This window comes from Streptosporangium sp. CA-115845, assembly GCF_050943795.1.
Classification (GTDB): domain Bacteria; phylum Actinomycetota; class Actinomycetes; order Streptosporangiales; family Streptosporangiaceae; genus Streptosporangium.
Genome location: NZ_CP191987.1, coordinates 229099 through 344441, shown reverse-complemented (window position 1 = coordinate 344441; position 115343 = coordinate 229099). Strand labels below are relative to the sequence as shown.

The window sequence follows — 115343 nt, the reverse complement described above, 5'->3', positions numbered from 1 at the left end:
GGGGTCCCGGTCGCGGGACGTGCAGTATCTGCGGGCGATCGAGGTCGCCTTGGAGAAGCGGCCAACGCTGATCTGCTACAGGGTGCTGTTCGGGCCGCCGCACCATCAAATCCTCAAAGATCACCTGTTGCGGTTGTTGAAGCTACGTGACCCCTGTGACCGTAGCGTGGGGACCAAAACGTTGCATCTAGGGATCGTGGAGGACCCGTTGGCACCTGAACGGTTCTTCTGTTCCAGCGAACGCCAAGCCGTGATCCCGATCCCGTCGCTGACCTCGCACGAGGCGTTCGACTCCGGGATCGTCGTCGGACCGGCGCCCGCGTCGCGGCTGCTGGACCACGGCCGCCAGGCGTACGCGGCGGCCCGCCGCATCGAAACCGTGCAGCAGGTCAGTGACCTCGACGTCCTACGAGAGGGGCGGGCATGACCGCCGATCAGATGAGCATCGCCAACGCGCTGCGGGCGGCCCACGACGACCATGACGCCGTCGTGAAGCTCACCCAGGAACTGGTGCGGATCCCCAGCCGCGGCGGCGTCGACTCCTACGACCCGGTGCTCGACTACGTGGCGGCGTGGCTGGGCGAGCATGACCTGAAGGTGCGGCGGCTGACCGCGGCCGGCGGGATGACGGTCGCGCTGGTGTGCGAGGTCACCGGCGCCCGCCCGGGTCCCCGCTACGTTCTCGACGCCTGCCTGGACACCGCCCCCTACGGCGACGAGGCCGCATGGTCCTACCCGCCGACATCCGGCGAGCTTGTCGACGGGTGGCTTCACGGGCGCGGCGCATCCGACTCCAAGGCCGGGGTGGCGATCTTCGCGCATGTCCTCGCCCGCCTGCAGGCGGCCCGCGAGCAGTTGCACGGCGGTGTGGTACTGCTGCTGGACGTCGATGAGCACACCGGGGCGTTCGGCGGCGCGAAAGCGTACTTCGAGGGCCCTGACGCCCCTGACCACGTCGACGGCGTGATGATCGGCTACCCGGGCATTGCGCACGTCGTGACCGGCGGCCGGGGCGTGCTGCGGGCACGACTGCACGTGCACGGGGTGGCCAGCCACTCAGGCGGCAGGGCGAGCACGCCCAGTGCCATCGCCAAGGCCGCAACGCTCATCGGCGCCTTGGGGGACGTTGAGCTGCCGCCCACAGCCGGTGAGGACTTCCCCCTGCCGGCCAAACTCACCGTGACCGCCATCACCGGCGGTGAGGGCTACTCAACGGTGCCGGACCTGTGCACGCTCAACGTCGACGTCCGCCTCACCCCCGCCCTGGACGGCCAGGCCGCCGAGGACCTGCTGCGCAGCACCGCCATCGCCGTCGATGCTGCCTGGCCCGGCACCCAGCCGACCCACATAGAGATCACCACCCGGTGGCCCGCCTACCGGCTGGGGGAGGGGTCGGCGGTGAAGACGGCCCTGTTGCAGGCCGCCGCCGCGGCCGGGCTGAGCACCGCCGCGAAGATCGCCGGACCGTCGAATATCGGCAATTACCTGGCCGGCCTCGGCATCGAAGCCACTGCTGGGTTTGGCGTCGACTACGTCGGCCTCCACGGCACGGACGAGCGGATCCGCACCGCCTCGATCCCGATGATTCAAGCGGTCTACCACCACGCGTTGCTGACCTTGCTGTCTGCGCGTTGACCTGCGAAGACGTGACTATCTTCGACAACGCGTGAACAACACATCGACAACAGCACGCCAGCCGATGCGCTGGCCGGACCGCCTTCGCCGGGTGATGGTGCAAACACGCACACCATCACCGACCCGGGAGGCCTGGTTCCAGCATGAAGCCCCATCCCCCCGACATGACGATCGGGTTCCCTCGAGAGAGCGGAGCCGAACGCCGCACCATCTGCACGCCTGCCCTCGCCTGCGCACTGATCCAGGCCGGGTTCGACATCGTCGCCGAGCCCGGTATCGGCGAGGGCACCTTCATCGACGACGACGCCTACCTCGCGGCCAAGGTCCGCCTCGCGAGCCCTGAAGAGGTGTGGGCGGCACCGCTGGTACTGCGCTACAAGTCCCCGGACCCGGCCGACCTGAGCCGCCTGTCAGCCGGACAGCACATCGGCGCCCTGTTCCACGCCGAGGGCGACGCCGACCTGATGGCCGCCTTACAGGCGACCGGGGTGACGGCGTGGAGTTATGAGTTCTTCGCCGAGAATGACCGGTTTCCGCTGGGACGGCCCGGCGGGCAGATCGCCGGCATCCAAGCGGTACTCGCCGGCGCCCACGCCCTGCAGCACCCCGCCGGGCGCGGCGTGCTGCTCGCCCGCGTCGACGGCGCGGCCCCGGCTAATGTTGTCGTCATCGGCAGCGGCAACGTCGGCGCCGCCGCAGCCCGCACCGCCGCGGCACTCGGCACGCAGGTAGTCGTGCTCTGCGCCAGCCAAGCCTCCCAAAACGCCTACGAACAGATCGCACCCGCCGGAGTGCGGGTGATGGTCAACTCTCGGGCGAGGCTGCTGGAGTGCCTGAAAGACGCCGATCTCGTGATCGGCGCGATCCTCATTTCGACGTTCGACACCCCACCCATGATCACAGACGCGGATCTGGAGATGATGCGAACCGGCGCGGTCATCGTGGACGCCACCTGCGGGTACGGGCCCGGCTACCTGCCCACCTGCGGACCCCTTCAACAACCAGGCGACGCACCGCGCTTGGTCGGCGGCATCCTGCACGTCAAAGTCGACGTGTGGCCCGCGCTGGTGCCACTCACCGCCACGGACGCCTACACCGCCAACGCGGCCCCCTACCTGGTACGGCTCGCCCGCACAGCGCGGCTCGGCGACGACGACCCCGCCGTGCAGAGCGCACTGATCGCCCACGACGGCACCCTGACGCACCCGGTGCTCATCCAGCACGCCCAGTTCTACGGGATGCAGCCTTGAACGGCGCCTGCGGTTATGAGCAGCGGGCCGCCTCCTATGCCGCGGAGATCGCCGAGGTGGTGGCGCCGCGCCTGCTGAACGGGCTGCTGCACACCGGCATGACCGTCGCCGAGGCCCCCAGCGGCACCGGTCATTTCCTGAGCCGCTACGCCGCCGCCCAGGCCGAGGTGGTCCTTATCGACGCCAGTCCCGCCATGCTGGCCGCAGCCCGGCCCGCCGTGCCCGGGCAGAAGCTGCGTATGGTGTGCTGCCGGATCGAAGAGCTCGACCCGACCCAGACAGGGCTGGCCGACCTGGTGGTGGTGGCGAACGCGGCGCTCAACCAGCTCGCCGCCGGGCCCGGTCCGGCGGCGGTACTGGCCGCAGCGGCGCGGATCCTGGCCCCGGGCGGGCTGCTGCTGGCCCAGGTCCTCTTGGCCGACGGTGACCGGGTCGACGGCTGCGGTTTCTACGATCCGGCTCTGCCCGACGGGCAGCCGATACTCGACCGGCGGATATGCCAGGACGACGGCCGCGAGCTGGTGCGGATGCGCCGGCAGGACCGGCACGATGACCGGGTCGGCATTCACTTCACCGCCACCTGCGACGGCCGGACTGTCTATGACCACCAGGTCGAGCTGCAGCTGCTCACCGCGGCCGCCATCGAGGAAGCGGCAACAGCTGCCGATTTGAGCCTCATCCACCGGCTGGACGGCGACACCGAACAGCTCTCAGAGGTCCTCCTGGCCACCCGCACGGGCCAGGGCGCACGGTGAGCGCCCGCACGGTCGCCGACGCCGGCGACTACTGGGAGCGCTACTACAGCGACGCGTTCACACCGGGCCTGGGCACCGAGGACATCCTCGCCGCGCTGCAGACGATCTCCCCGGTGCACACGTGGGTGGACGCGGGAGCCGGCTCCGAATCACTGTTGTGGGCCATCCCCCTCACCGCGGCGCACCTGGTCGCGGCCGACATCGACACCGACCGTCTGGCGCTGTTGCGCTCCTACGCCGCCGCGCAGCAGCCCCGCCCGGCATACCGGACCGTTTTGCAGCTGTGCGGCCGCACCGAGCGGGATTTCGCCGCCCGCTGCCGCACCCTGGCCGCGACGGTGCGCGCCGACTGCCTGACCGGCCGGCCGCTGCCGATCGCTGAGGGCAGCGTCGATCTCCTCACGCAGTTCGGGCTGCTCGGCCTGACCGCCACGCCGGACGCGTTCGTGGCCTCCTGGCAGGCGCTGCACCGCGCGCTCGCACCGGGTGGCTGGTGCGCCGGCGCGAACTGGGTTAGCGCCACCACCAACAGCGACCGCGTCTCGTTGAGCGAGGAGTTGTACCGGCAGGCGATGACCGCCTGCGGCATCACCCCGCACCTGCTCACCCGGGTTCCCATCACCGGCGACCCGGACTTCACCGCCGTGTGGATCTACGTCGGGAGAACACCATGACACCGCACCCCAGCGACAACCTGATCTTCGCGCCGGTCGGGATCGCGCACCTGACCGGCGACAACGCCGACCTGCTGCGCGCCGCGGCGGCAGGCCGCTCGCAACTACGCGTCACCACTGCCGCTCAGCTCAACGGCGTCCCGCACTTCGGCACCGCCGTCACGATTCTGACGGTGTTCGCGTTCACCGCCCACGCCGCCCAGGTCCTCGACCTGCCCCCCACCATCGTGTTCGACAGCCTGGAGAACGCCCCCGCCGAGCACCTGCAGATCGACGGCCAGACCTACACGCGAACCGTCGGCGACCTCATCGAGGCCGGCTGCCTGGACGGCGCCGACCGCGTCTCCGGAGTTGAACGGCTGCTGACGTGGGCCCGTAAGCACTCCGGCGTCAGCTACGAATTCCGGCCCTACGACGTCTATCAGGGACTGCGGCCAGTCCGCGAATGCCTGCACCACATCGCTTCCCACCTGGAGCAGTTCGCGCCGATCGTCGCGCCCCATGATGGGATCGTGCGGATCCGACCTCGCTGCCCCGAGTGCCGGCTGATGCAAAAGTCCGCGCGCGACCTGCGGATCACCGCCCTGTCAGGCGCGGTCCGCCTTGACAGCCGCTGCCCCGACCACGGCCCCTACCACGAGATTGTGCACATTGACGGCGGCGGCTGGTACGACGCGAACACGCCCGTGCGCTCCATCCAGAAGGGAGCGCTGTTGTCCGCTGAGCGGCAGATCTACGACGCGTGCTCGGCGTCGGTCGACGGCGCCGACTGGGGCGGTGCATGGCACGCACATGTTCTGGCGCCCGCCCTGGCGACGCTCGGCATCCCGCCCCGCGACTGGCCGGTGTCGATCTTCACTCCGCTCATCGTGGACCACACCGGCGGCAAGCTGTCCAAGACGCTGTATGTCACCCAGGGGGCGTACAACGACCTGCCCCCGCTGTTCCTCGACCTGAACGTGCTCCTGGACTCCTACGGCGAAGACATCTTGCACATCGTATGGGCCGAGGTCACCCGATGGGCTGCCGAACCGCGGCGGTTGCACCGCTCCTACACCGTCGACTACCTGCGCGCGCTGCTGGAGACCCAGCAGCCGCGCACAGCGTGAAACGAGGCCCCGCGATGATCCACGCGATCTACGACCTGACCGGCTGCGACCTCGTCGATATATCAGGTGAGCAGATCATGACCGCGATGCGGCAATCCGCGGTCCGGCTCGGCTGCACGGTCCGCACGCAGCTCATCGACCCGTTCCAGCCACACGGCGCGACCTGCGTCCTGGTGCTGGCCGAGTCGCACCTCCTCGTTTCGACATGGCCCGAGTGCGGGCTCGCCCACATCGACGTCTTCACCTGCCGCGCGGTCATCGACCCGCGCGAGGCGGTCATCCCGCTGCTGAACCTCTTAGGCGGACAGGTCACCCAAACTCAGCACGTCCCCCGACTGGCGCCTCCCGAACAAAACGCCGCCGCCCCCTACCCGACGCAGGCCCTCATCAGCGATGCCGGGCCGTAAAGATCACGTGCAAGCGGGCAGGACCCCGCCCCGTCCTGGATGCACTCCAGCTTCGTGGATTCTTGTCCCTTTCCTCCTGACAGTTTAATGACGAATCCCAACTCACCTTGCCCCCTCACCAGGTCAGAGAAGCCTGGGCCATCTACGACGGGCACCGCGTCTGAGCCGAACTGCCGCCACCCTTCCCGACGCCCGTCCAGGAGGTCCCTCATTGTCGTACCAGGCAAAGCGAGGGCGGGGTGTGGTGCTGTGAAGGTCGCCGATGGTGAAAACCAGTGGGGTGAGCCACCTCTGTGCGGGCGTGGACGCCAGCCACGAACCGCGTGAACTCCTCCTGGCCGGCGCCACGGAGAACCGAAGGCTGCAGAGCCCCACCACAGGCGCTGGAATCGACTTCGAAGCAGCGTGGCGTCACCCTCATGGCCGCCCAGTTCACGACGTTGGGCAACAAGTCAGCCGAGCTGTTTCCATACGAGGGCGCTGGGGGATGACGCTCCGGAGCTGGGACACCGATGTGAATCTCCAGCGCCGGAGTCTCGGCTCCACGGTTAAAACTTGGCTTGCGGTGTGGTGTATGGGAATGGTTCGGGGAGGATCTGCTGCTGGGGTATGAGTCAAACTCGGCACCCGCGACCTCAACGACCTGGCCGAAGCGATCGATTAGGCCTTCCAGCGGGTGCGCGTGGACCAGCCAGGTTGCCGGGCTGTTACGGTTGGTGGCCTAGACGAGGTCAAGATCACCGATGATGGTGTCCTTACGCTGATGGCGAGCAGATTAACTGCTGAGCTGCGGAGGTTTGTTCAGGGGCGCAGGGTTTGCCACACCTCGGGTGACATCTGCTGGGCGGCGTTCATGATGAGTGCTGTGGTCAGGGCGATGGGGTGGCCGAGGGTGAGCCCGCACACGGCCCGCTTGAGGTCGCTGAGGGCATCGGGCAGGCCAAGGTGGTCGGCTGGCGAGCGGTGGCGGTGATCGATGAGGGCCTCGATCTCTCGCCCGGCGAGTTCAGGGGGAAGCGCCTGGCGGTAACTAGAGATGATCGTGTCTAGCTCGAACAGGGCGCTGTAGGTTTCGTGACGCGCAGCGGTGATGAGTAGGCGGTCGTGTCGCACTTCGTGGCCGCTCAGGTAGCTCTGGCGGGTGAAGGTGTACAACAGCAGCCCGGATCGGCCAGCTCTATAACACCACTGTCGCGCGGTCCGGCCGGTGAGCGTGAAGCGTCCGTATGGCAGCGTTCCGTTCAGGAGCGCTTTCCCTTTCCACACGGCGCTGCAGGAAATCCGTGTGCACTCCCGGGGGGTGAATGACGGCGGAAGAGGCTCAGGCCCGGGATCGGCAGTGACGTTGTCCCAGCTGAGGGGCAATGGGCGGATGGCGGTCGTCGGGCGTAGTGTGAAGGCGCTGCCAGTGGCGCCGCACGCCAGGAATCGGCGCCTCATGGGCGTGGAGGGAGCGCGTGGGTTGAGCGGGGCAGGACGATCACGATGGGGGGCAACATTAGGCTCCAAGGGGCGGCGGCCTGAGGCCGTGGTCCGGAAGGTCGCTGCGTGGGGTGAGCAGCGGAGTCAATGTGTGCAATGGATGATGTGTAGACCGAAAGGGGTACGTGCCAACTATCGTTGGCACATGTATGATTCCTGTCGGCTCCCCTCCCTGTCAACTATCGTTATCACTTGGGCTTGATCGGGGTGAATTCGATGTCACTGCCCGCGCGACTCAAACAGCTTTTCCAACAGACGATCGACCCCGAAACGGGACTGCCCTACACTCAGCGACAGGCCGCGAAGATCATCAGAGCCTCAGGGACACCGATCACAGGCGCCTACCTGAGTAAGCTGATGAAAAGCGAAAACCCCACGCCGTCGATCCAGATAGCCGTGGCCATCGCCCGATTCTTCGGGGTGACAGCGGAAAGCCTCCTCGGCCAGACCGCCCCCTTTGTACCGCCGCCGATCCACTCGCGCGGCACTTTGCCAGTGAACGCGACACCGCTACCCGGCGAAGCGGTACATCCGTTCCCCGCCCACCAGGTTCGGCAGGCCCACGCGGGGCTAGTCAACCAGGCCAGACTGCCTAACCGGATCGGAGGGCGGCTTCGCCTTCTGCGTGAGGACAAAGGTGTCTCCATCGCGGAGGCCGCGGCCACCGTGGAGTTGGACGAGGCGGTGCTAGTCGATGTCGAGACTGGGACGGTGGAACTGGAGACCGCGGATCTGAACACACTGCTGGTGCTATACGGAGTGGTCGACCCCTATGAGCGAGATCTGCTGCTGTCGGTGGCGCGCGGCGAACGCGACACGGCGTGGTGGTACTCCTACATCCATGGGATGCCGTTGTGGTTTCTGACGTATCTGGCGATGGAGGACGGGGCGTCGCTGATCCGCTCGTACTTCTCCGATGGCATCCCACCTTTGTTGCAGACGATGGACTACGTGCGGGCCGCCCGGAGGGCCACGCATCACCCCGACCCGGCGCCTGAGCACGTGGAACTCGCGGTCCGGTTGGTGGCCGAACGGCAGGCCCGGCTGATGGACACGCAGGCGGTGAAGATCTGGGCGGTGATCCAGGAGAGTGCTCTGCTCAATATGGTCGGTAACGTCGAAGTGCAGATCGGGCTGATCAATCATCTGATCGAGGCCACGCGGCAAGGCAACGTCGCGCTCCAGGTGAACAGGACAGGGGGGAGCCGGTATCTGCCGCGAGGAGGGTCGTTCAATTTGTTCCGCTTCCCGGGGCCGGCGCCGGATGTGGTGTACGTGCCGCGGCTCGTGAGCGACAATCTGGTGCACGATCCGCTGGAGGTGTCGGAGTATCTCCAGGCTCATTCCCGGTTGAGCTTGTCAGCCGAGCCGATCTCCGAGACGGAGTCGGTACTCAAGGCGATCCGTGATCGGATCATCGCGGTGGGTTGACCCTGTCCGCAGGTGCGGATAATTCGCCCATGTTGGGTCTTCGCGTCGCTGTCGTGCCCAACGGAAACTGTTCTTCTGTTTTTGGACCTTTGGGAATACGATGTCCTCTCTTTGGGATCACCGAAATCGCTCGAGGGGGACCGCATGGAAGAAAGCTGGAGGGTTGGCATTGATCCGCAAGTGGCCAACGTGGCGCGCATCTACGACTACTACCTGGGGGGGAAGGACCATTATCCTGCCGATATAGAGGCAGCCGAAAAAGTTATTTCGGTCAGCCCGTATGTCCCGTTGGCGGCAAAGGAAAACCGCTATTTCCTGCGGCGTGCTGTGGAATATTTGCGCGTCACAGGTGTGAGGCAGTTCCTCGACCTCGGTGCGGGACTCCCCACCCAGGGAAATGTGCACGAAGTCGTCCCTGGCGCCCGCGTCGTCTACGTCGACCACGACCCAGTCGTGAAGCTTCACGCCGATGCGCTGATCACCGACCAAGACAACGTCAAGACCATCACCAGCGACATTCGCGCGCCGCAAGACATTCTCAACCACCCTGTTGTGCGGGCAGCATTCGACTGGGACCAGCCGATCGCAGTCCTCCTGTTCAGCGTGCTGCACTTCGTGTCCGACGATGACGGCGCCTACGACATCGTGGCGCAGCTGTGCGACGCCCTCCCTGCAGGCAGCTGGATGGCGATCAGCCATGTCACCCGGGACGGGTTTCCGCAGGAAAAGACCGGCCCTATCGGTACGGTGTACGAACGATCCACCGCCCAGGTTCGGTTCCGGTCCAAAAAGGAGGTCACCCGGTTCTTCGAGGGCCTGCGCCTGGTCGAGCCCGGCATGGTGTATATCCCGCAGTGGCGCCCAGACGGGATCAGCGAAGGATTGCCGCCGGAGAAAGTCGGTATCTTCGGCGGCGTCGGCCAGATCCTTCGGTAATTACCGGGGCGTGACGGTCGTCGGCAAACTCGAGAATCCCCGCATATTCGGCGAGTGCACCCGTACCGGTATCCCGACTTCGTAGTTCTCGTGCACCGCGGCGACGAGTTCTTCCAGCACCACCGTGGTTTCCATACGGGCCAAGGCGGCACCGAGACAGAAGTGCGGGCCCGACCCGAACGACAGCAGGCGTGAGGTATCCCGGCCTAGATCGAATTGGTCTGGGTTCGGGAACACTCGCGGGTCCCGGTTGGCGGCAGCGGCAAGCAGCAGCACGCGGGATCCGGCAGGAATGACCTGCTCGTGCAGGATGGTGTCGGTGGTGACCAGGCGAGCGACCATCTGCCCGCTGCTGTCATAGCGGATGGTCTCCTCAACCCAAGGACGGATCCCTCCCGGTGCGAACGCCACGGCTCGCTGGTCGGGGTGGATGGCGACCTGATACCAGGCGTTGCCAAGGAGCTTGATCGTGGACTCGTTGCCCGCCACCCCCAGCAGGAGCAGGACGGCGCAAATGTCGGCGTCGGTGAGACAGTTCCCATCGATCTCGGCGGCGATGAGCGCCGACACCATGTCATCGCCCAGGTGCCGGCGCCGCTCGGCGATGAGTGCCGCGTAGTAGCCGACCAGGGCGCGGGTCGCCTGCATCGCGGCTGGTGGCATGGTGAAGTTGTGTTCTTCGTCGCGCTGCACGATGAGGTTGGACCAGGTGAGGATCTGGTCGCGGTCTTCCTTCGGCACGTCGATGAGCTCGGAAATCACGTCCACGGGGATACGCTGCACGAGGGTGGTGAAATCGAACGTTTTAGCGTCCAAAGCCTCGGCGAGGCGGGCTCGGGTGAGCTCGCGGATTCTCGGCTCCAGGGCGGCGACACGGCGTGGGCTGAAGCCGCGGGAGACCAGGGAACGGAACTGGGTATGCTCCGGCGGATCCATGCTGATGAACGACGATCGTTTTCTCGCCTCGGGGGACCACAGCTCTAGGGACACACCGTGACTGCTAGAGAACCGGGCAGGATCGCGGAACGCGTCCCACACGTCGCCATGGCGGGACAGGGCATAAAACGGCACCTCGGGCACGGTGCTGAGGTAGACGGGCGCCTCCTCGCGGAGGCGCGCGTAGGTGGGGTATGGGTCTTCGTGGAGGGCGAAGTCGAAGGGGTTGTAGTCGAGTGGCGGCAGTGCGGTCGTCGGCATGCGCCAATGATCCGGGTTCATCGCGATGGGTTCAATCCTTGCCCGGGGCAGGCTTGTAGCGATCGGTGTGGGCGCACAGCCATGTTCTCGGCCGGTGATCGGTATCCTCGCCGGGCATGCCGACCCCGAGCCGGCGCTCAGCCCCGAGCCGGATTGAAGCGTCGGCGGCTATCGCGTGGGAACTGCTCGGCGATGGGGTGAGCCGGGGCAGCATCGCACGAGGTACAGGAGTGAAACTGCCGACCGTACATCAGCGGGTGAACCGCTCCCCGCCGGCGCAGCGGTGGAGGTCTTCAGCTGTCTACGGCAGGCGCCCGCCAGCGGGCGTCGACGGACAGAACATCGCGCACGGCTGCCTCGGAGACACCGAGCCTGTCGGCGAGGCCCGCCGGCGAGCCGTGCTGAGGTTCGGCCTCGCGCAGATTGCGCAGTTGCAGGGCGATCGCCATTTCCAGTTGTGTCACCTCCAGGAGCGCTCGCTGGAGTGCCCAGCCGAGCCGCTCGTGCACGTCGCCATCGAGGCCGCGGCCGTAGCCATGCCTGTGCGGCTCTTGCATCTGCTGTGCGGTCCGCAGGCGCAGGTCGGCCAGGTAGATCTGATTGAACTCATCGATCAGGGCGAGGTCGTCGTCCAGGATCCGGACCAGCCGCAACGGGGCATCGCCGGGGTCGGGTGGTAGATAACAGGAGGGATCGTGCAAGGCCCGTACGGCGGACGCCATCTTGTCGAAGGCGTAGTACATGGCGTCATCTGCTGACAGGCGAACGGTCGCATATGGCGCCGCATCGTCGCCGTGCTCGGAGCGGACTTCGTAGACCACTGCGGTGTCGGGGTCGAGGTGCAGTTCGACCCGGTGGCCGTCGCTGCCGTCGGAGGACAGGCAGGGGAGCGGCCGGAGGCGGGGCACTAGCCCGAGCAGGTGCATCCGGGCGCCGTCGAACGTGGGAAAGGTCAGGAAGTCGGGGAGCGTCTCAGCCATCTACGTATCGTAGGAGTACCCGTACTCTCGGTAGAGGCGATGGTGGAACCTCGTCGGGAGAGCCGGGGCGCCGAAGTGGGCCAGAGCCGTTTACCGCTCGAGGCCCTGCCGCCGGGCGCCTCGCCAGGTCGACCTCTACCTGACCAGGCCCTATTAGAAGTGCCGACAGGGGTGCTGTTTTTCGGTCCATGGGCTGTCGCTGTCTTGCCGATATCGCTCATAGAAGCCCTTGGCATGTGAGTACTGGCCGGAGGTATACCAAGTCAGGCCTGGGTGGCGGATCTCCATCTGGCGAAGAGCAACGGTGCCGAGCCCGCAAAACTGCCAATCAAGCGAGAAACTGATCTTGTTGAGAAGACCGACACTGCAGAGCTCGCAGATCTCGTAGCGGACGTGCCCCAGCGGATGTTCATCGCCAGCGGCGATCGAGAATTCGTAGAACAAGGTCTGCGAGTCGGCGACCCGTCCAGGGCGGCTGGGTGTGGCAGTGGCACGTGCGATCGCTTCCGATCGGGCGCGGCTGGCTGCGGCGTACAGGCTCCAGCCCAGGTCGGTATCGAGGTCGGCGATGGCGATCTGCGACCAGCCCGATACCTCGACGGTCTCTCTGGACAGGAGAGCAGCCAGGCGGGTCTTCCATACATCGGCGAACTCGGCTGGCCTCCGATGCTCGCTGTCTTGCTCGGCCAGCGTCTGCTGATAGGCCTCACGGACGATCGCTTGTGTGGCTGCCCGGCGCATCCTCCGCTCGATGTCGTCGCGCTGAGACAGGGCGGCGGCCGTATCGCGCACCCAGGCAATCAGACCGCGCAGCCCAGCCGGCCGCTTGGGCGCCGCTGGCCACAACTCGGGCAAAGGCTCCCACAGTAACCGCATCACCATGCAAGCACCGTAACGCCAGACGGCCGAAGGAAGCCAAGACTTGGGCATCGGCGTCAGAGCGTACGGCCCAAAAGCGCAGGACCATCGACCAGCCCAAGCCGGTCTCCCGGCATCGACCTGAGTGCCCTCGCCCGCCGCTGAACCCTCTACACGCCCATGGCAGCGAACACCGCCCACGCCACGCCCGCCCCGGCCGCCGCACCCGCGACGGCTTGGGCGAGCGTGTGGTGAGAAATCCGCACCCGCGCCCACCCGATCACCGCCACCAGCACCGCACCCACCGTGAGCGTCACCGCGGCCGGCAGCACATACGCCAGCACCACAACGACCCCGGCCGCCGTACTCGTGTGAAACGAGATCTTCCATGCCAAGGTGATCGGGCCCAGCACCGCCAGCCAGCCGAGCATCACCACGACCATCGCCGTCAGCTCGACCGGCTCCCCGTCGGCCAGCAGCAACACCAGCAGCGTCACCAGCACGGCCGCCAGCGCCGCCAGCATTGGCTTGAAGCGGCTCGTCCGCTCCACGATGTGCCGTGAGTCCAACCGGCCCCGCCACACGCCGATCGCGATCATCATGGCCGGTACGCCGCCGCACACCGCCGAGATCGCCACACCCCATGCCGCACCCGCCCAACCGGCCGCCAACCCGCCGACCACCGGCGGCAGGCTCAGCATCAGGTTCTGCGGCGCGAATACCTCCGTCACCACCCATGCGAACCCATTCAGGCCGGTTCGCGGACTGGCCCCAGACGCCTCCACGCCCGCCACAGACTGATCAGCCACTGCGCCTCCTGCCCATCGTTTCCACCTTCGACCGGCACACCGGCCACCAACCCGCCCCCCGGGGCGCCGGTCTGCCTCACCGTGAGAGCCTCACGCAGCTGGAGCGCCGCAGTCTCTGCATCCACCCGACCGCTTTCGTACGTGCCTTCCGGCAGGTACGCGGCCAGCTGACGCAGCACGTCATGGCACTCCACCACCCGCCGATGCAGCCGCACCCGCCACGGCCCGTCGACCTCCAGCACCACATCCGGCTCTATCTGCGACAGCAGCCGCCACAGACCGCCCAGCCGGGTGTACAGCCACCAGGCGTACGCCGCGGTGACGCCGCGGTGCAGCGCCTGCCACGCCATCCCGACGATCAGCAGCAGCACGCTCGGGATCAGCAGGAATGTCTGGTCGAAGCCCAGATCGTAGGTGATCAGCCCGGCCAAGCCCGCCAGCGCGTACACCGGCGACAGGGCGCACCACACCGCGCCGGCCCCGAACAGGGCCAGCTGGAAGCGCAGCACGCCGCTCGTCTGTGCCGCGGCCGACGCGCAGGTCGCCGCCAGCGCGAGCACGACGAACGCCACGTACAGGTACCACAGCAGGAAATGCGCCCACCCCGCCCAGATCTCCACGCTGTCGGCTGTGAACCGGGCCGGGTCGGCGAAGAACACATTCGTCTCACCCCACCGGTCCGCGCCGGCGAAGTAGGTGATGATCAGGCAGATGATGACCGTGACCGTCGCGATGATGTGCACCCAGCCGCGGCGGCCGGCCACTCCGGACATGTACAGGGCGACGCCGACTGCGCCGATCATCGCCGTGCAGCGCTTCAGCAGCGACGACAGCGGAACCCCGCCGACGTCCACCAGGGTGGCGACCTCGGGGCGGGCCAGGGTGAAGCCGACCGCGATCCCCAGGACCATCAGCAAGAGCCCCTGATCTTGCCGGGTGGCGCGCTGGCGCAGCCGCACCGCGACGGCGGCCCACAGCGCCGCCGTTATCAGCCAGCCCGTCACTGTAGACCGTCCATGGCCTGGCGGATCCGGCCGACCCGGCCGCCTTCAGGCTCATCGGCCTGGTCGCCGGCGATAGCGAGTGTCGCGTACAACTCGGCGTGCCTCTCCTCTGCGACTTTGTACTGGGATCGCGCCATATATCGGGCCACCATCTCCGGATCCAGATCCGGAAGCAGTTCGGTGAGGGTGGACTGGGGGCCGGCGCCCAGGCCGTGACCGAAGGTTTCCGCTGGCGACGACATCAGCAGGTGCCCGACCTCGTGGCCGATGATCTGCCAGCGGTGTACACCGGTCGTGCCGCGCGGCACATGAATGTGGTCGGTTTTCCCGTCGAACCGCCACAGGCCGCACACCGTGAATGGCAGGTTGTCCTCGTGCAGGACGATCGGGTGGCCGCGGACCTCTTCCACACGTGCGAGGTAAACGCCGACGTCGAACGGGCGGGGCGCCCGGACCGCAGCCAGCGCGGCGCGAACGGGGTCAGGGACGATGAACCGGCGGGGCATTACGAGACCTTTCCGGACGTGTGCCCGAAGATTACAAAAATTTGTGATCTCTCATGCCTTATTGGGCTTTTCGCCGTGTTCCCGTTCGATCACTTGGGCGATCCGGCGGCGCGCGGAGTCGTCCAGGCTCGCCGCCCGCAGAGCGATCTGCTGGATCTGCTGGTCTTTCATGGCCGTGAGCAGAGCGAGCTGAGATTCCACCCGCTCGCGGATCTCCTCGTCGCCGATCAGGTATTCCACCGGCACGCCGAAGAGTCGCGCGATGCCGGTCACCTCGTTCAGCAACGCCCATGGCCGTTCACCGGAGACGAGCTCGGCCAGGGCCTGCTCGGTGATCGGTGTCCCGGCCGCGGCGATCGCGGATGCCGCTTCGCCTGGGGAGTAGGGCTGTCCGGTCTTCAGGTTCTCCAGGGTGGCGAACAGGTGCCTGAGACGCTCGGGGATCTGCCCGGCCCGGATAGCGCTCGCGAGCAGGACGAGCTGGGTTTCCAGGCGTGCGACGTACGCCAGCTGGGCCTCGTCGGTGCCGGCACGCAGGTATTGGACGGGCACGCCGAAGAACTGCGTGATTCCCAGCGCTTTTTCCAGCGACACCGTGGTGCGCGATCCGCTGCTAATCAGCGACAGGTAGGCGGCGGTGATCGGCTCCCCGGCGGTGGTTATCGCCGCCGCAGCCTCTCGGGTGCTGAACGGCTTCCCGTCAACGGGGTTGAGGACCTGCTGGAACAGGAAAGTGAGCCGAGCAGACAGCGACATGCCAGCCCACCCCTATGTTAACTCTGGTTGACAGATTAGACCTTAGCGGAACCAGAGCACCCCATCAAGATGTTAACTATAGTTGGAATAGAGGGATTTTAGCGCAAACATACACGAACAACGGGACGTCAACAGCCTTCACCTCGATGATCACCTGGTTCACCACCCACGAAGCCCGCCTCATCTGGGCGGCACTCGGCGCGCTCACCGGTGCGGCCGTCTCGCTGGTAGCCGCCCGCCGCTGGGCCGCTCGCACCCGCTGGTACGCCGAGACCCTTGACTGGGCTGAACGGATCGACGAAGCGCCCACCGTTCGGCTGTTCCCCCGCTTTGAGGCATGGTTCAACGCCCAAGTGCGGACCTAGCCCGGTGTCGCTCGCCTCCTGGCCCTCCCCTTTCTGCTCCTGAAAGTCGTCATCGTTTTCCGCGACGACATCCCCGGCTTCTACCAACCATGACGGCCTGACCTGTGGAAACGAGCGCAGACGCAAATATAGCGACGCTTCTAGGGTTCCTCTCCCCACGCTGGAGAGGAACCCTTCGCCTTGTGCCCGAGCAAGAACTCAGAGAGGTGTCATGTCAGGTGAGGTACTCGCGAAAGGCCTGAGCCTCGAGGGCCTGACGCAGTGACGACAAGGTGGCCCTTTCGATCTGCCGTACGCGTTGACCGGAGAGCCCGATCAGCGCGCCCGCCTCGTGCTGGCTTTTGGGTGGGCCGTCCAGTCCGTAGCGCATCGCCATCACCGTGGCCTGCTGCTTGGGCAGCCTCCTCAGCGCTGCCCGTAGGCTGCGCCGCAGCTGATCGTGGCGCATCGCGGCGAGCACGACATCCTGCCCGTTCGGCGCGTCGACGTCTTCGATGAAATCACCGAACTCGCCGTCGCTATCGACGCCGACCGGGGTGTGCAGGGAGATCGGCTCACGGTCATAGCCACGCAGTTCGATCACCTGCGCGGCGGGCATATTCGCCGCGGCCGCGAGTTCCGCGATGGTCGGATCACGATTCAGATCAGACTGTAACTTGCGCTGGAGACGAGTCAGCCGGTTGATCACCGAGACGGTATGCACCGGGATGCGAATCGTCCGCCCCTGGTCGGCCAGGGCCCGGGTGACGTGCTGGGTGATCCACAGGGTGGCGTAGGTGGACAGCTTGCAGCCTTTTCGGTAATCGAACTTCTGCACCGCGCGGATCAGTCCAAGGTTGCCTTCCTGAATCAGGTCTAAAAACATCAGGCCACGTCCCACGTGCCGTTTGGCGATCGACACGACGAGACGGAGGTTGGACTCCACCATCACGGTCATGGCGTATTGGCCGTCCTCGGCCAGCCATCGCAACTGCTGGTGCTCGGTGTCCGGCAGGTGATCACCTGCGCTGGCGAGCCGCTCAGCGGCCAGCACCCCAGCTTCGATTCGACGGGCCAGGTCAACCTCTTGTTCGGCACTCAGGAGCGGAATCGCGGCGATGTGGTTGAGATAGTCCCTGACCGTATCGACACCCGCTGCTGAGGTGGTCGAGCGGTTGGCGGTCCTGCGCTGGCTAGGGGATGGCGCGTTGTCAACAGCGGTCACAGTCCGTCTTTCCCGCCTCCCGGCGAGGCCGTGCACCGAGGCCGGCACGTGAACGGTGTCAAGGTGTGGTGGTGGGGCGCTGACCTGCACTTGCCTTGGTCGTCGTGGTGCTGATGCCCCGTCTCGGGCCGGGATCGTTCGTGAGTCGGCCGTAGCCGACGGTGAATGTCTTTGCCCATCGTGGATGTGGTGACAATCTTAGTCAAGTCTGTAAATATTTGTGTCAAGTAATTGGGGTGGCGCAACCCCGCCGCGAGCCAGCAATGAAGGAGCACCGTGAAGGCATCCTCAGATCGCATCACACCCGTTTGCGGGGCTGTGGCGCCGGCCATTCCTGAGCGGGCGGCAACACCGCAGGTCGGCAGTGCGAAAGACGTCGACGCCCACGCCGCCGAGGACTCTCGCGCCAGCTACAACCGGCCCCGCTGAGACAATGCGGCGGCGTCGGCCGCCCTGGACGCATGCCGGGCCACGCACACATGCCCTTGGGTGAGCACTGGATCGCTCGCCCTCTCGCGGATGACGTTCATCGGCTCTCTGAACGCCATCAGGGCGCTCTAACAGGCGTTATGTGCGAAGTGCAGCATCGGTCACCGACTTGACAACCACCCTTGACATCCGACTTGACTCTCTGCCGTATCTGGAGCTTCCCGTGGCCGTCTCCTCATCGACCGACCTCCTCACCCCTGAGGCCCACCCCAATGCCGTGGCCGTGCTGTGGCACGCCGTCGCGTCCGTGCACGCTGAACTTGCCGTGCACCTGCGCGCTCTCCACGAGGCCAGTGATCTCGACACCTACCGCTCCATCCTGATCATCTTGGAGGAGTTCCAACGCCCGGCAGAAGCAGCGATCTGTGCCATGGACTGGTCAGCGGTGCATTTCGACCCCCATGCCATGTGCAGAGGCGATTTTCTCCGCGCTGACCTGAGCGCTCTCGGCGTCACCAGCGCACCCGCTCCGCGCGACAGCTGCCCGCTGACGCCGATCGACTGCCTGCCCCACGCCGTCGGTCTGGCGTTCGTCCTGCTGGGCTCGACCATGGGAGGTGCGAAGATGGCTCAGCGCATCGCCATCACCCTCGGTGCCCCGACCAGCTTTTTCAGCAATCCGGGCCAGGTCAACTGGCAGGCGTTCGGCGCCATGGTCGAGCGGGCCCTTCCCGATGCCACCAGCCAGCAGCAGGCCGCAGATGCGGCCGTCGACACCATGCGCCGCCTTGTCGCCTGGACCATGACTCGGCTGGCGCGCTAATGACAAAACCACAGGTCACGGTGTGGCCGACATTTACCCTTTCGCCGCCCGCCTTTCCTCGCCACCCCAGCAGCATGCCGCAAGACCTGGTGCACGCGATACGCCACATCTGCGCCGCCGTGGCCGGAGGCGACGCCGTGGTGTATGCCGAACCCGGCGCGATCGGCATTCAGGTCCGAACCGGATCACCGCCGCAGGAACTGCGCCGGATATTGATGCGGATCGGCTGGCACGTCGAGCAAGGCCGCGGGGGGCTGCTCACCGTGCTGGGCTGGAGTCGGTCCAACCTGCTGCGTCGTGTCCGAATCCTCACCCTGGCCTGCGCCGATCTACGGGAGGGCTACAGCCACACCGTGCACGCGGCCATCGCCACGGCCGAGCAGCATCTGCCCTCCCAGACCGGCGCGAACGAGAGCCACGCCGAAGCCGAGATTGTGGCGTTGGCCGAAGGTAGCGCCGATCGCGCCCTCACCTGGGGCAGCCTCCTGGACGAGGTGCATGCCCTGGCGCGTCGTAGTAGCGATCCCCAGATCACCGCGGTGTTGAACACAGTGCTCGATCTCGAAGCCGAGCTCGCGGCCCTGCGCGCCGAACACCTACGGGCCGCCCGCCGCGCGGCCCAGGTGGTGTGGCGCTGCACCCATGCGTGCCTCAGCCCGCTCACCGTGCGCACCGCGGCGTGGCAGGAGTCGATGCGCACCACCACCCCTCCCACCTCCAGCGCGCCGGGCATCCTCGCCGACGCCTGACCCTTCCCCAGGCGTACCGGCCCCGCCTGCTCAGTGACAGGAATCATCACCATGACCGTCGTTCCCACCCGCGCTGCCTTACCCGACCGCGCCGCCCCAGCGATATGGTCCCGACGCCGCACCATCCTGCTGATCACGGTGACCTGCGGAGCCTCAGCCCTGATCATGGGGGATGTCATCGCCGCCACCCTCATCCTGCCCATCATGGGCCGAACCCTGATCGGGGCGGGAGCCAGCACCGCCGACCTGCAGTGGGTGGTCGGCGCCGCCATGATCCCCTACGCGGCACTCCTGACCACCTGCGGCCAGCTGGCCGATGCCCTCGGCCGGGCCCGCATGCTGGTGGCAGGGCTGATCCTGTTCACCGCCGCGGCCTTGGCCGCCACCGCGGCCCCGACCCTGCCCCTGCTGCTGGCGGCCCGAGCACTGCAAGGAGCCGCCGCCGCGGCGATCATCCCCGCCTCACTCGGCCTGCTCCTGGCCCACATCACCCTCACCCGGCGAGCCGCCGCCATCGGCGCCTGGTCGGCGGCCGCAGGCCTGGGCGGAGTCTTCATGCACAGCACCGGCGGATGGCTCGCCGACCAACTCGGCTGGCGCGCCCTGCTCGCCCCCTCGGTACTCATCAGCCTGGCACTGGTGTGCGCGGCGCTGGCCCTGCCGAGCGCGCCGTCCGCCACCGGACCTCTGCCGGATCTGCTGGGCAGCACACTGCTGCTGGCGGGCATCGCCGCACTGGTGATGGCGGTGAGCAAAGGCCAGCACTGGGGGTGGCGCGCGCCGCTGACCATCGGCTGTATCGGCGGGGGAGCGGCACTGGTCATGGCCGCGCTGTGGCGCTCGGCCCGCCATGCGAGACCTGCGCTGGACTTGCAACTGTGGCGTCAGCCCACCTTCGCTCTCGGCGGGAGCATCTCCCTGCTGTACGGCGCCGTCTCCTTCACCCTGCTCGCGCTCGCGCCGCTGCTGCTGCACCAGGTCTGGGGGATCGGCATCGCCTTCGTCGGGCTGGCGATCGCCCCCATCTCCGCCGGAGTCGTGGTGACGGCACTGTTAGCCGGCCGGGTGATCCGTCGCCACGGGCCACGCCCCGTGACCTACGCTGGTGTGCTCGTGGCCGGCGCAGCAACCCTCTGGGTCCTGGCCGCGGCCATGAGCGATCAGCCGCGCCTGCAGGTATGGATTCCGGCGAGCGCGCTGATCGGCTGCGGGCTGGGAGCCATCAGCACCGGCGCCTCGGCCGCCGCCGCACTGAGCGCCGGAGCCCACCGGTATGCCTCCGCCGTCGGCGCGAGCATGACCGCCCGCCAGGTCGGTGGCGCACTCGGCGTGGCCGCGGCCACGGCGATACTGCAGCAGCCGCCCCTGACCGGGCCACTGCCCGGCTACAGCGCCGTGATCGTCGCACTGATCGTGCTCACCGCGGTCACCGGAGTGCTGGCCCTATTCATCGCCCCGCCTGCACCCAGCACGACCGGCGCCAGCACCCCTAGCCCGTCACTGGTGACAGCTACGCCGGACCTCTCGCCTCTACTCACCGCCGCTGCACCTTTTCAGCAGCAGCACCTGCCGCGCCCGGACCTGTACGCGATCGCCGGCGCGCTCGTGAACGCCACCGGTGTGCTGCTCGCCCACCACCGCACCGGCACCCTTGCAGCGCACCCGCCCCTTCACCGCGGTGGCCATCCGACCGGCTTGCCAACCCCTGGATCCGCAGACACCGCACGATGACGGCCCCGAAGCTCATCACCGTCGGTCTGAACAAGGTTCCCCGAAAAGAGACGCGCCGGTGCGGGGAGCGGCCAGGTGGGGTCTCGAAAACCTGGCCGCTCCCCGCACCGGCGCGCGAGTACTACCGGATACCGCTGCCCACCCTGCCATCCTCCAGCGTCACCAACTCGCCGAACGCTATCGGCCCCCGCGCTCGCGATCGACCGACCAACGGGGGAAAAACACGCATCACCCGAGCGAGTTCGTCCAGGTCGCCGTCGACCAGCGCCTGGGGGCCGTCGCAGAGGGCCTGGTCGGGGCGCGGGTGGACATCGATGATCACGCCGTCGGCACCGGCCGCGATGGCGGCGCGGGTGAGCGGCAGGACCAGGTCGCGGTGGCCGCCGGAGTGGGACGGGTCGACGATGACCGGCAGGTGCGACAGCCGCTGGGCGAGCGGCACCGCGGAGACGTCCAGGGTGTTGCGGGTGGCGGTCTCGAAGGTGCGGATGCCGCGCTCGCAGAGCACGACGTCGAGGTTGCCGCGCTGGGCGATGTACTCGGCGGCCATCAGCCACTCCTCGATGGTGGCGTTCATCCCGCGCTTGAGCATCACCGGCTTGCCGGCGGCGCCGACGGCCTGGAGCAGCGCGAAGTTCTGCGCGTTGCGGGTGCCGACCTGGAGCATGTCGGCGTAGGAGGCCACCAGTGCCACGTCGCTCGCGTCGACGACCTCGGTGACGACCGGAAGCCCGGTCTGCTCGCGCACGTCGGCGAGGATGCGCAGGCCGGCCTCGCCGAGCCCCTGGAAGGCGTACGGGGAGGTGCGGGGCTTGTAGGCGCCGCCGCGCAGCAGGGTGGCCCCGGCCGCGGCGGCCATCCGGGCGGCCTGAAGGGTCTGGTCGGGGGTCTCCACCGCGCACGGGCCGGCGATCAGGGTCACCGTGCCGGGACCGATCGGCACACCGGCGACCGACACCGTCGAGCGCCGCAGGTGATGATCACGGCTCACGAGCCGATAAGGGGCCGTGACCCTCACCACGTCGGCCACCCCGGGCATACCTCGCAGGTCGAGGGTGGTGAATTGAGCGACGTCACCGGTCAGACCGATGATCGTGCGGCTCTCCCCTCGACTGACCGACACCTCACAGCCGGCTTCGATCGCCGCGTCGGCGATCGTGTCAATGTCGGCGGCGGTGCAGGTCGGCGCCATCACGATCACCACCTAAGACACCCGCCGCACATCGCCGATGCCGCCATGCGCCCCTTCCGGGGCCGAGCGGTCTTTACGGACGGACGCCATGAAGGTCACAGCCCCTTGGCGGATCTGCTCCAGGCTGCGTGCTCCCTCGACAGTGATCTCAGGAGTGAAGCCTTCCTTCAACAGGAGCGCCACGTCCTGCAAGAGCTGATGCACTGACCAGTACACCACGGTGGGTGTCTGATCGATGTCGGCCAGCGCCGAGCGTCCCGTCGGCTGCCGCGGCTCATCCGGGTCCCAGGAAAGGGCGATGTCTCCGGTGCGCTCGCCTGGCAACTCCGGATGATGTGCCGACTGGCGGCGCACCAGTAGCTGATCAGCGGCGCTGGCCGCTGGGAGGATCGGCGGCTCCGGAGGCCACGGCCACTCGGGATCCGTGGCGGCAACCTGAGCATCGCTTTGGCGGACGTGCTCGCCATCGCGGTGGCGACCACGCCGCCTGCCTGCAGGGGGCGCGGTGCGGTTGGAGTCGGCGCTGGGCGTTGGCGACGTTGACGCAGCAGACGATGTGCCGAGCACGAAGGGGGGCCGCTGCGACTGGGTGGAGGTCTCGGGGTAGGGGGAGCGGCGGCTGGCCGCTGCTGGCCCATCCCCAGGCGGAGCAGGTGAGGGGTAGTTGAGGAGCCGGTCAGGTGGGGTCATCGGAAAGACTCCGCTCGTCATCGTGCTGGTAGGGGGAGGAGAAGGAAGGGTGTCATCGACAGCGTCAGGTGTTTCTCATCGGGATCACGCCGACGGGCCCGGTCACGCTGATGCGCGGCCGGGCCCGCCCCCGTCATGATCGGCGCTCACCGGACAAGAGCGTGATCAGCACGCGCCAATCACCTCGGTGGTCATCCAGGAGGGGACGTTCGGCGCCCGGTAGTAGGACGAGTAGCGCGGAAGGGAGCGAACCGTGCTCCTGTAGCCGCACAGGTTGGTACTGATCGCGCCGCCGTCTCGGAAGTACAGCCAGATCTTCCGCTGCATCGAGCAGGTGTTCTTGATGGTGATCTGCCCGTCGGCGGTGGAGGTGGCCGGGCGGTAGTTGCTCCAGGACGCGCACGCCGCGCTGGCGTTCGCGGCCGACGCCGGTGCCGACGGAGCCAGGGCCAAGCCGAGTGCGGCCGTAGCGGTAGCGGCCAGGATGCGGATACTGCGAGCCATCATCGGAATACTCCGGAATTTTGGGTGGCGGGCTTCTTACGGCTCCGGAGCGTAGATTTGGGCAGGTAGATAGCACAGCGCACGTTATTTACAAGTAACCTTGACTGTCTGTTAAGTCTCCTTTGCTCCAATATGAGGCGTTTTGTGATCTTGCACTAAAAATTTAGGTCGTCTTAAACAAAGATATTGACGTGTCTGATCGAGGATCCGGTGTGGGGATGGAAGTTCCGTACGTTCCTGCACGGGCGTGGACGGCCGTGCCAACTGCCACGAGAGTGGGCTCTGGCGGCAGTTGGCACGTGGACGGCCGCGGAGGGGCCGGTGGCACTGTTCAACCAGGCGGTGGGCGCTCGGTGCCATCGGGTGCTGCTGCTGGAGGTCTCGGTGTTGGCCCGGCAGATGGCTGAGGTGCAGGCGGTCGCGGAGAAGCGGCTGTAGGCCACGGTGACGAAGGCTGCGCGGCAGACGTGTCGCTGCCGGCGAACTTGGTGGCGCTACTGGAGGTGCTCGAGGGGCGGCGGGTCTCGGAGCTGGAGCGGCTGCGCCGGCCGCTGACGTGGACCATGGGCACGGGCACGGGCATGGCGAAGGCTCCGAAGCGGGTGGATGAGATCACCGCGTTTCGGCTGGCCCGGGTACGGATCGACAAGATTCAGCCGAACTGGCCGGCGGCGCTGGCCCGTACAGGGCTGGGACCGAAGGCGCCGAACCTTCAACCCATGCCGGAGCCGAAGCGCACCGCGCTGCTGACATCGGTGGTGCAGCATCTGGAGGCGTCGGCGATCGACGACGCGCTGGATCTGTTCTCGCTGCTGATGCAGGCGCAGCTGATCAGCGCCGTGCGACGGGCGACGGACCGGGACTGGATCTCGGCCCGGGGCAGGGTCTCTATGCTGACGCGCATGGAACAGGAACCGGAGATTCCGTTGACCGGGGGCCGGATCACGAAGGGAGTCGTCCGTGTCGGGGACACGGTGCGGCGGCCGGTCGGGCCGCACTCGCCGTTCGTGCACCTGCTGCTCCGGCATCTGGAGGACGTCGGCTCCGACGCAGCGCCGAGGCTGCTCGGAACCGATGCCAAGGGCCGCGAGATCCTCAGCTTTCAGCACGGTGAGGTCACGACCGCCTTCCGGGCCCGTGACTGGTCGACCGCCCAGATCACCGCCGCGGCGCAACTGATGCGCCGACTGCACGACGCGACCGCCGGCACGCCGATCGCGAGTGGCGAGGAGACGGTGTGCCACAACGACTTCTCCCCGCTCAACGTCGCCTTCGTCGACGGCCTCCCTGTCTCCGCCTTCGACTTCGACCAGGCCGCTCCCGGCCCCCGCACGCGTGACCTCGCCTACGCCGCCTGGCTGTGGCTGCTCGGCGCCGACATCGCCCGCCCTCTCGATCGCCAACTGGCCCTCTTGCGTACCTTCCTCGACGTGTACGGGTTCGAGGACGAGTACCGTCGGGGCTTCGGCGGGCGCATCGTTGCCCGGGTCGAGGCCGAGCGCGACATGCACGATCGTGCCGGACGCGTCACCAGCCCCGGGTCCTGGCTGCATCTTGAGATCGCCTGGCTGGGCGAACACGCCGATGCCATCGACCGGGGCTTGGAAAGCAGCAGCTGACGGGATGACCAAAGCGGCCCTCAGAGCATGGATACCGCTTGCCAAGGCTGCGGTTTCTCACAGCGCAAGGTGGTCGAGCCAGTTCTCCAGGGGACGTCGGCGTGCTGGACTTCGCACGGACCGTCATGGACCGTGGAGAGCCGCACCGCCACCAGGCAGGAGGGGCCTCCCGGCAGGTGCACCAGCTCGGACACGAAGGCGTTCGGTGGCGCGGGCGTTGGCCAACGACTGAAGACCCAGGCCGCGCAGAACAGGGCGCCACAGTCGGCGAGGTAGGCGACGTGCTCATGTTGGCAGTGCAACGCGTCGGCGGTGGCGGCCGCGCCGTGCAGGTCCGGGATCTGGTCGAGCAAGGGTGCGAAGCGGGTGATTTCGTTGGTGTTGCCGTTGACGTCGGTGCTGGCCGGCACGACACCGGTGGCCCGGCCTGCGGCGGCCAGGACATGTCGGGCACTCGTGTCGCCGGTACGGGACCCGCGGATCGTCTTGCCATCCAAGGCGATCGCCTTGCTCGGCCTCACCGAGGCTACGAGATTGCGTCCTGCCGGTCAGGTCCCGATCACCACGGCGAGCACCTCGGGGCCCAGGGCCTGCAGCAGCTGGCGAATCATGGTCTTGGACGGTCGGCGTCGATCCCGAGCAGGACCGCAGTATCGGCGGGCAGGTCAGCGACCCACTCCCCGGTCGCTGGAAGCGGTAACCAGCCACGACCGCGCAGACCGCCGCAGCGACCACGGTCACCAGTCGGTGTCGTACTCCACGGCGGATGTGAGGACCGGGCAGATCCACCAACGCCGTGAGCAGCCCACCAGCACCATCCTCGACGGAGGTCCCGGCCAGTACGGTCGACAATGATGAGATCAGCCACGGTGGCAACGCGGGCATGACTCACTTCGGATAGATCAACAGGCCTTGAGAACCTCGATGATTTTCCGGAGCGGTCATGACCCGCCCTACTGTTCACACCCAGGGCATATCTGCACCAAACACCTCAAGCCGAATACCCCTCGCGACTTTGCCGGAGCCCTGCCCTCTGGGGAACAGGATGTTTTGTTCCTACAACCCCACACAATCCAAGGCCCTTTGATAGGCGTCGCAACTACGCGTGTGCTCACCAAGCTTTTCCAGCAGATGCGCGGCTGTCATCCATATCTGAGCAGTCAGGCGCGAGGCCCTTACCTCTTGCAGAACCCTCACCATAATATCCAACTCCTTCAGCGCCTCCTGGTCTTCCCCTAACTCATGCTGGATCTGCGCGACGATAAGATGAACCTCGGCTCGCAAAACCGGAGGCAGTGGTGTGACAGCGGTAAGCAACATCCTCCCGTGTCGACCTGCCTGCTCAAAACGGCCTAGCAGCACTTCGGCGCGCGCCAGGTTCATAGCGCGTCGCACCCCCACCGCCCCTACTGGAGGACCGGTAAACTCGCTCAATAACTGCGCCTCTAAGTCTCGAACGCGCCTGACGTCTCCGCCCGAAAAAGCCAGGAAGAGATGGTCTCGATCAGTGAGGAGCTGTCGTAGCCGAATCGGATCATCACTGTCCATCTGCGCATCAACGGCCTGGTCGATATGACTGAGCGCCTCGGCTCCCCGGCCGACCTCGGCCTCCAAGAACGCGACCTCCCGATGTGCAACACTGAGCGCAAAAGCTGTTCCAACCAGGTCAGCACCTGCAAGTAGCTCACAGGAAAACCGTCGGGCGTAAAGCAGGTCACCTCTTCGAATATACGTAGCCATCAATCCGGCAGCTAACGTAACAAGCCCTTCGTTCCATTCTGATCCGGTCACCCCGTTTAACAATTCCTCAGCGACCGACACCGCCCGGCATAAATCACCATTCTCCAAATAGCATCGTGATAGCACGCAAGCCACTTCGACGTAGTGCTCCATCGATATAATCGTCGTGTCACGATGCCGCAGATTCAGTAGAACTTCAATCGCTTCGCCCGGCTCACCGCAAGCCTGCAGCGCATACGCCAGGCCCAGTTCAGCCTCCAGGCGCAATTCCGCCATGCCATCGAGGAGGCCATTGGCTATTATTGCCATGTAGCGAGTCCGCGCCTGACTGACCTGACCTGACTCCAGCTCCCTGTGAGCCCGTTGCATTTCGGATTTGGCTTGTTTGGACTGCTCAGCAGTCACGCCGGTGAGTAAATAGGTCAGAGGACAATCAAGTTTTTCAGCTAGCAACTCTAGGATGGCGAGCGATGCTGGTCTTTTGCCGCTCTCGATGAGTGAGACATAGCTGTCAGATAGTTCAGGACGTCCAAGAGCACCCTGTGATAGACCACGTTGGCGGCGGACGGCCTTGATCCGCGCTCCTACCGTCTTCCCATCAACCGAAGCGTCTTCCGCCAGCTCTGGATCACCTACTCCTACCTGCGAGGGCAACCTCCTCAGCCTCCTTTGACCGCGCATCGTAGCGTCTTGGTCACAGACATCATTGGCTGCTCGAGCCATGCTATGACTCTGACAGGGATCTTTGCTGAGCATCATGATCTCTCTGCATCATGGCGCCTTCATCCCACCAAAGGTCAGTACGGCGTCCACCAGCTCGGATGGATATACCTGGATGAGATCGCCCCAGGGAGACTCCGTCCAGCAGTTGTGATGTCAACGCGCACCACCCTGGCATCCCTTGAACTACTCCTCACCCTTTAAGACAACGGCATTACCGAAACTCTCGGCAGGCTCAAACTGCGGCGATCTTGTTGTGCTCTGCAGTGAGCTGGGTCATTTCCTGTATCAGATCCCCGACAGCGGCGGCGAATCCCTCATCGTCGTCTTCCTGTACCGCGTCCAACACCAGTCGCATGCCAGCCGCGATCCGCTGCATCGAGGTTAGGTCGCCGCGGGTGCCTGCGGGGATCTTCTCCAACGTACCGCGCAGGCCTTCCAGCCAGTAGGCGACCTCTTCGCCAGCAGCCTCATGCGTGGCCACGAAGCGACGGGCTCCAGTGAGCAGGAGTTCACCGTACTGAGTGAACCAGTCGATCTCTTGTGCGTCTTGGAGTTGGGCTGCGCGTTCGTGTGACTCGTGCCGTCCCCGGCCACGTCGCGCACTGGCCTCCCGCTTCAGCCACACCTCTACACCCTGCCTGGTCAGCTTCAGCGGCACCGACAACTGCCGGTAGGTGAGCCCCATATCAAGTCCGAGACGGGCCAGGCGCTCGGCCAGCCGATCGATCTCACCCGGTAGCGTCGGAACGCGGGCGCGCGCGTAGAACACGATGCGCAATCCAAGCAGGATGTCGTCCTGAAGGACGTCCCGCGGGACTCGTTGATGGGCCAGCACATAGGAGACGAGCTCTAGCGGGTGATCGGACAGACGGTCCCGACCTGGGTCATTGATAGTGATGCGCCGGTCGATGATCTGCTGAATTGCCGCTAGACCCTCTGCCTCGGAGACCGTTGGATATCTGCGCGCCGCCATAGCCGACCAGGGTACTAACCGCTGAGGCGTGCGGTGGCGACGGCGCAGATGGTGATTGATCCTGTCCGGGAGACGTCGAAGGCCGGCGCGGGTGCGGGCCCGGCCGCGCGGTGCTCGCGACAGCCGACCGCGTGCCCGCGGCGCGCGCGACGCACTTCACCACGATCGCGTCCAGTGTGCTCAGGAGATGGTGCAGGCCGCGGCCACCGATAACAGCGAGCCGACGGCCGCCGATGTCGCGGCAGAGCTGGTGGTAAGCAAACCCCACGGCTGGCGGCTACTCAACATCGCCCGCCAGCAGTAGCCAGGTGCCATCGAACCTCTGCGGTGAGCAGCGCCGACCGATCCGTACTCATCTGGTATGACTTCTGAGGCACAGCCCTTCTTCTTCTGCCCCCCTATCAGATCAGCTTGGCAGCGGACGACCGCCTGACCACCGCTTTGAGGGCGGAGATCCCGGCTCTGATCCCCGTCGTGAGCTTCGGCACTCCCAACTGCACGAGTACATCGACCCCAGCGGCCGCCATGCCAGGGAACGTATGTGCCGAATCATGGTGATTGCCACCGCCGTGGGGGCTCACCTGCGGTTCCGAGTTGGTGAGGCACGGTAGTTGTCACCGGATCGGCGCACTACTTGTCACCAAGGACCGAGTCGCAGGGTTGTTGTCACCGGAGAATCCGTGTTCTCGGCGGGCTGGCCTGGCGTGCACGTGGACAGGTTCCGAAGGAGGCTCACCGCCGATCTTGGTGACAGCCGACAACTGCCGTGCTTCGGCTCAGTACCCCTTCCTCGCCCACGGAACGGATCCCGCTCACTCTAAATATCGCTAAGTGCGCTAATATTTTCAATGTAATCAAAGCGGTGGTGCTCCTCATGGAACTCACCACATCTACGCACCCACTCCTTCACCGTCCCTGCCGCCTCCAGCGACATACAACTTCGAGCCCCACCCATCGGCTGGAGCCGTTGGCAACCGATCTCGATAGAGGAACACCATGAACCACTCCCCGAACCAACTACCTTGTCTCGTCCCGTGCGAGGACACCTCATCAGCAGAGGGCTGCTACGTAATCATCAACCGCGAAGGGCAGGAGGTCGGGTTGCCCGGTTGGTCTGCCTCGCATTCTTCGTCTGTCGCCGTAGCCCGGCAGGATCTCCTCGAGCTCCTTATGGAGGAGGCCCACGCCGACGGACGCTCGCAGGACTGCTTAACCTCCGAGGAGGAAGAAAAGCTGTTCGGGAAAATCCTTCGCCAGGAGACGCCCTATCGGATCATGCGTCGCGTGGAGTCGTGCACCGTCCCCAAGTGCGCCTCATGCGAGAAGCCGTTCAACCCGGGCAACTGGGTATGGCATTTCGACTCCCAGGAGAACGCGAGAGAGGTTGTCGTGCAGCACAGCTGGACGCTGGGGCAGCCACACGGCTGGTACTGCCCTTCATGCAGTGCCAAGGAAACCAGCTGAGGCCTGCTCCCTACGGGTGAGACGCGCAATCAGCGGGCGAGCCCACGGCGGGAATGACGCAGCCTCGACAGGGCCCGGCTCTTATCGAGCCGGGCCCTTGCCAATTCGGGCATGGATCAATCCTCATCGGGACGAAAAGCTGTTTGAAGGTCAGACCGAGTCCTTGGCCCAGGCGCAGGAGTCGGATCTCCAGCTTGTCGACCTCGTCGGGTAGCGCCCGCACTCGCGGACACGTAGGCAAGGATGCGCAAACACAGCAGGGCATGCCCACCCGCGACCTTGGGCGAAACCCGATGACACGCCAGCACGTAGTGGATCAGTCCCAGCGGGGCGTCGAAGATGCGCCCCGCTCTAGGTCTTGGTCATGCTCACGTCGGTCGATGATCCATACGATCGCGGTGACGGACTCCCGCTCACCAACCATGGGATATCAGCGCCGGGCCCTGCCCTTGAGGATAACGACGCGCCAGGCGCACTGACCGTCACGTATCACGCGAAGGCCGGCGGATGATCTCCGAAGAGATCGCGGGCAGCCCCTTGTCGGCGGGCCTTTTACGAAAACCGGCAGCCGAACAGGAAACCCGATATCGAGGTAACCAGCGCAGGGGCGCCACCGCATATATAAATTGCCTCCTCCGGAATCAGTTCGATCGATAAGTGCGCTAATATTTCTTATGTAACCGACTGGGGGTGGCAACTCGGCCGGAGGCATCTCACCGCACATCGACAAGGACTCACAATGGCGAACCAGAAAACAAAACCTGAAGAGCGATTCGATCAGGTCCTCTTCTCGATGCAGACCAAGCGCCTGGAAATCATCGGGGCGCTCACTTGTCTGCACCCCGCATCGGGATGCCTTCCACTTCCCACCTTCGAGGTACCGAAGACATCACAGGATTTCGAAAAGGTCAGGCGAGACATTTACGACAACCTCTTTACCAAGGCGGGGAATAGAGTTGACGCGTGGTGCGAGGCCTTCGATCGCGACGGCGGTTGCATCCACCTCTCAGAAAACCAGGTCCGGCTTGCCTGGGAGATCATCTGGAACTGGTATCTCCTGATTAACGTGGGTGAGAGGTATACGGAGATCGCCCGCCGACGCCTCGAATTCCGCGAGCAGGAAAAGCGAGTCTCCCGCTGGACATACAAGGTATACGACGGGCCCGACGTCCAGGTGTAGCGATATAGCGCAATCACTTTCTCTGCCGGACAGGAGCGCATGCTCTGCCGAAAGGACTGAACCCGTCCACAGGTACCTGCCGGTGTAATCCGCGAAGGGGTATCGAGCGAATGCCATCTCACTAGCAGCAAGGCACGATACCCCTTCGCGTACACCCCATGGTGACGCTGCAGAACACGACCTCCTCGGCCCCGAATACACGGCAGGCCTGGATTCTCCATCCCGTTCCTCATCGCGACCTGCTGAGTCGCACGAACATGTTCGCGGCCTTCCACACGCCCAATCGGGATGGCAGCCCGTGGAGGCCCATCCCGCCAGAAACCGAGAGAAGAATCGAATTGGCACACAGCGAAGCAGCACGAGAGCAGCGATTCGCCATGGTCGTTGATGCGTTGCAGCGGAAGCGCATCGAACTCACCAAAGCGATCAACTCCATGCACGCCGATGCGGGCGACTGCCTGCCGCTGCCCGTATTCGATATTCCGGATACTCCAGAAGCACTCCCCGCGCTAAGCCGGACGATCCGCGAAAACCTCTATGACGACACCGGAAATTGGGCCCGCCCGTGGCTCATCGCGATCGATCGCACCATCGGATGCCCGCACCTCTCTGAGAAGCAAGTCGGCCTCGCCAATTATTTGGTGTGCCATTGGTACTACCTCATCAATGATGGACGGCGCGAGGTTGACCCCATTCCCGGCGAGTACTGTAGAGACTTCCAGCAAACGCAGGAGTTCGCTACTTATTGGGCGTCAAAAGCCTACGCGGGGCCTGATTTCCCATGGTTCACATCGGTGAGGTGAACGATGTCTCTCGCGTGAAGGGTGCCCCTGCCAGGCACGGGAAGAGCGCTTGGCCGGGCTAGGAGACTTCTCCGAACAGAAGAACCGCCATTGCCTGCCGGGTGCTGATGCATTCGGCAGGCGATGGCTTTTCGTGCTTTCGGCGCCGGACTGTCCGAGGACGTGCCCGCGAGGAGAAGACAAGGAGCCGACGGGTCCGCTCGTGAGCGGGTGGCGACCGTCGGCTCCGTCTTGTCACTCACCGCACAGCGAGGACAAGGCACCAGGGTAAGGCGTATCCCGGTACTCCGAGAACGAGGACTTCGTCCTTGTTTCCTCGCGGCATCACCTGGTCATCGTCTTCCCACTCCACCCGTCCGGAACCGCCCAGGGGTGAAGGCGATCACCGCGGACCGTATCCTGCATCTACCGGCGCCGCCGGCCGTCAGCAGGGGAGGGGGTGGCCTACATGATCCGGGCAGGCCACAGCGCGGTCGACGCCGAAGGCCTGGCGCGACTGCACGGCTTCGACAGCGTCGTCACCGCCCGTGCGAAAGGCCTCTACCGCGACCTCACCCTCCCGGCCCCCATCAGCGCGACCCGAAAAAAGCTCTGGGACCGCGATCAAGCCGTAGCGCACGCGGCCGGCAAACCCATCCCTGCGCTGCCCGCCGAGGACAATCCGAACGATCTGCTGGAAGCGCAGGAAGCCGCCGCACTGTGGGGGATAACGCCCAAGCGGTGGCTGAAAAACGTGGCCGAGGACTACGCGCCGCCGGCGACCACCGACGTGTGCGACATCCCGCACTGGACACGCGCCACGGTCACCGACTACCAGAGGCCGGGCGCCCGTGCGGGTGCGGGCCGGCCGCGCGGTGCCCGCGACAGTCGGCCGCGCGCCCGCAGCATTCGAGACGAACGCCACCAAGAGCGGATCCGACACGTTCGAGAGATGGTGCAGGCCGCAGCCACCGAAAGTCGCGAGCTGACGGGCCCCGACGTCGCCAGGGAGTTGGGGATCAGCAGGACCCACGGCTGGCGCTTGCTCAACATCGCCCTTGGTCTGCAGTCAAAAGACGCCGCGACGCAACGTTGATCAGCGCCGAGTGACTCGAGCTCATCAGCGCTGAACCCTTTTGCCTCTATCTGCTGGCGGGCGTCGGCTGAGCGGCCGCACCCGCGAAGTGAGGCCTTTCGGCGCACCTCAGCCGGACCAAGGGCAGAAGTAGCGCCGGGAGCCTGAAACGCTTCGAGCAGCAGTGACAGGTCCACCCGGTTCCGCCGGTCTCTTCCCCCGCACGACGGCACCGCCGTGACTCGGGATCAAACTCCCATGGCGTTGCTGCCTGCCCTAGGGGTCTGCCGCCAGTTGGTGGTGCTCAAAGCATCGGTGTGCCGTGGAAGGACCTCGCTGCTGGTAGCCACAGGCGGCGCATCAAGCCAAGCCCGCGCCCCCGGCGGAGAGTACACCCGCAGGGGGCGGCGCGGTTGGGGACGTTCCTTCCCATCCGCCTATATCGATAACTACGCTAGTATTTTCTATGTAACCGAGAGGGGTGGCATCTCTCGGCGAACTCACCGCACTCAAAGGACCAGTGACGATGATCACCGATCGCACCCGAAGCATGAAGCGAAAAGACCTCGCCCGCGAACTTCGTCGACGGGGTGACATCACCCTGTCGCACTTCCTGAACGAGACCGGCCTGGAACTGGAGGACCTTTACCGGCACCGGGAGGGCTGGACGGCCCTGCGCCGTGAAGCCGGTCTTGAAGGACCGGCAGCCGATGCGGCAGCCGACAAGCAACTCGGTCGAGCCTTCGGCCGCATGCTCCACCTCGATGACATCGAACGCCTGGATTTCCTGCACATGGCCCTGAACGGCGGTCACCCGGTCTCCCCCCGGCACTACCGACTGCTGGCCATGGTTGAGGCCTCCCTCTGGGGCAGCGTCAACTCCTCCGCCGACATCGCGGCCCGGCTGGCTCGGCTCAATGGAGCACGAGCCGCTGAACTCGCGGAATTGGCCGGGATCCTCCGGACCGCAGCTCTGGACCCGGCTCCGGCCCTGGACCCAATGGTCCCGCTTCGGCTGCACGCCCGCTACAGCAAGAACGAGACCTTGGCCGCTTTCGGCCTGGACAGGTTCGCGCATATGCGTCAAGGCGTCATATACGTTGCCGCCCACAAGGCGGACGTGTTCTTCGTTACCGTCGACAAGGCCGAGAACCAGTACTCAAAGAGCACGCGCTACAACGATTACGCCATCGCCGAGGACCGGTTCCACTGGGAGTCACAGAGCACCCTGCAAGCCGCCGCACCCACCGCTCACCGCTACATCGGTGGGCACTCCACCGTGCATCTGCTGATCCGCCAGTCCAAGTGGGATACGGGTCTGGGAGCTCCGCCGTATGTGTACGCGGGCCCCATGAGCTACATCAGCCATGAGGGTGAGCGGCCTATCCGCTTCAAGTGGCGGCTGGCTCATCCTCTACCTCCCGAGGTCTTCCAGTACGCCCAAGCTGCGGAATAACGCGCACAGGCCAAGTGCCACGGATGCTTGTCGACCGGCTGGCCGCCACCCGATGGTGGCCAGCTCCGTCTCGTTCATCGGGCGGTCGAAGACGGCGCCTCGACACCGCTGGCACAGGCGGTGGATCAAGCTCAAGTGACCATCGAACCGGATGTGTATCCACGCGGCGGCAAGGGATGCGCGCCGCACATCCCAGCCCCGCATATCGATATTTGCGCTAGAATTATCTATGTAATCGAGAGAGGTGGCATCCCTCGGTGAACTCACCGCATTTACCAATGGAGGACACACATGTCATTCCCCACGACCTCGGCCCAGCGCGCTGAGGTGCTCACGGCGATCCTCAGTGGCGCGACCGAGGAAGACCTGACCGCCTACATCGGCGCGATTCAGGAACGCCGCGCCATCCTGGCGAGGCTGGCCGCCGCCGCCGTGACCACGGGTATCAACGTCCGAATCATCAACATCAAGCCGCGCTACCTCGACGGTATGACCGGTACCGTCACCGAGGTGGTTCCCGCGCCGCGACGAGGTGGCACGCAGTGCGTGACGGTCCTGCTGGATGAGGAATCCACCGAGATCTACAAGACGCACCGCGCGTCCGGCTTGCCCGACAAGCAGGTCAAGGTCGAGGGCATCCCCATCACCTGCTGCCGACCGCTGACCGGCTCGGGCGAATCGCTCTGACCAACAGCGCAGTCCGCACACCACGGACTACGCCCTGACTAGCGGGCCGGGCACACGATGCCCGGCCCGCTCTTTTGCCCTCAGCCGCAGAAAGCGCCCGTGATCACTACCCCTCGGGCCGTGCTCACCGCCGCCCCTTCTCAGGCCAGCGCGCTGATCGCCCACCCGAGCCGATGCCGTCGAAAATGCGAGTGTCAGCCATCAGCCGGACCGGCGGGTGCAGGGCGGGTTCGACCGCCACGGCGAAGCGCTCATTGCACGCCTGCTTCCGCGCGTCCAAGACCAGCCGAACGCACCGAAGCAGGCGCCGTACCAACGCCACGTCGACGTGATCCTTCGGGGACATCGCTTCGGCCGTCTCGCGCAACTCCTCCAACCATCCGGGGCCTCCCTGCTGGCTGTTTCCTCGACCAGCAGGTGGCTGATCCCCGACCGGAGCAGCCTGCCTTCCCGCGAGCGCCCGCCCCTCTCAAGAACCTCGGCCCGACAGGTCGCATGCTCCACATCACCTCACCTCGAGCATGGGCCCGCCGCTCTCTGGCATGGCATAAGCAGGAACTGCTCGACTCCCTGCGGGCTCACCCCTGCCAGCACGACAAGCCCTCGGCAGGGCGGCCCGCGATTCTTACCCGATCGCAGCAGCTGCGCCTCGAACGCCTTGATCCCACCAGGTAACGCCTGACCCGCGGACGTGCGCAGGTACGAATGCGCAGGCACAGCAGGATGTTCCGACAGACGATCGATCTCGGGCTCCACCCAGTGGCAGATCAGCACGTAGCCAGCCAGCTCCACCAGATGCGCTCCAGACCGGAATCGCGCCGGTCGATGATCTGCGCGGCCGCCGCGGCGTCCTCCTGCTCACCGGCCACGGAATATCTGCACCGTGCCATGCCCTGCAGCGGGTGAGGCACCGGAGTGGAGGTTCTTCGGGCGGCAAGGGCAAAGACCGGCGGATGATCTCCGAGGAGATCGCGGAATGGCACTCCTGTCCGCCGGCCTTCTCTCCGATCCGAAAGGAAAGCCGCGCTCCCCTCCCGAAGCAACCATGGTACGCCCTGGGCGAAGCATCCTGACGCGCACAGGATAAACACCTCAAACAGCTATAAAAGCTATAAATGCCATAAAACGGTAAAATCAGCTCGTGTCGTGTGGAGGCACCCACCGGCATCAGCCCGTCTTCTTCCGATCCGAAAACCAAAAGGACATTCGCAATGCCTCATCCAGCGCCGCGGCGCGCATCCGCATCGCCGTCCTCCAGCACCGAGCAGCTCCTACTCTTCGCCACCGAGCCTCCTGCGGGTTCCCTGGCATCGAACTGCACCCCGGCCTGGGGCCGCCACGGCTCCAACCCTCCCCGCTACGGCTGGCTCGGCCGGGCCTATGCCGCGCTCGTCGACGACCCCGAGGTCTTCACCCGCAACGACAGCACCGTCCAACTATCCGCCGGCAACAGGAACCGCGTCCTGTCCATCCGGTTTTGGATGCGGGCCTTCACCCTGACCGTCGAAGACGATCCGGCGCCCGGCCAGGCCCCCACCGTCGTGCTCACCGAGCGCGCACACTGGCTGCTGAACCCCGACACCGGCGTCGACCCCTACCTGGAGGATCCGGCCAGTCTCTGGTTGCTGCACTGGTGGCTGCTCTCGCTTTCTCCGTGCCGCGTACCCACCTGGTATGGGGCCTTCAACTACCAGCCCACCGTCTTCTCCAAGGACAGCTTGCACCAGCGGCTCGGCGAGCTGGTGACCGAGGCCAGATGGAAGCACCCCGGCGCGAAAGTCATCGGCGACGACATCTCCTGCCTAGTGCGCATGTACAGCCACGACCCCAGCTGGGCCGACGAACCGCGGGCCCGCGTCGAGGACATCATCGACTGGCCGTTCGCCACCCTCAGACTGCTGACGATCCCCAAGGCCGGTCGGCTACGCCTGTCGAACCCTTGTGTCATGCCTGCGGAGGTGGTCGCCTACGCCTGCCTGGAGTACAGCCGCGCCGCTGACCCCGCGGCCCGGGCGATCTCCATCGCCCGCCTGGCCACCGACGTGGGCGGCCCGGGCCGAACGTTTCGGCTGTACTCCCGTCAGCTGGCCGAGTACCTGCAGCGGGTGGCTGAGACCCACTCCGGCATCCGGCTCGCCGAATCACTCGGCGAGCCGGTCCTGATGTTTGACGAGCCCGCCATGCCGATGGGCGGGCACCTGCTGCGCGCCTTGTACTCCGGCTCCGGCTGCGAGGCCCTGCCCTTCCCCGCACACTGATCCTTTGAGTGTCGACCGGTCGGGGAGAGGATCCGAAGCGTTGACGGGTCCGCCCCCGACCGGCGCATCACCACCGATACCGCTCAGGCATATCAGCCGCATCCCCGCCACCGATTCGGCAGGCCCGGCTATCGCTCCTCTGCCGCACACGGTCGAAACCGCTCTCGCCCATTTCTCGAAACACCACACCGGGACCGTGACCTCACTCCAGGGAAAACACCAATTCAAAGGAGTCGAGAAAGCGTAAAGCAATGACTTTCCCTTAAGGAACGAATTGGCTATATCCTTATTGAAGGATGATCGGGATGGCACCCCGGTCATGGCCTCTTTCGACCCCGAAAGGAAAATAAAGCGTGAAACCCATTTCCGCTCTGCCGTCCAAAAAACAGCTGGAACGGCTACGCGACATCGCCAGCACCCGGAATCTGGTCCTTGGCTCGCTCGGCGCCGGAGTCCAGTCCAGTACGCTTCTCCTCATGTCGGCGCTCGGTCTCGCTTCCCGCGAGGTACCGAGATACGACGCGATGATATTCGCAGACACGCAGTTCGAGCCGCAAGCCGTCTACAACCATCTCACCGTCCTCGAAGAGATCGCCCGCGCCGCAGACATTCCTCTGATCAAGGTGACCGCGGGAAGCATTCGCCATGATGCGCTCAAACCATCCGGACACTATGCGACCATGCCGCTCCATATCCTGGGCGACGACGGCAAACACGGAATGCTCAGGCGCCAATGCACCGAAGAATACAAGGTCAAATTAATAAAGCGCGTGGTCCGTGCAGCGCTCGGGGCACCCATCGGCGAAGACGGCAAGGTGGGCAAAGTGCCCGCCGGCCGCTACGCCTACCAGGACATCGGCTTTTCAGCCGATGAGAGGCGACGCGTCAAGGACGACGAAGCGCCAGGCCCCCATAGCGAACTCACCTATCCATTGATCCAGCTCAACATGACACGCGAAGACTGCGTGGATCTCCTCGCCGAAAACGGCATGAAAGATACCCCAAAATCAGCCTGCATAGCGTGCCCCTTTTCGGGTAACGCCAGGTGGAGAACGATGCGCGACACTCAGCCCGACGACTGGGCGGCCGCAGTGGAATTCGACGAGAAAATTCGCCATGGGCATCCCTCCGCAGGCACTCCTTTGAGGGGCCAAGCGTTCGTCCATCGATCCCGAGTGCCTTTGGCCGAGGCGAATATCGGCCGGATCACCCCCCGAGAATGGCGCGATCGGCAAAGCTCGATCAGCCTCGCCGACTATGAGGAAGACCCGCCCGGCTGCTCCCCTTACGGCTGCCGCCGAACCGAGATCCCGCGAGAAGCCGCGATCGAAGCCGGAGCCTGACCGAGAGAAAAGGGGGTGGCCCGAATTCCCGGGCCGCCCCCATCCCGGCACGCTTTCCGCAGTGCCCGCAACCGGCCTCCCCTGGCCGTAACCCCCTTAAGGCCTTCCTCGCCTCCTGATAAGCCGTCTTCCGGAGATATTCGCCCGCTGGCGCGACTGCCCCACATATCAGGAAATTCTGATTCAATGAACATGATGGTCTTTATGGCACAAAGACCATCACGCAATTCATCGATCCGACAGGAAATCCAATGACAGATACCCGTGAACTTCCCGGTCAGTTCCTCTTCCTGCCCCCCGAGGCGGTGCAGGCCGGAGACGTCCTCATGGAGACGATCGTTTTCGGCCCCGTGGCCACCAGCCCGCACCTCGACGTCGACGGCATGGTTCTGCTCACGATCGACGGCCAGGTACCTGTCTCGGTACCGGGCACCAACAAAGTGCGGCTCTTCCGGCCGGACGACCCGGCCGCCGCCAGCACCTGCGCCTGCGGCGCCGAGCCGGGCGAGAGGCACGACGCCATCGACTGCCCTCTGTTCGACGACCTCCGGCATGCCGCCCGCACCATATGGCATCACCTGGACGAGCAGGAGCGCCCGGTTGGGTGGGAGCTGCCCGGGGTCTTTCAGCGGCTCCCTTACCGCGAATTGACGAGCAGCGACATCGTCCTGGAATCGGGCAGGCGCGGCATCTTCGTCGACCGGTTCCAGGGCCCCGTGCTGATCAGCTCCAACGGCAGCCCTCACCGGGAACCGGCCGAGGACGTACGAGTCCGCATTTTCCGGCCCGCCGATCCCGAGCACGCCGCCGCGTGCATGGACCCCGAACGCATGCCCGGCGGCTATGGCCCACCGTGCTGGGAGAGCCACTCCACGGACTTCTGCCTGTCGCTGATCACCCTGCTCGACATCGCCTTTCAGCTGTGGCCCGGACTGCAGAATGAGCGCGAGCGGGCGCACGAGCAGCGCGTCGCCCTGGCCCAGCAGCGCGACGCGGCGTTTTCGGCGGTCGTGCGGGCATCCGCCATCCGCTTGGAGACGGAGATGAAGGCCATCGCTGGCGACATCGCCGCCACCATCAGCACACGTGACCAGCGGGTGCAGGTGGCGTGGCGGGACGGATCGGTCTACTCCATCGACAGCGCCCTATGCCCGGCCGACGATCACGACGCCCCCCACGAAGACTCACCTGCCGCCATGTTCATCAGCCGTCAACGTCCCGAGGGCAAGAGCGTCACCCACAACCGCATCGCCGCGATTCCGTTCCCACCCCGGTACGCGCACGACGCCAGAATCCACGCCGAATTCGCCCTAGCGGCCATCACCCATGACCGAGACCTGCTGGCCAGGCAAGCACCACGCCAGGCGTAGGCAGCGCTCACCGGCGCAGTCGGTCTGCCTCCCCTGCCCCGGGGAGCAAGCCGTCGGCGCCGATGCCGCACCAGGCACCGGTCAACCGCTCCCTGAGGAGGCGCCTCGTCGGCCCGTCCAGCACCGCGCATGCGGCTCTCGTGCTTCGCCCACCCGTCACAATGGTCAGATGCAGGTCGATCTCACCCAGGCGCGCCGCATCGCCCAGGCGCACGCCGGCCGCCGCCTCATCAGCGAAGACGAGATCACCACGACCGGCATCGCGGCCCTGACCGGCTGGCACTCCACCACCATCACGCGCCGGGCCGCCGACCCCACCAGCGACTTCCCGCCCCGCCTGCGCCCCGGCGTGTTCCGCCTGGAAGACGTGGTGGCCTACCTGCGCAGGCAAGAGGCTCCCGCCGACGACACCTTGCTCCGGCTCGCCGAGTTCGCGGCCCTGGAAGAGGTCGCCGCCCCTGTGGTCAACCAGTACGCCGATCACCCGTACCTGGCCCAGCGCAAGGACTCCGCCAACGCCGACAGCAAGGGACGCCCGCGCTGGCGCTACCGCGACCTGATCACCTTCTGGTACGAGGTCAGACCGGGCAAAGGCCGCCAGCCTCGCGGCCGCCCCGACACGCTGTTACCGAAGGTGCGCGCCATGCGCGACGCGGCGTTGGCCGCAGAACGCATCCTGGACGAAGCGACCATCGTCGAGGAGTTGGGCGTGAAAGCACCGCGGGCACGGCGCCTGCTGGCCGCGGCCGCCCGCCCACAACTCCTCGACGATGATCAGCGAACAGCGTTGCGCCCCCGTGTGGAGCAGATCCTGGGCGAGGCCGCCGCCCGCGGAACCCGCGTGACGGGGCCCGCACTCGCCGAGCAGCTGACCATCCGTGTACACGACGCCCGCGCTCTGCTCGCCGAGGCCCGCGAGACGCTCCGGACACAACCCCCGCCACCAGCTCCGGCGCAGCGCACGATCAGCCCCAGCCTGGCCACAGCGGTGCAGTTGCTCCGCGACGCACGCGCCGCCGGAAAAACCCTGACCGGCTACCAGGTTGCCGCGCACGTTGGCGTGAAGGAACGGCAGGGATTTCGCCTGCTGGCCCAGGCCAACGAGTACTTGGCAGCCGAGCAGTAGGAGCCGCGCGGCGCCGATGGTCGGTGTCCTGCAGGCACGACCACCAACAAAGCATGCATAAATGAATTAAAGTGGACCTTGCGCGATCGGGATGGCACCCAGGTTCGCCACCACCCCCTCTCCTCCGATCCGAAGGTCCCCCCATGTCACCGACTGCCCTAGGCAGCGCTGCGCCCGCCCTTGAGGCCACCGCGCCCGCACCGCCGTTGCTGCCCCACCCCATCTGGTACGGCATCGTCCCCGCCGCCGAGGTGGACACCGTCCTGCGCACCGGACTGTGGCCCACCTCGCAATACGACTACCCCGACCTGACCAGCCGCGCACCCGGCCACGTCTACCTCATCACCGCCGAGGTCCTGGTGTGGGGCGAGGCATGGACCAACACCCCGATCCCGCAGCAGGGCCACGCGATCATCGCGGTCAACCTGACCGGCATCAATCCCGCCCTGCTCTGCCTGGACGGCTTCGACGCTCCCGATCACCACACCACCGCCACCGCAGTACCCTCTGTGGCCGACGCGGCGGCGGTAAGCCACCGCGACGGCATCGCGGTGCGGGGCCGTATCGCTCCTGAGCGCCTGGTCGTGGTACCCGCCGACCGCCAGCACCGGCTGGTCGAGTGGGAAGCCCTCATGCGCTCCTTCCTGGACGGCACCGGATGGGCCCTGCCGCCCGTGGTCTCGGCACCCACCGCACCGGCGCTCCCGCCGCTGATCGCCACCGCCCGTCCGGCGTCGCCGCCCACAGCAGTCTCGGATTCCGGCCCGGCGCCACCGGGATCGCCCGCACGGCCCCGCCTATACGTTGGCGCTCCGGACCCCTCCTGGCTGGGTCGCTTCGACTTCCCGATGCTCGTCTCCCGGGCCCGCTTGGCCCGCCTGGTCCGTAGGTTCCCCATCGCCCTCGCCCCGTGGGTGCTGGACTCCGGCGGATACAACCACCTCCGCAAGAACCGCCGATGGCTGATCACCCCCGAGCAGTACGCCGAGGAAGTCCAGTTCTGGATGCAGGCGATCGGCCGTATGGTCGCGGCCGCCCCTCAAGATTGGATGTGCGAAGAGGACGCTCTGGCCCAGACCGGCAAGTCCATACCCGAGCACCAGGAACTGACCACCGCCAACCTCCTGCGACTGCGGGAACTGGCTCCCACCGTCCCCTGGATGCCCGTCCTCCAAGGGTGGCGGCGCGGCGACTACCTACGCCACGTCGAGATGTACGCCGCCGCCGGCATCGACCTGACCCGCGAACCCTGCGTGGGCGTCGGCTCGATCTGCAGCCGCCAAAACTCCATCACCATAGCTCTCCTGATCGAGCAACTGGCCGCGCTCGGGCTACGCCTGCACGGCTTCGGCGTGAAAATCAAAGGCCTTGAACTGTGCGGCGAGAAGCTGATGTCGGTCGACTCGGCCGCCTGGTCCGACCACGCCCGCTACCAGCACGACAAACTGCCCAGCTGCACACACGCCGACTGCCGCAACTGCCCGGAGTACGCCGCAGCATGGAGAGCCGACCTCATCGAACGCGAGCTAGTCCGATAAAGCCCATCACAACAAGCACCATGATCAAACCGCGAACAATTCACAGCCAGCCACGGCGCGCACCCATAAAAGCACCACCCGCCCTCCTCTTGAAAAAGGGGCGGACAGCAGAACCAAAGAGCCCAGCATCCCAGATGTGACGCGAAGTCTGCCGCGAAACAAATAGCGTGAATACCGATAAAATGAAACTGTATTTTCCGAGAGGCACCTCGGAAAGCCGCCTGACATTCGATCCGGAAGAAACGAAAAGGAACCCGAAGGTGACCGACCCCCACATCCGCACCCCGCAATGGGTGCTGCGCCTCGACAGTGGCCGAGGCGACACCGAACTTGCCTTCCCTGCCCAAGGCGACGCCCTTAGCGCTCTCGCCGCCGAGGCTCGCGCCGACTGGAGCCGGGTTACCGGTCTCCGCGACTCGCAGGCGCCCGCTGAGCCTCCGGCCGATGACGCCGAGGCCATCGCGGTCTATTTCACCGCGACCAGGGAGACCTACTCCCTCACCGAGGAACATGATCCCGCGATCCTGGCTGGCATCGAGGCCGCGATCCTTCCCCGAGAGGGGATCGCATGATGCTCCCGCCGGATCTCGCCCCGAACCAGGTACGCGCGCGAGCACGGGCTTTCGCCATGCGCATGATGCGCACCAGCCAGACCCCAGCTGAGACCCTCCGCGCCCTGGAGAGCGCGACCGTGCTCCGGCGGACCTACGCACCTGCGCTCAACACGACTCCGGCGGAGCTCGCGGCCGAGCTGGTCGGCTGGCTTGCCTGCCACTACGGACCCCTCATCAGAGACCGGGAGACGTACATCGAGGCCGCCGCCAGTGCCCAGCTGTGCAACGTCTTGCTCGTCCCTGTCCCTCCCGAAATACGGCAAGCGCGGGACGAAGCGCTCACCCGTCTGGCCGAGCTGACCGGCGTTCCCGAACAGTGGCTTGGCGAGAAGCTATGGAATCTCCAAGGCGAAAGATTCGTGCAGATGCGCGAGGAGTTCCTGGCTACCGCGGACGAGACGACACTTCGAGCGGTGATCGACCCCAAGAACATCAGACGATAACCCTTCTGGCCAGCCCCTCATCGGCTGACGTTTTCACCGCCTGGCCGTCCCACCCAGCGGCCAGGCTTCTTTCTCCCCCGAAGGACACCGCATCGCATGCGTACTCACCTCATGGTTGACCCGGACACCGGCCTCATCGTCCAGGAGGGTCGGCCGTACAGCGTTATCCGCCACGACCAGACGGGCCTGACCCACGGCAATTGCAGCCGCTGCTCAAGGGCGATGGCGTTCACGATCGTGGAGACCTACACGCCGCAGCGCCCCGTCTCCTACCAGAACCGGCCGGTACGGGCGCGGTTTGACCAGGCGCCGGTCTGCGCCGAGCACGCCCAGGCGCACGTCGAGCAGGACGAGGCTTACGCCTACGCGGTCTACGACCAGCGCACCCTCTGGCTGGCAGAGCCGCAGGGCGACGGCTGCTCCGACGAACCACCCTTCTAACTCCTGCGCCTGGCCGGCTCACCCACCGGCCAGGCCCCACCCCTCGCGATAAGGGCCACGCCCCCTAGGGGGATCACCCATGACGAATACCCCTTCAAGGGCCCGGTCGGTCGGACTAGGCCGCCGAGGCACGGCGCATGCCAGCGGTCACCACCGCCACAATGACGCCCTGCATCGCTTCGAACACGTCGCCGCGCGACATTTAGCACGTGCTCGCTTTGGCCGCCGGGATGGTGGCGGCCACTGACCAGCCGCGAGCGACCGGCGCACTGCGTGAGCCTGATCTAGCGAGGCGTGGGTATTGCCTTCCGGTGATACCCGAAGACGCGCCTTCGGCATCGTTAAAAATCACTCAGCCATCGGACTCCGAAAACAGCGACCAGGACGCGAACGCCTAAACGTCGTGGCCGTTGGCGTATCTTCTATGCAGGCAAGCGCCGAAACCGAAAGGGCGGCAAGCGTAAGACCGTTGCGATAGGTGATATCTCTCTTTCGATTTGCAAACCAAACCCTCTAAAAGAATCGGTGATAAATTAATAGCACCTCGAACGGGATGGCACCCCAGTCGAGGAAAGAAACAAATCTTCGATTCGAAGGAATCTCATGCAAAACGCTGTTACTTCCACAAAAGGCAGGGATCGACTTTCCGTCGTCCCTAATTCTGATTCACTGTTGCTGGGCCTGCTTCGGCGCCGCAAGGCTCTTGGTCTCAAGCCGGACTACGTCGCCGAACGTATGGGCATCGCCCGACATGGCGTGTACGAGCTGGAACGCAAGATCCGCAACGGCGAGAACATCCTGTTCACGACGGTCATCAACTACGCCCGCGCAGTCGGTGCCCTGCTCATCGCAGCAGACGACCCCGACTTCACGCCCCCGCCCGCACCGCAGCTGCCCATCTGCAAGAACAAGGACTGCGGTGACACCATCCGCAAAGGCACCGGCAGGAAAGGCCTGTGCGGCGCCTGCCACAACCGCTGGCGCAAGGCAGGGCGGCCCAAGCAGGTCCCGCCGTCGTCCGGCTGTCCCGCGATCGCGGCCATGGCCGAACAGCGCCAGGCGATGGCCGCCACCAGGATGGCTGAAGCACGCCGTCGCTTCACCACCCTTGGCCAGGACGAGGAGACAATCGCCAATGCCCTTGAGGTCACCGTCACCACGGTCAAGAGCTATCTGGCCGACCTGCCCGCACCGAGCGACACCACCGCTCCCGCCGTCACCTGATCAATGACGGCGACATGCCCAGGGGTGGTACCGAGACGGCACCCCTGGGCATGCGATAAGCGCGGAAAACAGCCCCTGAGCTGAAAACCGCGCACCCCTTCCCACTGCGTGGTGCGCGGCCTCCCAACCGCGAACGCTTCGCGCCGACGAGGCCGCGCACCACCAGCTCGCATCAACAGCCCCTGGCAGCCCCGTAGAGCGCTGTCCTGAGCCATCAGCGGCGCGGCCCCCGCCCTCTTCCGGCACCTGTGTGCGCACCCCGGGTCGCGCGGCCCCGGCACGCGACATCAAGACACCACGACAGGACACACCCATGGACGATCTCGCATCCACCTACCAAAACGACCTTGACGCTTTTCGTGCGGCCGGCCTCACCGCCACCGTCACCTCCAACCGGTACATCGAGCTGAAGGCCCCCGACGGCTACGCGGCCTGGATCGCCTGCGGTGACCAGCCCTTGCCCGATGACCGAAGGCAGGTCACCTGCTGGACGCTGCGCCTTATGCGCCTGTCCGACGGTGCCCTGTTCCGCTTCAACGACTCCGAATCCCACACGGCATGCTTCGCCGACGCGGTCTGTGACCTGCTGGACCGGCTCCCCGATCTCACCTTCCGGCCCGCATGCCAGCAACCGCGCTGGACGCCCGGAGCCGTCTTGCGCCTGCCCAAGAGCGTGGCCGAGCAGTTCAACCGGGCCGCCCGCTTCTACCCCCAGCTCGACAACGACACCCTGCCCTGCATCGAAGTCGCGGGCATCCAGTCCTACCTCTACGTCCACCCGGCTACGGGCGGTGTGCGCATGGCTCTCCATCTGGAGGAGGCCGACGCCGCCATCCTCGACGAGGCGGGGAACGTACGGCTGGCGATAACCGTCAGCGACGCCATCGTGCTGGACACCACACCTCCGACCGACGCCGAGGGACTGGCCGCCAACCCGGCCCAGGCCGTCGGCGCGATCCACCAGCTCTACAACCAGATCCTCGACATCCACATGCAGCGCGATGGCGACTGGAACGGTGGCGACATTGTCTCCCTGGTGGATGCCTGGTTCGGGGAGATGGGGCTGACCTTCCCCACCGAGCACCTCTACGACGACTCCGACGAAGCCCCTGACATCCCGCGCTGACCCGCGCAGCACGGCAGGTTCCCCGCGCCGGGGCGCGGGGAACCTGCCGCACCCGGTGCCGCCGTGGTCACCATCTCGGCGGCAGCACCGCACCCCGGCGCTTCCACACCGCTTCCTCCGTCGCGTCGCGCAGGCACGCGCACCGACGGCCCGATCCGAAAAAGGACCACCATGCCCACCCTCACCTTCGACGGTGTCATCGACCCCCAGCCCCGCCGTCTGGACATCACCACTCTGGACCTCCAGGGCTTCCTGGACGTCTCCTACGCGGACCTGTTGGCCGCGTTCGGCCCGCCGTCCATCGACGCCGTCCCGGGCGGCGCCGGAGCGGTCTGGCACATCGTCACGCCCGCCGGACCGGTGGAGTTGTTCGACTACGACAATCCCGGCTGCCCGCAGGAGTACCCGTCGCGGCTCGGCGACTGGCGTCTGGCTGCCGACAGCCTCAGCACCCTGCCATGGATCTACCAGCACGTCATGGGCAGTACCGAGGCCTTCCCCCGGCTCGCCCTGACCAGTGACGTGGTGGCCATCACGGAGGCCTACATCCTCTATCTGTCGCACCAGGCCTCCGGCTGGAAGGCGAAGGGGCGTACGGGGGAGCTGAACTGGTTGCAGGTCAACTCCCTGTTCATTCCCTTGCACCGCAGCCGCACGCTGCTGCTTGACGTGCTGCTGAATGACGAGTGGGCGGCGGCCGACGAGGCGCAACGGCAGGCGTGGCGGGCTGAGCTCCAGCCCCGGCTGATGCATCGGCTCGGCGATCCGGAATACCTGAGCTATCTGCGCGCCCGGCACCGTTGGGTGGTGCTGAACGACCAGCGCGGTCCCGGTGTCGAGCCGGCCGAACTCGCCACCGGCCTGGCGGCGCTCGCCGATCGTCTCGCCGAGCGCCGCCAGATCCCCGTCGGCCGCGCGTACTACGAGATCTATCGCCGCACCGTCGCGGCGCTGGCGGAGCGGGCGGCCCAGCCGGACCGCATCGGCTGATCTCTCGGCCGGGCTACTGGCCACAGCGGTCCCGCACCGGTTGAACGGTGCGGGACCGCCACATATCGGCCACCCGAAACAAAGCATGCATAAACGGATTAAATGGATTCACCGGGCGGGGATGGCACCCCCGCTTCCGGCCAGCAATCCATCCGATCCAAAGGACCCGTCTTCATGCATGCCTTTTTCCGGCACGACCCCGGCCCGGTCGCCGCGCCGAGCGCGCCTGACCGCCCGCCCCTGACGAAGCAGACCTCCGACGCTGACGTCCTCCGCCCGGCAGGGGAGCGGCGCTGATGCTCGCCTCCCCCTACAGCCTGTGGGCGGCCGACTGGCAGCCCGCCCAGCCCAATGGCCTGACCTTCATTGACATCTTCTGCGGTGCCGGAGGTTCAGCCATCGGCCTGACCGCTGCTGGCTACTCCCTGCGCCTCGCGGCCAACCACTGGAAGCGGGCCATCGCCACCCACGCGGCGAACTTCACCTCCGCCGACCACCTGTGCGCCGACGTCAACAACTACGACATGCGGCGCCTGCCCCGCGCACACGTGCTGTGGGCCTCCCCGATCTGCTGGGAGGCCTCCCCCGCGGGCGGCAACCAAAAGCCGAAGCTGCCCAGCGGCATCGCAGGCCAAGGCGACCTGTTCACCGAGGACGACGACGAGCCCACCAGCGACGATCGCTGGGAGCGCACCCGCGCCACCGCCTACGACGTCCTGCGCGCCACCGAGGTCTGGCGCTATGAGGCGATCCTGATCGAGAACGTGGTCGAGTTCGCCACCCTGTGGCCTCTGTTCTGGTGGTGGCTGGAGGCATTCGTCACCCTCGGCTACCACTACAAGATCGTGTGCGTCAACAGCGCGCACATCGGCGGCGACGGCATCCCGTACGCGCCGCAGTGGCGCAACCGTATGTACATCGTCCTGCTACCCAAGGGCGTGCCCATGCCGGATCTGGAGCCGCGCCCGCTGGCGTTCTGCTTCGACTGCGGCGAGAACGTCCGGGCCCGTCAGACGTGGAAGAGGACTGATCAGGCCAAGCTCCGCATCGGCAAGTTCCGCGAACAGTACGTCTACACCTGCCCCAACACCCGCCGCTCGCACGCCAACCCGGCCGTGGAGCCCTACGTGCTGCCCGCGGCCGCCGCGCTCGACCTGAACGACCCCGGCAAGCGCATCGGCGAGCGCCGCAGGCCTCTGGCCGCCTCCACCATGAAGAAGATCCGCGTCGGACTGGAGATGATCAGCGCCGGGCCGACCGCCATCCAGGTCAACCACGGCGGCCACGACGGGCGCCACTACCCCGTCTGGCACAACCCGCTGGCCACCCGCACCCAGAAGGGGGGAGACGGGGCCGCTGCCCCGCCCATGCTCGTCCAGGTCGGCGGCAACAAGTCCGACCCCCACTCCGCCGAGCTGCCGCTGCGCACCCGCATGATCCGCGACACCGACGCCCTGGTCACTCCACCCGACGTCGAGTTCATCGACGCGCTTCCGCCCTACCTGGTCGAGGCGCGCGGCGGGGGATCCACTGCCCGCCCCGGCGACCACCCTCTGGCCACCGTGACCGCGAAGGGGAACCACCTGTTCCTGACCACCCCCGACGATCGCATCACCTGGGACGGCGGCCACGGCCTGGTGATCCCGTACCGGCGCGGCGACGCCAAGACCACCGCCACCCCCCTGCACACCGTGGCGTGCAAGAGCTCGGCCGCCCTTGTCCACCCCCGCGAGCACCGGCCGATCGAGGAGTTCCACTTCCGGATGCTCAAGGCGCGCGAGCACCTGCGCGCCCAGTGCTTCCCCGATCACTACATCGTCACCGGAGGCCACACCGACCAGACCGCGCAAGCCGGAAACGCCGTCAGCGCCAACGTCGCCCAATGGCTCGCTTGGCTCGTCGCCCAAGCCCTGGGCTGCTGACCCCGAGGCGACCACCGCCGCGCGGTGACTGATCCTCCACCGGTTCGGGCCGGAACACCTCTTCCGGCCCGAACCGCACCCCTTCTGCTCGCGCATCGGATTCCCGCCATGTCGCGCGCGGCACCAGGGGAAACACCCACCCAACAAAGCATGCAAAAACTGATTTAATTTAAGTGCTGGATCAGTGATGGCACTTCTGATCCGGCGTCACATCCGATCCGACAGGAAGCCCACTCATGACACCTACAGCAGTCGACAGCTACTTCATGGTCGTCCGCAACGACCAGCTGCGCCCCGGCGACGTCGTCCTGGAGCCGCTCGCGTGCGGCTACGTGACCGCCCCGCCCACCGCCGCCGACGCATACGGCGAGCACGTCTTCATCACCCTCGACGGCGGCCAGCCCTACCCGGACACCGCCGAGGGCGAGATCCGGATCTACCGGCCCAGCATCGCCGAGACCCCCGCCCCGTGCCTCTGCGCGGCCGCCGGACTCGGCCAACTCCACGACGCCACGTGCCCGCGCCTGCACGAGCTCATCGAGACCGCCGCGCTGCTGTGGCCCGACCTCGGCCGCGACTGACCCCCAACCGATCACGAGCCCCGCACCGGCGGGTGCGGGGCTCACCCCTCACGCTCACCCCTCACACGGAGAACATCACATGACGCACGAGATCGGCATCACCGGAACCGTCCTGTTCAGCAGCGAGTACGCCATGGGCCGCTACGTCTTCCTCTCGCCGGGAGCGCACACGATCCCGGAGATCCAAATCCCGTTCCTGGCCGACTATGCCGCTCACTGTCAGGGCATCGGCCAGAAGGTCAGCCCTGCCAGCTACAGCGCCTACACCGCCACCCGAGCCGACGAGGCGATCGGTCAAGAGATCGAGGCCCCCGACGACGGCCCGCTGTCGCACCTCAAGCAGCCCGGCGAGCACTACCTGTACCGCATCACACCCACCGACCTCACCGGCGAGGAAGGTCCGGCCGACCTGCTGCACCTGACCGTACGCGGAGTCGACCCGGAATTCGGCTGGCTGGAGATCGGCGCCTACTTCACTTCCACCGATCTCTACCGGACGGCTGTCCAGCTCCTGCGCGCCCGCGCCACAATGCGCACCTGGCGGTTGCGTAACCACTGGGGAGTGCTCGCGCAGACGATGTCCCCCCTCATCACGGACCTGCTCCAGCGCGCCGACCACTTGGCCACCCTGATCCCCCCGCCACGCTGCACCCCGCAGGGCTGACCGGCCGACTGATTCCCGGCACGCGGGCCCGCGCGCGACAGCGCACGGGCCCGCCATCCAGCAGCGCACCACCCTCCCCACAAAGCATGCAAAAAATGATTAAATGAATTTAGGCGGTTCCGGATGGCACCCGGGCCGCGCCTCTCCAATCCGAAAGGAAAGCACCACATGATCTGCATCCAGCACAACCTGCCCGCCGGTACCCGCGCGATTGAGGCCAGCCCGCTCGACAGCATTGGCCTGATGCTGTCCAGCGCCGGATTCGAGTGGGACGCCCACACCCGTATGTGGATCCAGCCCGATACCGCCTACCTTCCGGCCGACACCACGGCCATCGCGGACGTGGTGCGCCTGCTCAACAAGGCCGGATTCGACACCACTGTCGACATCGCCAACTGGATCGACCCGGCTCAGGAAGCCGAGACGGCTGCCGCCCGCCACGTCGGCCCCACCGGCCTTGACGGTCACTACCGGGTGACCGACATGCGCCCCGGCGACCTGGTCCGCTACCGCGAGCAGCTCAGCACCCAGACCAAGTGGGCTCGGGTAGGCCGCATCAACCGGCGCACCGTCGATGTCTACCCCCACAGCGTGCAGTGGTCGCGCGCCCGCATCAGCCCGACCGCCGTGCAGGAGATTCGCCGTACGGCCAACCCGATGCAGCTCGCCACCCTCGCCCTCCACACCCGCATCCGCTTCAGCGAACAGGTCTCCGCGTAGAGATGCCCGCCGCCCCCGGCCCGCACCGGGGGCGGCGCCCCGACCCATCGGCATTCCTTCAACAAAGGACCTTTCGTGAGCAAGCTGCCCCACTTCCACCTCCGCCGCCTGGTTGCCGGAGCCGCCATCGCCCGCCAGGAAGCTAGCCGAGACGCGGCGCGTCTGGCCGCCGTTCCCCGCTGGAGACTGCTGCGCCGCCGCCCCCTCCGCCAGCAGGCACACAGCTCCGCCATCGCGGCCGCCACCGCGCACCACATGCTGACCATGGCCCTCGTGGGTGACTGCTTCGACGAGCAGAGCGCTGCGGACGACGCCACCCGCATGATCGACAAGTACATCGAGTGGGACGCGATGCAGGAGAGCCGCACCTACCTCATGTTCGCCCTCCACCGCTCCTGATCCGCACCACCGCCGCGCGGCCGCCGGAGCGCCTTACACCCGGCGGCCGCCCATCCGGATTGATCACGCGCCCACTCGAACAAGAAGGACCTTGATCATGAGCGACACCGCATCGTGGAACACCGCCGGAGGATTCCGCCACACGCTACGGCTCATGCCTCCCGACCTACTGATCACCCTGGCCCTTGATCCCCAAGGCAACGGGTATGCCCCACTCAGTCACCACACCGACGACCACCTCTACACCCCCGAAGCCGCACAGCACGAAACCCTTCCCACCGACGCCCCGGACGCCGTCCCATGCGCGGTGCTGTGGCCCCGCCCCGTCCTCCCCGGCCAACAGCCCTTAGGACTCACCGTTCACCAACTCCACGGCCGTCTGCTCTGGACCCACCCGGGCAAACTGATCGTGCTGGCCCGCGACCCTGAGGGCAACGCCTACGGCGCCCTGCGCAGCTACAGCTACGGCCGCCTGTACTACAACCCGGCAGCCGACGCCGCCCACACACTGTCCTCCAACCCTCAGACCGGCCCCGAGTGCGCTGTCTTCTGGCCGCAATAACCACATCAGCGCGTACCCCTCTGCCGTGCTGGCCGAACGCACCGTTCGGCCAGCACGGCAACCCCTCCTCGACCACCGGTGGAAAGGAAGACCATGCACACCGCCCTGACCGTACTGACCGTCGCAGCGTTACGTGCGATCCTCGCCGCGCTTCCGGAGCAGGCGTTGATCGCGATGACCGCCGACGCTGCGGGAAACGGCTTCAGCCCCATGATTGACCCGATGGTCGACACCATGTCTTTCACAACCGGCTATTTCCATCTCCACCAGACGCACGCCGGACCGACAAGAGACCGTGTCAGCCGCGAAGGCATCGCACTGCGACCGGATCCAGACCGCGCCACCGGCGACCCCGAATGCTGGGCCATGGCCGGGGCTTTGTGGCGTGTGCTCGCCCATCGACTCAGCCGCCGGCCTGACACCATGCCCGTTCTCCTGGCCTATGACGCCCCCGACCCCCGCCTCTGTACCTACGTCCCCGCAGTCGACTACCACATCGAAGGCTCCTACATACGCGCGGCGCTCCGTCGAGGCATCGAAGTCCCACGCAGCCCCGTCCATGACGACCTGTGCCTTGTCCTAATCCCAGGTTGATCCACGCTCAGCCCGGTTCCTGACCGCCCGCTGGCCGCCGCCCCGAGCCCCAAGCCGATGATCGGCTTGGGGCTCTTACGTTGCTCAGACACTGGCGGAGGGAAGGCCCAGGGGCTTGTCCGTCGTTCTGGCTTCCTCATGAGCGGTATCGGTCCGCCGGGCCGAGCGTCGCCGAGGGCGACGTTCCTCGGCAGGGCGGCCGGCGATCTCCTGTACAGCCGCTTCCACTTTTGCTCCGTCTGCGGTTCGCTCGGCCGTCTCGATGGCCTTTACCCCAAGCCCATACTCCTCACCAGCCTTTGGGCCCAGGGTTTCGCTGAGCATCTCGTAAGCCTGCGCGGCCCCGTCGAGAAGACGCGCGGCTACAGCCAAAGCAACCCGTTCGGCCATCACCGCCTCCTTCTGCTCCGTATCGGCGGCGCAGCGGCGAATGATAGCAGCCTGCGCGCCCATGATGGCCAGCTCCTGCTGACGGGCCCTCAGGAGCGCCTGTTCTTGCAGAACCCTACGTAACTCGCGCCTTGACGGCTGGTTAGTCGATGTAGTCATAGAAGCCATTTCAAACCAAGATCACTATAAGAGCAAGATCAAGAAGAACATCGTTAGAAGATCACAGGATCAGGCAAGCAGGGTCAGAGAAGCAGAAAAGCAAAAAAGACAAGAGATCACATGGAACAGGTATTTACAGAAGGGATGACAAAGATCAAACTTACAGTGCTAAGGCATCGTCACTTCGTGACGATGCGTCGGGACTTCCATACGGTGCGTAGGAGGTGACGGGTCGCCATGTCATGGGTCACCGTCATCGGCCCCTCTGACGCCCAGGTGGAGTACCGGCTGGCCGGATTGCACGGCTGCGCGGGCGGCAAAACAGGTCAGCTGGCGGCTGCCCCGCTGGTCCAAGCGGTGCGTGACAAGGCCGCCGCGCTGGGTGTGGAGGCGGCCCAACTGCTGGAAACCGACCGCCAGCGGCACGTGTTCGCCGACGCCGCAGCCCGCCTCCAACGTGACGGAGCCGACGCCGAGATGAACGCCGGCGCGGTGATCCAGATCGCCGCGGCGACTGGCGTCGACCTGCATCAGCTGTATCCGCCGTCGGTCCTGGCCGCGTTTGCTGCGCTTGACGAGCAGCTCACTTACCGGATGAGCGACACCGAACGGCCGCTGCGGTGGATCGGCCGGGGATGTGCGGAGGTGGGGATCGAGGCCGGCGCGGAGCTGACGGATGAGCAGTTCGACGACGCCCGGGCGGTGATGAAGGGCCTCGATCCGCGCACGGGCGAGCAATTGGTGGAGCCGAAGCTGGCGGTGCATCCGGGGTCGAAACTGCTGGCCGCTCCGCTGCTGGAGGCCATCCGGGACCGCGCGGCCGCGCTCGGTTGCGACCCGCTTGACCTGCTGCGCTCGCAGCGGCAGAAGACCAGTTTCGAGCGGATGAGCCGTCAGGTACGCCGCTACGGCGACACCTACAGAGTGAAGGTGGCGGCGCTGCTGACGCTGGCCGATGCCGCCGGAGTCGATGCCTTGGCAGTGTATGGGCGGCCCGCGCTGGAGGAAGCGCTGGAGCGGGAGCATGACCGGGTGGTGGTCGGCAACCGGGGTTATGACCTGACCATCAACCTGCCCAAGGCCTTCAGCGTGCTGTACGCCTTCGCCCGCGGAGACCTGGCCGATGAGGTCGAGCAGGTCTTCCTCGACTGCCTGGAAGAGGCGATCGCGGCAGCGGAGAAATGGACGTGCTACGGCAGGCGCGGCCACGACGGCGACGGTGTCCAGGCCGAGCGCGTCGACGGCAGCGGATTCATCGGCTGGGTGAATCTGCACCGGGCCGCCCGGCCGGTCGACGGGGCGCCGGTGGGGGATCCGCATCTGCACGCCCACGTCACGATCGCCAACATGTGTAAGGGCGCCGACGGCAAGTGGTCAACGATCGCGGCTGGCGGCCGGGACCTGTTTCGGCACATCCTGGCCGTCGATGCGCTGATGCAGGCGCGGATCCGGCAGGTCACCCACGAACGGTGGGGCATGGTCTGGGAGCGCAACGCCCACACCGGGGTGTGGCAGATCGTCGGCGTTCCCGAGGAGACGATCCGGCTGTTCTCCAAGCGCAACACCGAGATTCTCGCCTTGTTCAGGCAGTGGGGGATCGACATCACCACCTGCACCGCGACTCAGCAGCACACCGCGGCCGAGGTGCTGAAGAACGCCAAAACCCAGGAAGCGACCTCGACGCCGACCGCAGGATTGCGTGCCTACTGGCGGGCCGAGGCCCGCGCGACAGGCCAGGACCCGGATGCGATCATGGCTGACATGATGGCCCCGCACCGGCTGATCGGCCGTCGGGCGGTAGCCGGAGCAGCCGGTCCGGGAGATCTGGACGGGTTGTGCCGGTGGCTGTTTCGCCCTGATGATGGCCTGACCGGGCACCGCAAAGACTTCACCAGCGCTCAGGCGCTGGCCGCGGTGGCAGACGCGATCCAAGGCGGAGCTGCCTCCTGCGCCGAGGCCGAAGAGCTCACCGCCCTGGTCCTCAAGCACGGCGGATACGCAGTCCAGTTGGCCTCCACCGGGCCCCGGTACCTGTCCCACAGTGACCGCTACACCACCGCCGACATCATCGCGGCTGAGCGCGCGATCATCGCCTCGGTCCGCCAGCGCTACCGCAGCGGGTGCGCGGTGCTGTCACCGTCGACACTGCAGTTGGCCATCGCCACCTACGAGGCCGCCCACCAGCTGACTCTCAGCACCGAACAACGCGCCGTGCTGGAGCGCCTGACGCTGGCCGGACACGGTGTGGATGCGGTCATCGGCGTGGCCGGAGCGGGTAAGACCACGCTGATGGAAGTGGCGCGCATCGCTTGGGAGGCCGAGGGCAAGGTCGTCGCGGGCACCTCCACCGCCGCGGTGGCATGCGCGAATCTACGACTGGAAACCGGTATCCCGGCCTTCACCATCGCCAAATGGCTTGACCGGATCGAGCGCGGGCCGGGCCTGGCCGGAGTGGATGTACTCATCGTCGATGAGTCCGCGATGGTCGATGACCGGCAACTGGCGGTCCTGCTCGCGCACGCTGCCGAGGTCGGCACCAAAGTCATCGGCATCGGTGACCCGGCGCAGCTGCAATCGCCTGGGGTGGGTGGCAGCTTCAACGCGGTGCACACCCTGATCGGCGGACTGACACTGTCGACGAACTACCGTCAGCAAGACGCTGTGGAGCGCCGGGCGTTGGAGATCTGGCGCGCCGGTGAGCGGCGCGAGGCGCTGCGCACCTGGGCCGAGCACGGCCGGGTGCACACCACCACCACCCGCGAGCAGGCCTTGGCGCAAATGCTCATGCTGTGGGATGAGCGCCGCCGCCTGTATCCAGACCTTCATGAGGCGATCGCGGAAGTGCTGATGCTGGCAGGTAAGAACGCCGACGTGGAGGAGCTGAACCTGGCGGCGCGCGCGATCCGCCGGGCCGGCGGCGAGCTCACCGGCCTCGACACGGCGTTCGCGCTGGCCGACGGCGGCACCCTGGCGCTGACGGTCGGCGACATCGTGCTGATCCGCAAGAACCAGTACCGCGAATGGCGCAGCAAGGGTCAGCACGCCGACGTGCTCAACGGCTTTCGCGGCATCGTCACCGCGGTCGACCGTCAGCGCGGTGTGCAGGTGCAGTGGCGCCACACCGACGCCGACGGACAGATCCAGCTGACCCGCGAATGGGTCAGCCCCGCCTACATCGCTGAGGGCGGCCTGTCGTACGGCATGGCGATGACCGTGCACAAGACCCAAGGGCTCGGCGCGCACTACGCCTTCACCTACGGGCCCGGGTTGCACGCCAACGCCACCTACACCGCGTTGTCACGCGACATCCGCGAGGCACACCTGTTCTTGGCGCGCACCGAGTTGGAGGATGAGGACCGCCAAGCCACCTTGGGCATGCCGCGCAGCCCGGCCGAGGAACTCGACCGGGCACTGAATGCCTTCGTCGACTCCCTCGAACATGACCGCGGCGAAGGGCTCATCATCACCGAGCTGGGTGAGAAGATCGAGCCGATCAACCCGCCGGATCCGGCCGGAGCGGAGCTCGCACAGCATGCGGGTGGCCGCCTCGATCAGCCCGATCCATTGGCTGAGGCGGTACGGTGCGCGCTCGGACCGTGGGCCGCGGTCGTCACCGTCGATGCACAATGGCCGCTCCTGGCGCGAGTCCTGGCGCGGGTAGCCGAGGCCGGTCATGACCTGGAGGCGGTGATCAGCGCCGCGGCGGCCGAGCGGCCGCTGACCGGAGTGCGCTCACTGCCGCGGGCTCTGGCCTGGCGCATCCAGCAGCAACTCGATGGAGAAACGGGCCCGCCACGGCGCGCGCAGCCCGGCGCGTTCGCGTTGCCGGTCCTGGACGCCTCTGCTCGCGCGGCGCTGGCTCATCTGCCGGGCGTCGTCGTCGGACAGCTGCACCCCGATGCCGTCGAAGCCCTGGACGAGCTCGAGCGTGCCCTGCCGCCGCTGCTGCAAGCGCCCGAGTCGGCGGTGACAGCGTGGCAGGAGCGGCTGTTTGGACCACTCATCGACGCTGAGCTGCGCAAGCAGATCGACGACATCACCGCCGGACTGCCCGCCCTATGTAAGGCCGCCGCCCAGGCGGAGGTGCTGGCAAGAACTCTGAGTGACAGCGCCGCCTCCGGTGGCGGGCCTGCGGTCAGCGCGGTGCTGCGCGCGCGCGATACCTTGCGTGTGCACGTGGCCGCGATTGATGAGCTCGCCGAGGTCGAAGGCGAGTTGCAGGCGCAGCTTGCCGCCGAGCGGCAGCTTCGCGAACGGCTGAGCCAGGTCACCCGGGCAGGCGCGGCGGGTGAGGCGGCGTGGCTCAAGGAGCAGATCAACGCCAGCGGGCAGCGCGTCGCCCAGCTCACCTCCCGGCGCACCAGTGTGCGCCGCACCGCCGGGCCGGCCTCGCGGTTCGACACGGTACGGCGCCGCCTGGAGGCACGTAATCAGCAGCAGGAGACGCTGTTGGCTCGTGCGCGCACCACCGATGCTGATGATGTCGCGCGTACCGCTGAGCAAGCACGGCAACTGCAGCAGCAAGCGCAGGAGTTGACGCTACGACTGCGGCATCTGTGCGCCGAAGCCGCACTGCGAGAGAGCCTCGATGCCGACTATGAGGCGCACGAAGCGGTGGAGCGCCTCATGGCACGCGTCACCGGCGCCTCCGCTGGCGCGGTTGTGCCCGAGGGCCGCGACGTGGCCGCAATATCTGCGGTGGTGGACTCATCGGCTGCACCGGATGCGGGGGCGGGACTGGACGACGCACCCGCGCAACGGCTGTAACGACCGCGGCGCCCCGGGCTGAGACGGTGCGCACCTGTCGCCGTACAGCAGCGTCAGCCGCAGGCTGTTCGCGGCGGTGAGCCCGGTCAGCGAACCAGCCGTCAGTGCACCGGCGGTGATGACCGTACCTGGTGAATGCGCCCATTTTGGAATGCGACGCGGTTATCGGCCGCTCACCTTGGCGTCGTCACTCATGTCACGTTAGAAACTTCATCCCGTGTGTCCCGCTTGAGCTTGGCACAGAGGGGGGCGCGCGCCCCCGGTGGGGCGCGCCGGTTAGTAGCGGTAGTAGGACTGGATCCGCTGGCCTTGGCCGGCCGGGGCCATCGCGCTCATGGCCACCTTGAACATCAGCCACACCACGATGAAGGCGAAGCCGAGGACGACAACGAAGACCTTCAGGAACACTTCCAGGACTTTCAGGGCGGTGTTCATCGCCCCCTCCTCGTGTCCGTAAAAATAGGTATCCGTCAGTGTGAAGGGTGCGATCATCGAACGCAACTGAATCACAGGCCGGCACGCCTGTGACTCCATCCGCCTCAGGGCCGTCATCGTCTGTGGCATGTACGGTACGGCTGCATCCGTGTACTGCACGCCGCCGAAGGCGCCGGGCGCATGACCGCGGGCCTACGGCGTGGGGGAGCATTGCACGAATGGCAGATTGCCGGTTATCTGCCGATCCGGCCATTGCTGCTTGTCGGCGTCGCCGAACATGCACGCCAAGTCGCACCGGTCACTGCGCCGTGGCAAGTCCGCAATGGGGCCGATGACCTGGATGCGCTGTTCGGGTGGGGTAGCCAACAGTGTGCGGCCCCACCGAATGCCCAAGATGGCGCCAGCACGTCGCTGATGAGGGTGCGGTAGTTCTCTCGATGGTCTGATTGTGTCTCATGCGTTTGGCTGAGGTCGGAAGCCTGGCTCGCCAGATCCTCCGGGCAGGCCGGCCGGGTGTTCACCGGACGACTACGCCTTTAAAAGTCAGCTGACAAGGATCTGATGTCTGGCTGCCGATAGATCGTGGCGAAGGCGGGGGTGCCCTCACCTACGTAAGCACCGGTGACGTTAAAGTCGATGAACTCACGTGCTTCCTCTTCGTCCATGCCCTCGCGCATGAGGATCTGGACACAGCGCTCGACGTCATAGAGGGCGACGAGAGTATGGACATTGCCAGCGAACCAGCCTTCGACCACACCGATAAGTGCGTCATCGAAACCGTCAGCCAACAGGAATCCCTCGTCGGGATCGAACGACTCAATCAGCTCCCGAGCAGTGGTCATCTCACACCAGGCCTTCCGCGAACTCGCGCGCCCTTACCCGACCATGGAAACGGTCCCGGCGGGTCTCATGAATCCACCGCCGACCTCTCCAGCGAAAACTCAGATCGCTAGCGCACATGGGAGCCCCAGCGACTTCTGGGGTCTCATGAGACCCCAGAAATCTGGAGAACATCCGTTTGACGCTCTGCGGCAAGAGGTCATCGGCTGCCCGCAGATGGACGATCGTGCGGGGGGCGACCAGAGCGAGAAACAGGCGCTCACGAGCACGCCTTGTCGAGGCCGGGGCCGCGAGGAACTCCCACAATTGGGCGGTGATCGAGCTGAGCTGGCGGGCGGCGCCGATGGCGGCCACGGCCGTGCCGGTCGGCAGATGGTGATGGTTGAGATAACTGGCGACCGTCATGTGCCTCTGGGCGACGGCGAAGAAGTCTCCCGAGGTGGCGTTCATGGGACGTCTACTGCCAGCACGCGATGGGCTCCGGCGATGCTTGCCGCAGCGGCCGACAGCAGCTGCTCCCCGGAATCGTCTGGCTCACCTACCAGGCTTAGTAAAGCCTGCCGAAGAAAAGTGAGCAGGGCCAGGAGCGCGGCCGCTCCGGAAGTGAACTCCTCAGCGGTTAACACCGTCGCCTCGTCGGACGTTGGCTCACCCAGGGGGCGCAGTGCAGTGGTGAACTCCTCAGCGGTCGATACCATCGCGTCGTCGGGTGCCAGCTCGCCCAGGGTGCGTAGCGCAGTGGTGATCGCTTCGTCGACGGAGATGAACGTCGGCCACTCGTGAGCCGGTGCCGCGGTGCGCAACGTTGTGCTTGCGACCGCCGCCACGACAAGTGCGGTCACCGTAGCCTCCAGGCGGATCGCTGGATCGGTGTGCTGCAGTCGCTCGTGCAGCGCGGGGTCGGTTAGCGCGGACAAGGTCATCGTCAGGGGGTTCCTTCCGGGAAAAGAGATGAACGGTTGCCCGATCGATCATCAGTGCGGGATCGGTTTCCTGTGATGTGTCGAACATGTTCTTGTGGATAACCCTTCGGAGATTGGCCTGGGGTGGGCTGGTCACATGCTCATCCCGATGCCGGGTGCGGCTGATGGATCAGCTGCTGGTGGCTGGTAGGCAGTGCTGGGTGTCGTGGTGGAGGCAGGGCGCGTCGGGGCCGCCGTATCGGGTATCAAGGCCTGGGCGGTGAGAGCGGCGAACGAGGCCGCGGTCTTCGGCGGCTCGACCGGCCTTTGCTCGTCACCGCGATGTTGCAGCCATGCTCCGTCGGTGTTCACGCTGAAGTACGCCTGCACATCCGGAGGTACGGCATCTGCCACGACGAACATCTCCTGGCGTGCGTACACCATGTATGAACGCTGCTGGGACTGGGCGGCCTTGGTCGCCAGCAACATGGCGGCCAGGGGCGAGAGGCAAGCTGTGAGAAGGAACGGTTGACCGGTCGCGATCTTCTGGTCCAGGTCGGTGTGTACCGTGTGGACAACCACGGCGGGACGGTTGCGGCTGGTATCGAAATCACTGTCGGCGACAGAGAGTGTGGCGATCGATGAACCGCTCAGGCTTACCCAGATGCCGTTCGCCGTCACCATCCAGTAACCGGTATCGGCCGGTGGCGCATCGCTGATGCGCGCATTGGTTTCACCTTGATAGCCGTAGACGTAGTACGGCCGGGTGTTGTCGCGGGCACGGTCGGCGGCATGGGTAAGTGCGACTTCAACCGGTCCTTCCCACTGGTAGACGCGCGTCGGCGCCGGAAGCGTAGCGGCGTAATCGGCGGTCAGTCTGACGGCGGCGACCTCGGCCAGGTGCAGTGCATGGGGGAGCGCGGTTGCGGGCTGCTGCCCGCTGGTGAGCGCGTGCATGACGGCCTTGAGTTGGTCGACGTCGTGCGCCATCGGGCTGCGTGCGGCGCCCGCCTCGATGGCAACGCGATCGGCGTCGATGAACTCGCCCCGCTCGTGCAATCGCAGCACCGCCGCGTACAGCTGGCCGAGTTCGGGGTTGGTAAAGTCCTCGGGGTCGTCCAAGACCTGGCGGACCTCGGCGATCTGGGTGGGGTCGAGGAACAAGCTGGCCAGCAGGTGCACCTCGTGATGGTGCACGGTGTCCGGTGGGTTCTCTGTGCTCGGCGGGAGGGCCAGGGCGGACAGGTCACCAGAGGAGTCAGCAGGCGGGGCGGAGGTTGTGAGCTGATCATGCGTATCGAGAGCGTCGACGTCGGCGAAGGAGAGGGCGGCAGCGTCGACGTCGAGGTGGCTGTCGGTGCTCCATACCGCCGCGGCCAGGTCCGCCGGAGCCGAAGCCGCGGGCGCGGGGATGCGATAGACGATGTCTTCGGCAGTGACGACCATAGCGTCGAAAACCCGTGTGGTGCCTTGCGAGCCGTCCTCCGCTTCCCAGGTGGTGCCGCCCGGCTGCAGGTGGATGCCCCAGCAATCGGACTCTTGAAGCACGTCCGCGACGGTCCCGCGCACAGTGATGGCGCCGCTTTCCGGTGGCGGGCTGCCGTGCAGGAAGTCTCGGAAGTTCTCCTGCACGAGCCTGCGATAGGCGATGAGGTCGCCCAGCTGAACGGTAGGGCCGCTGGCCGGAACGGCACCCATCGCGGCCGCCTGGTCGAACAACTCCTGCAGGCGGCCGGCATCGACCTTGCGCTGGATGTGGCTGACGTCGCCAGCCACCCGCAAGGTCACCTTGCGCGGAGCGCCGGTATCGGGGTGCGTGCCCACGAGCTGAATGTCGCCCTTGCGGCGGGCGGTGCTGGCGTAGACGATCGGGGCGCCCCAGATGCCGTACCGGTTCAGGGCGCGCAGCACATCTCCAGGGCGGGCATCGAGCAGGTGGATGTGCTCATATTCGGGAAGCTCATGGGCCGCTGCCTCGGCCGGCATCGCCTGCTCGGGGCCGGTCGCGCCGATGCCCAAGGACGCGAACGCGTTGTCCGCCGATTCCGGCGTCCGGTTCCAGGTGTTCCGGGTGATGGTGCCCTGGCCACCGGTCGTGGTGTCGACGGTGACCCGGAACACCGATCCGTCACCCCACACATGCACCGCGACGTGGAAGCCACGCTCGGCGAGCTGAGGAGCGACCGTGTGCGCGCGCTTCTGGAGGGCCTCGGTGCTGTGGCCGGGCGGGAAGGGGTGGAAGGTAGCGAAGTGGTGCAATGGTTCGCGACTGCGCCGCAGGGTCCGGATGCTGAATTCCCGGTGGTCGAATCCGGCGGCGAGTAAGGCCTCGCGCACCTGGTCCGCGCCGCGGTCGACGCGGGCCGCTTGGTCGGGCGTACCGGAGGTGGCGGGTTCGAGGGCGCGGCTACTTGCTTCCTGCGCGACAGGTGCGGCCGGCGCGGGGGAAAGGAGCAGGTCGGTGTCCGGCGGCGGATCTGCCGGTGGCAGTACAGGCGGCGCGGGTGTCGCCTCGGTATGCGCCTCCACCGGTGCCGAGGCAGGCGCGTGCTCGGGTGGGGACGGGGCGGCCGCGATGGGTTGCGCTACCTCCGGGGAGAACACGCCCAGCACGGGAGTGCGATCGTTCTCGGTCTCCGCTGCGGGCTCATCGACGTGAGCCACCAGCCGTTGCCGAGCCTGCTCCATCCGGTTTCGGGCCGTCTCGCCCTCAGGGCCTTGCACGTTCGTCAAGGCCCTGCCGTGGTGCGTGAGGTAGTCGGCGGCTCCTTCGCGGGTCCGCACGGAAGTACCGGTGAGCGCCTGCTCGTCGCCGTCCATGAGCCGTCGCGCGAGGCCGCGTCCGGCCATGTATTCGGTGTCGAGGTTCCGGTCGGTGGAAGCACGTCCTAGTGCCGCGAGCAGCGTGGCCAGGCTCGGCCCGATGGCACCCTCCTGGTGCAGCGGGGCCGTGTCCGCCAGCGCGTGCGCGGCCATGGCGCCCTGGTGGAAGAACTCAGGGCCTTCGCTTTCAAGGTGCTGGTTGAACGTGGCGGCGTTGATGGAGACCCGCCCTGGCACCTGCTTGTTGCCTGCCACCGCTTCATCGGCCATCGCCGGGGGCAGACCGAGGCGTTCGGCCCCGTGTCGGAGGTTCCCCTCGGTGATCTCGCTGGTTCCATCCCAGGCCCTCAGCTCCTGCCGTGCTTGCTGTTCGGCATGGATCACAGCACGGTCGGCCTCCATCTCCGCCCGTTCCCGCTCGCGAATGGGCTCCAGCAGGGCAGCGCGGTGGGCTTGGGCGTCTTCGGGAAGGTAGCGAAGGGCGGTGGCGCCGGTGGGCACGCGAGCGTGGACGAGCTTGCCGTCTGCGCGCCGAACCTCGATCTCCGTCATCGACGTGGGCTGCTTGGCACGCGGGTTGGTGAGACCGCCATCACGGATGGCTTCAACGCTTCCCCCGTAGATGTCCCATGAGGGCAGGTCGATCACGTCACGTGCACGCAGCGGCCCGTCGCCATTGGCGCTGTTGTCCAAGCGCGCCGTGCCGCGCTCAGGCGGGTTAGCCTCGTACTCCCGGAACCGGTCGAGCGCCGCCTGCGCCTCCTCAGGGGTGGGGAAGTTCACTCTGGAGCGGCGGCCGTTGTCCTCCCAGGCGTGCCCCCACCGCCTGCCAGGCACCACGCGGCCGTCCGCGCGTGCTGAAGTTCCTTCACCCCTGGCAGCACTGTCATCGGCAGCTGCCCCGTTGTCGGCCTGCGCGGACGGCTCTGTTTCGCGGGCGGTGACCAGGTCGGTGCCCATATCGGCCGGAGCCTCTTGGGCGGTATCGAACTCGGCCAGCGCGGCGATCGCGCTGTCGATTTTGGCGGCTCGCTTTTGCCGCTCGGCGGCCGCGGCCGGTTCCACAGCGGAGTCATCGTCGACGGGAGGCGGCAGCTTGTCGAGCTCGGCAGTAGCATCGACGATCGCTTCGAGCAGGTGCACGCGGGATCGGGCGTGCTCGATGCGGGCGGTGTAGTCGACCTGGCGGCTGACAGCGTCGGTCAGGTCGGCGATCTCACGCTCCAGCCCGGGCAGCCGGTCGATATCGGCCTGCTGCAGGTCGGGTGCTGATTCCAGGGCGCGGCGCAACCCGCGAACGAGTTTGCCGCCGCTGGCGTCGGCCTTGAGGTCGTCGGTGGTCAGCTCCATGGCGCTGCTGGGCAGGTCCGGGAAGAAGATGCGGGCGCAGAAGACCTCGCCGCTGCTGTCGGTCTGCACGGCCAACTCCAGGCCGGCGAACGCCCCGACGGTCTGTACGGGGCCAGGGCCGCTGCGGGTGTGCGCGGTCATCGCGTCGATGACCAGGCGCCGCAGCGCCGCCCCGGCCGGGCCGACCTGGTCGTAGAGGGCACCGTTGAGCATCAGGGCGAAGTCGGGCCCGGTAGTGGGCTGGATACGGGGCAGGGCGGCCGCGCGGCGCGGGATGTCGCTGCGGACCTGGGTGGCCTCGGCCTGCTTGGCCGCCAGCAGGTCGACGTCTCCAGCGCGTTGCGCGGCCGCGATCCGCTGGTCGGACTCCAGCGCGCTGAGCTGGGCCCGCATCTGGAAAAGATCACGCAGGTGGGGATTGCCGGACAACTCGGCCTGCATGGTGCCGAAGTCGGCCTCGACCTCGTCGACCTCCAGCAGCTGCAGGGCGTGGATGTCGCGGGTCATGACCGTACGCGATCCACTGACTTTGGAGGTCAGCAGCCCGTACATGAAGGCGTCCAGGCTGTTTTTCGTCCCGAGCAGATGGATGCGGACCTCGGCGTTCTGGTTGCCTTGGCGGTGTCCGCGACCGTTGCGTTGTTCGATGATCGACGGTTTGGGCGGGGGATCCATGTGGATCACGTCGGTGACACGGTTTTGCGGGTTGATGGATTCCCCCATCATGGCGGAGGAGCCGAGCAGCACCCGGATGCGCCCGTCCCAGGCCCGGGCGATCAGATCGGCGAGGTCTTCGGGGCCGTGGGCGTCATGGATGAAGGCGATGTGCTCCTGTGCGACGCCCAGGGCGATGATCTCCTCTTTGACCGCCTCGTACACGTTGAACAGATCAGGCGTGCCGCTGGGGGTGCCCAAGTCACAAAAGACCAGGATCAGCCCGCCGGGCCGCGGGTGCGGGCGCGGATCACCCTTGGCGTAGGTGTAGGCGATATCGGCGGTGGCGTGGTAGCGCTCGGCGATCAACCGCGCCGTGTAGGGGATCTTCGAGCCGGGGGCAGACGCGGCGTCCAGCAGCCGCGGGTCCAGCGCCATCTTCCGGCCATCGGTCATGATCGACAACATGATGTCGGGCTTGGGCATGCCCGCTCGTCCCCCGGGGCGGTCGGCGTCCTCCCATGCCTGCAGCTCCTGCAGCCAGTTTGCGGTGGCCTGGCCGGAGTGGATCGCCGCGCCCCGGGCGATGAGCTGGGCACCGATGGCGCGTTGAGCGGGCGTTGCCTCCACCAGATGCAGCTCGGGTGCCCCGCCGCGGATGGCGGGCCGCTTGATTCCCGCGTTATCGGCCGTCTGCACGTCCGCGACGCTCAGCCACATCGTCAGCAGTGCCTGCAGGTCTACGAAGCGGGAGAAGCGTTCGACCAAGCGGATCCCGGATCCGTCGGGGGCTTGTTCGATGCGTTCGACGGCTTCACCGAACGTCATGCCCCAGTCGTCGAAGCGCAGCACGTTGAAGGCTTCCAGCACGTCCGGGTCGGCCAAGCGCAGCATGTTGTGCATCTCGGCGATGGTGTTGGTCATCGGCGTGCCCGTCAGCAGCGCGGCCGTCGGCTCCTCGCCGCGGACGGCGTGCAGCACGGTCAGCTTCTGATGCAGGTCGATGCCGCGCAGCGAATCCTCGGGTGCGTTGTGCAGCAGGCCCGACTTGATCGCGATGCCCTTGTAGCGGTGGACCTCGTCGACCACCGCGTAGTCGAAACGCAGTTCGTCGAAGTACACCTCCTTGGGGGTGCGGATGGGCGCCTTGGCCTTGCGGATCTCTTGTCGGCGCCGCTCCAGCCGCTCTTCTAGGACTTTGACCTTCAGGTCTTTGCCCAGGCGGGTTTTTTCAGTGCGGATCTGCTGCTCCAGCAGGCGGATCTCGTGTTCTTCGTAGACTTCCTGGGCCTCGGGGCTGGCCTTGACCGACTGGAACGCCTCCTCCTGCCAGATCACCAGGTCGTAGACGTGGTTGCGCAGGTATTCCAGCGTCGGACGTCGTTTGGCGCCGGCCAGGTCCTCGGTGCGGATGACGGTGATGTCGGCGTTGGGGTATAGGAAGCGGGCCTCGCGCTCCCACACGCCCACCGCCTTCTTCGGCACCACGACGAATGGCTTGGAGATCCGTCCGGCCTGCTTGAGCCCCATGACGCCGACCAGCGCCGTGGTGGTCTTGCCCAGCCCGACCTCATGCCCGACGATCACCGCTTTGGAGTGCAGCTTTCGGGCGGCGGCCGCGTTTTGGTGCGGGTGCAGCGTGCGGTCGCGGGTCATCCCGCCGATCGGTGGTGTGCGGCCCTCCCAGGTGGTCAGGACATGAGCGTTCATCCGCTCGTTGTAGGCGGTGGTCGCCGCGTGCAGCCGGGCGTCGTCGGCCAGTACCCAGGTCTCAAAGCCCGAGCGCATCGCTTCGACCTTCTGCCGGAAGGCCCGGGAGGCGTCCTCGTCGACGACCTCGAGGGTGCGGGTGCGGCCGCCCTTCAGTTGCACCACTTCGGTGGTCTTGACCTGGGTGGTGCCGCCGTTGAGGGCTTTCATGGCGACTTCGGTCGCCCGCCGCCGCGGTGTGCCGTAGCGCCGGTTGCGGGCGTCGGAGACCGAGGTGGCGTGCACTGACCAGCCCACCCTGCTGTGCGCCACCACCAGGGTCGGATCGTCGAGGATCTCACGCAGGTACTGTTGCACCAGCTCCTCGGGCACCCACGCGGCGCCCAGCTTCGCCTTGAACTGACCGATCTTTCGTGGCGGCGGCAGCGCCGCTTCCAGCGCGGCGGCGTTGACGTTGAACGCCGGATCCAGGCGCGCCGCCGTACGGGCCTGCTGGAGCTTGTCACGGACCGCGCCGGTGAGGTACTTCCAGGCGGGCACCAGCTGGCCGCTAACGGGATCGTCGAAGACCTCGGTGCCGAGCGCCGCTCGTGCCTGACCTTCGTCGACGTCCAGGAGCCGGGCGATCTCGGCCAGGTCGACGCGGCCACTGCGGCCCACCACGATGGCCAGCGCCGTCGCCGGATCCGCGGTGCGCTGGGGCGGTTCGGCGATGGTCTCGGCCCGTCGCTCCAGGATCGTGGCCAGCACCGGCTCACCGCGCTCTTTGTCCCACCGTTCCAGGCCGAGCACGGTCGCGGCCTGGGGATCCATCAGGAACCAGCCCCATGCGGTGGGCCGCCGCTCCGCGCTTGAGGTGGTCTCGCCAGCCTGCCGGGCGGCCGGGGCGCGCGCAGTGGTTTGCCCTGGTTTGGACAACGGCCCCCACCGTTGGGCGTAGGCGGTGTGGGCAGCCTTGAGACGGGCTCGCAGATGGTCGGCCTCGGCGCGGTCCCCGGAGGGCGCGGCATCCAGCGCACGCAGTTCCACGGCCAGATCACGCATGCCGATCAGGTGGCGCAGGCGGTCGGTGTCACCGTCGGCGCAGACCGCTTCGATCGGCGCTAGCCCGGTGTTGTGCTGCCAGATGCGTTCGTTGTCGTCGATCTGCAGACGGCCGGAGAAGTCGTTGGCGTGCTTGATCCGAGCTTCTTGCACCGTCAGGACTGGCCGGTTGGGCCACTGCGGGTGCTGCTCGTAGGTCAGGCCGTCGGCGGTGGCTTGCTGGGCAATCGCGGAGAAGGCGGCCTGCAGGTCTGATCCGGCCGTCGTGGGGGCACCAGTGACGGTCAGCTTCGGCCCGTACTGGCTGGTGATCATGGCGAGCGTGCCGAGGACATACTCGGGGTGGGCCTGGAAGTAGTCGTTGACGTCCGGGGTGTGGGAGCCGATCGTCATCGGGCTTGAGCGCAGCCACGTCGTATCGCCCGTTGTCTCGCTGGGCATGCGGCGGCGCAAGATGAGCACATCGGCCACCACGTCGGTGCCGGCCGAGCGGGCGAACGTTCCGGCGGGCAGTCGTACGGCGCCGACCAGGTCGCCGTAGTGGGCCAGCTCTTCGCGGGCGCGTGATTGCCGGGCGTCCAAGGTGTAGCGGGAGGTGATGGTCACCATCATCCCGCCGGGCCGGGTCAGCTTCAGCGCCTTGACGGCGAAGTAGTCGTGCAGCGACAACCCGTCCAGGCGTGGATCGGCGTCGGCCACCGGGACGCGCGCGAACGGGAAGTTGCCAATGACCGCATCGAACGTGCCCTCAGGGATGTCGGTCTCGGCGAACGACTCGTTCAAGACGGTGGCCTGGAGATAGCACAGCCGGCAGATCTCCGCAGTGGTCCGGTCGACCTCCACTCCCGTCAGACGCACGTTGAGGGGAGCGGTTCCGAAGAACATCCCGCCCCCGGACCCCGGCTCCAGCACCTCGCCGCCATCGAAACCGAACAACGACAATCCGTGCCACATCGCATGGGAGACCTCGGGCGGGGTGTAGTGCGCCGAGACGGTGGAGGCCGACGCCGCCCGCCATTCGGTCGGCGACAGCAGCCGCTCCAGCTCACCGCGGGCGGTTGCGAACTCCTGCCATCGGGTCAGCGCCGCTTCGAATCCGCCTTCACGTTCCCCACCGGGCCCGTAGACCGGGCTGTCTTTGTGCGGTCGCTCGGCGAACAGCAACGGCACCGACCCCCATCCGGACCAATGCATCAGACGCCCGAGTTCCTTACGCGTGAGCGCGCGCGGCATCTCCTGGAGCTCTTTGAGGATCTTGACAGCCGCCACGTTCGCCGCCGCCTTGGCCACCGGTCCGGTCGGTGCCTGCGCTTCTTGGGCGCGCCACCATTCGGCTGTCAGCTCGGATCGCTCAGCAAGGGCTCCTCCGGCCCGATGAACACCATCTCGGCCAGCACCCGTTCCTCCGCCATCGTCCGGGCCTGATTGTGCTGGCCGATCCGTTCCGGGTAGATGTCCGTCGTCGACATCGTCGCGCTGATCTCCTGCATCAACTCGCCGATCCGTATCTGCACGCGCATCCCCAGGTTCGTGAAAAACGTCTCCGGGTCCTGCATCGCCGCCAGCTCGCGGGGCCGTTCCGTCTGCCAGTACTCCTTGGCCATCTGCCCGTACTTGTCCATCCGCCTTCTCCTCCTCCAGCGCATCCCTGGTCGTGGCCAGTTCGGCGAGCTGCCGATCGATTTCCTGCCGGGACAGGACCTTACGATCATCGTTCCATCCCTTGGCTCGGACTTCGGTGCGCTGTTTTTCGATCTCCCGTAGCACCTCAGCCGCGGCCGTCACCTGCCGCTTGGCTCGATCCCGGTCGTAGCGATCCCGGCTGCGGTTGAGCTGGATCGCTTGCCGGTCGGCCACCAGGGCGTGGGTTTGGCGTTCCAGTTCAACCAGCAAACCGGCCGGAACCTTGATTTTCTCTGTCCGATGGTTAAAGGTTTCTCGCTGACGGAACAACTCGGCAAGGTAACGCAGCTCGGGGGCGGCATCTTTGTCCTGGTGGGACCGATGCACCTCCTTGTAAGCGATAACGAACGCCGGAGGGATCGCTACATACATGTACGGGCCCCACGTGCGGGCGCCCTCCATTTCCGGGTCCTCATCGAATGCGGCCACCATGGAGGCCAATGCCGCAGCCCGCGACCGGCCATAATATCTTTCGGGATTTTTTCCTTGCCTTGTAGATCCCTCGGCCATGTAAAGCTCTGGGTGCTGGAAGACGGATTTCAGTGCGCCATAATACTGGCCGTCTATATGGATAATGTCATTTTTTACGCCCTCCAGCGTGACCCGGGACATGGCCTGCTGGTGTTTAGCAGTGTCGCGAAGCTCTGCTTGTTCGGTCAGTGCGTTGATGCGGGTCGCATAAGCGGCTTTGTACTCCTCGGTCACTTCCTTAATGGAGGGATTTTCCGTGAGAAGTTTTCTGCGTTCCCGATCAAGCGCAGAGTCATCCAAGCTGGCTGGGTCCGGCAGCGCTCTCAGGCGGGCTATTTCACGCTGCGACCACTCCGCAGCAAGAGCTATGATCCGTGCTTGGATGACTCGGCGGTCATCGCTGCCAACTTCGTAGTCCGACTTGATGCCTTGGAGTCGGGACTCCTCGAGGACCAAGTGCACGGTTTCGAGCCCACCGGGGGACGGCCGTGCGGCGACCTCCACTGCCGCGCGATGTTTGACCTCCCTGTCGATTGCCTGAATGCGGTCTCCGACGGCGCTCTTGGCGTCAGTCATCGCATATCGGGGCTGTATGTCTTTCAGGGCCTGAAGCTCGGCTTTCAGTGCAGCGGTGTCTTCTACCTTTTCAGGGGCCGGCCGGGTCTCCAAATCCGCCAGCATACGGCGCGACAGCTCTGCCCGCAGCTCGTCTCGTTCCGCGTAGGCGGCGGAAACTCCATACGGAACTCTTCCGTCGCCGAAACTACGGTTGCTCCACGAGGAGATTTTTCCTTGTACTTTGTCGAATGCCTCGACGAGTTGCTCATCAGCTAATTCGCTTACACTGAGAGCAGCCGGTTGACCTGCTCCGTCTGACGCGGCCGCGGAGGCTTTGGTGCTGGTGCGGTCCTCGATAAGAACGAACCAGTTTTGATCGGCGAATGTGGCCAGCAACGCAGCGAAATTTTCATCGCGCGTTTGAGCTTTCCACTGCCGTCCGCTTACCCGCGCATCATTCACAGGCGACCACAGGAATTTTCCGGCGTTCTTCGCCGCCTGGTCATAGGCATCGTCCTTTTGGCACCCATGCAGCAGGATGACAAGGCCAGACTTGGCGCTGAGGTCCGCCACGATCTCGATCCAGACCTTCTCTCGCTGATCTGCGGGCATGGCCAAGGTCCGATGCTGGCGGGCGGCATGGCGCGCGAATGAGGCGCTATCGAGGCCGGCCACCCGCCGCTCATCGACCTTGCCGACCGACAGATAGCGCGACCACCGCTCCGACGCGGGTGCTTGGCTGATGAGAGCGTGATCGGGGCCGTAGACGACGACGTCGCCTTCGATGATCGCGTAGTGGTAGCCTTCCTCTCCTTCCACGGGTTGCGTGCGCGCCGGCAACGCCGCAGTGCCGTCGACGGTATCGCCACCAGCTCCGCTCAGGGAGCGGCCGACCGCCTCCAGTGCTGCTTGCTTCTCGACCTGCTCAGCCTGATTCTCGGCCTGTTTAGCACGGTCGCGGAGCTCACGAAGGGCATCGACGGTGGCCAGCGCCCGATGGGCGTCCCAACCGGTGAGCTGCGCCAAACGCCGCAGCTCACCACCGGCGCCGGTCTCCTCACCGAGGAAAACCGACCCGCTTCCTTCCCCCAGCTGCTGCGACGCGGCCATCGCGGCCCGATACACCGCCAGGTGCGCCCCGATCCGGAGGCTTACGTTGGGACTGCCGTACTTGGGGATGCGACTGGCCCAGGCCTCATCCAGCGCCTTGCTGGCAGCACGGCCAGCGCGCGAGCCGCTCAGCGTCGCGCGCGCCGAGGACGCCTCCCAGGCGGTCCACGCCTCCTGCACCTGGAGCCGGGCCTGCTTCATCCGTTCACGTGCTAGAGCGGACCCGTCATCGGTGGACACATCGGCGTACGGTCCCGGGCTGGAGTCTGCGGCCAGTCGCCGGGCGTCGGCTTGCTGTTCTTGCCACAGCAGGCGGTCGGCGGCCCATTGCGCCTGTTCCTGAGTGGGGTAGACCTCGGGGTCAGCGATCTGGCCGTCCGGCATGCGGTAGACCCGCACCTTTTGGCTGTGCTTACTCGATTTGCCGGTGGCGTACCGGCCTCCTGGCGCAAGCTTGGAGTACTCCGGCAGTCGGACACCCGCTTTACGGGCCAGGGCCAGTGTGGCGAACGCAGGACGGTCAGGCAGCTCGGCCAGTGGCGCCGTCAGTGGGTCGAAGGTGTCACCGAGGGTGTCGACCGGGTGCGAAGTAGTGCCATCCAGGTCCGGGCCGGGGACAGCCGATTGATCATCGTGTGCCGCCGCCGGTTTCGCGGCGACAGCCGCGATCCCCACTTCCGGATCACGGATGAGGAGGGCCGTGTCCTGATCTGCTGATTGGCCCGAGACGGCCTGGCCGGCAACGTGACCGGCGTCCACAAGGCCGGATGGCGCGTCACCAGCTGGTAGATGCACAGCCCCAGGTGACTCATCGGTGGTGTGTCCGAGGGAAGAAAGCTCACTGGCCGGAGCGATGAAAGCACTCGCTGAGGGATCTGTGGTGATCGTTGCAATACGGCTCCCAATAGTCAGGTTGGCAGGCTCCCAAACCTTTTCCTGCTGATTAAGAGAGACCCAGATATGGTCCGCAACCTGGCGCCAGCGCTGCAAGCTGTGCGCGCCATCACCGGTTCGCGGATAAGTATCATGGACATCCCATCGTCCTTCAGCGTAATGTGCCGCACCAATAAGCGTCTGAGGGTTTATCCCGGCGATCTCCGACACGAATTGATCTGCGCTCATGGGCTGCAGTGCGAGAGCCAAAGCCACTCCCTGCCGATAGGCCTGTCCTGGCAGAGAGCGCCGCTCAGGGGCAGATGCTTTCAGCTCATTGAGGAGATCATTCCAGGCGAGCAGTTCGTATAGCGCGCGGAGAACACCTATGTCGTAACCGACTATGGAAAACTCGGGATTCGCGGTGAGGTGGTCGATCAACGCATGTAACACGTTAATCTCTTCATGAAGATCAGCGTCGGAAAGAGTGCGCATACGATAGATGGAACTGGCGATCCCCGCGTCAACGGCGATGCGGTCGTTTTCGCTCAAAGGTGTGATATCAGAAACAGGCAGCGGAGGAAGACCAAGTAGGGCCGTCATGCGTTCGACGAGGGCGAAGTCGACAGATGCCACCTCGGCGGAGACAGACGAGAACTCATGCACATCTTCGGGCCCGGAGTCCGTCGGTACGGCGTCGCGCGAAACTTCCGGCCCCAGGTCTGACAGTGCCCACTGTGCATACGGTCCGCCAGCAAGGACTACCGCGTCGGCGGGAGTGCAGTCAGGCCGCTCCTGCCAGATCACCACCATCCGTCGATGCTGTATATAAAGGCGCCCGAACTCTGGGTCGTCGAGGCGGCGCTGGCCCTGCCACAACCGCTGCAGGTTCCGCTCCAACTCCTTTAGACGAGCCTCCAACTCGGTGGTGAGCAGCTCATCCAGCTTCAGATCCGCCAGCCGCGGATCATCGGGAGCGACAACGCCGATGAACTCCTCGCTGTCGAGGTAGAGGATGCTGTGGCCGGCGGAGTTGGTGATTTCGAAGTCACCGTCGCTGCCAGGGGCCAGCAGCCCCACCAGCTGACCGTCGTGATCGTTGTAGGCCACCCGCTGACCCACAAGCGCCTCGGACGGATGCTGGGCCTCCAGCAGCAGGTGCGCGGTGCCACGGTACGGGCGTGCGGCATTGGCGTCCCAGCCGTGCTCGTGCAGCACCTGTTCGATGCCTTTGCGGATGTCGCGCTGGCTGACCGGGGTGTCGACGTAGGCCTGCAGAAGCTCAGCGTCGGACATAGCGGCCCAAGAAGCACGTTGGCGGCGCAGCTGTGGGCTGGGCGCCTCATACCCTTCCCTCTCTAGCAAGGCGACGACCTCGGCATGCAGCGCGCCCGCGCCCTCAACGCCGCGCTGGTCGGCATCGCTGAGGTAGTCGGAGACGACCGCCCAGGAGTCGGGTACCTCCAGAGCGTCTTCGGCCTTGATGGAGACCAACAGTTCGGTCATGCGTCGCCTGGCCGCCTGCTGAGCACCGGTCGGATCCGGCAGCGCGGCGATGCGATCGGCCAACGCCCGGGCGCGCTCGTCGGCCTGCTGCTGATGCTGACGACGAAGCTGTTCTTGTTCGTGGGTGCGGTCGACCGCGGTGAACACCCCGCCCAGCTCGTGCCACTGCCGCAGCTCGGCGTCCATCGCAGTGGTACGGGTCAGGAAGTCACCGAGAGCGTGGATGCGACCGTGAGTGTAGGCACGTGCTCCGGCATACTCCTTCGACGTTAGATTCTGCAGATCATCGGGCCAGCGCTGGGTTCCGGCCCATTCGATGACCGTTTCCCACCCATCAAGGTGATCGCGTGGTGGTGCCGGCGGTAGGCCGCGCCGACTGCGTTCAGCGTGCACTGCGAGCAGCTGCAAGGCCAGGTAGCCGACCATGCTGCCGTCTTGGGCGGGGTCGCCCAGTCGGTCGTGGGTTTCGGCCACGTCGAAGCAGGCCCGAATCGCGGCGGTGACCGCGTCCAGGTCGGCGTCGCTGCGGCGCATGTGCTCGGCGGCCGTATTGCGCGCTTGCTGGCTGCCCCACCGCAGCGGTTCCTGTTGCTGTTCCGTTAGATACGTGCGAACGGCAGCCACCCCGGCGGGAGCGACCTTGAGCGCTTCAGCCTGCTGCACGCACACCTGGACGGCTTGCGCGCTGATGGTGATCTGCTGCAGGTGCGCAACCCGGCGCACCAGGATCTCGGAGTCTGGGTAGGTCCAGGGTTCACCGCGGCGGTCGATGTAGCTGTGTAGATTTTCAAGGAGAGGACCTTCGCGTCCGTCGGCGTGCCGCCAGCGGCCAGTCCCGGTGACGAACTCCACCAGCTTGGTCTTGGAATTGGGTTGGCGCCGCAACGTGCCGGTGATCGTCACCTGATTGGCGCGGCCTGGCCGGTTGTCTCCGCCGAGCCGTTTGACGTCTGCGCTGTCCAGCACGACCGTGAACTCGATCTCGTCACCGGTGATCAACTCGGTGGCGGTGGCCAGGAAGCGACCGGTCGCCGCAGCGTGCTCGCGCAAGGCGGCCTGGCGCTGGGCATGTTCGGCGCGCGCCTGCTGCGCCGCGATGATGCGGTCATGGGCTCGGGTCGCCGCCGTTGCACTTCGACCTCGGGCGCGGTCGAAGTCCGCGCGGATCGCGATGACCGCATCGCGCAGGTCCAAGCCGTCCGTCGAGCGCCAGGTGGAGACGATCGACGGAAGATTGACCGCTCGCCAGGGCAGAGGCTGCCCGTCGGCTCCTTTCAGATGCTTTTCCAGCTGCACTGCCAGGTGCGCGGCTTCTTTGACACGGACGGTCATGCCCACTGGCAGCAGAAAGAGCGTTGAGCCGACCGCGCCTATCTGGCAGGAGCGTCCGTCCCGAAACCAGTACAGGTTGCCAGAAGCCGACACCGCTAAGGTCGGGTCCTCAATGAGGCGTCCCAGTTCAGCGGTGACGCTGTCGCGGTTATCGGCGGAGACATCGGCCAGGATAGCGGCCTGGTGTTCGCGCCAGTAGGCCCGCAGCTGCTCCAAGGTCAAAGGGCCCGTGGGAGCCAGCACGACTGTGGTGTCAGCGGGTTGCGAGGCCGTGCCGTCGGCGTGGTCAGTGCGTGGCGCGGGTGAGGACGCCAAGGATGCCACAGGAGCAGCGGCATGATTGTCGAGGCCGGGGCGTGAATGTTCGGCGCTGTCGGCTACCACCGGCGCTTCAGAGAGAGCAACACGAGGGCGACGCTGCGAGGAATCAGCAGTGGCCGGGGAAGTGTCGTGCAGCTGTGCTGATTGATCGGCCGTGGGAGCCTGCTGCTGTGCCGCCTGCGGAATGACCGGCATCGGCCGGTCGAGGCTGCGGCCCGCGGGCAGCGTGGCCCTGACCTTGGCTACGAGCTCATCGTCGAGGATCCACCCCAGCGACCCCAGGTCCACGCTGTGCCGTGCCCGGGTGACCGTCACATAGGCCAGCCGGAGATCTTCCGCCGAGAGCATGACGATCGGACCGTCGGCCTGGTTGAAGTTGGGCATCCGGAAGTCATTGGCGATCTTGACGTGGTCCCATTCGCGCCCCTTGGCCTTGTGCGCGGTGGAAACCACCAACTGCGGTGCCAACTGCTCATCGGCGACGTTCTCGTCGACCAGCTGATCGAGCGTCCGGATCAGCGACTCGGCGCCGTAGCGCTCCACCAGGTTCACGAACACTTTCAAGGACTGGTTGTCATCATCGTTACGCACGTGCTTGCGCACGGCATCCCAGGTGGGAAAGCCTGCCAGCTCCGGGTGCTTGGTACGGCGGCCTCTCTTCAAGTCCCGGGCCGCGCGGGCGATGTCCTTGAGCGCTTCGCCGCCGCCAACCATGGCCACGCGCTTGCCTGCTTCCAGGTTCTCCACAACGATCGCGATCGCGCCGGCGTTGGTCCGGCACAGCACCGCATCCGGTTCGGGCACCTCGCCGATGCGGGTGTCCAGTGCGGGGTTGCCCTCCAGCAGGAACGGCGACTCAAGCAAGGTCAGGAACCGGTTTCCGACCGCGGCGACGGCGGGGCCGAACCGCCAGCTTTGCGTCAGCGGCAGCGTCACATCGGCGGGCCAGCCTTCCAGGGCGTTGATGGCCCCGCGGAAGCCGTAGATGCTCTGGTTGGAGTCGCCCACCACGATGGTCTGCACCGGCTGGGCCCTGATGACCTTCATCAGGACGCCGTTGATGTCCTGCGCCTCGTCGAAGAAGATCATGCCGTAGGGGAGGAGCGGTTGACCCAGGGCCCAAATCTTGAAGTAGTCGTCGTGATCGAACAGCAGCTTCCCGGCCGGGTCGGTGATGTCGCCCCAGGCCGCGTGCGCATATCCCAGCACCGCGGCCGCCAGCTGCGATGCCTGGAGTAGGTCATGCGGCAGGTGCTTGGCGCTAAGTTGCTCGTCTCCGCTTTCGCGGTAGCGTCGTACCGTTGCCATTGCCAACCGGGCGGCCTCCTCCCCGGTGACCTCCTGACCGTCGGCGATAGAGATCATGGGGATCCCCAGCAAAGCGGCCTGCTCGGCGGGCAGGCGTACCCCCTTGCCCACGTTCTTGATCTTCTTTTTGTAAATGCCGTCGATTAGCCCGGCCCGGGCGAAGGAGTGTGCGGTGTTGGCGGTGACGTTGTCGGGGAAGACACCTTGCGCTTCATCGGCGATGGAGCGGTTGAACGCAAAGTAGACGATCTTCTTGGTCGGGTCGGCCTCGGCCATCGCGTGAGCGACCAACCGCAGTGTGGAGGTCTTACCGGTACCGGCCAGGGCCGGGACGACGGCATTCAGCCCTTGCACACAGGCGTCGATGATGGCCTGCTGCTGGGCGGTTGGTGGATAGGACGGTTTGGCCTTGGCCGCCTCGGCCTTGGCCTTGGCCGCCTCGACGTTGCGGGCATGCTGGCGGTCCAACTCGGTGATGGCCGCGCGCAGTTCGGCCAGATGACGACCGGCATCATCCAGTGGGCCTTTATAGATCCATGCACGACGTTCTTTCTTCCACTCGAACCCGTTGTCTTTGAGGGCTTGACGCAGCGCCGGTGGATCACGTTTGAAGTCGGTGCCCGATACCGTCGGTGGGACGTTGGTGTCGCCGATGACGAGTCGCTGTGCCAGGGGGCCGGGCTGCGCGGGAACGTCATCGGAGTCGGCCGCAAGCGGGGCCGCCGGTGGCAGGACTGGGCTGCTGGCCGATTCTGCCGTCCCCGGCGCCGATGCAGGGGAGGTTGGCGGTGCCGAAGGGAGAGAGGCCGTAGAGGATGAGGGGGTGGAATTCAGGCCGGCGTGCTGGATCAACAACCTGCGGAAGCAGGCGGCGACATCGTCGACGGGGGTGGCGCTGGTCAGACGGATCCCGGCACTGGCCCACTGATCGCCGTACATGATCGGGAAGATGCCGCCGCCGTCGGCCTTGACGTACACCGTCCAACGGCGTCTGCGCCGGTCAGGGCGCCAGCTGACACCGAACCCCTGCACCTGGTTATCCCAGATCACCTCGTGGTGGCCGTTGGAGACACCGTGCTGTCCGAGCGCATCGTTGATCTTCAGCGCGTGTTGCAGATCCGCTAGACGGTCCTCAGCTAAAGAACCGGCCCGGCAGGCATCCGGTGTGCAGTCGTAGATGTGCTGATGAGCGCGGTGCCAGGCCTGCTGAAGTTCCTTCGCCGAGCGTACTTGCTCAGGCGTGACAGGGGCGTCGGCTCCGTTGGGGGCGGCAGGCTCGGCAGGGGTTCCTTCGGCTGCGGCAGCACTCGTCGGTGTGGCTGCGGCCTGTTCCGCGCCGGGATCAATTGCGGCCGGTGGGCGGGAAGCCGCTGCGGCGCTGTTGGCCAGCTCGGTCAGGGCCTTCCAGTCGGGTGCCCCAGGCGCCGGTTCGGCCGTGCTGTTGACGACGCGGGCCCATACGCCCTTGTCAATCGAGTAATGCGGTCGGTCGGTGGGTTCGGTGTCGGCAACGAACACGTTGTCGCGCCGATAGACGCGGTAGGTCAGATGCTGATCGTCAGAGTGGCGGAGGGCGTGCCGGACTGCGTCGATCGGTAGGGCAAAAGCCTGGTGCATCCAGCGGGGGCCGGTGTGTGAGGTGTCATCCGGGTAGGGGCGGCGGACCCGACCGATGTGATCGTAGTTGTGGCGGGGGGAGGCGCCTGCTTGATTGTCAGCGGTGATCGACAGGGTGTTGAGCCGCCGGACGCGGTGCCATACGCCATCGACTTCGATGAAGTCGTCGATCTTTAGATCGTCACGGCTGAAACCGATCGCATTTGCTAGCGGCAGTACAGGTTCAGCTGCTTCGGCCTGCTCGGCGATCGTGCCGGGAGCCGTTGGCTGGCCTGGTGGATCAGCGTCGGCGCTGCGACGGGGCAAGAAGGCGGGTAATGCCTCGACGGACGCGGTTGGGATCGGCACCTCAGCCGATGACGGCGGCGAGGAAACAGGATCGGTGGCCGTAAGCGGGCCATCGGGGCCGGGTGTGCGATCAGCGACGGTGCCCGCAGGAGGCGCGGTGCGTTCGGCGTCGTTGGCCACCTCGCCCGGTAGAGCGGCGCCGAAACCGTAGGGAAGGAAGTCCGGTGGTTCCTGGTCGGCGTAGGCTGCGCGAAGCGTCGGGAGGAGCTCTTGGTGGCCTTCTGGTGTCAGCCCGACAAGGGCAGAGTCGATCATCAGCTTGACGTACGCCGCCGTAATCGCTGGGGCGAGTGTCGTGAGCTGGGCGCCTGCATCGGCGGCGTCCCAGGTGAAGGGGCGATCGTCGGCATCGGGTAGCTGTTTGATCGTGTTGGCGAAGGCAGCAGCCTGCTCGGCGGTGCCGAAGTCGTAGTTGCCCAGCAGCAGGCCGCTGCCGGTGTGGGCGATGCGCCAGCTGCCGTCATCAGGGTTGCTGAGCACCAGGAAGGAGCCTTCGGCGGCCAGTTGCACATCTTGCAGTTGCGCCAGCTGCTGGGCTCCGGCTGTGGCCGCAGGGAAGGGGCGGTCACCGCCGGAGCGCAGATGCTCTGCGGCCTGCTCCATCCGGTGGAAGCGAACCCCGGGCACCGAGCCGTCCAGCAGGCGTCCGGTGGCCGCGTGCAAAAGACGATCTAGTGCGTCGCGCCAGCTGTGGAATTCCAGGTCGGCAGCTTCGACGTCTTCCTGCTTGAAGCGCCATCCGAAGGGAAAACGCCGGATGGCGCCCAGCGGCTCATCTCCCTGCCGCAGACGATATTCCGCACCATCGTCGACGCGCTCCAGATGTACGCCGGTGGTGTGGAGTTGGTGGTCGGGCAGCTCCGGTGGCCGCCGGTAGGTCACCCTGTCGGTGGGGTGAACCCGCAGAGCGGTCAGTGGCCGTCCCAGCTCGTCGGTGTGCTGACTGCCCAGCGGCAGCAGCGCCCCCATCGGGGCGCCGAGACTGTCGAGGGCCTGCCAGCGGGCGTCCAGTAACTCCAGCTCGCTGAAGGCGCCTTCCTGCGTCCGGCTGCCAGGGGCGACACGGCCGGTGATGCGGATTTTTGGCAGGTGGACCGCTGGGGTGTTCTCGAACGCCTCGGGGTTGTCCTGCGCGAACGCAGTGGTGATCATCGCGATGTCATCGCCCGGCCGGAGCCGGTAGGAGAACGCTTCTTCCTGGGGCCAGCCCTCCAGCAGCGGCAGGTCGAGGGTGGCTGTGGCGGCGGGCAGCGTCGGCCGTTGCGGTTGCGGGGCATCGAGCAGCGTCACCACCGGTGTCGGCACCCACCGGGTATACCGGGCCCGGTAGAGGTCATCGACGTCCAGTTCCGTGCCGTCCGCGCGGTGGAAGGTCATGTCCTGCAGCGGGCTGCCCTGGACGCAGTCGAAACGCTGTCCGGCGATGCGTGCCCGCACCAGCAGATCCTGGCCGCGTTCCAGACCTGCCACTGTCCGCAGCCGTGGGTCATAGTCGATGAACTCCACGCTGTCGCCGGCATCGAGCCGATAGTTCGTGACTTTCTGCCCGTATCGCCTCCCGTCGTGATCGCGCACGATCGGCTCGTCCGGGTCACGCGCCAGCAGGTCATTGCGCAGCACCGTGGTGGCGGTGCCGTCGCGAAGAACGAGTCGGAAGGCCCCCGGGCGCAACTCGGCCATCTGGGTGACTTCCTCGAGCACATGCTTGTTCTCCCAGTCGGCTCCGACGCGGACGCGGATCCGGTCGCCGGGCTGGATCTGGTCGCCGTAGACGTGCCCGGGACCGGGCCGCGCCCGATCCGGGCGGATGGTGGTGCCCTGCTCGTAGGCGGTGACCTTCTCGGCGTCCTTGGTCGCATATCCATGGTCGCGGTCGTGCTCGCCCTTGATGCGGGTGAGCGCCTCTGCGAGGGGCTCGTCGCGGTCGGAGCGCCATGTCTGATCACCGTGGAGCTCGCTGGTCCAGGTGTAGGGGGCTTCGTTGGCGCTGATCAGTTTCTGTTCGTAAGCCGAGGCGAGGGACAGTGCGCCCTTGCGGCCCTGGTGCTGGGATTGGAGGGCTTCTGGTAGTGGATACCCATTGGCGCTGGCGACGATGAGATAGGAGTACTTGCCTTTGGAACCGGACCGCTGCACAGCCAGACGCCGACCAGGGGTGAGGGTGAACGTGGCGCGGTTTTCGCTCGTCGACTCAGCGAGACCACGCAGGGACAGCCGGTATCGGCCGGGCATGGAAATGGAGTCATCAGCCGCCAGTTCGCCCCAGCGGCGGAGCATCTCGGCGACATCGGCAGGCGGCTCGATCGTGACCGGATCGCTCCCCGGTGCAGCTGCGGTGACGCCGGTGCCGGGGAGGGGGGATGCTTCCGGTTCTGCTCCTGGAGGAGAGGGCGGTGGCGGTGTTTCGGCGCCAGGTGCGTCATCGTGCACTTGGGGTACGGGCAGCGCCCCGGTGGAGTCCGGCAGAGGCTGCGAGGCGGCGGCAGCGTCGTAATGGATACCGGTGGATGTGGAGGCCGGTGCGGTGGGGCGCTGGAGTCCGGCGCGGCTGATCAACAATGCGTGGAAGCGTGCGGCGACCTCGTCGGCGGGTACCTGGCTGGTCAGCTTCAGCCCAGTACCAACCCAGTCCTGTCCGTGAAAGATGACGAAAAAACCTGGGCGGGTGTGGGGGTAGATACTCCAGGCGCGGTTGCCTCGGGTGGGGCGCCAGCTGACCGCGAAGGCTCGCATCGTGGCATCCCAGGTGACCTCGTGATGGCCGTTGGGAATGCCGAGCCGGCCCAGGGCGGTGTTGATGTTCAAGGCGTGCTGCAGGTCGGCTAGACGGTCATCGCCGAGCGGCCCGAGCACGCAGTCGTCGAAAGCACAGTCATGAGTGCGGTGCCAGGCCTGCTGGAGCTCCTCACCTGAGCGCTGCTGTTCGCCCGCAGGGGGCTCCTGCTGCGCCTGTGCCAGATCCGCGGCGGGGGCCTTTGGCGGGGAATCGGCTTGTGAGTGTGAGGAGAGCGGCGCAGGAGCGGTGGGCAACGCCCACAGGTCGCCGAGCCGAATCAGGCCATCGGCCGAGGTGAGAGTAAGCGTGAGGGAATGACCGTTATCTGTGATGTCGATCTCGGTGCCGCGCGCGCCGAGCTGACGCACCGCGTCGACCACGACTTCACTCTCGTCGAAGTTCCAGCCGCGGCTGCGATGGCGGATGATACGCAACCGGTCGCCGACGCGGATGTTGTGACGGTCGATCGGCCCGCGGGGGCGGCCTTGGCGGGTGTGGTGTTCGGTCCAGATGCGTTCGTTGTCGCGGGTGAGGGCCACAGAATCACTGCGGCCATGATCGCGGTCGTAGCGGGCGGTCAGGTGGATGACGTCGGTCCGCAGGCTGAGACCGCGCGCCGATTCCCAGTCGGCGTGCGCGCGCTGGTCGGTCACCTGCCAGGTGAACGGCCGCTCCTGCCGGTCGCGCAGCTGGGTCTCCAGCATGGTGGCCAGCTCGGCCACTTCCTGGAGGGGACGGCCTCTCAGGAGCGTGGCCGGTGCGATCTCCAGGCCGGCGAAGGCGGTCACGATCCGTAGGTCCACATCGTCGCCGACAACCAGCAGGTGCCCGTGCGGGGTGGGGATCAGGTGCGCGCTGGTGGCGATCGTCGTCAGCTGCCGGCGAGCCTGGGCCAGACGGTTGGCGAAGGCTTCGGCGCTTTCTTCGGGCCCGTGGGGTCCTGCGAGGTAGCGAGTAGGAAGCGCATCGGTGGGGTGGGAGGCCAGCCGGGCACGGATCTGCTCGCCGAGATCGGCACTGCCAGGACCGGTAGCTTCCGGCGCACTCACCGGGTTGGTGCTGCGGCGGGGCAGTCCGGCGGTGTTGATCAGGAAGGTATGGAAAGCGCGGGCGGCCTCTTGGGCAGGTGTCGCTGCCGAGATGGCCAATGACGCGGTGAGCAGCCACTGATTTCCCCGGTAGACCTGTACGTTTCCGGGGCTGTCGTCCACGGGGAAACTCCACGGCGGCTCTTGTCCCGGGGGCTGCCAGCATACGCGGAGGGTGCGGGTGTCGGCGTCCCATGCCACGGCGTGAGTGCCCGCGTGGATACCGAGTTCGGTGAGATGGCCAATGATGTCCGCAGCACGGCGCAGGTGCTCGGCGCGAGCGTCGTCCAGGTCGCCGAGGGAGCAGTTGGCCGGCTCGCACCCGTGCAGGTCGTGCCAGGTGCGCTGGAGTTCGGCATCCACCTCGGGCTCGTAGGGGTGGATGTTGGGGATCGGGCCCTCACCGTACAGCGCCTCAAGATCGGGCTCGTGTTCGGCCATGAGGCCGGCGTGGATGCGGATCTGGTCGCCGAGGTGGCGCCAACGGTGATGCTCGCTTTGCCACCGCGGGGTGTCGGGGACGGGCTGGGCGTCCCAACGAGCCTGAGCGTAGTCGGCGGCGCCGCGCAGCGTCTCGGCGGGCAGCTGCTCGATCTGCGCCACGATGGCCGGGCCGTCCAGCCGCTGGGCATACAGGTGCTTGGCCAGCGCGATCCCGTCCAGGTAGGCGCGCTCAGGCAGCGGGCTGCGCCCATCGGTGGCGGCGCTGCGAGCGGTGGCGATGTCCCAGGCGGGGAAGTTCACCAGCAGCTCACGACACAGGTGGGCTCGTTTGTCGGCGGTGGGGATCTCCTGCCAGCGGCTCAGATGCTCAACGGCTGCTTGGAGGCGCAATGCCTCGTAGTGCAATTCATCGTCGCCGAGCGCGAGGTCGCGGGCCCGGGGCAGGACCTCGGAGGCTGCGGCGGCGTGTTCGGCCGCGGTGAAGAAGGCCAGAATCTCCGTCGGAGACTCCGGCATACCGATACTGCGGGCGATCCGCTGAAGCCTGTCGATATCCATGCTGGTGCGCCGTTGGTCGCAGATCAGCGAAAGACGATCGCGCAGCAGATCCCAGGCAGGCATCTCCGCGGTCTGGGACGCGGGGTGAAGGGCGGCGCGGGCGGCGCAGTAGTCCACGGCGGCGCGCAATGTCTCCGGCTCGGCGCGCCATGCCGCATTCATGTCCTGGGTGGTGTGTAGGCGTACGGCCAGGCCCGCACCGGCGAGATAGGCAGAGGTGGGCGGCTGGTGTTGCACTACGGTCAGGGCAGCCAGTGCGACTTCGTCGACAGCGGTACCGGTGTCCAGGCGGGCCCGCAACTCCATCGCTTTGGCGTCACGCTGGTGGGGTGTCAAGCCCGCCATGGAACTGACCTGTGCTCGGGCCGAGTTCAAGGGCACGGGGGCTTGCAGCTGTTGCTGGGCGAGGCGTTCGGCTTCCTCGAGGCTTGCTCCGTTGGCAAGGGCGACGTGCCGGACGATTGCGGCGCCGACGTCCAGGCCCGCTTGGCGGGCCTCTTCCATAAGCCAGTGGTATTGGTCCTCTTGCTGTTGGGGCTTTAGTTCTAGTGTGACCTCCAGCGTGCTCACCGCTTCACGGACGGCGGTGGACACATCACCGTACGTGCTGTCGATCCGTGCTGGATTGCGGCTATCCAATGCCTCCTGGTACCTGAACATGGCGGCTTCTGCCCGCTCACGGATCGCCCCAGTGAACATCTGCGGGATGAGGGGGAGAGCTGGAACGACTGTCCTGGTGAACTGGCCAGAAGCAGCAGGGCCGGCCTCGAGGTCGAGGAGGTCTGCCGGAGCGGACTCAGGGGCGAGCTCGGGGGAAGACAAAGCGTCACGGGGAGCGGGCACGGGGTTGGCAGGTTCGGCAGAAAAGGTGGCTTGGGGCTTGCGGATAGAGGTGGTGGCAGGACTGTCTGGGACGGAGGGAAACAACGGCGCTAGGGAACGCGGTAGCACCAGGATGTCTACGGTGCGCTCGGTGCCTGCCGCATCGCCGACTTTGGACCAGCGCCGGGTGATGGGCTCGCCGTTGATTAACTCACCGATGAGCTCGATGTCCTCGCCGTGGTCGACGGGGGGCGCGGTGATGCGGCACGGCATCCCGCCAGGACCTCGGTGCGAGTAGAAGCTGCCAGGCTGTACCTGGCTGATCGGCGTGGGGTCATACCAGCGCTTAGGTAAGGCTCCAGCGAGCTGATACAGGCGTTGCACACGCGCGGCGTCAGGTTCCTCCGGCGTTGGAGTTTGCTGGTCCAGGTCGAACAGTGTGGCCGCGGGTTCGGAGGTTGTTTGAGCGCCGCGGGGCGTGGTTGGTGCTGGCGTGGACATACCCGTTTGGTGGGCGCGCAGCGCTCGGTTGAAGATGGTGTCGGTCAGGTCCTCAAGGAGCGTCTCGATCTCGTGTCGTGCGAGGCGGCGCAAGTCGGATTCCCCGATGGCGGCAAAGGCCGCTGAGGCTGAGATATAGCCGGTTTCCGCCGCAGAAGCTACCAAGAACGCCTGTTGTAGGTGCGGATCCAACCCGGCGGTGATCCACGTATGCAGGCGCTTCCATGACATCGTGCCCCTGCGGGTGCCCTCTGGAGCACGAGCTTCGATCTCCATGCCGTTGCGCCGTAGCGCCACCCCCCGGGCCGGGCGGGGGTCGGGCCCATCAGAGCGGGGGTCAGCAAACGAGCGATGGCCGGAGATTATCTCGTTGAGGGCGGTGCGGTCGTCGCTGCTGCGGATGAGCGCGGACAGGAACCTAGTACCAGGCCGGCGCAGCGCATACGCGATATCGGAGTCGATCAGCGCGGCCGGTTCGGCCGGGCCGGCAACGGCGGGGGCTTGTGCTGCCAATGCGGGAAAGGCCGCGAGGTGTTCAGCTGGGGCGGCGGGCTGTGGCGCACGATCGGAGGCGATGGGCGTGCCGTCTGAGACGGAGGGAAACAGCGGCGCAAGCGAACCCGGCAATACCAAGATATTCGCTGTGTGCTCGGCGCCGGCAACCGAGGCGAGGTAGCCGTTTTTGTACCAGCGGTGGGTGACGGTTCTGCTGTCAAGCAGTTCACCGGCGATCTCGACATACTCGCCGCGGTCAACGGCGGGTGCGGTGACACGGAACACCGCACCGGAGTAGCCAGGGTGGTTGTAGAAGCTGCCGGGCCGGATCTGGCTCAGTGGGGTGGGATCGTGCCAGTGATCGGGCAGGACCGCCGCCAGATCGCGCACGCGCTGTATGGACGCGGCGTTGGGATTGTGTGTTGCGGCGTCTGCGTCGAGGTCAAATAGTGGGGCGGCGGTTTCCGGGGGCGTCGGTGGACGACGCGAAGGCGGAGCCTGCTCGGCAGGATTGGTCTGGTGGGTGTGCAAAGCGCGTTCGAGGATGGTTACCCGCAGATCGCTCAGGAAAGTGTCGAGTTCCTGCTGGGCCATTGCGCACAAACGGGATTCCCCGATCGCATCGAACACCTCCCGGGCCGAGGTGTAGCGGCCCTTCACCAAGGATGTGATCAAGAACGCATCACGCGAGTGGGGGTCAAGACCTGGGGTGATCCACTGCCGCAGGCGTTCCCACGTCACCAGTCCATGCCGGGTGCCGTCCGGGGCGCGCACCGTGATCTCTAGGCCTTTTCTCCGAACCTGGGTGAGCTGGTGCAAGCCGGGTTCGGGGCCGCCGGAGCGGGTACCGCCGGATCCGTGTTGCCCGGAGATCACGTGGCTGAGTGCGGTGCGATCGTCGACGCTGCGGATGAGCGCAGCGAGGGACTCTAAACCCTGGTCGGTGATGGCGTAGAGGATATCGACGTCGGTGAGCGCGAGGGTGTTCTCGCTCGGCTCGGGGAGGCCGGGTTCGAGAAGCTCTACTGCAGCGTTGGCGGTGTGCTCCTGCATGGGAGTGTCGGTGAGGGGACCCTGGTCGTGGGTGAGTTCTGGCACCAGGGGCGCAAAACGGGGCAGCATCACCGTCGGCTGCGGGTCACCGTCGTTCTTGGCGATGATGCGCGTAGAGGGCTCAGCGTAGACGCCGCGGTACAGGACACGGCCGGTCACGATCATTTCATCGCCGACGTCGCGCGGGTCTTCGGTGAGGACGAACAGCCGCATGTCGTGGTGAAGCGATCCCAGCGCGTCCCCGGCTCGCAACTGTGATAGCGCTGTGCTGCTCTCCCACCGATCGGGGAGCTCGGCTGTCACCTCGTTGATGCAGTCCAGCACTTCTTGATGTGCTGCCGAGAGCGTCTGCTCGTCGTCTTGTGCCGTGGTGGAGAACAGGTCTTCTGCCTGAGGCGGCGAAGCGCTGGTCGATGCCGATGAGCTGATGGAGCCCAGTGGGGTGCGGGCGGCGAAGGCCATCGCTTCATCGCGGATCACCGTGGCGTAGGTCTTCAGCTCTTGACGCAAGGCGGAGGCCTGCTCGTCGGTGCCGGTGATGGTGAACACATCGTGGCCCTGCACAAGGTGGTGGTGAGCCGCCATGGCCTCCACCAGGATGCGCCGCTGCTGGTGAGCCAATCCAGGCCGGATCCACCGGTTGATGATCTGCTGCCAGGGCACAACCCCGCGGCGGGTACCGTCAACGGCGCGCACCTCAAGGCTCAAGCCCTGAGCGGTGGTCATGGCATTTCCCTGCCCATTGACCTGGGAGGTGAGTTGTTGCAGCTCAGTGGGGTCATCCATCGCGGCCACGAAGTGCGCCCACCAGAAGGTGTTGTACCGGCTCAATGCGGCGACGACATCCTCATCGCGGGGCGGCTGAGGAACGATGCCCAGGTGAGGGGCGAATTGGGCGGCTGCGACATCTAGCGGCAAGTCGGCGTTGTACTGCTGCTTGCCGTTGTGCGTCATCCAGATCGAGGTCAGCCCGTTGCTGTGGTAGGTCATCTGGTAGACGACACCCGCGCTGCGCAGCGCGGTGAGAATCTGATCCTGGACGCGTTCGGCCTTGGTGGGCAGGGGAGCAGGTGACAGCGGCTCGATGGTGCGGGCGGGGTGGGTGGCGTCAACGCCGGCGATACCGCGCACCGCCGCCGCTAGCCGTTGGTGGAGCTTCTGTTGCCGATTGGAGAAGTAGAAGGTGCGAAACTCCGTCGGGAGCTTCACCTGATCGGTGCGGATGGTTCGTGCCAACCAGACGGAAAAGACTCGTTCGGTGAAATCGTCGGGCTCCAGCTTGATGGCTGAGGCTCGCAACACCGGGTTCGTCAGTGCCAGTCTGGTGAGGGTGGTGACCGCCGCCGTGATCGCTGCGGGATCTGAATGAGCGGCGGGCAGCAGGGATTCGACGGTGATCGGTGTCCGGTGCGGGTAGCTGTGTTCTCGAGCCTGTATAGCGGCGCGCGCCAGCATCAGCAGCCGTTCGCTTTCCGAATGGAGACTGGCAGCCGCCTGCGCATCGGCCGCTCCCTCGGCGGTGTGCAGCACGTATTCCAGCACGGCCCAGCAGCGGTACATCTCCTGCGGCCGGTGGCCAAGGAGCGTTTCGGCGAGATCAGCGATGGCCGGTTGGATGCGGGCCACATCAGCTGCGGTGAAGATCCCCTTGGGCAAAGTGATTGCCCAGAGGTTCTCCACGGCGGTGGTCAGGCGCGCTTTGCTTTCTTCGTACCGCGCTTGATGTGGGGTGTCGGAGGAAACAGAGACGGCGGGTTTCGTTGATCGGGTGTCGTGCTCTTGTGGCCCGGCCTCCTGCTGCGGTGGCGTGGAGACCGTACCCGGTGCCGGTGCCGGCGTCAGGGGAACGGGCTGAGGGCTTGGTGGTGCCGGGGGTGGTGGCGCAGTAGGGGCGGCGGTATCGGAAGCGCTGTCGGGTGAACTGGCATTGACGATGCCGTCGAGGGGGTCCGGCAGGTGCAGCACGGTGACCGACGGGTCAGGTTCGGGATCGCGAGGATAGGGGCGCCACACGATGGGTTCGCCCCGAACGCCGTCGGTGAGGACCGTGCCGGTCACGCTGATGCGGCCGTCGACCTCGACCGGGCCATCGGTGACGATCAGAGGTGCGCTGCGGTTCCCGTATCGGTAAACAACGTCACCTGGACGTAGCTGTGACAGGCGCGCGTCGCTGGTGGGACGAGCCGGCAGCACTGCGCTCAGTTCAGCGATCCGGGCCAGGGCGACTTCGGACGCGGCATCGCTGTCGGCATCATCGGTGTCGAACAAGCCCGGCATCGCGGCCTTACCCGTCGCGGATTTCCCCCCGGCCAGGGGATCAGCGTTGGTGATGGTTTCGGTGACCGTCTGCCGGGCGGTGTCGAAGATGTGCGTCAACTCAGCGACGGCTTGATCTCTCAGGTCGGTTTGACCAGTGAGGGCGAAGTGCTCTCGATGCTCGCGGTAGCGCGACAGCGCGCTGTCGGCGGCCAGCAAGATGCGTCGTTCGTTGTCGGGGAGAACGGTCTTGAACCAGGGCAGCAGGGTGGTCCAGCGGCGCTGTCCGAAACGGGTACCACTGGCGGTCTCGATCTGGATGGTCAAGCCTCGGGAGTCGACGTCGATGTCTTCGACGGCTCCGGGGTCGGGTTCGGTGGCGCTACGGCGATGGCCGGTATGGGTGGGAAAGAGGGTGGTGGTGATGCTGGGGTCATCGGCGGCGCGGATCAGGTTGGCGAACCACCGCGGGCTAAAGCGCGCCAGGGCCGCAGCGGGATCGGCTTGGGCGAGGGGAGCGGTGCGGATTCCGATGTCGCGTGCGTGGCGTTCGGCGGCCAGGTCGAGAGGGAGGGTGTCGCCTTGCAAGGAGACGTAGGCATGGATACGGCCATCGTCTTCGAAGACGAGATGGTGGCCGTAGGTGTAGCTGTCTCGTAGTCCCCGCAGGATCTTGTCTGTTCGTTCATCGCTGACCGAGATGGGGACGGCGGATGACGCATCGGCGGGCGGGGGGATGCGCTGCCAGGTATCGCGCAGGTAGGCGGCTAGGAGCATGTAGAGCAGGTGCTGGACGCCTTTGGCGCCGAAGTAGTGGGTGCGCAGCGACTGGGGGATGTCCGGGTCGGGGGTGCGGATCTGGTCGGTGAGCCAGATGGAGAAGATCCGCGTGGTGAAGTCGTTGTGTTCCAGGTCGGTGCTGGCTTGACGCAAGCCGTCATGGGCCAGGGCGCGCGTGGCCAAAAGGTCGATCGCGGCTAGACATTCCTGCTGGGTCGTGCGTCGAGTCGGGTCGTTGAACAGGTCGATGATCCGACTCGACGCGGACGGGGGTTCGAGCACATTTTCCGAGGTATCGGCGGCAGCGCTGGTGTCGACGATGCCGGGTTCGAGGCTGCCGGGAGGTGAAGCAGGAGCGTCTGCCGTGACCGGCGCGGGCATGCTGGGGGCGCCACCGTCTGAAGGGGGGATCGATGGAGCTGATGCCGGTGCGGCTTGCGCGGCCGGTGTCGTGGTGGATGGGCTCACCGAGAGGTGTGGTGCATCACTGGGATCGGCGGGGGAGGGGGCGGGTGAGGTAAGGCCCTCGCCTACGGCGAGATCCGCGATCGTAGCGGCAGCGGCAGGAGCTGCTGCCGCGGGAACGGCAGGGGCGGCCTGGAGATCTGGCAGCCTTAGCACTTTGTGCTCGGCCGGATCGATCATCTGACGGGTCTCGGTGCCGTCGTTGTCGCGAAGGCGCACCACCATCACGGCGGGACGGTCCGGATGGCCGGCGATGTCGTGAACGAGTCCTTGGGCCCAGTCACCGCGGCGGGAAATCACCCGGATCCGATCGCCGACCGCGATCTCATCCACGGAGACGGGTCCCGCGGGGCGCTGCTGGTGTTGCTGAGCGCCCAGACGCCGCTCGTCGTCTTCACGGACCGCCAGCGAGGAGGTCCCGCGTGCCCGGTCATGGTCGGCGATCAGTCGTTGGATGTCTTGCCGGATGGTGAGTCCGTCGGCCGACCGCCACTGACGGACCTCCTGGCGGGCTTGGGGCGAGCTCCAGTCAATGGGCACGCCGTCGCCGTCGCGTACCTGTTGTTCGATCCAGCCCGCCAGCGCCATGGCGTCGGCGCCGGTGCGTCCTTCCAGAAAGGCTGCCGGCAGGTGCAGCAACGTGCGAGCCAGGGCGATCTGGTACTGGCTGTGATCGTCGGTGTAGAGGAGCAGATGGCCGCCGGGGCTGAGCGCGAGATCGGGGCAACGGCGAATCTGTCCGACGAGCTCTTTGTGACGTTTGATCTTGTTGGCATAACCGTCGTCGGTGTCGGCAGATGCGAACGGTGTGGCGTGCCATTGCCGCTCGGGGAATATCTCCGGCGGCAAGCTGTCCAGGTAGGCCAGCAGCTCGGCCAAAGTGGCAAAGCCCGGCCCCCTATCGGAATCGCGGTCTGCGGTTTCGCCGTCGGCCCCGGCCCGGGCCCCGGCCCCGGGCCCAGGCCCAGGCCCGGGGGCGGCGTCGGTGGCGAAGTCGGGGAAGGTGCTGGCGAGATCCTGCAGGGAAGCGGGGAGCCGCAGCATCCACACGGTCGGCTCGTTTGCCGCTCCCGCACCGGTGTATGACCAGGTGGCGTGGGTGGGCGGGGCGCCGGGTCGCAGCAGAACACCGCTGACCTGAAAGCCGGTGTTGGTGGTCGTGGCTAGGCTGGTCACTCGCAGTGGCCATCGGGACTGATGCCGGTCCTCGATGAGTGCGCCCGCTGCCAGCTGCGACAGCCGCATCCGGCTGCCGGCGCCGGTGCGCGGCGGAGCAAGGTCCTTCAGCCAGGCGATCCGGTCCAAGATGGCCGTTTCGTCGAGGACGGAGGGAGCGACCTCCGTGATCGACAACAGCGCGTTGTCGTCCTGAATGGGCTGAGAGGTCTTGCTACGGACGCGCAGGGGGCGGCTCGGGGACCGCTCATGGGCGGCCTGGGCTGCAGAGAGGATCGCCGCGGACGCGTCGGCGGCATAGGTGTGGAGTTTGTCCTGGACGAGCGCGCCTAGGTGCTCTTGCCCGATCAGCCGCAAGCTGTGCTGACCGCTGAGGTAGCGCGCGCGCAGCACGTCGGCTTGGCGCAGGATGTCGCCCTGGAGGGTATCAGCGGCAGGCTCTAGCCATTGGATGACCTCACGCCAGGTCAGGGTGCTCTGGCGGCGGTCGCCGATGTTGATGCGCAGGCTTTCGGAGGTGGCGTCGATCCGCTCTGAGGTCCCCGCATCGGGCTTTCCTGCCTCGCGGATGCTGGAGAGGCTGGTGGGGTGGAGGGAGCTCAGATGCCGGATGTCGTCACGGGCGCGCAGCAGGGTGGCGAGTGTGGAGATGCCCAGGCGGTCGATGGCCAGGGCGATGTCAGAGTCGTTGACGGGCGCGGGGGGTGAATCGGAAGGGGCGGCGGTCGGTGCGGAGGGCGAGTGCGAAGGCGTCCCCGTGGTGGCCGAGGGGGTGTCGTTGGTGGCGTGCAGGGGAGCCGGTGCCGCGGGGGGCGGGCGTTCTGCGAGGGCACGGTCGCGTGTGGGCGCATCGCGGGGCGAAAGAGACGGCTCGTCGGTGGTGAGCGCCCTCTGATCGCTCTCGGCCTCACCGTCGGCGCCGACGACCAAGGTCTGGGAGAGATCACCGCGTGGGGGGGAGGAACGCGGGGGAGGTGGTGCGGTATCGACCAGCGGCGGGAAAGGCGTCGGCGCGGCAGCAGCCGCCTCAGGATCGGAAACCTCACCTGCCGGGTGCTGTGCGACAGATGCGGGGGCGGATGGAGCCGGTTGAGCGGAGTCCTGCTCGAGATGGGCTGCTGGTACAGCCGGTGGATCATCGTCTTGAAGCCCTGGCACAGACGCCGAGGCTTCAGGTGTGATGGCGGGGGCGGGTGAGTCAGCATCAAGGCGAGCCAGGGCGCGTTCAAACTCTGCCCGGAGTGTGGGCAGCTCATCCAACTGGGCGATCAAGCGGTGAAACACGTCCTGGCCGGACATGCGCTGTAGGTCCTGGGACGTGAGGCGCACCCTGGGCAGCGCCACCTCGTCAAAACCGAGCGCCCACTGTGCCTGTCCGTCAGTGCGCTCGAATCCGCCGTAGACATTGACCCCGGCCAAGGTGGCGACGAGGAAGCGCGCCTCGGGATCGAGTCGCTCAGGACCGCTCTGGGCAGAGCGCAAAGCGGCGCTGATGCTCTCGTGTAGTTTCTGGCCGGCTACGACGGCGTTGGCGTAGTTGACTCCTCGCAACGTCAGGAGGACCTCAGCACCGTGGCGGCGGCGCAGGGCAGCGTCGATGAGCATGATCTCGTGGGCGAGGACATAGCGCTGCAGCTGAGCGTCGCGCCGCACCAGCACCTGGGGTTCGGCGGCGGCCGCCGTGGCAAGCGTGGCGTTCATCTGATCGGCGTGATCTTCAGCAAACCGAGCCAGCGCCCGTAGTATCTCGCCCTGGGCAGGGGCCACCGTTGCGGCGTGGGCTGCGGCATCGCGGCTGAGCCGTTGATACAACTTCGCCAGGAGAGGGCCGGAGCTCGAGGCTATCGCCGTGGTGGCGGTGTGGAGGCTGCGCCAGGAAGCCTGTAGTTCCTGGAAGCTGGTGGCCCACCCGGCGATGATGATGTCGCGGTCGTTGACCGCTTCGGCTGGCGGGATGTCGGCCTGCCCGAGCCAGGTCTGGTAGGTCTGCGATACCCGTCCGGCACTGCGCTGATAGTCGTCGTGGTCGAAGAACGGCCGCTCACGTAGGGTCCGGGGAGAGGCAGCCGCCGCATCCGGGGACGACGGCTGAGCCGAGGAAGCCGAAGCGGCGGGGACATCGGCTGGTGCGTCGAACAGCAGAGCTTGCCCGGCGGGCTGCTGGGCGCGCCGCGCCGAGCGCGGTGCCGCTGTGGCGTCTGATGCGGCCAGATAGGTGGCGATCGGTGCGGGAACCGCGCTGCCGTCTGCGATCAGCCTCTGAGACAGCTGGGCCAGGCCGCGGCGGGCTGGCTCCGGCCGGAGGGCGGCCCAGGCGCTGCCGTCCTCGTTGCTGGGGGTCACGATCTGCTGGACGGACCGGCCCCATACTCCCGAGCGGGCCCGCTGCAGCAGGTCGACCGGGTCGCGGTCATCGCCCAGCGCGGCCGGGTGAGGGCTGGCCGAGGTCACGATGGCAATCAAGTCGATCGCGGTGTCGATGTTCCCAGAAAAACGCCACTGCGCCTGCGGGGTCGGCGACAGGTCCTCCTCGCGCTGCCAGCTGGTGCGGGGCACCGGTTCAGGAGTCGGATCCGGCGAGGTCGTCGACGCATCCGGTGGAGGCGGTGACGGGTGGTCACGGTTGGCTGCGGGGGCGGCGACCCCGGGGGCGGCTGGTGGCGGCGCGAGTGAAGCGTCGGGGCGATCACGCGCTGGGGCGGGCAAGCGCATGACATGGGGGGGAGCGAGGACCTCGCGCACTCTCGCAAGCGTGGCGACTTGGTCACGCTGCTGGCTGCGCACCACCACGGCGCTGAGCTGGATCCAGGACGGATCACCCTCCCGGTTGCCCAGGAACGTTCCGGTAATCGTGACCGCTTCGTCGGCTTCGAACCCCAGAGCCTGCGTGTTCAGGCCCTCGGGTGCGGTCGTGGCCGTCCATCGCACCTGCTGGCCCGGCGCCAGGTGCGCCGTGGGGGTGAGGTCCCCGCCCTCCTCTTCTTCGGCGCGGCCGGGCACGGCCGCGGCGAGCATGAGGCGGTCGTTGCGGGCCACGGTGATCTCGGCGCCGTTGTCCAAACGCACCTGGGCCTGTCCCGGGCGGCGCCCTGGCGTGATGGCGAGGATGCGGGCAACGGTTGAGACGTCGGTGTCGTCTTGGCGCACCGTCAGCGTCATGTCCGGGCGCAGTTGGTCACCATACAGGTGGCCCTCGGGGAGGGCAGGCCGGTCCGCCTCGTGGCGGATGGCCCGCCAGTGGCGGGCCGCTGCGGTGTCAGGGTGGCCGTTGACCAGGTCGTGTTCGGCGTTCAGCCGCAGCAGCGCATCCCACCACGACTGCCCGTCAGCGGTGCGGAAAGCCTCGATGCGTTGCTGCAGGAGCAGCGGGTTGTCGGTGTCCCAGTCCAGGGGCCGGCCTTGGGCGTCGCGCAGGTGCTCGATCGCGGTAACAAGCCGACCGGCCGCGTACTGGCCTCCCCACCCTGGCAGCGCATCACCGGTGCCGCCCAGCACCCCGGGGTCTTGGAGGGGGGTTGCGGTCGCGGCGTGCAGCAGCCGCCAGGTGACGCGGTCGTCGGTGCGGTGGAAGGCCAGGAATCCGCCGCCGCCCAGGCAGAGTGTTTCCTCACTGGCTACCTCGACGCCGCGGCGCTGGTAGTGGGCACGCAACGCGTTGACGTCGGTGAAGCGCGAGGGCGTCGGCGAGTTGCCGTGCGCGGCCGGGCGGGTATCGGCAGACGGTGCCTGGTCGGGAGGTGATGGCTGCGGCTCATCGGCGCGGGAACGCTCGGGCCGGGCCGGGGCGCTGGAGGCGGGGGCGGGGGTGGGGGGCGCAGCGGCAGGAGGGGTAGCGCGAACCGCAGCCGGGCCGCGGGAGTCACCGTCGATGGTGGCGCGCGGCTTCGGCCTCTGCGCACGAGCGGCTGGTGGCGTACTCGTCGATGAGCCGTCGGCCGCGGCGGCGCGCAGCCAGATGGCCAGCTCGTTGGCGTGCGCGCTCAGCATCCGCAGGAGGGTGCGATCACTGGCTTGCTCGAAGGCCTGCCGGGCGGCCAGCAGCCGTTCCCCGCTGCTGCAGGCCTCGGCCAGTCCCGCATAGGCGCTAGCGGCTTGGTCCGGCGTGGCGGATGCGGCACTGATCTGCCGCCAGGCCAGGTCGATGAATGCGCCTTCGTTGGTGCCGACCGTCCCGAACTCAGCCTGCAACTCTTCTTCTTGGCGTTGGAGCACACAGGCCGTTGGTGTGGCGGTCCACTGCTGGTAGACCTCTTGTATCGCGGTGCGCGCGTAGTCGAGTTCCTCGGCCGCGGCGAAACGATCCTTGCGGCCTGCTGGTGCGGGCGATTGCGCCGTAGAGCGCCGATCGGATTCCGGTGGCAGGCGCCGAGCGTGATCGCCTTCATGCGGTTTGGCAGCGGGGGCCGGTGCTGCGGGCGGCGTAGCTGAGGCTCCGACGTTCCCGTCGCTCAGGTCGGGGAAGGGCTCACCAGCGTCCGGGCCGGGTTCGGACTCCGGCGGGGCAAAGAGATCAGCAGGCGTTGCTCCCCCGAGATCGGGTTCGTCGCCAAGGGGCGGCGTGGGCTGTTCGGCGGCTGGTGCAGGTGCGGGGTGGCGGCTGAGGTGTTCTTCGACCTGGGCAGGGGGCGGCGCGGCCGGGGTGCCCCCGTCGGGCGGCGCTGAGTTGACGGGGGTGGGGGCGGCATCGGTCGTGTCCGGTTCACCGGCCGAAACCCGGTCGCGATGGTGCGCGTCGGCGGGGGGAGCGGGTGGATCGGAGGGCAAGGCGGGGGCGCCGACGGTTGAGAGGGCGACGGGAGGTGGGGGACTGTGCTGGCCAGTGGGCAGTGAAGCGTCAAGGGGGCCGGTGTCGATGTCGGGGTGTTCTACTGGCGGGGGAGCGACATCGCGGGGTGTCGTCGGCGCGGGTGCCGGAGTGTGCTCCTGAGGGCCGGAGGCATCGGAGGCGGCAGGGGGATCGTGCTCAGCGCCGGGGGGAGGGGCGGCGGCGTGCTGCCCAGCGGAGGAGACGGACGCTGTGTGCTTGTCGTGCCCGAGGTCGTCCTCGGCGAAAGGCGCGATCGGCGCGTGATCCTCGCGCTGATCCGGCACCGCTGCCGCAGGGGTGCGCCGGTCGGTGGCCGGTGTGGCGGGCTCCCCTTCGGGGGAGTCCGCATCCCACGTGCTCGGATCGAGGTCAGGGGCCGCTTGCGGTGCCGCCGTGTGCTGGTGAGGTGATGGCTCGCGGGGATCGACGAGCGAAGCCGCATCCGCGGGACGGGCAGGTTCCGCTGTCTGCGGCGCAAAGGCAGCGGCAACAAAAGGGGCGGCATCAGCGTTGCTTGGCGGCCACACGACGCGATCGGCCTCACGGGCCGCGGGCGCGGCCGGCGCGGGATCAGGCAAGGGCGGCGCCGGGTCATCTCCTACGACGATGACCACGGTGAGCAGGTCGGCTACCGCGGCCGGTGACGTGGTCGCAGAGACGGTGACGCCGAAGTAGTGCGCGATACCGTCGGCCAGGTAGGCGAGCATGTCGTCTTTGGCCTGGCCGTCGCCCCAATGCGCGACCTGCCCCCAGATCTCGATGAGCTCTTGGCGGGGCTGGCTGTGCCACCAATCGGCATCGAGCCAGTGCAACAGCGCCGCACGCTCATAGACGTGCTCGCTGTTTTCCCCGCGCAGCGCCGCTTCAGCGGCCTGGATGCGCAGCTGCACGTAGTCACGTTGTTCCTGCATGCGCGCCAGTGCGCCGTCCTCACCCGCAGGGGGAGCGAGTTCCTCGGTCTCGGCGCGCCGGTACACCCTGATCAGGTCGTCAAGGCGTTGTCGCTCCGCCCGCAGCGCATCGCGGAGCTCGGCCGCCTCGGCCGGGGCTCCGGCCAGGATCTGCTCGCGCCGCTCCAGCGCCTGCTCGCGCACCGAGCGCGCCCGCATACCCCCGACATGCATCACGGGCTCGCCGGTGACGTCCTCACCGGCGTGCACCTCGATCGCGAATCGCAGCGACTGCGCGGCCTGCGGCGTGTTGGTCGCCGCGCTGAGCTGGGCGTCGAAGGCCAATAGTTGCTCAGCGCCGAACAGTTGCGCCCCGATGCCCGGCCCCGGCCGGCACCCGGTCATCTGCGCCGCGATCGTGCCGTGCCACAGGTCGCGGACCACGTAACTGAACACCGGTTCGTCCGCTCGCGCAGCAGCGTCCGGCTGCGGGCCCCGCGGGGTGGGGGGCCAGGCGCGGGCCAGCAGCGCGACCACGTCGCGCGCCTGCATCCGCACGTCCTCCACCCGCACCCCGTAGCGGGCCTGGGTTTGCGTGGCCAGATGGGCCAAGGCCGCTTGCGCGGTCGGTTCGGCCACCGCCGCCCAGCTGACGATCAGCTGCCAGGCCGCGCCCAGCCGCTCCGGCGAGGCCTGCTCCCACCACGCCGGATCGTAGATCTGCCGCATGATCGGCTGGGCAATGGTGAGTTGCCCCTGCAGGTGATGGGCATAACGGCGCAGCGGCTCATCACCGCTGGCCTGGGCCTGGCGGGCCAGCTGACCGCGCATGGCGGCCTGATATTCGCCGCGGCGGCGCCCGCTGGTTACCGCTTGGCGGATCCGGCGAACCAGGGGATGACGTCGCACCGCACGCAACACAGACACAGCCATGATCACTCCAATGCGGGGGACAGGACGCGACGTGGCCGCAGCGGGCAGCGAAAACCTCTGCGCGCAGGGCAGTCCGTCGCGTACGGGGGAAGGTCGGAGACAGGCGCCTGGGCAGCGGATGGTCGGCCCCCGCCGGCTCGCCGGGCCGCAGGGGCGGGCCGACGTGGGCGCCGGTGAGCAGGGTGCTGCTCACGGGAAGACACCTGCCGCAGGCGGTGCCGGAAAGCCGGAGAGTTCTTGCCATCGATCGTCGGACCAGATCAGCCACGAGCCGCGCAGGCCGCTCACCTGTTCCAGGTAGGCCAGCGCTACCGCACGCTGGTGCGGGCCGTCCACAGGTGCTCGAAGGGGGAGGTAGTGCATCTGGTCCTCATGAGCGAACCGTGCCAACGTGGCGCCCCGGGCCGCGCAACCGCGCACCATCTGCTGCACCCGGTGCTCTTCCACCAGCAGTGCCAGCACCTGCCGTGAAGCCACGGCGCACCCGTTCAGCTGACACGCAGCGGCGAAGGCCGTCAGGTCCTCGCCGGTGAAGGCTGGTGTCCAGGGATGGAAGGACACCGCGCTGTGCTCACCTGCCTCGGTTGCGGGAGGCGTTGAGGCTGAGGTGGCACGTACCTGCCCCACCAACTGGCCATCAAGGGTCAGCAGCGCCCGGTACCCCCAACCGCCGCAGTAGTGATCGCGGCAGCGGGTGACGCGCAGCCGCCCGTGGGGCACCCACAATCCGGTATGCGATAGCCGGACTCTCGTCGGCGCGGCGACCATCACGCGTGCGCTTACCGGCATGGCCCGACGACCGTGACGATGATCGTGCGTGAATCACTCACCGCCGCCTCGGTGACGCCGTCCGTCCAGCTCACCGTGACCGTCTCGCGGCGTACCTGACCGCAGCCCTGCGCTTGCCCACCCATGGGCGGAGTGACAGCGCTTACCAGCAGGGTCGCGGTTTCCCCCCGGGCCAGCACCCCCGATGACATCGACAGCCCCACCCCGGTGCTGCCGCTGGCACTCCACGACAGTGGCCCGCCTTCCGCACCGATGACCAGCGATGCCGCACCGGCCGAGCGCAGATCCAGCGCCGCATGTGACAGCGCCAGCCACGGTTGAGAGGTGGCCGGAGGAGGGGGAGGGGCCGACAGTGACATCGGCCAGTGTGCACCGGCCCACGTCGGCGGGGGTGGGGGAGCGGTCGGGCCGCTAGTGGGGAGCACCGCCCGCGGATTGCGACGCGGCGGCGCAGGAGAACGCGGCGAAGTGGGTGAAGTGAGCGACACTCGGGGACGGGGCGTAACCGGCGCGGCAGGAGAACGACTCGCCCGCACGGGGGGCACCGGCGGTGAGGCGACCGGGGGAGGGGGCGGCGCAGAGGTCGCCACGTCAAGCTCAGGTGCGAGGTCAGGGATGTCAACAGCGGCCGAGGGAGCAGGCGCGCTTTCCGGTGACGACGAGCTGTCAAGATTGAAGTAAAGATAGACCGCCGCGGCGATGCCCGCGATGACCACCACCACAGCGCCCGCCACCGCGAGCCGCCGGCCGCGGCGGGTATCTTCGGGGCTCTCGTCATCCCAGAACTCCGGTTCGGGATGATCGAATACCTGTTTGCTGGTGTTTTCTTGCTGGTCAGAGCCGACTTCGTCAGCTAGCTGGTCATCGCCTTCCGGGGCGTTGGGATCGACGGTGGCGCCAGGAAGGCCGTGGGCTGCATCTGGGGGATCAGCCAGGTCAAGCAAGTCGACTACGCCGGTGCCGTCAGGAGATCTGCCCACTGTTACGCCCCGCTCTGATCGCCGTCGACGCCCGGGTGAGGCCTTGCGAAAGATCCGAAGGGCCTCTCGTCGGCCTTCGCATCACCGCACCAGGGCAACCTCGCCATGACGCCGCTAGATGGTCGACATGCTGTGCCGCTCATGACAAGATTTGTCATGAGTCAGTAAAGAAGAGTGTATTGATAGCGATGCGTGACGCAATAGGGTGCACCCGTTTGTCGGAATTGGCGGCCCAGTAGGAACGGACCGGCGAGCCTGGATCGCTGACACATCCGTTGACACCCGACCTGGTGCGGCGATGCGTTTCGTCCTGGCATCGGTCTGACCGATTCATGCCGGTCAAATCGGCGCGTTGAGGTGGGGTGGCAGGGGCACTCAGGGGCGGATTCCGAGCGAGAGAGCAGGCTGCCGGTGAATGGTCGTCGTCGGGTGCGGCTGGGTGGCTACGCTAGCGCGATACTGCTGCTGGTGATGGCCGCCTTCGGCAATCAGGTGCTCAACGACGGGGCGTGGAGCTGGCCGTGGGCCGTGGCCGCAGCGGTGGCGGTGGCCACGGCCAGGTGGAATCAGTGGCGTGGTCGGCCGCAACCCCCTCCGTGCCAGGCTCAAGTGGGACACACGGTGAGGAAGTTCTCAGTGTGGCATGAGTAGGGCGAGACGTGGGTGTAGCAGACTGTGACGATGACGAAGCACGACCTGGAGGCCGGTGGGCCCCGGGCTGATCGACCCAAGCGCCGGCACTTCTCGGCGGAGTACAAGCTGCGGATCGTCGCCGAGTACGACGCGGCGCCGCCCGGCGAAAAGGGTGCCATTTTGCGCCGCGAAGGCTTGTACGACTCCAGCATCCAGTTGTGGCGCAGGCAGCGCGACGAGGGTGCCTTGAAGGGCGTCTCCGGGGAAAAGCGGGTCGCATCCGGAGAGATGGCAAGGCAGCGGGCCAAGGAGAAGGCGGAGCGAGAAAAACTCGAACGGGAGAACGCCCGGCTGAAGAAGAAGCTCGCCCAGACCGAGGCCGCTCTGGAGATCATGGGAAAATGGCACGCGCTCTTGGAAACGATGTCCGAGAGCGCGGACTCCGACAACTCCTGACCGAGGTTCGCGCCGAAACCCGCGAACAACTCGAACCCTACGTCGGCATCCAACGATCCTGCGCGCTGACCGGCATCAACCGATCCACCCTGTATCGACTACGGCAACCGAAGGAGATAAAGCCCGCAACCGTACGGCCCTCCCCGCCCAATGCGCTGTCCAAAGAGGAATGCGAGGAGTTGATCGCAGTCCTCAACAGCAAGGAGTTCGCAGACAAGTCGCCGCGCCAGGTGTGGGCGACCTTGATCGATCGTGGCACCTACCTGGCGTCGGTGTCCACGATGTACCGGGTCCTGCGCGCCCGCGGCCTGGTCCGCGAGCGGCGCGCTCAGGCCCGGCACGAGGCCAAGAAGAAACCGCACATGGTCGCCAGACGTCCCAACGAGGTGTGGAGCTGGGACATAACCAGACTGCCGTCCATCGAGCGAGGCAAATACTTCGACCTGTACGTGATGATCGACATCTTCTCCCGGTGCGTGGTGCACTGGGAGGTTCACGTCCGCGAATCAGGAGAGCTTGCCAAGCAGTTCATCGAGAACTGCATCAGGGCCAACGGCGGGCTCGCACCGCGGACGATCCATTCCGACCGCGGAACGTCGATGACATCGAAATCGGTGGCGAGCCTGCTGTCCGACCTGGACATCGTCAAGTCGCATTCCCGGCCGAGGGTGAGCAACGACAACCCCTACAGCGAGGCGAACTTCAAAACGCTGAAGTACTGCCCGGTGTTCCCGGAAGTGTTCGGGTCGGCGCAGGACGCGAGAAGCTTCTGCCACCGATTCTTCGAATACTACAACCATCGGCATTACCACTCGGGGATCGGGCTGCACACGCCGTTCACCGTGCACATCGGCACCGCCCAAGCCATTCAAGACAAACGCGAGGATACGATCGAGAAATTCCGTGCAGCCAACCCGCGGAGGTTCACCCAACGGCCGTCGCTGCCCAAGCTCCCCACCGAGGCGTGGATCAACGAGCCCAGCAACGACGACGTCCTGACCAGCAGCTCAGACGAGGAGGACGCCGCTTAACGCCTCAGCAGCACCATGTCCCACTTGACTTGACACCTACCGACCGGCCGGGACGCTACGGCTGGCCGACCCCCGGGGCGGGCCGCCGCGGTTGGAGCAGGTCAGGCTGGCTCAGCTCGGAGTCACCGTATCCCGGTTCGCCGCCTCCCCACATCGGCTGGCGCCGCACATCGCCCGTCCGATCGACGCCCTGCTCGCCGACGCCTTGACCGCCCTGTCCGATCAAAAAGCCGGGCGAGGCCGACTGGTGGTGGTTCAGGGGGAACGACTGGCCGGCACCACCCACGCCCTGGCCCACGCGCTCCGCAAAGGGCTGCCGACGTGGAAGGTGGTGGCCTTCGCCGACGAGCAGGAGATAGCGCTGTCAGTGATGGTGGAGCGGGCCGCGACCTGGGCGGAGCCGGGCTCAGGGGTGGTGGTGTGGCTGGACGCGATCAGCCTCAAACACCTGGCACAACTCACCGAACCACTGCTGACCGGCCTACCACCGCAGGTGGTGATCGCGGCGACCGTGCACACCGAGGAGCTCACCGGACCCGACGGGAAACCGGCCGCCCGACTCGCCTCCCCGGTGCCCGCCCTGCTGGACGAGCACGCCATACACTTCACGTTGGGGATGATCACTCCTGCCGAACGCCACCTGATCCGCGCCGAGCCCGCCTACCAGGAACTGGTCCCAGCCGTGGACGAGGTCGCGGTGGAAGTGCTGATGGGGCATCTCATGATCGCCCTGGAGACACTGCGCCACACCCTTACCCCCACCTCAGGCGAGCAGGCAGCCGACCGGGTGGCATTGCTGCGCGCGGTCACCGACTGGCAGCGCGCTCAGATGCCCGCTCAACTGACCAGGAAAGCCCTGCAGGAGCTGTGGAAGGGCTATCGCCTCCATATGAGTGGCCTGCCCCCGCACACCCGGCTTCCGGCCAAGCATTTCACCCGCGCCCTGGCCTGGGCGGGCACCGAGGCGTCAGCCGGGCGCCCGCAGCTGATCAGCGCCGCCGGCCCGTACCGGCCGCACCCGCTGCTGGCCGTGGTGGCCACCGAGCAGACCCCAGCGGGCTGGCCCATCAGCCCGCCACTATGGGACTACGCCCTGTGCCACCTGAACGAGAGTGACCTGCTCAAACTTGGCTACACCGCTTTGGACCACGACAACCCCGCTGCCGCCGCCCTCCTGCTGGACGCCCTTCCCATCGCCATCATCACTCCGCGAGTACTGGCCGCCATGGCCCGCCATTTCTACGACCGTAACGACCATGATGCCGCCCGCCACTGGTGGGTGCAGGCGGTCAAGTCTGGCCACTTCGACCACGCGCCAGCAGCGATGGTCGGTCTCGGCCTCCTGGAGAGCGAGCAGGGGCAGGTGGAGCAGGCCCATCACTGGTGGGTACAGGCGGTCGAGTCCGGTCATCCCGACCGTGCTCCGAGAGCGATGGTCAACCTCGGCATCCTGGAGGAGCAGCAGGGGCGGGTGGAGCAGGCTCGCGACTGGTACCTGCAGGCGGCCGAGTCCGGCCACCCCAACCACGCGCCGACGGCGATGGTCAACCTCGCTGCTCTGGAGGAGGAGCAGGGGCAGGTGAAGCAAGCCCATCACTGGCGAATGAAAGCGATCGAGTCCGGCGAACCCGCGAATATGTCGATGGCGATGCTCGGCCTCGGCCTCCTGGAGAGCGAGCAGGGGCGGGTGGATCAGGCCCGGCACTGGTACCTGCAGGCGATCGAATCCGGCCACCCTGACCACGCACTGACGGCGATGGTCAACCTCGCTGTCCTAGAGAGCGAGCGGGGGAGGAGGGAGCAGGCCTATCACTGGTGGGTACAGGCGGTCGAGTCCGGTCATCCCGACCACGCGCCGATGGCGATGATCCACCTCGGCCTCTTGGAGGAGGATCAGGGGAAGCTGGATCAGGCCTGTTATCGGTACCTACAGGCGGTCGAGTCCTGCGAACCCGGGAATATGTCGATGGCGATGCTCGGCCTCGGCATTCTGGAGAGCGAGCAGGGGCGGGTGGATCAGGCCCGGCACTGGTACCTGCAGGCGATCGAGTCCGGTCATCCCGACCACGCGCCGACGGCGATGGTCAACCTCGGCATTCTGGAGATCGGGCAGGGGCGGGTGGATCAGGCCCGGCACTGGTACCTGCAGGCGATCGAGTCCGGTCATCCCGACCACGCGCCGACGGCGATGGTCAACCTCGGCATTCTGGAGATCGGGCAGGGGCGGGTGGATCAGGCCCGGCACTGGTACCTGCAGGCGATCGAGTCCGGTCATCCCGACCACGCGCCGACGGCGATGGTCAACCTCGGTCTCTTGGAACAAAGGCAAGGGCAAATCGAGCGAGCCCAAGGTCGGCATACGAAGGCGATGAAATCAGAGCACCCCGAGGCCGCAGACCATGCTCGACTGGCATTAACTACCGATGCGTCCTCTGCCCCAGCGCAGTACTCTGGGGCCATGGGTGACATCGAGGTAAGAGAACAAGGGCAGTGGGCCTGGGTCACCGAGCGACGCTCGCTCGTCGGCACCCCGCCTCCGAAGGCGCTACAGGAAGCCGACGCCTTCATCGACCAGTTCTGGCCGGAGTCCAAAGCCTCGTGACCTTCCCTTCAACTGCCGGTGGGTTCGTCCTGGACCCTGGCGCTCTCGCCGAACTCGGCGGCGGGCTCAACTTCTATGCCGCGGCCTTCGTCGAACGGGCTGCAGCCCGTAGCCTGACGTTCATCGTCCCAGCCAGCGCCCTGTCGGAGGCCTGGCAACAGGTTCGCCGAGACGGGCCAGATCGCGTCGACCAGATGCAGCAATTCATCAGCGGGCCTTTAGTGATCGTCGTACCGCTGGACGCCGCCGCCGCGTACGCCGCGGGCGAACTGGTAGAGCGCTGTGACATCACCCCAGATGCGACGGCTGCGCATGTGGCCACGATCGCCCGCGAACGCGGCTGGCCGATCGCGGTAGTGAACCCTGACCGAGTGCTTGCGGTGGACCCCAAGGCCGCAGTGGCGAAGCTTCCAGGGATCTGAGCGGCCCCTCCCCGACGGATCTCAGACCCTACAGATTGAATGTTCTGTCTGGTTTGACATCTAGAGTCCGCTATGGGGTGTTATGCGGTGCGGGTCTGTTCGGTCTCACGGAATCTGGCCCGGTGTCTCATTGAATCTGGCCTACGAGGGTGATGTGGCATTGTTTGTCCGCTTCGTCGGGAACGAGGGCAGGGCATCGTGACGCCATGGGCCAGATTCGATGAGACGCGACGGAGAGAACGCGACACTTGGACCAGATTGAGTGAGACGACGCCGAGAGCTGTCGTCTCACTCAATCTGGTCCGGCCCAGGTCAAGGACTTCATGCCGATCATGCTTGGACCAGATTCGATGAGACCGGACAGGGTCGTCCGGCAACGCCCTCACAATGCCCTGCCCGCGCCGCGCGCAGAACGGGCAGATGATCAGCCAGTACGCGGGCGTAGGCGGCGAGCGCGGCGGGCAGTTCGTCACCGGCCCTGCCCCACACGCTGAATTCGGCATCCAGCCTGTCGACAGCCTCTGGCTCCTCGGCTTTCTCTAGCTGCCTGTCCAGCGCCCGGCAATGGATCTTTGCGGCCAAGGCCATGTCCACGGCGTGGGCAGCATCGAAGATCGCGGTCACCGTCTCCCCCGGCGTGCCGACCTCGGTCATGACGCGCAGGAGTTCGGCGGTGGTGGGCAGCAGCGGCATCTGGTGATCCAACCAGGCGCGCCCCCACAAACGGCGCCGCCGTGCCTCAGGCCACTCGTCTTCGGCCAGCATCGGCTCACCCTCGGCAGTGCGCGTGATCCTCAACCCCAGTTCGGCAGCGAAGTCCCCTCTGCCCACCATCGCCGATCCGGGCGCATCTCCCCCGCCGGGCGGGTCCCCATCCATTCCCTCAGCCAGCTCACACTGATTGTTTGGGATAGGGGCCAAGGCCGCCAGATCCTCAGCTCGCATGCGGGTGTGTGGATCAGCCGCCACCACCCGGGCCGGCCTCAAGGGCACCCCAGCGAGCACGGCCACCGCGGCGCAGGCCACCACATCGGCCCACCAGGACACGAACAGGGCCACTGCCCTCTCGTGCTGATCGGCCACCTGCTCAGCGATGAACTCCCGCTGGGCCCGCAGCGACTCCTGCGGATCGAGGATGAGAGCGCCGGAGGTTTGCCCCTGAGCCTTGAGTTGCTCTAAGCGGCGCTCACCCTTCTGCGACAACTCCTCCTGCAGGCGGACAGCGGCCGCGTGCTCGGCCAGCAGGTATTCGGCGGCTTGGGCCAGTGCCCGCAAGGCCTGGTCGATCGCCTCATCGCTCATCGCCTGCCTCGGCTGCGCCGAGATCACCGCGGAACCTTCTGCCACGCGCGCTCTCCTCGCCCAGGCCCCGAAGGACTCGTCGGCTGCGACGGATGACGGGCACCGACTTCCCCACGTCCAAGGGCGGGGCGGCCTGCAGTTGCCGTCGTCGGCAGACTAAGCGGCATTCCAGAAGTTCCGCTTGTAACCGGCCGGGAGCCAGGGGCTGGTCCACGGAGCGGCGGTGGCCAGCAACTGGTCGGGTGAACGAGCGCGGAAGAAGGCATGGACCTGCCGCAGACGGCCGGGCCAGGTAACGGCGGTGTTGGCGATGAACGCCTTGAGCGCGGCCCAGATCCGCTCGACCGGGTTGTCGTGCGGGCTGTAGCGCGCTGCGTACAGCACCTCCACCCGCGGATGCGCCTGCAGATAGCACACGACGTCCCGAGCGTGGTGGATGCTGTCGTTGTCGCAGATCACCACGATCTTCGGCGCGGCCGGAAAGGCGGCGGCCACCTCATCCAGCAGGCGCAGAAAGTCGGCCGCGCACCGGCGGCCCAGCCGATACACCCACCGCCCCGTGGTCAGCTCCACGGCGCCGAACACGGTGACCTGCCGGTTCTTACCCGGCGTGACGACGGCCGGGCGATCAGCGCGCAACGTCCACCCTGATCGCAGGTGCGGCAGCAGATGCACGTGGGTTTCGTCGGTGGCCCAGACCACCGCCCCGCGCGGCAACGCTCGCAGCCGCTCAGCGATGGCGGCCACCACCCGCCACCGGTCCGGATCGCCCCGGGCCACCAGCTTGGAACGCCGCCAGACGGCCACCAGGCGCACCCGCCGATACAGCGTGCGCCTGCTCAACCGGGGCCGGTTCAGGTACCGCCACAGCCGCGCAAGGGTCCACGGCCCCGGCCGGGCCAGCAGCTTGGCGATCCGGCCCATCAGGTGCTCGCCGCCCAGGCGGGGGCGGCCCGGGCGGGGACGGTCGGCCAGGCCCGCCAGGCCGTGGCGGTTGAACCGGTCGATCCATCGGCGCACCGTGGCGGCGTCGTAGTCCAGCAGGTCGGCGATCTGCGCCGCCGGCAGGCCGTGCAGCGACAGCAGGACCATCACCGCGCGTATCGCCTGCCGCCAGTGACCTCGCAGTTGGGCGTGTAATTGCTCGATCGAGGTGGCAGGGGCATTGGCGAACACGATGGGCGGGCGCATACTGACCACGACCTCGCCGGTGGGTGGACGTTGTGGCAACCTCGATCCAACCCCCGGCGAGGCCCGTGTCAACACCCTCATGCCTTGGCGATCTCACGCCCGGTTACGTGCAGAACTTCTGGATAGGCGCTTAGCGGCGCGGCTGGCCGGCGAGAGCCGAAATCGGCCGATAGGGCACCTGGGGCGACGGGCTGGGCCCCCTCAGCGACCCCGCGCCCGGCCGGGCCGTGTCAAAGGTCGTCGCTCAGTTGTGCAGGCGGCGGGGCGTTGACGATGGTGAGATCGTACGGCGACAGGCTCAAACGGCGTCCTCGGCGCGAACGGCTGTGAGTCACAGTCGATGACCGGGGGCCGATTGTCGTTGAGCGCCCGATTGCTGAGACAGAACATCAGGACGGCGTTTCCGTCCGAGATAGACCTATTTTCCGTTTTCTCTACGCAGTGCCCAGATCGGCAGCATCGTCGTTTCGAGCGCAGTCCAGATGTTTGGTGCATAGCGATGAAACAGGGCATCCAGCGCCGAGTCGCGCTCGGCGGGCAATCGGAGTACCAAGCCCTGGAGGCGAAAGCGCCGACGATTGCGGTCTTCGGGGATGACATGAACACCGAGGTCACTGAGGAGTTCACGCAGATAGGCGCGGTCACAGTCGACAGCACCGACGGCGGCCAGGACCTCGGTGAATACTCGCCACGCGTCGGTAAATTCAGTGAAGCTGGACTTCTTGCGCCGAAACAGCTTGGTCACGAAGTAGTCGACGAGAGCCCGGTCGGGTATGGGGCCCTGCACGCGGAACTCGGGGGCGGGGGTGAAGGCGACTGTGGCATACAGCCAGCGCCGATCCCAAGCGCTGCAGCCGAGCATGCCAGCCAGGGCGCCCAGCAGGTCAAGGTCATCGTGGAGCAGACCCTGGGCTCGTTGGAGGGCTTGCGCGAGAACGCCGCGGGGGTCGTCGGGGTGCTGGGCCCAATCGGCCAGGTAGCGGGTGGCTTCGCTCAGGAGTACGTCGTGGACGCACCGGCTGTACAAGGCGCCTCGATGCTCTGTCTCCGCGTTGTCCTCGGGAGTGGTGGGGTCGTAGCCGCCCATGTGAAGTGCTCGCCGCCAGGAGGCGAGTTTTTCCCATGGCGGCTGCCCTTGGTCGGCCCAGCGGTCTGGATCGGGGCATAGGCGCAGTAGTTGGTAGGCCCGAAAAGTGAGGAACTCCTCTGGGGTCAGGTCAAGCCGTCGTCGATGGTGGCGTAGTTCTCCGGCAAATCGGGCGGCTATAGCCTTTTCGCGGACCTCTGGTTTTTGAAGATGTCCCGTACTCACCGCAATAGTCTGTCGTCTTCTTCATCTGCTTTTATGGATTTCGGTGCTCTTCGCGGAACAGGTTGTTCACGTCGGCTGTCCTCGACCTGCTGGATTCACGCGATCACCACCGCGCACGTGAGGCCGGCACTGGCTGGAGTGCTGCGATGCTGGCCTGGTGGGGCAGTGCTAACCAGGTTGTCTCATTGGAGGCAGCGCAGGTGGACAAGGTGCTCGTAGGCAGCGCGGGGGCCAATATCCTGCGCGTCACTGATTTCGAGCCGCTGACCGTGTCCGCGGACCGCGCCAGCCGAGTCGGCGCGATCGTCTGGCGATACGTTAACGGTGCCGATCCGCTTCGAGGTAGTCCGCGATGACCGAGACCCCGCGGTGCGGCGCGAATTGCTCGGCGAGTTCTGCGAGCCTCAGGTTCAGGCGGCTGGACTTGATGCCCGCGGCGTCTTGCTGGATCGGGGAGGCGGCCTCCACCGCGCCGTCCAGGTCGCCGCGTTGGATCAGTACGCTGGCGTGCAGCACGCCGTGCAGTGCGCGGGTGCGGGCGTTGCGTGCGGGCAGGTCTAGGGCGGCGCTGGCCTGCTGTTCGGCGGCGTCGGTGTCTCCGAGGTCGCGCAGAGCGTGCATGACGGAGCCGCAGTAGTGGGCGGGGCTGAACGCGCCCAGCCATTCGGGGTCCTGGTCTGGGGCGGAGCGCTCCATCGCCCGGTCGGCGACACGTAGCGTGTGGCGGGTTTCGTGGGAGTCGCCGATCAGCGCGTGAGCCCGCGCTTCGGTGACGGTGATTCTGGCTGTCAGGGTGGCCGGGATGGCTCGGCCGCCGGTGTCGCGTGCGGATCGGGCCAGCCGCACAGCGGTGCGGGTCTCCCCCAGCACCAGCGCCTGCGTGGCCAAGTTCCCCAGCACGTAGGCGCCGTACGCGGTGTCTCCAGAGTGCTTGGCCAACGCGGCGGCCTGGGTGTAGTAGTACTGTGCGAGTCCTTGGTGGCCGGCGTCCATCGCCATCCATCCCGCCATGTCCGTGAGGGTGGCGGACACATTGAACAGCTCGCGGCCCAGCGAGTCGCTGTAGCTTCCCTGAAGCAGCGGGTCGACCTCGGTGGTGAGATATTGCTCCAGCCAGGACAATGCGTACCCGCCGCCATGGGCGTGGTCGAGCTGTCTGAATTCCCGCGTAGCTTGGCGTAGGCGATCAATATCGGCATCAGTTGCAGCGCGGGCGCCTTCTGTTCGGGTCAGTGGCGTCTGCGCGGGAGCGTCCCGCCAGTCGAGAGCTGCTTCGATCGCCGCGGCGGCGATGAAGGTGACACTGTGATGCATGAATGCGCGGCGCTCCACTGCGCTCCTCCATAGTTCAGTGACCGCGTTTACAGTAGCGGCCGGACGTGCGGAGATGCTCAGGCTCTGCCGGATCTTGTCGCCATGGTGGAACCCGAGCTGGTGAACAGTGAGAGCGCGCCCCAGTGCCCTTGACAGCACCTGGGCGAGTAGTACCGGACTCGGCGGGTCAGGAACCGCGCCCTTGAGCCAACGTCCGATCGACCGATAGTCGTAGGCCAGCCGCAGGCCGTGCTCAGTCGCCCCCAGATGCACGACCTGACGGGCGAGCGCGGCGTGAGACAGCCCGGATTCGGCGATGAGCGCGTCGAGCTCATGGTTCGCGATCGAACGAGGCATGGTCGCTACTCCCTGCGTCGGCGCGACCGTGGCGCGCTCTCACGCATGACGGTACGCGCCACCACGTGAGCTGCGCAGACTCACGCGGAACCGCACACGGGGGGTGCACCCTCACACGGGCGCTTCACCGAGGCGACACCACGTCACCCGTCGTCACTGCTGATGATCAAGAGCAGCGTGTTCAGCGAGAGCCCTACAGGAGGCTCCCCCGCCGAAGGAGAGAGACCATGGCAGTACCTCTGGCCAGCACGCTCGTGCTCAACCCCGATGAGCTCGGCCCCGATCCAGCGCCGGGAATGGACCTGGCGGTGAAACTGGGAATCGGGCACCTGGAGATCCGCTCGGCCGAGGGCGCCAATGCGGTGATGCTGCCCGACGAGAAACTGGAGCGCATCCGCGCCCTGGCCGACGAGCGCGGCCTGAAGGTGGCGGCGCTGGCCTCGCCGCTGTGGAAGTGGTGCCGGCCCGAGGCTCGACCGGGCCGGGTGGACACCTTCGGCTTCCCCACCCGGGTTTCGCCCGAGCAGCGGCTGGGCTGGGTGGAACGTGCTATGAAGGCCGCCGCCGTTCTCGGCGCCCCGGTGGTGCGGATCTTCTCCCACCTGCGCGTCGAGCCGGAGCTGACCGAGCGGTTCACCGGTGACCCGCTACTGACCCAGGCTCTGGAGGCGGCGGACCGGGCCGGGGTGCGGCTGCTGCTGGAGAACGAGCCGGTGTGCACCGTCGCCCACGCCGAGCCGCTGCTGGCGGTCCTGCGCCAATACCACGAGCAGGGCCTGGGGCTGTGGCTGGACGTGGCGAACCTTCACGAGGTCGGTCAGGCCACCGCCGAGGTCGTGAAGTCCCTGGCGCCGTACGTGGGCTACGTGCACGTCAAGGACTACGAGCCGGACGGTGACGGCGGCCGGACCTTCTGCCCGGCTGGCGAGGGACGCGTGCCCTACGGCGAAGTGCTGCCGCTGCTGCACGCTGCCTGCCCGGCGCTGCCCTACGCGCTGGAGACCCACGTGCGTGACACCCCCGCTGATGCTCTGACCGCTGGGGCTGCGTTCCTGCGGTCGACGGTTCCTGGGGGCGTGGCGTGAGACGGGTGCTGCTGGTCGGGGCCGGGGAGGTCGGCGCCAAGCACCTGAGCGCCCTCGCCGGCGCCGACGGGCTGACGGTGGCCGGGGTCGCCGATCCCTGCCCGCGCGCCGCGCTGCCGCCGGATACCCCGGTGTTCGCCTCCTGGCGCACGGCGCTGGCCGCGCTGACCCCGCAGTTGGTGGTGGTGGCCGCCCCACCCGGGATCGCGCTCGCAGCGGCCCGGGACGCGGCGGCGGCCGGGGCCACGGTGCTTGTGGAGAAGCCAGCCACGCTCGACCCCGCCGCCCTGGCGCCGCAGGCGGGCGACGAGCGGGTCTTCGTGGGATTCCAGCCTCACTTCGCCCCCGGCCTGGACGGGCTGCTCGCCCACCCCCCCGCCATCGAGCGAGCGGAGGTGGTGCTGGCGGTACAGCGCGATCCGAGCTACTTCCGTGACTGGCGTCGCGCCTACGCCACCGCGGGCGGGGTGCTGCACCAGCAGGCCATCCACGGGCTGACGCTGGCCCTGCGACTGCTGAGCGGCGAGGTCGAGACGGTGGAGGCCGAGGTGGCCCACCTGCGGGGCCTGGCCGAAAGTGAGGACCGCGTCACCGCCGACCTCACCCTGACCGGCGGGCGCACGATGCACATCAACGCTTATATCGACCACCCAGGCCCGCCCCGTCATGAGGTCCTCCTCCGCCTCGCGGACGGGCGACACCTGGCGGTGCGCGGACGCAACCTCGAAGCCGGGCTCGGCGAGACCGCCGCCGCCCCCACCCACGAGCAGTTGCGGCGCCGGATGTACTCGGCCGTGCTCGACGCCGCCCAAGAGCCCGCGCACCCCTGCCTGTTTCCGCTCTCGGCGCTGCGGCGCCCGCTGGAGGTGATCGACCGTGTCTACCGTGACGCACGCCGTGTCCGGGCAACGGACGCCGTTGCCGCATGACCTGGCCGTCGAGGTCGTCGAACGCAAAGGCATCGGCCACCCCGACACCCTCGCCGACGGCATCGCCGAACTGGCTTCCATCCGCTATAGCCAGCACTGCTTGCAGAAAGTCGGCGGAGTCCTGCACCACAACCTGGACAAGGTCGCCGTACTGGGAGGGCGGGCCGCCTTCACCGACACCGACGGGATCTACGACCGGCCGCTACGGGTGGTCTTCGGCGGCCGGATCTCCACCTCGTTCGCCGGACGACCGCTGCCGGTGCGTGAGATCCTCCACCAAGCCGCCATCGACCACCTACGCGCGGCGCTGCCAGGCTTCGACCGGGTACGGCTGGAGATCCGGCACGAGACCACCGATTCCAGCAAGTTCCCCCACTGGTTCGCCCCTCGCGGCTTGGAGGATCTGCCCGAGCGGCCGACGGCGTTTTCCAACGACACCGCCTACCTCGTGGGGTCGTCACCACGCACGATGTCGGAAACGGTCGCACTGCTGGCCGAAGCCTGGTTCCGCCGCCACCCGTGGGCGGGCAGCGACATCAAGGCCCTCGTCGTACGACAGGGCGATGCGTGGACGGTCACCGTGTGCGTCCCCGCGCTGGCCGGCCACCTGGCCACCTCCGCCGAGTTCGACGACGCGGTCACGCACGCCGCACAGGAATTGACCGCCCAGCTCGCCGGACGACTGCCGGGCCGCGTCAACGTGGTGTGCAACACCCGGGGAAGCCGTACCGGGCCATTGTCAGGGCAATACTTCACGCTGTCCGGCTCGGCCATCGACTACGGCGAGGACGGGCTGGTCGGCCGGGGCAACGCCCGCACCGGGCTGATCAGCGGCGCCCACCTGGCGGGCAACGAGGCCACTTTCGGCAAGAACCCGGCCTACCACGTCGGCAAGGTCGGCGGCTGGCTGGCCGACCAGGCGGCCCAGGCGGTGGCCGCCCAGTTCGGGCCCTGCCGGATCGGGCTGCTGTGGCGCAACGGCGCCCGCTACGACCAACCGGCCTCCATCGAGATCACCGCCGCCGGGCAGATGTCCGCTTCGCAGGCCGAAGCCGCGGTGCGGACCGAACTGGCCCGTACCGACTGGCTGACGGACCTGCTCGACGGTCGTTACCTACCTCGCGTCGAGCCAGTTGAGCAGCTGCTCACCGAACTCGCCCCTGTAGCCGGTTGAGGTCGCGGTGAAGAAGGCGAGGATCACCACCGGTCATGTGTCCGCCGTCGTGGCCCTGCCCGACGGCTTGGACACCGCCGCCGCCTGCGCGGCCAGCCGGTCTTTGCCCGGCGGCTGGCAGTTGGGCCCGCACGGCTCCGCCTCGCAAGTAGCCGTCGAGGTCACCATCGGGGCGGCGAACGTCGTCGCTGACCCCCACACGGTGCGGCTGTGGCTGCCCCGCCAGGCGGCAACGTCGGCGACCCTCGCCTACGCGACCTACACCGCGCTGGAACGCGTCCGCCAGCAGCAGCGTATGGTCACCGTGCACGCCACCGCGCTGCACACCCCCGCAGGGGCGGCGGTGTTATTGCTGGGTGCCAAGGGGTCTGGTAAAACCACCACGGCGCTGGCGCTGGCTGAACGCGGCTGGCTCCATGCCGGAGACGACCTGGTGGTTCTCGCCGAGTCAGACGACGGCGGTCTAGCAGTGTGGCCAGGTAAACCCACTGCTGCCGTCCGCGATCCATTGCAGGCGCTCGCGCCCAAGCCTTTGCGTGATCTGGAGCCGTTCGCCGCCGACCCGGCCCCGCTGGTGTGGATCGTGCGCCTGGCCGTCCACCCCAGCGGGCCCGCGGCCTCGCTGACGTCGGCGGTGCCGCTGTCGGCGAACGAGCGTCTGCGGCTACACGAAGGGCTGGCCCGCTACATCTCCGGTCTGCCTACCCCGCTGACCGGCACCGCCTCCGCGCCGTACGGACCGGTGTGGCCGCTGGACACGCCGGCGTGCGCACGGTGGCGCACCGGCCTCATCGCCGCGCTGAACGGCCACCGGTTCGACTACCTGTACGCCCCCACCCCTGATGCCGCCGCTGACCTGCTCGCCAAGGAGGCTTCGTGAACGTCGCCGCGATCTTGCCCAGCCGCAACGAACCGGCCACCATCGCCGCCGTCACCAGGGCAGTGGACGCCGCCTTGGACGACGCGCGGGCCGTGATCGTCCACGCCGACTCCTCCGACACCTCGGACACCATCGAACGCTTCGCGGCCACCTCGACACGCGCAGCGAAGCTCCCGCTGGTCGCTCTGGCGCGGGGCAAGGGCGCCCAGATTCTGGCCGCCAGCGGTCGCCCGGAGATCTCCGATGCCGAGGCGGTGCTGATCGCCGATACCGACACCCTCACCCCCGACCCGGCCATCTACCGGGCGCTGCTGGACCGTGTGCGAAGTGGGTACGGCCTGGTGATCGCCGACTATCCGCGCCACTGGGACGAGGCCAACCTCACCAACCATCTCGCCCGGCCGCTGATCGCCGCCGCCACCGGGCATGATGTGCCCCAGCCGCTGGCAGGAGATCTCGCCCTGTCTCGTGACGTGCTGACCGTCGTCCGTCAGGCCGCCGATGCTTTGTCCGAACCGCTGTCGGCGTGCGTGGATGGCTATGGCATCGAC

The 115343-nt window shown here is 66.9% G+C and carries 77 protein-coding genes and 1 pseudogene (2 of these 78 only partly in view); 48 read left to right on the top strand and 30 right to left on the bottom strand.

The window, feature by feature from the left end:
- From ACQP0P_RS01440 to speD, 7 genes are all read left to right on the top strand, one after another.
- Positions 1-427, top strand: the 3' portion of a protein-coding gene (locus ACQP0P_RS01440) for a helix-turn-helix domain-containing protein (RefSeq protein ID WP_433358692.1). 350 nt of this gene lie to the left of the window's left edge; the window shows 427 of its 777 coding nt (coding positions 351-777); the start codon falls outside the window, past its left edge; it ends in the stop codon at positions 425-427.
- Complete coding sequence (locus tag ACQP0P_RS01435) at positions 424-1635, top strand: M20 family metallopeptidase (RefSeq protein WP_433358691.1); 1212 nt, start codon at positions 424-426, stop codon at positions 1633-1635. Before ACQP0P_RS01440 ends, ACQP0P_RS01435 begins: the two co-directional genes overlap by 4 nt.
- Before the next feature lie 143 nt (positions 1636-1778).
- Complete coding sequence (locus ACQP0P_RS01430) at positions 1779-2885, top strand: NAD(P)-dependent oxidoreductase (RefSeq protein ID WP_433358690.1); 1107 nt, start codon at positions 1779-1781, stop codon at positions 2883-2885.
- Positions 2882-3640: a class I SAM-dependent methyltransferase gene (locus tag ACQP0P_RS01425; protein WP_433358689.1), complete on the top strand. Its 759-nt coding sequence runs from the start codon at positions 2882-2884 to the stop codon at positions 3638-3640. The genes ACQP0P_RS01430 and ACQP0P_RS01425 overlap by 4 nt, the downstream gene beginning before the upstream one ends.
- On the top strand, positions 3637-4314 hold the full coding sequence (locus tag ACQP0P_RS01420; protein ID WP_433358688.1) for a class I SAM-dependent methyltransferase: 678 nt from the start codon (positions 3637-3639) through the stop codon (positions 4312-4314). Before ACQP0P_RS01425 ends, ACQP0P_RS01420 begins: the two co-directional genes overlap by 4 nt.
- Positions 4311-5423: a hypothetical protein gene (locus tag ACQP0P_RS01415; RefSeq protein WP_433358687.1), complete on the top strand. Its 1113-nt coding sequence runs from the start codon at positions 4311-4313 to the stop codon at positions 5421-5423. The genes ACQP0P_RS01420 and ACQP0P_RS01415 overlap by 4 nt, the downstream gene beginning before the upstream one ends.
- Before the next feature lie 14 nt (positions 5424-5437).
- A complete protein-coding gene (gene speD / locus ACQP0P_RS01410) occupies positions 5438-5830 on the top strand; it encodes an adenosylmethionine decarboxylase (RefSeq protein WP_433358686.1) in 393 nt (130 codons plus the stop codon).
- An 801-nt stretch (positions 5831-6631) separates the two neighbouring features.
- On the opposite strand, the gene ACQP0P_RS01405 is transcribed toward speD, so the two are convergent.
- Entirely contained in the window at positions 6632-6985 is a 354-nt protein-coding gene (locus ACQP0P_RS01405) for a hypothetical protein (protein WP_433358685.1), read from the bottom strand.
- 519 nt (positions 6986-7504) lie between these two features.
- Between ACQP0P_RS01405 and ACQP0P_RS01400 the strand changes: the two genes are divergently transcribed.
- On the top strand, positions 7505-8743 hold the full coding sequence (locus tag ACQP0P_RS01400; RefSeq protein ID WP_433358684.1) for a Scr1 family TA system antitoxin-like transcriptional regulator: 1239 nt from the start codon (positions 7505-7507) through the stop codon (positions 8741-8743).
- 144 nt (positions 8744-8887) lie between these two features.
- The gene (locus ACQP0P_RS01395) at positions 8888-9679 is read left to right on the top strand and encodes an SAM-dependent methyltransferase (protein WP_433358683.1); all 792 of its coding nucleotides are present in this window, start codon (positions 8888-8890) and stop codon (positions 9677-9679) included.
- Here ACQP0P_RS01395 and ACQP0P_RS01390 read toward each other — a convergent pair whose 3' ends face one another.
- From ACQP0P_RS01390 to ACQP0P_RS01360, 7 genes are all read right to left on the bottom strand, one after another.
- A complete protein-coding gene (locus tag ACQP0P_RS01390; RefSeq protein ID WP_433358682.1) occupies positions 9680-10876 on the bottom strand; it encodes a cytochrome P450 in 1197 nt (398 codons plus the stop codon).
- Between the two features lie 293 nt (positions 10877-11169).
- The gene (locus tag ACQP0P_RS01385) at positions 11170-11856 is read right to left on the bottom strand and encodes a hypothetical protein (protein WP_433358681.1); all 687 of its coding nucleotides are present in this window, start codon (positions 11854-11856) and stop codon (positions 11170-11172) included.
- A gap of 153 nt (positions 11857-12009) precedes the next feature.
- Positions 12010-12738 (bottom strand): hypothetical protein, encoded by a 729-nt coding sequence (locus tag ACQP0P_RS01380; RefSeq protein ID WP_433358680.1) that lies wholly within the window; start codon positions 12736-12738, stop codon positions 12010-12012.
- 146 nt (positions 12739-12884) lie between these two features.
- Positions 12885-13445 (bottom strand): hypothetical protein, encoded by a 561-nt coding sequence (locus tag ACQP0P_RS01375; protein ID WP_433358679.1) that lies wholly within the window; start codon positions 13443-13445, stop codon positions 12885-12887.
- A gap of 17 nt (positions 13446-13462) precedes the next feature.
- Positions 13463-14527: an MAB_1171c family putative transporter gene (locus ACQP0P_RS01370; RefSeq protein WP_433358678.1), complete on the bottom strand. Its 1065-nt coding sequence runs from the start codon at positions 14525-14527 to the stop codon at positions 13463-13465.
- Positions 14524-15033: a hypothetical protein gene (locus ACQP0P_RS01365; protein WP_433358677.1), complete on the bottom strand. Its 510-nt coding sequence runs from the start codon at positions 15031-15033 to the stop codon at positions 14524-14526. The genes ACQP0P_RS01370 and ACQP0P_RS01365 overlap by 4 nt, the downstream gene beginning before the upstream one ends.
- 51 nt (positions 15034-15084) lie before the next feature.
- Positions 15085-15789: a hypothetical protein gene (locus ACQP0P_RS01360; RefSeq protein WP_433358675.1), complete on the bottom strand. Its 705-nt coding sequence runs from the start codon at positions 15787-15789 to the stop codon at positions 15085-15087.
- A gap of 146 nt (positions 15790-15935) precedes the next feature.
- On the opposite strand from ACQP0P_RS01360, the gene ACQP0P_RS01355 reads away from it, so the two are divergent.
- A complete protein-coding gene (locus ACQP0P_RS01355; RefSeq protein ID WP_433358673.1) occupies positions 15936-16154 on the top strand; it encodes a hypothetical protein in 219 nt (72 codons plus the stop codon).
- Between the two features lie 214 nt (positions 16155-16368).
- On the opposite strand, the gene ACQP0P_RS01350 is transcribed toward ACQP0P_RS01355, so the two are convergent.
- Positions 16369-17358 carry a sigma-70 family RNA polymerase sigma factor gene (locus ACQP0P_RS01350; protein ID WP_433358671.1) on the bottom strand — a complete coding sequence of 330 codons (990 nt, stop codon included), beginning with the start codon at positions 17356-17358 and terminating at the stop codon, positions 16369-16371.
- Between the two features lie 652 nt (positions 17359-18010).
- Here ACQP0P_RS01350 and ACQP0P_RS01345 point away from each other — a divergent pair.
- The 3 genes from ACQP0P_RS01345 to ACQP0P_RS01335 all read left to right on the top strand — a co-directional run bounded on the left by ACQP0P_RS01345 (position 18011) and on the right by ACQP0P_RS01335 (position 21090).
- Complete coding sequence (locus ACQP0P_RS01345) at positions 18011-18610, top strand: biliverdin-producing heme oxygenase (RefSeq protein WP_433358670.1); 600 nt, start codon at positions 18011-18013, stop codon at positions 18608-18610.
- A gap of 74 nt (positions 18611-18684) precedes the next feature.
- Entirely contained in the window at positions 18685-19359 is a 675-nt protein-coding gene (locus ACQP0P_RS01340) for a hypothetical protein (RefSeq protein ID WP_433358668.1), read from the top strand.
- Between the two features lie 51 nt (positions 19360-19410).
- Complete coding sequence (locus ACQP0P_RS01335; protein WP_433358666.1) at positions 19411-21090, top strand: MFS transporter; 1680 nt, start codon at positions 19411-19413, stop codon at positions 21088-21090.
- A gap of 121 nt (positions 21091-21211) precedes the next feature.
- On the opposite strand, the gene aroF is transcribed toward ACQP0P_RS01335, so the two are convergent.
- The 3 genes from aroF to ACQP0P_RS01320 all read right to left on the bottom strand — a co-directional run bounded on the left by aroF (position 21212) and on the right by ACQP0P_RS01320 (position 23479).
- Positions 21212-22294 (bottom strand): 3-deoxy-7-phosphoheptulonate synthase, encoded by a 1083-nt coding sequence (aroF, locus tag ACQP0P_RS01330; RefSeq protein ID WP_433358664.1) that lies wholly within the window; start codon positions 22292-22294, stop codon positions 21212-21214.
- Positions 22295-22606: a hypothetical protein gene (locus ACQP0P_RS01325; protein WP_433358662.1), complete on the bottom strand. Its 312-nt coding sequence runs from the start codon at positions 22604-22606 to the stop codon at positions 22295-22297.
- Between the two features lie 531 nt (positions 22607-23137).
- The gene (locus ACQP0P_RS01320) at positions 23138-23479 is read right to left on the bottom strand and encodes a hypothetical protein (protein WP_433358660.1); all 342 of its coding nucleotides are present in this window, start codon (positions 23477-23479) and stop codon (positions 23138-23140) included.
- Between the two features lie 464 nt (positions 23480-23943).
- Here ACQP0P_RS01320 and ACQP0P_RS01315 point away from each other — a divergent pair, with 464 nt between their 5' ends.
- On the top strand, positions 23944-25095 hold the full coding sequence (locus ACQP0P_RS01315) for a phosphotransferase (protein ID WP_433358659.1): 1152 nt from the start codon (positions 23944-23946) through the stop codon (positions 25093-25095).
- A gap of 20 nt (positions 25096-25115) precedes the next feature.
- Here the strand turns inward: ACQP0P_RS01315 and ACQP0P_RS01310 are convergent, their stop codons facing one another.
- The 4 genes from ACQP0P_RS01310 to ACQP0P_RS01295 form a co-directional block, all read right to left on the bottom strand.
- The gene (locus tag ACQP0P_RS01310; RefSeq protein WP_433358657.1) at positions 25116-25616 is read right to left on the bottom strand and encodes a transposase; all 501 of its coding nucleotides are present in this window, start codon (positions 25614-25616) and stop codon (positions 25116-25118) included.
- A gap of 535 nt (positions 25617-26151) precedes the next feature.
- Complete coding sequence (locus tag ACQP0P_RS01305) at positions 26152-27489, bottom strand: helix-turn-helix domain-containing protein (RefSeq protein WP_433358656.1); 1338 nt, start codon at positions 27487-27489, stop codon at positions 26152-26154.
- 301 nt (positions 27490-27790) lie between these two features.
- Positions 27791-28531 (bottom strand): hypothetical protein, encoded by a 741-nt coding sequence (locus ACQP0P_RS01300; RefSeq protein ID WP_433358655.1) that lies wholly within the window; start codon positions 28529-28531, stop codon positions 27791-27793.
- A 401-nt stretch (positions 28532-28932) separates the two neighbouring features.
- Positions 28933-29058 (bottom strand): hypothetical protein, encoded by a 126-nt coding sequence (locus tag ACQP0P_RS01295; protein ID WP_433358653.1) that lies wholly within the window; start codon positions 29056-29058, stop codon positions 28933-28935.
- A gap of 469 nt (positions 29059-29527) precedes the next feature.
- Between ACQP0P_RS01295 and ACQP0P_RS01290 the strand changes: the two genes are divergently transcribed.
- From ACQP0P_RS01290 to ACQP0P_RS01265, 6 genes are all read left to right on the top strand, one after another.
- Complete coding sequence (locus tag ACQP0P_RS01290; protein ID WP_433358651.1) at positions 29528-29995, top strand: hypothetical protein; 468 nt, start codon at positions 29528-29530, stop codon at positions 29993-29995.
- 739 nt (positions 29996-30734) lie between these two features.
- Positions 30735-31175 carry a hypothetical protein gene (locus ACQP0P_RS01285; protein WP_433358649.1) on the top strand — a complete coding sequence of 147 codons (441 nt, stop codon included), beginning with the start codon at positions 30735-30737 and terminating at the stop codon, positions 31173-31175.
- A gap of 158 nt (positions 31176-31333) precedes the next feature.
- On the top strand, positions 31334-31978 hold the full coding sequence (locus ACQP0P_RS01280) for a hypothetical protein (protein WP_433358647.1): 645 nt from the start codon (positions 31334-31336) through the stop codon (positions 31976-31978).
- A gap of 439 nt (positions 31979-32417) precedes the next feature.
- Entirely contained in the window at positions 32418-33053 is a 636-nt protein-coding gene (locus ACQP0P_RS01275) for a hypothetical protein (RefSeq protein ID WP_433358645.1), read from the top strand.
- A 505-nt stretch (positions 33054-33558) separates the two neighbouring features.
- A complete protein-coding gene (locus ACQP0P_RS01270; protein WP_433358644.1) occupies positions 33559-34488 on the top strand; it encodes a DUF3427 domain-containing protein in 930 nt (309 codons plus the stop codon).
- 327 nt (positions 34489-34815) lie between these two features.
- Positions 34816-35175, top strand: a complete 360-nt coding sequence (locus tag ACQP0P_RS01265; RefSeq protein WP_433358643.1) for a hypothetical protein — start codon at positions 34816-34818, stop codon at positions 35173-35175.
- A 124-nt stretch (positions 35176-35299) separates the two neighbouring features.
- Here ACQP0P_RS01265 and ACQP0P_RS01260 read toward each other — a convergent pair whose 3' ends face one another.
- Both ACQP0P_RS01260 and ACQP0P_RS01255 read right to left on the bottom strand, forming a co-directional pair.
- Complete coding sequence (locus ACQP0P_RS01260; protein WP_433358641.1) at positions 35300-35551, bottom strand: hypothetical protein; 252 nt, start codon at positions 35549-35551, stop codon at positions 35300-35302.
- Between the two features lie 391 nt (positions 35552-35942).
- Entirely contained in the window at positions 35943-36086 is a 144-nt protein-coding gene (locus ACQP0P_RS01255; protein WP_433358639.1) for a hypothetical protein, read from the bottom strand.
- Between the two features lie 300 nt (positions 36087-36386).
- On the opposite strand from ACQP0P_RS01255, the gene ACQP0P_RS01250 reads away from it, so the two are divergent.
- The 18 genes from ACQP0P_RS01250 (at position 36387) to ACQP0P_RS01165 (ending at position 53090) form a co-directional block, all read left to right on the top strand.
- Entirely contained in the window at positions 36387-37433 is a 1047-nt protein-coding gene (locus ACQP0P_RS01250; protein ID WP_433358637.1) for a DUF4007 family protein, read from the top strand.
- 353 nt (positions 37434-37786) lie between these two features.
- Positions 37787-38776 carry a hypothetical protein gene (locus ACQP0P_RS01245; protein ID WP_433358636.1) on the top strand — a complete coding sequence of 330 codons (990 nt, stop codon included), beginning with the start codon at positions 37787-37789 and terminating at the stop codon, positions 38774-38776.
- 251 nt (positions 38777-39027) lie between these two features.
- Positions 39028-40146 (top strand): hypothetical protein, encoded by a 1119-nt coding sequence (locus tag ACQP0P_RS01240; RefSeq protein WP_433358635.1) that lies wholly within the window; start codon positions 39028-39030, stop codon positions 40144-40146.
- 169 nt (positions 40147-40315) lie between these two features.
- Positions 40316-41272, top strand: coding sequence for a hypothetical protein (locus tag ACQP0P_RS01235; RefSeq protein ID WP_433358633.1), 957 nt, complete (start codon positions 40316-40318; stop codon positions 41270-41272).
- A 143-nt stretch (positions 41273-41415) separates the two neighbouring features.
- On the top strand, positions 41416-42810 hold the full coding sequence (locus tag ACQP0P_RS01230) for a DUF7221 family queuine tRNA-ribosyltransferase-like protein (RefSeq protein WP_433358631.1): 1395 nt from the start codon (positions 41416-41418) through the stop codon (positions 42808-42810).
- A 260-nt stretch (positions 42811-43070) separates the two neighbouring features.
- Entirely contained in the window at positions 43071-43382 is a 312-nt protein-coding gene (locus ACQP0P_RS01225) for a hypothetical protein (RefSeq protein ID WP_433358630.1), read from the top strand.
- Positions 43379-43867: a hypothetical protein gene (locus tag ACQP0P_RS01220; RefSeq protein ID WP_433358629.1), complete on the top strand. Its 489-nt coding sequence runs from the start codon at positions 43379-43381 to the stop codon at positions 43865-43867. Before ACQP0P_RS01225 ends, ACQP0P_RS01220 begins: the two co-directional genes overlap by 4 nt.
- Positions 43868-43963: 96 nt before the next feature.
- Positions 43964-44308, top strand: a complete 345-nt coding sequence (locus ACQP0P_RS01215; protein WP_433358627.1) for a hypothetical protein — start codon at positions 43964-43966, stop codon at positions 44306-44308.
- A gap of 672 nt (positions 44309-44980) precedes the next feature.
- Positions 44981-45532 (top strand): hypothetical protein, encoded by a 552-nt coding sequence (locus tag ACQP0P_RS01210; protein WP_433358625.1) that lies wholly within the window; start codon positions 44981-44983, stop codon positions 45530-45532.
- Positions 45533-45845: 313 nt separating this feature from the next.
- Positions 45846-46658, top strand: a complete 813-nt coding sequence (locus tag ACQP0P_RS01205; RefSeq protein ID WP_433358623.1) for a hypothetical protein — start codon at positions 45846-45848, stop codon at positions 46656-46658.
- Between the two features lie 171 nt (positions 46659-46829).
- Positions 46830-47648 carry a hypothetical protein gene (locus ACQP0P_RS01200; RefSeq protein WP_433358622.1) on the top strand — a complete coding sequence of 273 codons (819 nt, stop codon included), beginning with the start codon at positions 46830-46832 and terminating at the stop codon, positions 47646-47648.
- A gap of 296 nt (positions 47649-47944) precedes the next feature.
- Positions 47945-49570: a DNA cytosine methyltransferase gene (locus ACQP0P_RS01195; RefSeq protein WP_433358620.1), complete on the top strand. Its 1626-nt coding sequence runs from the start codon at positions 47945-47947 to the stop codon at positions 49568-49570.
- Between the two features lie 236 nt (positions 49571-49806).
- Entirely contained in the window at positions 49807-50151 is a 345-nt protein-coding gene (locus ACQP0P_RS01190; RefSeq protein ID WP_433358618.1) for a hypothetical protein, read from the top strand.
- Positions 50152-50230: 79 nt separating this feature from the next.
- Positions 50231-50815, top strand: a complete 585-nt coding sequence (locus tag ACQP0P_RS01185) for a hypothetical protein (protein ID WP_433358616.1) — start codon at positions 50231-50233, stop codon at positions 50813-50815.
- A gap of 168 nt (positions 50816-50983) precedes the next feature.
- Complete coding sequence (locus ACQP0P_RS01180) at positions 50984-51535, top strand: hypothetical protein (RefSeq protein WP_433358614.1); 552 nt, start codon at positions 50984-50986, stop codon at positions 51533-51535.
- Positions 51536-51610: 75 nt separating this feature from the next.
- Positions 51611-51934: a hypothetical protein gene (locus ACQP0P_RS01175; RefSeq protein WP_433358613.1), complete on the top strand. Its 324-nt coding sequence runs from the start codon at positions 51611-51613 to the stop codon at positions 51932-51934.
- Between the two features lie 97 nt (positions 51935-52031).
- On the top strand, positions 52032-52496 hold the full coding sequence (locus ACQP0P_RS01170) for a hypothetical protein (protein WP_433358612.1): 465 nt from the start codon (positions 52032-52034) through the stop codon (positions 52494-52496).
- 93 nt (positions 52497-52589) lie between these two features.
- Positions 52590-53090 carry a hypothetical protein gene (locus ACQP0P_RS01165; RefSeq protein WP_433358611.1) on the top strand — a complete coding sequence of 167 codons (501 nt, stop codon included), beginning with the start codon at positions 52590-52592 and terminating at the stop codon, positions 53088-53090.
- 84 nt (positions 53091-53174) lie between these two features.
- Here ACQP0P_RS01165 and ACQP0P_RS01160 read toward each other — a convergent pair whose 3' ends face one another.
- Positions 53175-53543, bottom strand: coding sequence for a hypothetical protein (locus ACQP0P_RS01160; RefSeq protein ID WP_433358610.1), 369 nt, complete (start codon positions 53541-53543; stop codon positions 53175-53177).
- 333 nt (positions 53544-53876) lie between these two features.
- On the opposite strand from ACQP0P_RS01160, the pseudogene mobF reads away from it, so the two are divergent.
- A pseudogene (gene mobF, locus ACQP0P_RS01155) lies at positions 53877-56333 on the top strand (MobF family relaxase); the annotation flags it as partial.
- 2349 nt (positions 56334-58682) lie between these two features.
- Here the strand turns inward: mobF and ACQP0P_RS01150 are convergent.
- From ACQP0P_RS01150 to ACQP0P_RS01120, 7 genes are all read right to left on the bottom strand, one after another.
- Entirely contained in the window at positions 58683-58841 is a 159-nt protein-coding gene (locus tag ACQP0P_RS01150; RefSeq protein ID WP_433358609.1) for a hypothetical protein, read from the bottom strand.
- A 536-nt stretch (positions 58842-59377) separates the two neighbouring features.
- The gene (locus tag ACQP0P_RS01145; RefSeq protein ID WP_433358607.1) at positions 59378-59683 is read right to left on the bottom strand and encodes a hypothetical protein; all 306 of its coding nucleotides are present in this window, start codon (positions 59681-59683) and stop codon (positions 59378-59380) included.
- A gap of 1 nt (position 59684) precedes the next feature.
- Positions 59685-60131, bottom strand: coding sequence for a hypothetical protein (locus ACQP0P_RS01140; protein WP_433358606.1), 447 nt, complete (start codon positions 60129-60131; stop codon positions 59685-59687).
- Positions 60128-60604: a hypothetical protein gene (locus ACQP0P_RS01135; protein ID WP_433358605.1), complete on the bottom strand. Its 477-nt coding sequence runs from the start codon at positions 60602-60604 to the stop codon at positions 60128-60130. Before ACQP0P_RS01135 ends, ACQP0P_RS01140 begins: the two co-directional genes overlap by 4 nt.
- A 132-nt stretch (positions 60605-60736) precedes the next feature.
- Positions 60737-98335, bottom strand: a complete 37599-nt coding sequence (locus ACQP0P_RS01130) for a UvrD-helicase domain-containing protein (protein ID WP_433358604.1) — start codon at positions 98333-98335, stop codon at positions 60737-60739.
- A 189-nt stretch (positions 98336-98524) separates the two neighbouring features.
- Positions 98525-99061 (bottom strand): hypothetical protein, encoded by a 537-nt coding sequence (locus ACQP0P_RS01125; RefSeq protein ID WP_433358602.1) that lies wholly within the window; start codon positions 99059-99061, stop codon positions 98525-98527.
- 53 nt (positions 99062-99114) lie between these two features.
- Positions 99115-99483 (bottom strand): hypothetical protein, encoded by a 369-nt coding sequence (locus ACQP0P_RS01120; protein WP_433358601.1) that lies wholly within the window; start codon positions 99481-99483, stop codon positions 99115-99117.
- 1302 nt (positions 99484-100785) lie between these two features.
- Here ACQP0P_RS01120 and ACQP0P_RS01115 point away from each other — a divergent pair.
- The 4 genes from ACQP0P_RS01115 to ACQP0P_RS01100 all read left to right on the top strand — a co-directional run bounded on the left by ACQP0P_RS01115 (position 100786) and on the right by ACQP0P_RS01100 (position 105248).
- Entirely contained in the window at positions 100786-101193 is a 408-nt protein-coding gene (locus tag ACQP0P_RS01115) for a transposase (protein ID WP_433358600.1), read from the top strand.
- On the top strand, positions 101139-102224 hold the full coding sequence (locus ACQP0P_RS01110) for an IS3 family transposase (RefSeq protein ID WP_433358598.1): 1086 nt from the start codon (positions 101139-101141) through the stop codon (positions 102222-102224). The genes ACQP0P_RS01115 and ACQP0P_RS01110 overlap by 55 nt, the downstream gene beginning before the upstream one ends.
- Before the next feature lie 91 nt (positions 102225-102315).
- Positions 102316-104826, top strand: coding sequence for a tetratricopeptide repeat protein (locus ACQP0P_RS01105; RefSeq protein ID WP_433358596.1), 2511 nt, complete (start codon positions 102316-102318; stop codon positions 104824-104826).
- A complete protein-coding gene (locus ACQP0P_RS01100) occupies positions 104823-105248 on the top strand; it encodes a hypothetical protein (RefSeq protein ID WP_433358594.1) in 426 nt (141 codons plus the stop codon). The genes ACQP0P_RS01105 and ACQP0P_RS01100 overlap by 4 nt, the downstream gene beginning before the upstream one ends.
- Positions 105249-105578: 330 nt before the next feature.
- Here ACQP0P_RS01100 and ACQP0P_RS01095 read toward each other — a convergent pair whose 3' ends face one another.
- The 4 genes from ACQP0P_RS01095 to ACQP0P_RS01080 all read right to left on the bottom strand — a co-directional run bounded on the left by ACQP0P_RS01095 (position 105579) and on the right by ACQP0P_RS01080 (position 110724).
- Entirely contained in the window at positions 105579-106595 is a 1017-nt protein-coding gene (locus tag ACQP0P_RS01095; protein ID WP_433358593.1) for a hypothetical protein, read from the bottom strand.
- Between the two features lie 111 nt (positions 106596-106706).
- A complete protein-coding gene (locus tag ACQP0P_RS01090; RefSeq protein ID WP_433358914.1) occupies positions 106707-107741 on the bottom strand; it encodes an IS630 family transposase in 1035 nt (344 codons plus the stop codon).
- A gap of 418 nt (positions 107742-108159) precedes the next feature.
- Entirely contained in the window at positions 108160-108828 is a 669-nt protein-coding gene (locus ACQP0P_RS01085; protein WP_433358591.1) for a hypothetical protein, read from the bottom strand.
- Between the two features lie 543 nt (positions 108829-109371).
- Positions 109372-110724: a hypothetical protein gene (locus ACQP0P_RS01080; protein ID WP_433358589.1), complete on the bottom strand. Its 1353-nt coding sequence runs from the start codon at positions 110722-110724 to the stop codon at positions 109372-109374.
- A gap of 227 nt (positions 110725-110951) precedes the next feature.
- Between ACQP0P_RS01080 and ACQP0P_RS01075 the strand changes: the two genes are divergently transcribed.
- The 5 genes in view from ACQP0P_RS01075 to ACQP0P_RS01055 are tightly spaced (at most 7 nt apart) and all read left to right on the top strand, a layout consistent with a single transcriptional unit that may run on beyond the window.
- Complete coding sequence (locus tag ACQP0P_RS01075) at positions 110952-111809, top strand: sugar phosphate isomerase/epimerase family protein (RefSeq protein ID WP_433358587.1); 858 nt, start codon at positions 110952-110954, stop codon at positions 111807-111809.
- Positions 111806-112738, top strand: coding sequence for a Gfo/Idh/MocA family protein (locus ACQP0P_RS01070; RefSeq protein ID WP_433358585.1), 933 nt, complete (start codon positions 111806-111808; stop codon positions 112736-112738). The genes ACQP0P_RS01075 and ACQP0P_RS01070 overlap by 4 nt, the downstream gene beginning before the upstream one ends.
- Positions 112686-113912, top strand: coding sequence for a methionine adenosyltransferase (locus tag ACQP0P_RS01065; protein WP_433358583.1), 1227 nt, complete (start codon positions 112686-112688; stop codon positions 113910-113912). Before ACQP0P_RS01070 ends, ACQP0P_RS01065 begins: the two co-directional genes overlap by 53 nt.
- A gap of 7 nt (positions 113913-113919) precedes the next feature.
- Complete coding sequence (locus tag ACQP0P_RS01060; RefSeq protein ID WP_433358582.1) at positions 113920-114792, top strand: hypothetical protein; 873 nt, start codon at positions 113920-113922, stop codon at positions 114790-114792.
- A protein-coding gene (locus ACQP0P_RS01055; RefSeq protein WP_433358580.1) for a hypothetical protein crosses the window boundary here: on the top strand, positions 114789-115343 show its 5' portion. It continues 501 nt past the right edge of the window; the window shows 555 of its 1056 coding nt (coding positions 1-555); the start codon lies at positions 114789-114791; its stop codon lies off the right edge, out of view. Before ACQP0P_RS01060 ends, ACQP0P_RS01055 begins: the two co-directional genes overlap by 4 nt.

Excerpts from the sequence above, each read along its gene's own strand:
- ACQP0P_RS01435 (WP_433358691.1), top strand. The coding sequence starts at position 424 with ATGACCGCCGATCAGATGAGCATCGCCAACGCGCTGCGGGCGGCCCAC.
- ACQP0P_RS01430 (WP_433358690.1), top strand. The coding sequence starts at position 1,779 with ATGAAGCCCCATCCCCCCGACATGACGATCGGGTTCCCTCGAGAGAGC.
- ACQP0P_RS01415 (WP_433358687.1), top strand. The coding sequence starts at position 4,311 with ATGACACCGCACCCCAGCGACAACCTGATCTTCGCGCCGGTCGGGATC.
- speD (WP_433358686.1), top strand. The coding sequence starts at position 5,438 with ATGATCCACGCGATCTACGACCTGACCGGCTGCGACCTCGTCGATATA.
- ACQP0P_RS01395 (WP_433358683.1), top strand. The coding sequence starts at position 8,888 with ATGGAAGAAAGCTGGAGGGTTGGCATTGATCCGCAAGTGGCCAACGTG.
- ACQP0P_RS01390 (WP_433358682.1), bottom strand. The coding sequence starts at position 10,876 with ATGCCGACGACCGCACTGCCGCCACTCGACTACAACCCCTTCGACTTC.
- ACQP0P_RS01385 (WP_433358681.1), bottom strand. The coding sequence starts at position 11,856 with ATGGCTGAGACGCTCCCCGACTTCCTGACCTTTCCCACGTTCGACGGC.
- ACQP0P_RS01380 (WP_433358680.1), bottom strand. The coding sequence starts at position 12,738 with ATGGTGATGCGGTTACTGTGGGAGCCTTTGCCCGAGTTGTGGCCAGCG.
- ACQP0P_RS01365 (WP_433358677.1), bottom strand. The coding sequence starts at position 15,033 with ATGCCCCGCCGGTTCATCGTCCCTGACCCCGTTCGCGCCGCGCTGGCT.
- ACQP0P_RS01360 (WP_433358675.1), bottom strand. The coding sequence starts at position 15,789 with ATGTCGCTGTCTGCTCGGCTCACTTTCCTGTTCCAGCAGGTCCTCAAC.
- ACQP0P_RS01355 (WP_433358673.1), top strand. The coding sequence starts at position 15,936 with ATGATCACCTGGTTCACCACCCACGAAGCCCGCCTCATCTGGGCGGCA.
- ACQP0P_RS01340 (WP_433358668.1), top strand. The coding sequence starts at position 18,685 with ATGCCGCAAGACCTGGTGCACGCGATACGCCACATCTGCGCCGCCGTG.
- ACQP0P_RS01335 (WP_433358666.1), top strand. The coding sequence starts at position 19,411 with ATGACCGTCGTTCCCACCCGCGCTGCCTTACCCGACCGCGCCGCCCCA.
- ACQP0P_RS01320 (WP_433358660.1), bottom strand. The coding sequence starts at position 23,479 with ATGATGGCTCGCAGTATCCGCATCCTGGCCGCTACCGCTACGGCCGCA.
- ACQP0P_RS01300 (WP_433358655.1), bottom strand. The coding sequence starts at position 28,531 with ATGGCGGCGCGCAGATATCCAACGGTCTCCGAGGCAGAGGGTCTAGCG.
- ACQP0P_RS01295 (WP_433358653.1), bottom strand. The coding sequence starts at position 29,058 with ATGGCGGCCGCTGGGGTCGATGTACTCGTGCAGTTGGGAGTGCCGAAG.
- ACQP0P_RS01290 (WP_433358651.1), top strand. The coding sequence starts at position 29,528 with ATGAACCACTCCCCGAACCAACTACCTTGTCTCGTCCCGTGCGAGGAC.
- ACQP0P_RS01285 (WP_433358649.1), top strand. The coding sequence starts at position 30,735 with ATGGCGAACCAGAAAACAAAACCTGAAGAGCGATTCGATCAGGTCCTC.
- ACQP0P_RS01280 (WP_433358647.1), top strand. The coding sequence starts at position 31,334 with ATGGTGACGCTGCAGAACACGACCTCCTCGGCCCCGAATACACGGCAG.
- ACQP0P_RS01270 (WP_433358644.1), top strand. The coding sequence starts at position 33,559 with ATGATCACCGATCGCACCCGAAGCATGAAGCGAAAAGACCTCGCCCGC.
- ACQP0P_RS01250 (WP_433358637.1), top strand. The coding sequence starts at position 36,387 with ATGCCTCATCCAGCGCCGCGGCGCGCATCCGCATCGCCGTCCTCCAGC.
- ACQP0P_RS01240 (WP_433358635.1), top strand. The coding sequence starts at position 39,028 with ATGACAGATACCCGTGAACTTCCCGGTCAGTTCCTCTTCCTGCCCCCC.
- ACQP0P_RS01235 (WP_433358633.1), top strand. The coding sequence starts at position 40,316 with ATGCAGGTCGATCTCACCCAGGCGCGCCGCATCGCCCAGGCGCACGCC.
- ACQP0P_RS01230 (WP_433358631.1), top strand. The coding sequence starts at position 41,416 with ATGTCACCGACTGCCCTAGGCAGCGCTGCGCCCGCCCTTGAGGCCACC.
- ACQP0P_RS01220 (WP_433358629.1), top strand. The coding sequence starts at position 43,379 with ATGATGCTCCCGCCGGATCTCGCCCCGAACCAGGTACGCGCGCGAGCA.
- ACQP0P_RS01215 (WP_433358627.1), top strand. The coding sequence starts at position 43,964 with ATGCGTACTCACCTCATGGTTGACCCGGACACCGGCCTCATCGTCCAG.
- ACQP0P_RS01205 (WP_433358623.1), top strand. The coding sequence starts at position 45,846 with ATGGACGATCTCGCATCCACCTACCAAAACGACCTTGACGCTTTTCGT.
- ACQP0P_RS01200 (WP_433358622.1), top strand. The coding sequence starts at position 46,830 with ATGCCCACCCTCACCTTCGACGGTGTCATCGACCCCCAGCCCCGCCGT.
- ACQP0P_RS01195 (WP_433358620.1), top strand. The coding sequence starts at position 47,945 with ATGCTCGCCTCCCCCTACAGCCTGTGGGCGGCCGACTGGCAGCCCGCC.
- ACQP0P_RS01190 (WP_433358618.1), top strand. The coding sequence starts at position 49,807 with ATGACACCTACAGCAGTCGACAGCTACTTCATGGTCGTCCGCAACGAC.
- ACQP0P_RS01185 (WP_433358616.1), top strand. The coding sequence starts at position 50,231 with ATGACGCACGAGATCGGCATCACCGGAACCGTCCTGTTCAGCAGCGAG.
- ACQP0P_RS01180 (WP_433358614.1), top strand. The coding sequence starts at position 50,984 with ATGATCTGCATCCAGCACAACCTGCCCGCCGGTACCCGCGCGATTGAG.
- ACQP0P_RS01170 (WP_433358612.1), top strand. The coding sequence starts at position 52,032 with ATGAGCGACACCGCATCGTGGAACACCGCCGGAGGATTCCGCCACACG.
- ACQP0P_RS01165 (WP_433358611.1), top strand. The coding sequence starts at position 52,590 with ATGCACACCGCCCTGACCGTACTGACCGTCGCAGCGTTACGTGCGATC.
- ACQP0P_RS01160 (WP_433358610.1), bottom strand. The coding sequence starts at position 53,543 with ATGGGCGCGCAGGCTGCTATCATTCGCCGCTGCGCCGCCGATACGGAG.
- ACQP0P_RS01150 (WP_433358609.1), bottom strand. The coding sequence starts at position 58,841 with ATGAACACCGCCCTGAAAGTCCTGGAAGTGTTCCTGAAGGTCTTCGTT.
- ACQP0P_RS01145 (WP_433358607.1), bottom strand. The coding sequence starts at position 59,683 with ATGACCACTGCTCGGGAGCTGATTGAGTCGTTCGATCCCGACGAGGGA.
- ACQP0P_RS01140 (WP_433358606.1), bottom strand. The coding sequence starts at position 60,131 with ATGAACGCCACCTCGGGAGACTTCTTCGCCGTCGCCCAGAGGCACATG.
- ACQP0P_RS01135 (WP_433358605.1), bottom strand. The coding sequence starts at position 60,604 with ATGACCTTGTCCGCGCTAACCGACCCCGCGCTGCACGAGCGACTGCAG.
- ACQP0P_RS01130 (WP_433358604.1), bottom strand. The coding sequence starts at position 98,335 with ATGGCTGTGTCTGTGTTGCGTGCGGTGCGACGTCATCCCCTGGTTCGC.
- ACQP0P_RS01120 (WP_433358601.1), bottom strand. The coding sequence starts at position 99,483 with ATGTCACTGTCGGCCCCTCCCCCTCCTCCGGCCACCTCTCAACCGTGG.
- ACQP0P_RS01115 (WP_433358600.1), top strand. The coding sequence starts at position 100,786 with ATGACGAAGCACGACCTGGAGGCCGGTGGGCCCCGGGCTGATCGACCC.
- ACQP0P_RS01110 (WP_433358598.1), top strand. The coding sequence starts at position 101,139 with ATGGCACGCGCTCTTGGAAACGATGTCCGAGAGCGCGGACTCCGACAA.
- ACQP0P_RS01090 (WP_433358914.1), bottom strand. The coding sequence starts at position 107,741 with ATGCGCCCGCCCATCGTGTTCGCCAATGCCCCTGCCACCTCGATCGAG.
- ACQP0P_RS01085 (WP_433358591.1), bottom strand. The coding sequence starts at position 108,828 with ATGGGCGGCTACGACCCCACCACTCCCGAGGACAACGCGGAGACAGAG.
- ACQP0P_RS01080 (WP_433358589.1), bottom strand. The coding sequence starts at position 110,724 with ATGCCTCGTTCGATCGCGAACCATGAGCTCGACGCGCTCATCGCCGAA.
- ACQP0P_RS01075 (WP_433358587.1), top strand. The coding sequence starts at position 110,952 with ATGGCAGTACCTCTGGCCAGCACGCTCGTGCTCAACCCCGATGAGCTC.